Origin of the sequence: Halopseudomonas bauzanensis (genome assembly GCF_900114735.1) — a bacterium.
Lineage (GTDB): Bacteria > Pseudomonadota > Gammaproteobacteria > Pseudomonadales > Pseudomonadaceae > Halopseudomonas > Halopseudomonas bauzanensis.
The window spans coordinates 56,843-146,082 of the sequence record NZ_FOUA01000007.1; the positions used below are offsets into that span (position 1 = coordinate 56,843).

74 protein-coding genes (1 of these 74 cut by a window edge) are annotated in these 89,240 nt (G+C 59.9%); 41 read left to right on the top strand and 33 right to left on the bottom strand.

Annotated features, from left to right (window positions below; all coding sequences use genetic code 11):
* Both exaC and BM267_RS14305 read left to right on the top strand, forming a co-directional pair.
* A protein-coding gene (gene exaC, locus BM267_RS14300) for an acetaldehyde dehydrogenase ExaC (RefSeq protein WP_074781183.1) crosses the window boundary here: on the top strand, positions 1-652 show its 3' end. Its footprint begins 869 nt before the window's first position; only the last 652 of its 1,521 coding nucleotides appear in the window; its start codon lies off the left edge, out of view; it ends in the stop codon at positions 650-652.
* Between the two features lie 180 nt (positions 653-832).
* A complete protein-coding gene (locus BM267_RS14305; protein ID WP_074781184.1) occupies positions 833-2,923 on the top strand; it encodes a TonB-dependent receptor family protein in 2,091 nt (696 codons plus the stop codon).
* Positions 2,924-2,936: 13 nt separating this feature from the next.
* Here the strand turns inward: BM267_RS14305 and BM267_RS14310 are convergent, their stop codons facing one another.
* Positions 2,937-5,063 (bottom strand): 4Fe-4S binding protein, encoded by a 2,127-nt coding sequence (locus BM267_RS14310; RefSeq protein ID WP_235818292.1) that lies wholly within the window; start codon positions 5,061-5,063, stop codon positions 2,937-2,939.
* Positions 5,064-5,234: 171 nt separating this feature from the next.
* On the opposite strand from BM267_RS14310, the gene ercA reads away from it, so the two are divergent.
* The 5 genes from ercA (at position 5,235) to BM267_RS14340 (ending at position 13,475) form a co-directional block, all read left to right on the top strand.
* Positions 5,235-6,398 (top strand): alcohol dehydrogenase-like regulatory protein ErcA, encoded by a 1,164-nt coding sequence (gene ercA / locus BM267_RS14315; protein ID WP_074781185.1) that lies wholly within the window; start codon positions 5,235-5,237, stop codon positions 6,396-6,398.
* Positions 6,382-8,109, top strand: a complete 1,728-nt coding sequence (locus BM267_RS14320; protein WP_074781186.1) for a PAS domain-containing hybrid sensor histidine kinase/response regulator — start codon at positions 6,382-6,384, stop codon at positions 8,107-8,109. The genes ercA and BM267_RS14320 overlap by 17 nt, the downstream gene beginning before the upstream one ends.
* 346 nt (positions 8,110-8,455) lie before the next feature.
* On the top strand, positions 8,456-9,631 hold the full coding sequence (locus BM267_RS14330; protein WP_074781188.1) for a porin: 1,176 nt from the start codon (positions 8,456-8,458) through the stop codon (positions 9,629-9,631).
* A gap of 114 nt (positions 9,632-9,745) precedes the next feature.
* Positions 9,746-10,894, top strand: a complete 1,149-nt coding sequence (nosP, locus tag BM267_RS14335; protein ID WP_074781189.1) for a nitric oxide-sensing protein NosP — start codon at positions 9,746-9,748, stop codon at positions 10,892-10,894.
* Positions 10,839-13,475, top strand: a complete 2,637-nt coding sequence (locus BM267_RS14340) for a hybrid sensor histidine kinase/response regulator (protein ID WP_074781190.1) — start codon at positions 10,839-10,841, stop codon at positions 13,473-13,475. The genes nosP and BM267_RS14340 overlap by 56 nt, the downstream gene beginning before the upstream one ends.
* A gap of 4 nt (positions 13,476-13,479) precedes the next feature.
* Here BM267_RS14340 and BM267_RS14345 read toward each other — a convergent pair whose 3' ends face one another.
* The gene (locus BM267_RS14345) at positions 13,480-14,142 is read right to left on the bottom strand and encodes a response regulator (protein ID WP_036989822.1); all 663 of its coding nucleotides are present in this window, start codon (positions 14,140-14,142) and stop codon (positions 13,480-13,482) included.
* Between the two features lie 276 nt (positions 14,143-14,418).
* Here BM267_RS14345 and BM267_RS14350 point away from each other — a divergent pair, with 276 nt between their 5' ends.
* Positions 14,419-15,078, top strand: coding sequence for a response regulator transcription factor (locus tag BM267_RS14350; RefSeq protein WP_074781191.1), 660 nt, complete (start codon positions 14,419-14,421; stop codon positions 15,076-15,078).
* Positions 15,079-15,093: 15 nt separating this feature from the next.
* Here the strand turns inward: BM267_RS14350 and BM267_RS14355 are convergent, their stop codons facing one another.
* The gene (locus BM267_RS14355) at positions 15,094-15,789 is read right to left on the bottom strand and encodes a pentapeptide repeat-containing protein (RefSeq protein WP_074781192.1); all 696 of its coding nucleotides are present in this window, start codon (positions 15,787-15,789) and stop codon (positions 15,094-15,096) included.
* A 76-nt stretch (positions 15,790-15,865) separates the two neighbouring features.
* On the bottom strand, positions 15,866-17,713 hold the full coding sequence (exaA, locus tag BM267_RS14360) for a quinoprotein ethanol dehydrogenase (RefSeq protein ID WP_459562114.1): 1,848 nt from the start codon (positions 17,711-17,713) through the stop codon (positions 15,866-15,868).
* Between the two features lie 404 nt (positions 17,714-18,117).
* Here exaA and pedF point away from each other — a divergent pair, with 404 nt between their 5' ends.
* The 8 genes from pedF to BM267_RS14400 all read left to right on the top strand — a co-directional run bounded on the left by pedF (position 18,118) and on the right by BM267_RS14400 (position 26,464).
* The gene (pedF, locus tag BM267_RS14365; RefSeq protein WP_074781194.1) at positions 18,118-18,555 is read left to right on the top strand and encodes a cytochrome c-550 PedF; all 438 of its coding nucleotides are present in this window, start codon (positions 18,118-18,120) and stop codon (positions 18,553-18,555) included.
* A gap of 157 nt (positions 18,556-18,712) precedes the next feature.
* Entirely contained in the window at positions 18,713-18,784 is a 72-nt protein-coding gene (gene pqqA, locus BM267_RS14370) for a pyrroloquinoline quinone precursor peptide PqqA (protein WP_063607997.1), read from the top strand.
* Positions 18,785-18,851: 67 nt separating this feature from the next.
* Entirely contained in the window at positions 18,852-19,763 is a 912-nt protein-coding gene (gene pqqB, locus BM267_RS14375) for a pyrroloquinoline quinone biosynthesis protein PqqB (protein WP_074781195.1), read from the top strand.
* A 25-nt stretch (positions 19,764-19,788) separates the two neighbouring features.
* Complete coding sequence (pqqC, locus tag BM267_RS14380) at positions 19,789-20,526, top strand: pyrroloquinoline-quinone synthase PqqC (RefSeq protein WP_074781196.1); 738 nt, start codon at positions 19,789-19,791, stop codon at positions 20,524-20,526.
* Positions 20,523-20,801 (top strand): pyrroloquinoline quinone biosynthesis peptide chaperone PqqD, encoded by a 279-nt coding sequence (gene pqqD, locus BM267_RS14385; protein WP_036989815.1) that lies wholly within the window; start codon positions 20,523-20,525, stop codon positions 20,799-20,801. Before pqqC ends, pqqD begins: the two co-directional genes overlap by 4 nt.
* A complete protein-coding gene (pqqE, locus tag BM267_RS14390) occupies positions 20,773-21,933 on the top strand; it encodes a pyrroloquinoline quinone biosynthesis protein PqqE (RefSeq protein WP_074781197.1) in 1,161 nt (386 codons plus the stop codon). Before pqqD ends, pqqE begins: the two co-directional genes overlap by 29 nt.
* A complete protein-coding gene (locus tag BM267_RS14395) occupies positions 21,899-23,776 on the top strand; it encodes a S9 family peptidase (RefSeq protein WP_074781198.1) in 1,878 nt (625 codons plus the stop codon). The genes pqqE and BM267_RS14395 overlap by 35 nt, the downstream gene beginning before the upstream one ends.
* Before the next feature lie 93 nt (positions 23,777-23,869).
* On the top strand, positions 23,870-26,464 hold the full coding sequence (locus BM267_RS14400) for an insulinase family protein (RefSeq protein ID WP_074781199.1): 2,595 nt from the start codon (positions 23,870-23,872) through the stop codon (positions 26,462-26,464).
* Between the two features lie 19 nt (positions 26,465-26,483).
* On the opposite strand, the gene BM267_RS14405 is transcribed toward BM267_RS14400, so the two are convergent.
* From BM267_RS14405 to BM267_RS14415, 3 genes are all read right to left on the bottom strand, one after another.
* Entirely contained in the window at positions 26,484-26,900 is a 417-nt protein-coding gene (locus BM267_RS14405) for a group II truncated hemoglobin (RefSeq protein ID WP_036989810.1), read from the bottom strand.
* Between the two features lie 116 nt (positions 26,901-27,016).
* Entirely contained in the window at positions 27,017-27,943 is a 927-nt protein-coding gene (locus BM267_RS14410) for a LysO family transporter (protein WP_177173412.1), read from the bottom strand.
* Positions 27,944-28,312: 369 nt separating this feature from the next.
* Positions 28,313-30,076, bottom strand: coding sequence for an alkaline phosphatase D family protein (locus BM267_RS14415; RefSeq protein ID WP_074781200.1), 1,764 nt, complete (start codon positions 30,074-30,076; stop codon positions 28,313-28,315).
* 393 nt (positions 30,077-30,469) lie between these two features.
* On the opposite strand from BM267_RS14415, the gene BM267_RS14420 reads away from it, so the two are divergent.
* Positions 30,470-31,759 carry a tyrosine-type recombinase/integrase gene (locus tag BM267_RS14420; RefSeq protein WP_143063087.1) on the top strand — a complete coding sequence of 430 codons (1,290 nt, stop codon included), beginning with the start codon at positions 30,470-30,472 and terminating at the stop codon, positions 31,757-31,759.
* 66 nt (positions 31,760-31,825) lie between these two features.
* On the opposite strand, the gene tpx is transcribed toward BM267_RS14420, so the two are convergent.
* Genes tpx through BM267_RS14435 form a run of 3 tightly spaced genes read right to left on the bottom strand, consistent with a single transcriptional unit; the run spans position 31,826 to position 37,781 of the window.
* Positions 31,826-32,326, bottom strand: a complete 501-nt coding sequence (gene tpx / locus BM267_RS14425) for a thiol peroxidase (RefSeq protein WP_074781201.1) — start codon at positions 32,324-32,326, stop codon at positions 31,826-31,828.
* Positions 32,327-32,355: 29 nt separating this feature from the next.
* Positions 32,356-36,078, bottom strand: coding sequence for a translocation/assembly module TamB domain-containing protein (locus BM267_RS14430; RefSeq protein WP_074781202.1), 3,723 nt, complete (start codon positions 36,076-36,078; stop codon positions 32,356-32,358).
* Positions 36,075-37,781, bottom strand: coding sequence for an autotransporter assembly complex protein TamA (locus BM267_RS14435; protein ID WP_143063088.1), 1,707 nt, complete (start codon positions 37,779-37,781; stop codon positions 36,075-36,077). The genes BM267_RS14430 and BM267_RS14435 overlap by 4 nt, the downstream gene beginning before the upstream one ends.
* 158 nt (positions 37,782-37,939) lie before the next feature.
* Here BM267_RS14435 and xthA point away from each other — a divergent pair, with 158 nt between their 5' ends.
* Positions 37,940-38,755, top strand: coding sequence for an exodeoxyribonuclease III (gene xthA / locus BM267_RS14440; protein WP_074781204.1), 816 nt, complete (start codon positions 37,940-37,942; stop codon positions 38,753-38,755).
* A gap of 45 nt (positions 38,756-38,800) precedes the next feature.
* On the opposite strand, the gene clpA is transcribed toward xthA, so the two are convergent.
* On the bottom strand, positions 38,801-41,068 hold the full coding sequence (clpA, locus tag BM267_RS14445) for an ATP-dependent Clp protease ATP-binding subunit ClpA (RefSeq protein ID WP_036989805.1): 2,268 nt from the start codon (positions 41,066-41,068) through the stop codon (positions 38,801-38,803).
* A 34-nt stretch (positions 41,069-41,102) separates the two neighbouring features.
* The gene (clpS, locus tag BM267_RS14450; protein ID WP_036989803.1) at positions 41,103-41,453 is read right to left on the bottom strand and encodes an ATP-dependent Clp protease adapter ClpS; all 351 of its coding nucleotides are present in this window, start codon (positions 41,451-41,453) and stop codon (positions 41,103-41,105) included.
* A 191-nt stretch (positions 41,454-41,644) separates the two neighbouring features.
* Between clpS and cspD the strand changes: the two genes are divergently transcribed.
* Positions 41,645-41,932, top strand: a complete 288-nt coding sequence (gene cspD / locus BM267_RS14455; RefSeq protein WP_407920287.1) for a cold shock domain-containing protein CspD — start codon at positions 41,645-41,647, stop codon at positions 41,930-41,932.
* Positions 41,933-42,032: 100 nt separating this feature from the next.
* Here the strand turns inward: cspD and icd are convergent, their stop codons facing one another.
* Entirely contained in the window at positions 42,033-43,289 is a 1,257-nt protein-coding gene (gene icd / locus BM267_RS14460; protein ID WP_036989800.1) for an NADP-dependent isocitrate dehydrogenase, read from the bottom strand.
* Positions 43,290-43,646: 357 nt separating this feature from the next.
* Here icd and BM267_RS14465 point away from each other — a divergent pair, with 357 nt between their 5' ends.
* The 9 genes from BM267_RS14465 to BM267_RS14505 all read left to right on the top strand — a co-directional run bounded on the left by BM267_RS14465 (position 43,647) and on the right by BM267_RS14505 (position 52,533).
* Entirely contained in the window at positions 43,647-44,081 is a 435-nt protein-coding gene (locus BM267_RS14465; protein WP_074781205.1) for an NUDIX hydrolase, read from the top strand.
* 1 nt (position 44,082) lies between these two features.
* Positions 44,083-45,207 carry a tRNA 2-thiouridine(34) synthase MnmA gene (gene mnmA, locus BM267_RS14470; protein ID WP_074781206.1) on the top strand — a complete coding sequence of 375 codons (1,125 nt, stop codon included), beginning with the start codon at positions 44,083-44,085 and terminating at the stop codon, positions 45,205-45,207.
* Entirely contained in the window at positions 45,204-45,824 is a 621-nt protein-coding gene (gene hflD, locus BM267_RS14475; protein WP_074781207.1) for a high frequency lysogenization protein HflD, read from the top strand. The genes mnmA and hflD overlap by 4 nt, the downstream gene beginning before the upstream one ends.
* Positions 45,825-45,921: 97 nt before the next feature.
* On the top strand, positions 45,922-47,292 hold the full coding sequence (gene purB, locus BM267_RS14480; RefSeq protein WP_074781208.1) for an adenylosuccinate lyase: 1,371 nt from the start codon (positions 45,922-45,924) through the stop codon (positions 47,290-47,292).
* An 80-nt stretch (positions 47,293-47,372) separates the two neighbouring features.
* Positions 47,373-48,548: a ribosomal protein uL16 3-hydroxylase gene (locus BM267_RS14485; protein ID WP_074781209.1), complete on the top strand. Its 1,176-nt coding sequence runs from the start codon at positions 47,373-47,375 to the stop codon at positions 48,546-48,548.
* Positions 48,541-48,972: a GNAT family N-acetyltransferase gene (locus BM267_RS14490; protein ID WP_074781210.1), complete on the top strand. Its 432-nt coding sequence runs from the start codon at positions 48,541-48,543 to the stop codon at positions 48,970-48,972. Before BM267_RS14485 ends, BM267_RS14490 begins: the two co-directional genes overlap by 8 nt.
* Before the next feature lie 70 nt (positions 48,973-49,042).
* Positions 49,043-49,864: a secretin N-terminal domain-containing protein gene (locus BM267_RS14495; RefSeq protein ID WP_036989792.1), complete on the top strand. Its 822-nt coding sequence runs from the start codon at positions 49,043-49,045 to the stop codon at positions 49,862-49,864.
* A gap of 453 nt (positions 49,865-50,317) precedes the next feature.
* Positions 50,318-51,913, top strand: coding sequence for an isocitrate lyase (locus BM267_RS14500; protein WP_074781211.1), 1,596 nt, complete (start codon positions 50,318-50,320; stop codon positions 51,911-51,913).
* Between the two features lie 173 nt (positions 51,914-52,086).
* The gene (locus tag BM267_RS14505; protein WP_036989790.1) at positions 52,087-52,533 is read left to right on the top strand and encodes a thioesterase family protein; all 447 of its coding nucleotides are present in this window, start codon (positions 52,087-52,089) and stop codon (positions 52,531-52,533) included.
* A 128-nt stretch (positions 52,534-52,661) separates the two neighbouring features.
* Here the strand turns inward: BM267_RS14505 and BM267_RS14510 are convergent, their stop codons facing one another.
* From BM267_RS14510 to ppsA, 6 genes are all read right to left on the bottom strand, one after another.
* Positions 52,662-53,630, bottom strand: coding sequence for an OmpA family protein (locus BM267_RS14510; protein WP_074781212.1), 969 nt, complete (start codon positions 53,628-53,630; stop codon positions 52,662-52,664).
* Positions 53,631-53,724: 94 nt separating this feature from the next.
* Positions 53,725-54,306, bottom strand: coding sequence for an RNA polymerase sigma factor SigX (sigX, locus tag BM267_RS14515; protein ID WP_036989788.1), 582 nt, complete (start codon positions 54,304-54,306; stop codon positions 53,725-53,727).
* A gap of 38 nt (positions 54,307-54,344) precedes the next feature.
* Positions 54,345-55,166 carry a mechanosensitive ion channel family protein gene (locus BM267_RS14520; RefSeq protein ID WP_074781213.1) on the bottom strand — a complete coding sequence of 274 codons (822 nt, stop codon included), beginning with the start codon at positions 55,164-55,166 and terminating at the stop codon, positions 54,345-54,347.
* 12 nt (positions 55,167-55,178) lie between these two features.
* Positions 55,179-55,430: a hypothetical protein gene (locus BM267_RS14525; protein WP_036989786.1), complete on the bottom strand. Its 252-nt coding sequence runs from the start codon at positions 55,428-55,430 to the stop codon at positions 55,179-55,181.
* Between the two features lie 92 nt (positions 55,431-55,522).
* Positions 55,523-56,011, bottom strand: coding sequence for a ribonuclease E activity regulator RraA (rraA, locus tag BM267_RS14530; protein WP_036989785.1), 489 nt, complete (start codon positions 56,009-56,011; stop codon positions 55,523-55,525).
* 13 nt (positions 56,012-56,024) lie between these two features.
* Positions 56,025-58,394 (bottom strand): phosphoenolpyruvate synthase, encoded by a 2,370-nt coding sequence (gene ppsA / locus BM267_RS14535; protein WP_074781214.1) that lies wholly within the window; start codon positions 58,392-58,394, stop codon positions 56,025-56,027.
* Positions 58,395-58,545: 151 nt separating this feature from the next.
* Here ppsA and ppsR point away from each other — a divergent pair, with 151 nt between their 5' ends.
* The 8 genes from ppsR (at position 58,546) to BM267_RS14575 (ending at position 68,087) form a co-directional block, all read left to right on the top strand.
* A complete protein-coding gene (ppsR, locus tag BM267_RS14540; RefSeq protein ID WP_036989783.1) occupies positions 58,546-59,364 on the top strand; it encodes a posphoenolpyruvate synthetase regulatory kinase/phosphorylase PpsR in 819 nt (272 codons plus the stop codon).
* Between the two features lie 228 nt (positions 59,365-59,592).
* Positions 59,593-61,782 (top strand): TonB-dependent receptor domain-containing protein, encoded by a 2,190-nt coding sequence (locus tag BM267_RS14545; protein ID WP_136869449.1) that lies wholly within the window; start codon positions 59,593-59,595, stop codon positions 61,780-61,782.
* A gap of 256 nt (positions 61,783-62,038) precedes the next feature.
* Positions 62,039-64,393: a TonB-dependent receptor domain-containing protein gene (locus tag BM267_RS14550; RefSeq protein WP_074781216.1), complete on the top strand. Its 2,355-nt coding sequence runs from the start codon at positions 62,039-62,041 to the stop codon at positions 64,391-64,393.
* Between the two features lie 50 nt (positions 64,394-64,443).
* Positions 64,444-65,040 carry a PepSY-associated TM helix domain-containing protein gene (locus BM267_RS14555; RefSeq protein ID WP_036989780.1) on the top strand — a complete coding sequence of 199 codons (597 nt, stop codon included), beginning with the start codon at positions 64,444-64,446 and terminating at the stop codon, positions 65,038-65,040.
* A 23-nt stretch (positions 65,041-65,063) separates the two neighbouring features.
* Positions 65,064-65,570 carry a DUF2271 domain-containing protein gene (locus BM267_RS14560; protein ID WP_036989779.1) on the top strand — a complete coding sequence of 169 codons (507 nt, stop codon included), beginning with the start codon at positions 65,064-65,066 and terminating at the stop codon, positions 65,568-65,570.
* A 37-nt stretch (positions 65,571-65,607) separates the two neighbouring features.
* Positions 65,608-66,480 (top strand): DUF4198 domain-containing protein, encoded by an 873-nt coding sequence (locus BM267_RS14565; RefSeq protein ID WP_074781217.1) that lies wholly within the window; start codon positions 65,608-65,610, stop codon positions 66,478-66,480.
* Positions 66,480-67,820, top strand: coding sequence for a sulfite reductase subunit alpha (locus BM267_RS14570; protein ID WP_074781218.1), 1,341 nt, complete (start codon positions 66,480-66,482; stop codon positions 67,818-67,820). Before BM267_RS14565 ends, BM267_RS14570 begins: the two co-directional genes overlap by 1 nt.
* 108 nt (positions 67,821-67,928) lie before the next feature.
* The gene (locus BM267_RS14575) at positions 67,929-68,087 is read left to right on the top strand and encodes a YqaE/Pmp3 family membrane protein (RefSeq protein WP_036989777.1); all 159 of its coding nucleotides are present in this window, start codon (positions 67,929-67,931) and stop codon (positions 68,085-68,087) included.
* Positions 68,088-68,166: 79 nt separating this feature from the next.
* On the opposite strand, the gene BM267_RS14580 is transcribed toward BM267_RS14575, so the two are convergent.
* From BM267_RS14580 to iscR, 8 genes are all read right to left on the bottom strand, one after another.
* Positions 68,167-68,586 (bottom strand): SufE family protein, encoded by a 420-nt coding sequence (locus BM267_RS14580; RefSeq protein ID WP_074781219.1) that lies wholly within the window; start codon positions 68,584-68,586, stop codon positions 68,167-68,169.
* A gap of 21 nt (positions 68,587-68,607) precedes the next feature.
* Positions 68,608-69,141 (bottom strand): putative Fe-S cluster assembly protein SufT, encoded by a 534-nt coding sequence (sufT, locus tag BM267_RS14585; protein WP_218144734.1) that lies wholly within the window; start codon positions 69,139-69,141, stop codon positions 68,608-68,610.
* A 1-nt stretch (position 69,142) separates the two neighbouring features.
* The gene (locus BM267_RS14590; RefSeq protein ID WP_036989771.1) at positions 69,143-69,499 is read right to left on the bottom strand and encodes a HesB/IscA family protein; all 357 of its coding nucleotides are present in this window, start codon (positions 69,497-69,499) and stop codon (positions 69,143-69,145) included.
* Between the two features lie 3 nt (positions 69,500-69,502).
* Entirely contained in the window at positions 69,503-70,756 is a 1,254-nt protein-coding gene (locus BM267_RS14595) for an aminotransferase class V-fold PLP-dependent enzyme (protein WP_074781220.1), read from the bottom strand.
* The gene (gene sufD / locus BM267_RS14600; protein WP_074781221.1) at positions 70,749-72,062 is read right to left on the bottom strand and encodes a Fe-S cluster assembly protein SufD; all 1,314 of its coding nucleotides are present in this window, start codon (positions 72,060-72,062) and stop codon (positions 70,749-70,751) included. Before sufD ends, BM267_RS14595 begins: the two co-directional genes overlap by 8 nt.
* A gap of 2 nt (positions 72,063-72,064) precedes the next feature.
* Positions 72,065-72,814 (bottom strand): Fe-S cluster assembly ATPase SufC, encoded by a 750-nt coding sequence (gene sufC / locus BM267_RS14605; RefSeq protein WP_074781222.1) that lies wholly within the window; start codon positions 72,812-72,814, stop codon positions 72,065-72,067.
* A gap of 50 nt (positions 72,815-72,864) precedes the next feature.
* Positions 72,865-74,301 (bottom strand): Fe-S cluster assembly protein SufB, encoded by a 1,437-nt coding sequence (sufB, locus tag BM267_RS14610; RefSeq protein WP_036989766.1) that lies wholly within the window; start codon positions 74,299-74,301, stop codon positions 72,865-72,867.
* Between the two features lie 106 nt (positions 74,302-74,407).
* Positions 74,408-74,893, bottom strand: a complete 486-nt coding sequence (gene iscR / locus BM267_RS14615) for a Fe-S cluster assembly transcriptional regulator IscR (protein WP_036989765.1) — start codon at positions 74,891-74,893, stop codon at positions 74,408-74,410.
* Positions 74,894-75,184: 291 nt separating this feature from the next.
* On the opposite strand from iscR, the gene BM267_RS14620 reads away from it, so the two are divergent.
* Entirely contained in the window at positions 75,185-76,618 is a 1,434-nt protein-coding gene (locus BM267_RS14620; RefSeq protein ID WP_036989764.1) for an aldehyde dehydrogenase family protein, read from the top strand.
* A gap of 259 nt (positions 76,619-76,877) precedes the next feature.
* Positions 76,878-78,911, top strand: a complete 2,034-nt coding sequence (locus BM267_RS14625) for an AsmA family protein (RefSeq protein ID WP_074781236.1) — start codon at positions 76,878-76,880, stop codon at positions 78,909-78,911.
* Positions 78,912-78,964: 53 nt separating this feature from the next.
* On the opposite strand, the gene BM267_RS14630 is transcribed toward BM267_RS14625, so the two are convergent.
* The 4 genes from BM267_RS14630 to BM267_RS14645 form a co-directional block, all read right to left on the bottom strand.
* A complete protein-coding gene (locus BM267_RS14630) occupies positions 78,965-80,383 on the bottom strand; it encodes an NAD(P)(+) transhydrogenase (Re/Si-specific) subunit beta (RefSeq protein WP_074781223.1) in 1,419 nt (472 codons plus the stop codon).
* Positions 80,384-80,389: 6 nt separating this feature from the next.
* A complete protein-coding gene (locus BM267_RS14635) occupies positions 80,390-80,713 on the bottom strand; it encodes an NAD(P) transhydrogenase subunit alpha part 2 (protein ID WP_036990338.1) in 324 nt (107 codons plus the stop codon).
* Positions 80,714-80,715: 2 nt separating this feature from the next.
* Complete coding sequence (locus tag BM267_RS14640) at positions 80,716-81,843, bottom strand: NAD(P) transhydrogenase subunit alpha (protein WP_036989752.1); 1,128 nt, start codon at positions 81,841-81,843, stop codon at positions 80,716-80,718.
* Between the two features lie 202 nt (positions 81,844-82,045).
* A complete protein-coding gene (locus tag BM267_RS14645; RefSeq protein ID WP_074781224.1) occupies positions 82,046-82,954 on the bottom strand; it encodes an AEC family transporter in 909 nt (302 codons plus the stop codon).
* Between the two features lie 154 nt (positions 82,955-83,108).
* Here BM267_RS14645 and BM267_RS14650 point away from each other — a divergent pair, with 154 nt between their 5' ends.
* Positions 83,109-84,521 carry an alanine/glycine:cation symporter family protein gene (locus tag BM267_RS14650; RefSeq protein ID WP_036989750.1) on the top strand — a complete coding sequence of 471 codons (1,413 nt, stop codon included), beginning with the start codon at positions 83,109-83,111 and terminating at the stop codon, positions 84,519-84,521.
* Positions 84,522-84,575: 54 nt separating this feature from the next.
* Here the strand turns inward: BM267_RS14650 and cysS are convergent, their stop codons facing one another.
* Positions 84,576-85,961 carry a cysteine--tRNA ligase gene (gene cysS, locus BM267_RS14655; protein WP_074781225.1) on the bottom strand — a complete coding sequence of 462 codons (1,386 nt, stop codon included), beginning with the start codon at positions 85,959-85,961 and terminating at the stop codon, positions 84,576-84,578.
* Positions 85,962-85,964: 3 nt separating this feature from the next.
* A complete protein-coding gene (locus BM267_RS14660; protein ID WP_074781226.1) occupies positions 85,965-87,632 on the bottom strand; it encodes a glutamine--tRNA ligase/YqeY domain fusion protein in 1,668 nt (555 codons plus the stop codon).
* 231 nt (positions 87,633-87,863) lie between these two features.
* On the opposite strand from BM267_RS14660, the gene BM267_RS14665 reads away from it, so the two are divergent.
* Together BM267_RS14665 and BM267_RS14670 are read left to right on the top strand one after the other, a co-directional pair.
* A complete protein-coding gene (locus tag BM267_RS14665; protein ID WP_036989747.1) occupies positions 87,864-88,358 on the top strand; it encodes a peptidylprolyl isomerase in 495 nt (164 codons plus the stop codon).
* Positions 88,359-88,367: 9 nt separating this feature from the next.
* Positions 88,368-89,090, top strand: a complete 723-nt coding sequence (locus BM267_RS14670) for a UDP-2,3-diacylglucosamine diphosphatase (protein WP_036989746.1) — start codon at positions 88,368-88,370, stop codon at positions 89,088-89,090.
* Positions 89,091-89,240 lie beyond the last annotated feature (150 nt).

Genomic DNA, 89,240 nt, shown 5'->3' on the forward strand with positions numbered 1-89,240 from the left:
GGTGCTGGCTTTCTTCAACCAGGGTGAAATTTGCACCTGCCCGGCCCGCGCGCTGATTCAGGAAAGTATCTACGACGACTTTATCGCGCGGGTGCTTGAACGCACTCGCCGCATCAAACGTGGCAATCCGCTGGACACTGATACCCAGGTGGGAGCGCAGGCTTCCGAACAGCAGTTCGACAAGATCCTTTCCTATATGGAAATCGCTCGGGAGGAGGGCGCTGAATTCCTTATCGGTGGCAACGCCGAGCGTCTGGAGGCCGAACTGGGTGGTGGGTACTACATCGAGCCGACCCTGCTCAAGGGACACAACAAGATGCGTGTGTTCCAGGAAGAAATCTTCGGCCCGGTGGTAAGTGTCACCACCTTCAAGGATGAGGCCGAAGCGCTGGCCATCGCCAATGATACCGAGTTTGGCCTGGGCGCCGGCGTCTGGACCAGAGACATGAACGTTGCCTACCGTATGGGCCGGGGAATCCAGGCCGGACGGGTATGGACCAACTGCTATCACATGTACCCGGCCCACGCGGCCTTCGGCGGCTACAAGAAATCCGGCGTCGGTCGGGAGACCCACAAGATGATCCTCGACAGCTATCAACAGACCAAGAATCTGCTGGTCAGCTACGACGTGAATCCGATGGGCTTTTTCTGAGCTGTCGGTAACCAGACGGTGTGCCGGTCCGCTCCACCGGCAGGCCGCAGTAGCATGCTTTGGATCTTAGGCCCTTCGGGGCCTTTTTTTATCTACCAGGCTGCCGGATAAGCGCGCCCTCAGTATGATGTCCGCCGCTATCAGCAGGCTTTCGGTTGCAATGACAAAAAAGGACACGACATGTGCACAACATCCAGTGAGCGCATACTCAGACGGACGCCGCTGGCGCTCGCACTTACGCTTGCACTGCTACCGCAGGCCCATGCCCAGGACCGGCTCAGCCTGCCGGCGCAGATCATCCTCGGTGGTGGCGATGACCAAGACCTGCAACTGCCGCTGGCGCGGCATACGGTGTCAGGCCAGCAGCTGAATGGGCCCAACCTGGGTGCCAACCTCTCGGAATCCCTGCAACGAGTACCCGGACTGGTGGCCCTCAACCGGCAGAACTATGCCCAGGATCTGCAAATTTCATCTCGTGGTTTCGGCGCCCGTGCCCAGTTCGGCGTGCGTGGCGTGCGTCTGGTGCAGGATGGTATTCCGCTGACCATGCCTGACGGTCAGGGCCAACCGGCACTATTCGACCTTGATGGTCTGCAGCGCATCGAGGTGCTGCGCGGCCCGTTGACCACGCTGTACGGCAATGCCTCCGGCGGCATCATTCAGGGCTACACCGGTGAGGCACCGTTCTACCCGACACTGGACAACCGCACGGTGATCGGCAGCGACGGACTGTGGCGCTCGCGCCTGCGCTACGGTGGCCAGCATGGCGACCTGAACATCAGCGCCAACGTCTCGCGGCTGGAGACCGACGGCTACCGCGATCACAGCGACACCCGCCGCGACATTGCCAACCTGCGTCTGGGTTGGGATATTGATGATGATTCCAGTTTGACCCTGTTGATCAATAGCCTGGACCAGCCCGATACCCAGGACCCGTTGGGGTTGACCGCTGAGCAGGTGCGCGCCGACCGACGCCAGGCACCACCGCAGGCCTACACCTTCGATACCCGCAAGTCGGTACGCCACAACCAGGTCGGGCTGAACTACCAGCGGCGCCTGGCCAATGACGACCAACTGACGGCGATGGTCTACGGTGGCGAGCGCGACATGCAGCAGTTTCTGGCCTTTCCCGGCAGTGGCGCGACCGCTGGTGGCGGGGTGGTCGAGCTGGACCGACGTTTCGGCGGCGGCGAACTGGGCTGGCAGCGTGAGACCCGAATGTTCGAACTACCGGTGACCTTTGCAGCGGGTCTGGCCTACAACTACCAGGGCGAGGAACGCAAGGGCTTCGTCAATGCCAATGGTAGCAAGGGCGGCTTGCAGCGCGACGAGTTCAACCGGGTCGACAGCCAGGAAGCCTATCTGATCAGTACCTGGCAACTGGCGCCGCGCTGGGAACTGGTGGCGGGGATGCGCTACAACCGGGTGGAATTCGACTCGGACGACGACTATCTGGACGATGGCCAGGACGACAGCGGCCGCATGAGTGTGCACCGCACCAACCCGGCGCTGGGTCTGAACTGGCAGTGGAGCTCGGAGATGAGTCTGTACGCCGCCTTCGGCCAGGGCTTCGAGACCCCGACCTTCCAGGAGCTGGCCTACCGGCCCGATGGTGCTGGCATGAACCAGGCGCTCAAGCCGAGCCTGTCCCGCAATGCCGAGGTCGGGCTGAAATGGCGCCGGGAAAACACCCGGCTGGATCTCGCCCTGTTCCACAGCCGGGTCAAGGATGAGATCGTTACCGGCACCAACCAGCTGGGCACCGGCCGTTCTACCTATACCAATGCCGGGCGCTCCACCCGCCGCGGCATGGAGCTGAGCATCGAGCAGCAGTTCGCTGCTGGCCTGAGTGGTTACCTTGCCTATACCTGGCTGCAGGCCGAGTACGATCGTTTCGTCGACGGCGATGGCGCCAATCACGCCGGCAATGACCTGCCGGGCATTCCGCGCCACAGCTTCTTCGCCGAACTGGCCTGGCAGCCCCAGGACAGTGGCTTCGCCACCGCCATCGAGGCCCAGGGCATGAGCCAGCGCTACGCTACCGACGACAACCAGCACAAGGCCTCGGGTTATACGGTGTTCAACTGGCGCGCGGGCTATCAATACCCGGTCGGCAATTTGTCCCTCGAGCCCTTCGCTCGCCTGGATAACATCACCGACCGCGAGTATATCGGCTCGCTGATCGTCAACGGCTCGGGTGGGCGCTACTACGAGCCGGCGCCGGAGCGCAGCTGGCTGGTGGGATTGGGGCTGCAGTATCAGTGGCGCTAATGCGAACCCGCCCTTAACTCTTGTAGATCAGTGCCCCAGAGCCAGCTTTGCGCTGGCTCTTCTCGGCCTTCTTGCGGGCACTGATCGTAGCCACGCACTGCTGATCGTCATGCAGGATGACGATGCACTCCAGGCACTGGATGCATTCGTCATAGTCGATCCGTCCGTCGCGGTGTATCGCGCCTATGCCGCAGTGGTTGCGACAATGCTGGCAAGGCTTGCCGCAGGCATCAATGCGCTTCAGCCAGGAGAACAGGCGCAGCCTGCCGAGTACCGCCAGCCCGGCACCCAGCGGGCACAGGTAGCGGCAATAGAACTTGTGGATGAACAGGCCCAGCCCGAGTAACAGCAAGGCATAAGCGACGAAGGGCCAACTGCGGATCAGGAACAGGGTGATGGTGGTCTTGAACGGCTCGACCTCGGCCAAGCGCTCGGCCAGGGTCTGCGACAGCAGGGCGCTGACCAGCAGGACCAGCAGAATCCCGTACTTGATCCACTGCAGACGGCGGTGCAGCGGCTCCGCTATTTTCCATTGGCGCAGGCGCAGTTTCTGGCCCAGCCAGGCGACCAGGTCCTGTAGCGCACCGAACGGGCAGAGCCAGCCGCAGAACAGTCCACGCCCCCAGACGAACAGGCTGATAAAGGTAAAGCTCCAGAGCACGAAGATCACCGGGTCCATCAGAAATACCCGGATATCGAAGCCATCGACCAGTGCCAGCAACAGCGTGGTGATATTGACCACCGACAACTGCCCCTGGGCATACAGCCCGATAAACACCAAGGTGAACAGCAGGAAACCGCCGCGCAGCAGGTGAAAGGCACGGGTGTGCCGGCTGATCCGGTGCTGGAAGGTGAAGATCAGGCTCAATAGCAATAACGCGCTACCCAGCAGCGCCAACTGCCACCAACGCTCCTGCCATAGACGCAACCACACCGGACTCGGCTTGGCGGCGGCGCTGGGCTGGTGGATCTCGAATAGTCTGGGGTCGGGCTCGAAGGGGTGTTCCAGCACCAGCTGGCTTTCCACCAGGTGATTGCGTTGCAGGTTGACGTTGAGCCGCACCTGAGCGGGTTGCGCGGGGTTGTAGGCGGCGTGGGTCTTGATGCGGAATATATGCGCCTGGAGATCATCCGGGGGCGTTATCGCCAGGCTATCCAGCAGCGCACCGTTATCGAAGTCCATATCGTGCAGCTCGATGGCCTGGCCGTTCTGCACCAGCAGCAGCCGGCTGGGCGAGGAGGCGGCGGTGAAATCCTCCGGCACATGGCGGTAGCTGCCGCGCGACATCACCAGCAGTGCCTGCTCTCCGTCGCGCAGGCTGCTCTGCAAACGGGCAAAACCCTGCTCGCCCAACAGGTTGCGCCCGCTCATGGGCGTATCCAGGTAGGCAAGGAACAGCTCGCTGAAAGCCTGGTCGTGAACCATGCCTGGATAATGCTCCAGTGAATGCCCCAGGCGTTGCTCCAACTCGTCGGGCTTCAGTAGCCAACGCTGGACCAGCCCCCGCTCCAGCAGTTGTTGCCAATCCAATGGTTCAAACAGATCCATGCGTGGTGTCGCCAACGGCGCGCTGGTAAAGCCTTCAAGATAAGCGCGAGCGACGGCCAGAGCCGATTGCAACACACTTTCATTGAGGATCACCACGGAGACGGTGGCCTTGCTGATGCCATCGAACTGGGTAATCGATTGGCCGTCACTGGAATCCGGCTTGCGACCGCCGACCACCACGGGCTTGCTGAGGGGGTGCTGGCGGTATTGTTCAACAAAATCCAGCAGGGCCTTGTCCCCCATACCATGCAGGAATACCGGCTCATGGTGACCCAGCACCCGGACCCCGGTCAGCACTCCATCGACATCCAGGCCAACCAGCAGGTGGAAGGGTTTGCCGGCAAACCCCTGCAGGCTGGAGTGGTCGGTAGATTCGAAGGCGTAGCCGAGCAGCTCATTCAACTGGTATACCGGGTAAACAGGCACATCGCCCTGCTTGGCATCAACCCGAGTCGCCTGGGGGAACAGCGCCTGGATCGCTTCCTGGACCTTGGGTGGTGGAGCGCTATCGGCTGGCAGCAGCGGGCTGATCAGCAGCAGGATCAGCGCCAGCAAGCGTAGCGTTGGCTGCAGTCGAGAGAACATCGACATGGCTTGCCTCGATCGGTTCATGGTGTCTCACCATGCTATCCGCCTCAGGACACGCGACCATGCGACTTGAGGGGCGCCGAGGCACGACTTCAGTCGTAAAAACGCCTCCGCCGCCCGCTTTGAGGTAACCTGTGGTTTCCACAAATAAAACAATAAAGGTCGCTTACTACCATGGCCTACGATATTAGCCAGCTACGCAAATTCGTTACTCCCGAGATCATTTTCGGCGCCGGTTCACGCAAAACCGTGGCCAACTACGTCAACACCTTCGCCGCCCGCAAGGTACTGCTGGTTTCCGACCCTGGCGTGGTGGCAGCGGGCTGGGCCGCAGACGTGGAGAACAGTCTGCAAGAGCAGGGCGTGGACTACGTTTTGTATACCCAGGTATCGGCCAATCCGCGGGTAGAGGAGGTGATGCTGGGCGCCGAGGTCTATCGCTCCTCGGCTTGTGATGCCATCGTTGCCATTGGCGGGGGCAGCCCGATGGACTGCGCCAAGGCGATCGGCATTGTCGCCACCAACGGTGGGCATATCCTCGATTTCGAGGGAGTCGATACCATTTGCACGCCCGTGCCGCCGGTGATCCTGATACCGACCACGGCGGGCACCTCGGCGGATGTGTCCCAGTTCGTGATCATTTCCAACCAGCAGGAGAGGGTGAAGTTCTCGATCATCAGCAAGGCGGTGGTGCCGGACGTGGCCCTGATCGATCCGGAAGTCACCGCCACCATGGATCCTTTCCTGTCTGCCTGTACCGGCGTCGATGCCCTGGTGCATGCGATCGAGGCTTATGTATCCACCGGCAGTGGGCCGATGACCGATGCCCACGCGCTGGAGGCCATGCGACTTATCAACGGCAACCTGGTGGCGATGATCAAGCAGCCCGACAATATCCAGCTGCGCGAGAAAATCATGCTCGGCAGCCTGCAGGCCGGGCTGGCGTTCTCCAATGCCATTCTCGGGGCGGTGCATGCCATGTCGCACAGCCTGGGCGGCTATCTGGATCTGCCCCATGGCCTGTGCAATGCCATCCTGATGGAGCACGTGGTGGCCTTCAACTATGATGCCGCCCCGGACCGTTTCAAGGTGGTGGCCCAGACGCTGGGTATCGATATCCGCGGCCTGAGCGGCCCGCAGGTCCGCCAGCGGTTGGTGCAGCATTTGATCGATTTCAAGCATGCGGTGGGCTTCGCGCAGACGCTGGGCATGCATGGCGTGGGCATCAGCGATCTGCCGATGCTGTCGATCCACGCCATGGACGATCCCTGTATCCTGACCAACCCGCGTGAATCCAGCATCAGGGATGTGGAAGTGGTTTATGCCGAAGCACTTTGACCCACGTCGCGAGATGCTGACCGGCCTGCTGGGGCTGGGGCTGCAGTCCGCGCGTAAAAGCTACTATCCGGAACTGATGGACCGTCTGCAGGAACTGGAAACAGAGCGCAATCGCTACAAGTGGCTGTTCGAGAATGCCGTGCATGGCATATTCCAGGGTGATATGGAGCACGGCATCCGGGCCGCCAACCCCTCACTGGTGCGCATGCTTGGCTATCCCTCGACCGTGGCCGTGCTGGCGGCAGCCGGTGAGCTGAAGGATAACTTCTTCGCCGGCGGGCCGGCGGAGTTCGTCCAGGTCTGCGAGCGGCTACAGCTGGAGGGCGAGCTGGTTGGCTACGAGACTCGCCTGCGACGCCTGGATGGCAGCGAGCTGGATGTGCGCATGAACCTGTTGCTCAAACAAGAGGAGGGGCGCCAACTGGTGGAGGGCTTCGTTGCCGACATCAGCGGTCGCAAGCAGGCCGAGCGGGCCATGCAGCAGCTCAACGAACAACTGGAGCAGCGGGTGCATGAGCGCACCCTGGAACTGGAAACCCTGAATGACAGCCTGCGCCGCGAAATCATCGAACGGGAACGGGTGCAAGGGGCACTGCGTGATGCCCGGGATGCCGCCGAGCTCGCCAATCGCAACAAGGATCACTACTTGGCAGCGGTCAGTCACGATCTGCTGCAGCCGCTGAATGCCGCGCGGCTACTGATGGCCACCCTGCGTGAACGAGCATTGCCCAGGTCCGAGGCGCAACTGGTCGAACGCTCCCAAGCAGCATTGGAAAGCGCCGAGGACATACTCAGTGACCTGCTCGATATTGCCCGCCTGGATCATGGCAACATCCCGCTGGAGCTGGGCAATCACACCCTGGTCGAGATCATCGACCCGCTGTTGAGCGAGTTTCAGGGGCTGGTCGAAACCAACGGATTGCAGGTGCGGGCACGGCTCGGGCGCTGGGCCGTGCGCACCGATTACCGCATGCTCAGCCGCATCCTGCGCAACCTGCTGAGCAATGCCATTCGCTATACACCGAGCGGGCGGATACTGATTGGTTGCCGGCGCCGGGGTGAGCTGTTGAGCATCCAGGTGTGGGACACCGGCCTGGGCATCCCCAGCGAACGCTTCGATGACATATTCCGTGAGTTCAACCAACTGCATGGTGACCGTGTCGGCCCACGCAAGGGAGCCGGGTTGGGGCTGGCGATTGTCGAACGTATCGCCCGGCTGCTCGAGGCGCCCCTGCAAGTGCAATCGGTGGTTGGTTCAGGTTCCATGTTCAGCGTCACCGTGCCGCTGGCCAGGGCCAGTGCACCGACCCCGCCGGATGCATTGCTGGCGCGGTTGCACGCGCCGCTGCAGGGGCGGCATCTGCTGGTGATCGACAACGATGCGATGATCCTTTCCAGTATGCAGGGGCTGCTGGAACAGTGGGGCGCCCGGGTACAGGTCGCGGTCGATCTGCCGGGCGCACTGGCGGTGCTGAGTGGTCGCCTCCCGGACGCCATCCTTGCCGATTACCACCTCGATGCCGGGCAGACTGGTTGCGATGCGGTAAGCTGGTTGCGCGAACACTTCCAATGGCAGATACCGGCAATCATGATCACCGCCGATCGCAGTGAACACAGCCGGCAGCGCTTGCGTGACCTGGGCATACCGGTGCTCAACAAGCCGATCAAGGCCGGCAAGCTCAGGGCCATGCTCGGGCAGGTGCTGCATTAGGCTCTGGTCCTGGGAACGTCAAGCACCCGCTTGATGGGCGAGTCAGCCGGTAACGCCATTGCCGCTGGCCAGCCCTGGTACGAGCTGGTGCTCGAACCTCCCAGGCCCAAGTCCCTCCACCTCGGCCAGAGCCAGGCAGCAATGTGCCCGAGGGTGAGTGGAAAAACACGCTTCCTCCCAAGGTAGCAAGCGAGCATGTGCTTTGGCAGCAGCTCGTCAATCCTTGGTAGGGCCCACCAAAGCCCGGTACTTTCAGCTCCTTGGCAGAATGGGGGCGCTGCCTCCGCTTTCCGATAATCCGCTGGACGCCCAGTTTCGTCAGCCACTGATTCCATCGGAGAGCACAATGAACAAGAACAATACTGCCTATCCTCTATTGACCGCCCTGGCTGCGGCCATGCTCAGCGCACCGGCCTCGGCCGCCATCACCCTGTACGATCAGGATGACACCAGCTTTTCGGTCGACGGCTATTTCAATGCCTTCTACGTGCACAACAAGGTTGATCATATCGACCCCGATCTGGACCGCAACCAGTCGCGGGTGAAAATGGGTTTCCTGCCCAACTACATCGGTTTCAATGTCGGCAAGAAATACGACAACCTGACCCTCGGTGGCCGTTCCTCGTTCTGGGTCACCATCAACGACAGCCAGGACAACGCCACCGAGACCGGCATCGATGTTCGCCAGTTCTACGGTACCGTTTCCGGCAGTTGGGGTGAGGTACTGTTCGGCAAGGACTTCGGCCTGTTCGGACGCTCGAACATCATGCTCGACGAGTTCCTTACTGCCTATGGCCAATCCAGCGATACCCTCGGCCTGGTCGATGGTGGCGGCGTATCCTTCGGCAATATCGGCACCGGCTATCCCTATCCGTTTCCCACTTCGCAGATCACCTACCGTTCACCGGTGATGAGCGGCTTTCGCGCCGCCGTGGGCATCATGGACCCGGTCGATGGTCATCTGGTGGACGACAACGGTGTGCAGACCGGCAAGGACTACCAGGACAGTCCCCGTTTCGAGAGTGAGCTCACCTACCAGTTCGAGCTGGGTGGCGCGCAACTGCATAGCTGGCTCAACGGCATGTACCAGCAGGCGGATAATACCGGCGCAGGCATTGATTCGGTGACCTCCCGCGGGCTGGGCTACGGTGTGCAGGCCAAGCTGGGGGCACTGTCGCTGACCGGCTCCGGCTTCAACGCCGAGGGCGTCAATCCCTTCTTCACCAACAACGCGACCCAGGCCAGCCTGCGCGAAAGCGACAGCAAGGGTTACCTGCTGCAGGGCTCGTATACCTTTGGCAAGACCCGGGTGGCGCTGTCCTATGGCAAGACCCGGGATGACGGCAACGGCCTGGGCTATCAGGCGGACTTCAAGACCAGCGGTATCGGCCTGTTCCACAGTCTCAATGAGAACCTGACACTGGTTGCCGAGTACAACCGTTTCGACCTGAAGAACCGTGATGCCGGTGACCGGATAGAAGAAACCGACACCCTGGCCCTGGGAGTGGCGCTGGGCTGGTAGAGGCCGGCGGGCAGCCCTTCGTCCTTTAGCACTAGGGTCTTGCTACTCAAGCAGGATGGGGCCGGGGCGGGGGGCTCAATAGAATGACAACAGCCCCTAGTGCGAGAGGTAACCATGCAGCAGATATTGGCAGATTGTTTCCGGACCGCCATGACCGATGTTGCCGATCCCGAGCTGGCGGCGCAGAGCCTGGCTAGCCAGTTGCTCCATCCCCATCTGGGCTTCGTGCTGTTCTTCTGCTCATCTCAGTACCCGCTCACCAGGCTGGGGGAGGCGTTGGAGCAGCATTTTGGCGGTGTGGTCCTGGTCGGGTGCACTACGGCCGGCGAGATAACCTCGCAAGGTTATGGCCGGGGCTGCATCAGCGCCGTGGGGTTCGATTGCCGCGCCTTTGCCATCGACAGTACCTTGATCAGTGCACTGGATGATTTCAGCCTGGTGGATGCTCAGGCGGCGGCCGACCGAATGCTGGACCACTGCCGTCACGCGGGACTGGCTCCGATCAAGGGGCACACCTTTGCCCTGACCCTGCTCGATGGCCTTTCCAGCCGCGAGGAAGTGGTGCTTGCCACCCTGAACGCCACGCTGGGGAGCATTCCGCATTTTGGCGGATCGGCGGGCGGCGACGATCACCCGGTGCATACCTACGTCTATTACCAGGGCACCTTCCACTCCGAGGCGGCGGTAGTGGTGATGGTCAATACTTGGCTCGATTTCGAAGTTTTCACCACCCATAACCTAGAGGCGAAGGCTGAAAAACTGGTGGTAACCGCCGCCGATACCGAGCGCCGGACCGTGCTGGAGCTCAATGCCGAGCCCGCCGCAGAGGAGTACGCGAGGCTGGTCGGTGTGCCTGTCGAGCAGTTGAGTACCGCCACCTTCGCGATGAACGCACTGGCGGTGCGTATCCGTGATCAGTTCTATGTGCGCTCCATCCAGCGGGTCAACCCTGATGGCAGCCTGACCTTCTATTGCGCAGTGGATACCGGCATCGTGCTGACCGCAATGGCCTCGCGACCATTGCTGCCGGACCTGCAGCAGCAGCTGGCGCAATTGCGCCAGCGCCTGGGCGAGCCGGTACTCATGATCGCCTGCGACTGCGTGTTGCGTCGGCTGGAAGCCGAGCTGCTGGGGGATGATGATGAGTTGGCCAGCTACATGGCCAGCAATGCAGTGATAGGTTTCAATACCTACGGCGAGCAGTTCAATGGCATGCACATCAACCAAACCTTCACCGGGGTGGTTTTTGCCTACCCGCACTGAAGCGAGCATGCAGGCCGATCGCGACGAACTGCAGGCTCTGCGCGCCGCCAACAATAAGCTGCGAAGGATCAACGCGGCGCTCATCGAGCGCGTCGAGTCGATTGCCAACCCGCGTACCGAAGGTTACGCAGCTTTCCAGCATTCGGTAGAGCTGGCCGAGCAGGTACGCGAGCGTACCCAGGCATTGAACGAGACCATGGCCGAGCTGCAAGCCAGCAACCGGCTGCTCAACGAGGCGCGGGCGCGGGCGGAAACCGCCCGGCATCACCTGGCAGATGCCATCGAAAGCATGAATGACGGGGTGGTACTGTTCGACAAGGACAAACGTGCGGTGCTGTTCAACAGTCATTATGCGCGCTTCTGGCATGGCACCCGGGTGCGGGTGCGTGAGGGGGCGCGACTGGAGGAGCTCAAGCGCCTGGCGACCGCAACCGGCCTGGTGATCGACATGGAAGCCGGCAGCGATGGGCACATGCTTTACCGTATGCGCAACAAACGCTGGGTCCAGGTCCGTGAGCGTCCGACCCGAGAGGGCGGGTTGGTCATTCTCTATACAGACATCACCGACCTGAAGAACTCCGAAACAGCCCGCCGGGAACAGGCCCTGGCGCAGAAGACGCGACTGCTGCAGCGGACCGTGGACAGCCTGTCCCAGGGCGTTGCCGTGGTCAACGAGCAGGGCGGGCTGGAGCTCTGGAACTACCGCTTCCTGGAGCTGGCCGGGCTGGCCCCGATACAGCCGCACCGGCCCTTTGCCGAAGTGCTGGAGGACAGCGAACTGGAGCTGTTCACGCCCGGCAGCCACAGCGTAGCGGGCCAGCCAGAGCTGACCCGTGAACAGCGCCTGGACAATGGCCGGGTGCTGGAAATGCGCAGCCACCCCATGCCGGCCGGTGGCTTCGTCAATACCTACACCGATATCACCGAGCGTGACCTGTATGCCAAGGCACTGCTGGAAAGCGAGCGCTGGGTACGCCTGATCACCGACCAGTTGCCGGCCATGATCGCCTACGTAGAGCAGGACCTGAGCTATCAGTTCACCAACCGGATGTATGACGAATGGTACGGCTGGCAACGCGGCAACATCCTCGGGCAGAGCATGATTCATGTGCATGACGCGGAGCAATTCGCTCGTCTGGAGCCCTACATCGAACGGGCCTTCCAGGGTGAAAGCGTGAGCTTCGAGTTTGCCGAACGCAGCCTCCAGGGGGATGAGCGCTACCTGCTGCGTTCCTATGTACCCAACCGCAACCCCGATGGTGAGGTTACCGGCCTGTTCGTGTTGATCCGCGATGTCACCGAGCGCCAGCGCAGCGCTGAAGCCTTGCACCAGGCCTATCAGCATCTGGAACAACGGGTGCGCGAACGTACCCGGGAGCTGACCAGCGTCAATGACCAACTGCGTCAGGAAATCAATGAACGGGCCAGGGCGGAGGCGCGCTTGCGCGAAGCCAAGCATGAAGCCGAACAGGCCAATCTGTCGAAAACCAAGTTCCTCGCCGCGGTCAGCCATGATCTGCTGCAGCCGCTGAATGCGGCGCGGCTGTTCACCGGAGCCCTGCTTGAACAGCCGGTGCCGCCGGCCAGTAGTGCGTTGGCCAGGCAAATCAACCAGTCCCTTGAAGATGTCGAGAACCTGCTTGGCACCCTGGTGGACATATCCAAGCTCGATGCCGGTGTGATCAAGCCCGATGTCGGTTCCTTCAATATCGCTGACCTGCTGGACAACCTGGCCAACGAGTACCGGCAGGTCTGCGCCAGCCAACAGTTGCAGTTCCGTTTTGTCGGCAGCCAATGCGTGGTGCACAGCGATGTGCAGCTGCTGGCGCGTATTCTGCGCAACTTCCTGACCAACGCGGTTCGCTATACGCAGCATGGCCGGGTGCTGCTGGGTTGTCGACGGCATGCTCGGGGGCTGCGCATCGAAGTCTGGGATACCGGAATGGGCATTGCCCAGGACAAGCTGGAAGAGATCTTCCAGGAGTTCAAGCGCATTCAGCCCGCGAGCCAAGCTCGGGATCAGGGGCTGGGCCTGGGGCTGGCCATCGCCGATAAGGTCGCGCGCATGCTTGGTCACTGCATTCAGGTGCGTTCGGTCGAGGGCAGGGGATCGGTGTTCTCCGTCGAGATACCCTACGGCAGGCGCGGCCCGGCCGCGGCCACGCAGCTGAGCATGCCGGCCAGCATTGGCGAGCACTTGCGCGGCGCGCGTATCTGGGTGCTGGATAATGACCCGTCCATCTGCGCGGCCATGCGCACTCTGCTGGAGAATTGGGAGTGCCAGGTGATCACGGCGCTGTCAGCCGATGACCTGGCCAGTCAGGTGGATGGCTTCCGCGCCGCAGCGGATCTGCTGCTCGCCGACTACCACCTGGACAATGGGGTCAATGGGGTGGATGTTGCCGCGGCGATCAACGTCCGCCGGGCCATGCCGCTGCCGGTATTACTGATCACCGCCAACTACAGCAACGAATTGAAGCAGCAGGTACGGGAGCTGGGGCACATGCTGATGCACAAACCGGTCAAGCCGATGAAGCTGAAGGCTGCCATGAGCCACATGCTGACACCCACAGAGCGGTGACGCTTCAGCGTCTGAGATAGGCGCTGAAGTCCACATCGACGGCGGAAAGAATCGCCTGAACCCGGTTGCTGACGCTGAGTTTGCGGAGAATCGCCGACACATGCGCCTTGACCGTGGTTTCGGCAATGTCCAGGTGATAGGCGATCTGCTTGTTCGATTCCCCCTTGGCCATGCGCTCCAGGACCAGCAACTGCTTGCGGGTGAGGGCGTACAGCAGCTCCGGCGACAACGGGGCTTCGTCGGGAGTGCGGCGGGTAATGATGCGGTTGGAGCGGATGATATCCGACGGCAGGTAGACGTCACCGGCGAGGATCTGCACTATGGCCTCGGTCATCTGCGCCCTGGGCGAGGATTTGGTGATGAAACCCACCGCCCCATAGGTGATGGCCTGCAGTACTACCTGCTTGTCTTCCTCGGCGGAGACGATCACCACCGGGATCGAGGGCGACTCGTTGCGCAGGCTGATCAGGCCGTTCAACCCGTTCATGCCGGGCATGTTCAGGTCCAGCAGGATCAGGTCCAGATCATCGTGCTCCCTGGCAATGGTCAGCGCGCTGTCCAGGTCCGAGGTTTCCAGCAGTTCAGAGCCGGGAAAGCCGGCTGCAATCACGTTGCAGATAGCTTCACGAAACAGCGGATGATCGTCGGCTATCAATATCTTGTGCATGGCCTGCTCCAGATTTTTCTTGTTATGGGCTGCCAGTCATGACGCTCGCAGCATTTGTATTATGTCCGGCATTACACCCTGCGGCAGGGGCACTTTCAAATAGTACATTGGCATCACAAGATACAACCAAAGTAGTAGATGGCAGTGGAAAAAACTGCCGCACCCTGCCAACAAGTAGCGCTCAGGAAGTACCAAGGTAGCATTCAAGTGCAGGGCCCAGGCCTTAGCATGGAAGCACGTTGGCGGTGCCGCCGCTATTGGCTGGGAGGTCGGGGCATGCATATCCTGTTACTGGATGGTCACTTCATTGTCAGGCAGGGCTACCGCAGCCTGCTCACGGCACAGTTTCCGCAGGCGGCAATCCTCGAAGCCGGTGATGGCGAACAAGCGCTCTACGCCGTCCAGCAGCGGGTCCCGGACCTGGTGATCCTGGAGGTCAGCCTGCCCGGCATCAGTGGTATCGAAACCGCTCGCCGCCTGTTGCAGCGCTGGCCGCTGCTGCGCATTCTGTTCTTCAGCATGCACGATGAGTTGCCATTGGTGCGCCAGGCGCTGACCGCCGGCGCCATGGGCTTCATAACCAAGGGCGCAGGGCAAGAGGTATTGCTCGAAGCGGTGAAGCGCTGCCTGGCCGGACACCGCTATATCGAGCAGGAATTGGCCATCCAGCTTGCCTGCTCGGGCGATCAAACCCGGCTCGATCCGCGGCTGGAGTGCATGACGCCGCGCGAATTCGAGATCTTCGTCATGCTTGCCAAGGGACTGGCGCCGCGCCAGGTGGCCCACCACCTGTGCCTGAGCAGCAAGACCATTTCCAACAACCTGACCAGCCTGAAACAGAAGCTTGAGGTGACCTCGTTGACCGAACTGGTCCACCTGGCCATCGATACCGGTGTGATCCGCCTGCACGGGCTGGTTGGCCGACAGGCGGGCTAAGATGGTCAACCGACCCTAGCGCGCCTGGGAGCCGAGATGGGCTTCCCAGTTCACCGGACAGTCGGTGCAGTTGGTCATGTGCATGTTCAGGTAAGTCCCGTAATGCAGGCGGGTGCCGGTCATGGTGGCCGACTCGAGGTTGGCGTGGTTCATTTTCGATTCCTGCAGGTTGGCATCGCTCAGGTCGGCGCCCTTGAGGTCGGCCTTGGGCAACCAGGCCATCTCCAGATTGGCGGCACGCAATATCACGTCATGCATGTGCGCTGCGCTGAAGCGGGCGAACTCCAGATTGGCACCAGTGAAGTCGGCCTGCTTGAATTCGCCACCCTGGGCATTCAGGTTCCAGGCCTGGACGGCGACGAAGCTGCTGCCGATGGCACTGGCACCGCGCATGGCCGTCTGCTGCAGGCTGGCGCGGTTGAAGTTGGCGCCATCGAGCCGGGCGTTATCCAGTTTGGCCTGATCCAGCTTGGCGTGACGCAGGTCCGCGCCGCGCAGATCGGCCCCGGTGAAGTCGGCCTTGCTCAAGTCTTTGTGGCGCAGATCGGCCTGGCGCAAGTCTACGCCGGGGCAGGATGTGCCGCGCACCAGGGCGCAGCCGTTGATGGTGACGATATCTTCTTCGGCTACATCGGCCACCTGGGCCTGCAGCGTCAGACTGAATGCTGCCAGGCCGGATATCAGCAGCATACGGGGTGTCAGTGGATTCATGCTCCGTACCTCTGTCTGTGATTCATGCTGTTGCGCCAGGCTGGGCCTGGCGCAACGTTGGTTACCGCGATAGTGCTCAGCGCTTGGCGGTCTGCTGCGTCCAGGAGGGGAGTTTGAAGACCCAGAAGGAGCCACCCTGGGCGACCGGTTTGGTCAGCTCGGCCATGTCGCCGCCCCACAGCGGAACCGCGCCACCGTAGCCGGTGGTTACGCCGATGTACTGCTCGCCATCCTGTTCCCAGGTGATCGGCGGGGAGATGATCCCGGTGCCGGTCTGGAATTTCCACAGCTCCTTGCCGGTCTTGGCGTCGAACGCCTTGAAGTAGCCATCGCCAGTGCCGGTGAACACCAGGTTGCCCGCAGTAGCCAGGACGCCTGCCCACAGCGGCAGCGGTTCCTTGTGTTCCCACTCGACCTTGCCGGTGGTCGGGTTCATCGCCCGCAGGATGCCGACGTGGTCGTCATACAGGCGCTTGATGCGGAAACCCATGCCCAGGTAGGCCGAGCCCTTGTTGTAGCTGACTTCCTCGGTCCAGTAGTCTTCCTTCCAGTGGTTCGCGGGAACATAGAACAGACCGGTGTCCTTGCTGTAGGCCATCGGGTTCCAGTTCTTGCCACCGAGGAAGGGCGGCGATACCTCGACCGATTCGCTGCGTTCCTGGCCCGGCTGCAGACGTGGTGGGCGCTGGCCTTCGTTCTCCACCGGACGGCCGGTTTCCAGGTCGATATGGCTGGCCCAGGTGATGTCGTCAACGAACGGGAAGGCGTTGGTCAGCTTGCCGTTGTTGCGATCGACCACATAGAAGAAGCCGTTGCGGTCGGCGTGGGCGGTGGCCTTGACGGTCTTGCCCGACGAGTCCTTGTAGTCGAACAACACCAGCTCGTTGTTGCCGGAGAAGTCCCAGGCGTCGTTGGGGGTGTGCTGGTAGAACCACTTCACCTCGCCGGTGGACGGGTCCACCGCGACCTGGCCGGAGGTGTAGAGACTGTCGTAATCAGCCGGGTTGCCGTCCTCGGAGGTCCGCGCCCAGCCGTTCCACGGCGCGGGGTTGCCGGCACCGACGATGATGGTATTGGTTTCCGGGTCGAAGCTCGCGCTTTGCCAGGGCGCACCACCACCCTGGCTCCAGGCCTCAACCTTGCCGGTGGGGGAGTTCGGGTCGTCGGGCCAGGAGGGCGCCTTGATGTCGCCGGTGGGCGTGCTGTCCTTGCCATTCAGGCGACCCATGTGACCTTCGACGAAGGGCCGCATCCAGATTTCCTCGCCAGTATCGGGATCACGGGCAAACAGCTTGCCGACCACGCCGAACTCGTCGCCGGAGGAGCCGTGGATCAGCAGCGTCTTGCCAGTCTTCTGATCCTTGACGATGGTCGGTGCCCCGGTCATGGTGTAACCGGCACGGTGATCACCGAACTTCTCCCGCCAGACCACCTTGCCGGTGTCCTTGTTCAACGCCACGATCCCGGCATCCAGCGTGCCGAAGAATACGTTGTCGCCATAGATCGCAGCACCGCGGTTGACCACGTCGCAGCAGGGCCGAATATCATCAGGCAGGCGATGGGAGTAGCTCCACAGACGCTTCCCGGTCTTGGCATCCAGGGCGAACATCCGCGAATACGAACCGGTGACATAGATCACGCCGTCGTGCACCAGCGCCTGGGACTCCTGCCCGCGCTGCTTCTCATCGCCGAACGAGAACGACCAGGCCGGCGTCAGCTTGAAGACGTTCTCGTCGTTCACCAGGCTCAGCGGGCTGTAACGCTGGGCGTTGTTGCCCATGCCGTACATCAGTACGTTGTGGGTGGAGACGTGATCGTTGGCGATGTCGTCCCAGGTGACTGGTTTAGCCGCCACCTGAGATGCGCTCAGGGCAAGCCCCGCCGAGAGAATCAGGTATCTGACGGCCCGGGCTGCAGGCCTCATGGCAGGAAGTGTTTTTGTTGTCATGGCAGTGTTCCTTGTTGTTGGAAGAGGGCAGCGTTGCTGGTCCACGCCAACATCTTGGTCAGGGCAAGGAAGGGGCGAAACGGAAAATAACCCGTAGTTGGCGGGAAATAGTCCCTTGCGGATGCTCCTTGGGAGGGATACCGGGGGACCGCTACTTCAGTAGCAGGAAATTGCTGCCTTGGTATCTGCCGGCGCCGTACCGCGCCGCGCCTGATGGCGTCTGTGACACCGGGGCTGCCCATGAACTACTACCAAGGGAGCAGAACTCGACAACCAAAGCAGCATAGGGGGGAAGACAGGGCCTTCTTATCATCCTTGCCGACAACAGAATAAAAACATCCGTGATCACACACAGATCACCTGGCCGCGAGGTAAGCAGGATGACACACCACAAGAAGACACTGAAACTGGTCGCCATAGGGCTGGCCTTGGCAGTCGGCCAGGCATGGGCACATGGCAATGTTACCCCCCAGGCAGTTGACACCAAGGGCCTCAGCGATCTCGGCGATGAGTGGCTGGACACCAACCCTTACCGTGAAGGCCATCCGCAATATGACACCGCCGTGACCATCGGCGCCTCCGCCTACAACCAGAACTGCGCCGCCTGCCACGGGCTGGATGGTATCTCCGGCGGCATCAATCCCGACCTGCGCTACCTGGAAAACGGCGACTACGGCGATGAGTGGTACAAGGAAAGGGTCGTCAATGGCGCCGTACGTGACGGTCGAGTGTATATGCCGAAGATGGCTGATTTTCTCAGCCAGGAAGCACTCTGGGCTATCCGCGCCTGGCTGGAAACGGTTGCTGTCGAGCAATAGCGGACCGGACTGGCTATGGCGTATGGGTCGACAGGGGCCCGCCAGGCTCCTATGGTAAGGAGGGTTGCCTATGTAGCACGTCAGGGTTCAAGTGCTTAACCGAGTTTGCCGGCAGGTGTCGGCAGGCCTGATCGTCAACTTACTGGAGGATTCGATTATGTGGACCAAACCCAGCTATACCGATCTGCGCATTGGCTTTGAAGTCACCATGTACTTTGCCAACCGCTGAGCACAGGCGTGCTGTTTGGCCGGTTGCATGCTGAACCGGTCAAGCAGCCGCATCCAGGACCCATATCATGCTGATCCATATTCTAGGCTCCGCTGCGGGCGGTGGTTTTCCGCAGTGGAACTGCAATTGCCGTAATTGTGACGGTTTGCGCAAGGGGCAGATCAATGCCCGCTCACGCACCCAATCCTCGATTGCCCTGTCCGACGGCAGTGGCAACTGGATTCTGTGCAACGCCTCCCCGGATATCCGCACACAACTGGAACAGACGCCAGTGCTGCAACCGGGCCGCCAGTCGCGCGATACCGCGATTGGCGGAATCATCCTGATGGACAGCCAGATCGATCACACCACGGGACTGCTGACCCTGCGTGAAGGTTGCCCGCACCAGGTTTGGTGCACCGAGATGGTTCATCAGGACCTGAGCACCGGATTTCCGCTATTCAATATTCTCGAGCACTGGAACGGCGGCCTGCAGTGGAACCGTATAGAGCTGGACGCCGGCTTTACCGTTCCCGCCTGTCCGGCCCTGCATTTCACCCCGATCCCGTTGCGCAGCGCCGCGCCGCCATATTCACCGCACCGCAACAATCCGCATCCCGGTGACAATATCGGTTTGCTGGTGCGCGACACCCATACCGGCGGGGTGCTGTTCTATGCGCCTGGCCTGGGACAGCTCAGCAGTCAGGTCAGAGACGCGATGGGCGTTGCCGATTGCCTGCTGGTGGATGGCACCCTCTGGCGCGAGGACGAAATGCTCCACGCCGGGGTAGGGACCAAGCTCGGCAGCGAGATGGGCCATCTGCCCCAGAGCGGGCCTGGTGGGATGATCGAGGTACTCAGTGCCTATCCGCAGAGCCGGCGCGTATTGACCCACATCAACAACACCAATCCGATTCTGGACGAAGACTCTGCCGAGCGCGCCGAGTTGACGCGCCACGGCATCGAAGTCGCCCATGATGGGATGTTGATCAATCTGTAAGGAGAGCAAGGTGCCAACTGAGCCGATGAGCCGCGCGGCGTTCGAGCAGGCCCTGCGTGACAAGGGCCGGTACTACCACATCCATCATCCGTTCCACATCACCATGCATGAAGGGCGCGCCACTCCGGAGCAGATCCGCGGTTGGGTAGCCAACCGGTTCTACTATCAGGTGAACATCCCGCTCAAGGACGCAGCCATCATGGCCAACTGCAACGACGCCTCTGCGCGCCGCGAGTGGGTACAGCGGATCATCGATCACGATGGCACGGCCGACGGTGACGGTGGCATCGAAGCCTGGCTGCAGTTGGGCGAAGCCGTGGGCCTGAGCCGGGAAGAACTCCTCGATCAGCGCCATGTACTGCCCGGTGTGCGTTTTGCAGTAGACGCCTATGTCAATTTTGCCCGCCGCGCCAACTGGAAGGAGGCGGCCAGCTCATCGCTGACCGAACTCTTTGCCCCACAGATCCATCAGTCGCGGCTGGATAGCTGGCCGCAGCATTATCCCTGGATCGACGCCCAGGGTTATCGCTACTTCCGCACCCGTCTGGGCGAAGCGCGCCGGGATGTGGAGCATGGTCTGCGCATTACCCTGGACCATTATCAGACATTCGAGGCTCAGCTGCGCATGCTCGAGATTCTCCAGTTCAAGCTGGATGTGCTCTGGAGCATGCTCGATGCTATGTCGATGGCCTATGAACTGGGCCGCGCGCCATACCATACGGTCACCGACCAGCCGGCCTGGCACCGGGGGATCCGCTTATGAGCATACCGCAGCCGACCGCCGTGCCGGCGTTGCGTCCCGGCTACCGGATGCAATGGGAACCAGTACAGAACTGCCATGTACTGCTCTATCCCGAAGGGATGGTCAAACTCAATGAAAGCGCTGCAGAAGTCCTGAAACGGGTCGATGGCCAGCGCTCAATCAACGAGATCATCGCTGAACTGCAAGCCTGTTTTCCGTCTGCACCCGAACTGGATGAAGACGTCCTGGCCTTTATGGGGGAAGCCCATGAACAACGTTGGATCCGTTTCCGCTGACATGCAAGACCGACCCGAACAGGGACCGCCGTTGTGGCTGTTGGCCGAGCTGACTTACCGCTGCCCGCTGCAGTGTCCCTATTGCTCCAACCCGCTGGAGTTTGCCGAACACAAACAGGAGCTGACCACTGCCCAATGGATTGATGTGTTCAGCCAGGCGCGGGCGCTGGGTGCGGCCCAGCTGGGGTTTTCCGGTGGTGAGCCGCTGGTGCGTGACGACCTGGCCGAACTGATCGGTGCGGCGCGGGACATGGGTTATTACACCAACCTGATCACCTCGGGGATGGGACTGAATCAGGCGCGCATCGATCAGTTCCTGGACGCCGGGCTGGATCATATCCAGATCAGCTTTCAGGCCTCGGACGGCGAGGTCAACAACATGCTGGCCGGCTCACGCAAGGCCTTCGATCAGAAGCTGGCCATGGCCCGGGCGGTCAAGGCCGCAGGCTACCCGATGGTGCTGAACTTCGTTACCCACCGGCACAATATCGATCAGATCGAGAAGATCATCGAGCTGTGCCTGGCGCTGGAAGCGGATTTCGTTGAGTTGGCCACCTGTCAGTATTACGGTTGGGCACATCTGAATCGCGCCGGTCTGCTGCCCACCAAGGCGCAGCTGGACCACGCTGAAGCGGTTACCAATCGCTATCGGGCCAAGCTGGCGGCCGAAGACCATCCGTGCAAGCTGATACTGGTGATGCCTGACTACTATGAAGATCGCCCCAAGGGCTGCATGAACGGGTGGGGCAATATCTTCCTGACGATTACCCCCGATGGCACCGCCTTGCCTTGCCACAGTGCCCGGCAGCTGCCGGTGGCCTTTCCCAATGTCAGCGAACATAGCCTGTCGCATATCTGGTATGACTCCTTCGGCTTCAACCGTTATCGGGGCGATGACTGGATGCAGGAACCCTGTCGCTCCTGCCCCGAAAAGGAAAAGGACTTCGGCGGCTGCCGCTGTCAGGCCTATATGCTGACCGGGGACGCCACCCAGGCCGATCCGGTCTGCAGCAAATCACCACACCATCATCAGATCCTTGCCGCCCGCGCCGAGGCCGATCTACCCCAGCCACCGATCGAGGCACTGACCTTTCGCAATGAACGCACCTCCAGAATCATCTGCAAGAGCTGAGCGGGCCGGGCACTGGAACAGTAGCTTCTCCGCAGCCGATGCCGTCGCCGCCGGCACGGATTACGCTGACCTGACCTGTGATGACCAGCATGTGCTCTGGGTGGAGTTTTTCCCGGAGGAGGGGCTCAATGCCGTAGTGGAGTGGACGCCGGCCGGTACGCGGCGACTTACCCCGCCGGGCTATAGCGTGCGGAGCCGGGTCTATGAATATGGCGGCGGCGCGCTTTGCCTGGCCGGCGATAGTCTGGTGTTCGTTAACGAAGCCGATCAACAGCTGTATCGTCAGTCGCTGGACAGTCTGGCCTGCGAACAGCTCACCTTCGCCGCCAATTGCCGCTATGGCGGGCTGGTGCATGATCCATTACGCCGACGTGTCGTTGCGGTTGAAGAGCAGCATGACGGAACCGTAGTGAGCCATCGGCTGGTCGCGATCGACTGGCAGGGCGCCCGACAACTGCTTGCCGAGAGCGCGGATTTCTACAACAGCCCCTGTATCAGTCCCGATGGCCAGCGCCTGGCCTGGATCGAATGGCAGCGTCCCGAACTCCCCTGGACCAGCAGCTCGCTGTGCTGGGCCGACCTGGATAGCCAGGGCCTGCCAGGCGCGGTTGAACGCATGGGCGAGGGTGAATCACTGCAGCAGCCATTATTCGATGACAGCAATGAGCTGTTGTCCCTGACAGACCGCACCGGCCACTGGCGGCCCTGGCGGCAGACGGCAGGCCAGTGGCACATGTTGCCATCGCGCGAAGCGGACCACGCCCCAGCGCCCTGGCAACTCAACCCCAGACATTATCTTGCTCTGCCAGATGGCTGGCTGGCATTGAGCTGGAGCGAACAGGGCTATGGTCGCCTGGCTCTGCGTCACGCCGATCGAAGCGAAGAGCAACAGCTGGCCCAGGGATATACCCGCTTTCGGGGGCTGGCCCACAACAGCACCGGACTGTTCTGTCTGGCCAGCTCCCGCGATTGCAGTGCAGCGGTAGTGCACGTTTCCCTCACCAGCGGGGAGGTCAGTGTGCTGACACAGGTGTCCAACAGGTTGCTGCCGGAGGATATTTCCCATCCCGAACCCATGACCTATCCCACAGCCCAGCAGGAGCTGGCCCACGGCTTTTTTTATCCGCCACGCAACAGCCAGGCAGAGCTGTCAAGCAATGAGCGGCCGCCACTGGTTATCTTTACCCATGGCGGCCCGACCTCGGCCTGTTACCCGGTGCTGGATAACCGCATCCAGTTCTGGACCCAGCGCGGTTTTGCCGTGGCTGATCTGAACTACCGGGGCAGTGTCGGTTTTGGCCGGGCCTACCGGCAGCGACTGCAGGGCAACTGGGGCGTGACCGATACCGAGGATGTGCTGGCGGCCATCGACCATCTGACCCAGCTCGGCCTGATCGATCCCGAGCGGGTATTTATCCGCGGCCAGAGTGCGGGCGGTTTTACCACGCTTAACAGCCTGGTCCATGCCAGTGGGCGTTTTCGTGCAGCGGCCAGCCTGTATGGTGTAAGTGATCTGCTGCAACTGCGTGCCGTTACCCACAAGTTCGAGGCTGACTACATTGACTGGTTGATCGGTGATCCGCTCACCCAGCCCGACCGCTATCAGGAGCGCTCGCCGCTGATCCAGGCAGCAGCTATCAGTACGCCGACGATTTTCTTTCAGGGGCTGCAGGATGCGGTGGTATTGCCGGCGCAGACCGAACAGATGGTCGCGGCGCTGGAAGAGCAGGGCGTACCGGTGCAGTACGTCAAATTCGATGAGGAACGCCATGGTTTTCGACAGCCAGCCAATCTGCAGCACGTTCTCGATACTGAATTAAGTTTCTATCGTATGTATTTGTAATTTAATAATTTAGGTTTAATTGGACGGTATTGTCTTCGGGGTGTAGCGCACTCGCGCTACGCCAACGGCCTCTCAGAAGATCAAAGAGCACGCATGCACATACTCGAACCCCCACGCCTACCTGACGACGGCCGAAGCTACCAGCTCTGCAGGGCAGCGTCCGGACTGCTCTGCCTGCTGATCAGCGATCCAGCAGCCGATGCCGCCAGTTGCGTGGTCCAGTTCGCCGTTGGCAGCCATGATGAGCCAGAAGACCTACCCGGCCTGGCGCACTTGTTGGAACACATGCTGTTCATGGGCTCGGCGGGCTACCCACAGGCCGGTTCCTTCCCGCAGTTGGTCAGCGAATGGTCAGGACGCTTCAACGCCAGCACCGCAGCCGAACGCACGCGCTATCATTTCAGCGTCAACCCGGCCGGCCTGGGTGCCTGCCTGACCCAGCTCACCGATATGCTGGCCGCGCCCTTGTTTGCGCCTGAGGCGGTTGCCGCGGAGCGGCAGGTGATCGATGCCGAGTTTCATACCCGGCTGGCGGATGATGCCCTGCATGAACAGGCTGCTCTGGGACAGATGTTCAATCCGAGCCATCCCCTGAGCCGTTTCAGCGCAGGCAACCTGGCCAGTCTGAACCTGGAACCTACGGCTCTGGCGCAGGCGCTCAGGCAGTTTCATGAAAAACACTACCGAGCTGCCAATGGCTGCCTTCTGCTTCACGCAGCGCTACCCATGGATCAACTCGAGCTGCTGGCAAATGAGCTGGATGCTCGTCTGCCGATAGGCAAGTCGGCGTCCAGGGCCAGCACGGGGCCGCTGTTTTCTCCGCAGCGCCTGCCAGGCCTGTTGCGCTGGCAGAACCGCGGCAAGCAGGAACAATGGCTCTTGCTGTTTGCGCTGGATGACGCCCATACGGCAGAAGATTCAAAGGCCCTGCGCTGGTTATGCGAGTGGCTGGCCAGCCCAGCCCCGGCCGGGGGACTTGGCTGGTTGCGAGCCCAGGGGCTGGCCGCGCAACTGAATGTTCGCACCCAGCGTTATACCGGTCAGCAAACCCTGTTGCGGATTGAGGTTGAGCCCTTGCTGGCGGCCAGTGACTATCCTGCGCTGCTCGGCGGCTTTTTCTCCTGGCTGGCCGCATTGCGGGCAACACCGATATCAGATTGGCCACAGGATGCCCGCCAGCAATTGGCTGATCAGGCCTTTTTCAACGGACCACAGGGGGAGCCGCTGCGCTGGCTGACCGCACTCGCGGAGCGCACCCTATACGAGCTCCCGGAGCAGATCCTGGAAAGCACCGGCCAGTGGGCGCATTCATGCGAGCAAGCATGGCACCGGCTGCTGCAGCAGATTCGGCCAGAGCGCGTGCTGCTTGCCCAGAGCCAGAGCGACAGCACAAATTTGCCGCAACGGACAGCCTGGACAGATACCCGCTTCGCCAGCAGCCAGTTGCGCTGGCAACCAGCCGCAGGCGACGGTAATGCCCTGGCAGAGGCGGGCTGGCCGATCTGGGCTGTGAGCTCACCGGAGATAGGCCGCCGCAGCGTAACCGCCATGCCCGGCTTGCACATGATCCCAAGCCCGAAAGCGCCCACAGCCGGGCAGGGTATGGAAACAACCCGCTTTGCCTGGTGCTGGCCCGGAGGGCAGTTGGGTCGTCACCAGCGAGACAGGCTGAAAGCCTTATGGTCCCTCCAGCTCGAACCTTTGGATAACTGGGCAAATGCCTCTGGTCTCAGCCTGCACTGGCATGATGAAGCGGGCTTGATCTCGCTGGAGTTGCAAGGTCCGGACAAGGCCCTCTGGGTTGGCGCAGCCGCTGCACTGGCGGCCTTGGCCCAGCCACCTGATCTGTCACTGCAGCGCCTGGCCGAGCATCGCTACCAGAAAAGTCTGAACGAGCGCACCCATACCCTGCCAGCCTATCGTCTGCTTGATGAGCTGGAGGTACTATTGAGCCCAATAACCAGCCAGCCCCGGGACGCTGCCGATGCCGCTCAACCATCGGCCGCCCAGGTGGTCTGGTTGCATCCGCAACCTTGGCAATCCGAACAGCTGGAGCCGATAGCTGCCAGCCTGCAAAGCCTTTGCCCCCGCGTGACTCAGCCATTCCATTGGCAACTACCAGCAGTGAGGCGCGTGGAGGAGGGCACAAAGACTATCCCGGTGGATTGTCAGCACGCTGACCGGGCCCAGATCCTCTATTGCCAGGCCCGCACCAGCGGCATATCCGAGCGCGCCTGTTGGCAATTGCTGCAACAGCACATCAGCGCGTCTTTCTTCGATCAGCTGCGCACTCGTCAGCAACTCGGCTACTGGGTCGTGGCTCGCTACCATGAAGTGGCAGGAACCCCGGGGCTGATGCTATTGGTGCAGTCGCCCACCCATGACCACGAACAGATCGAAACCGCCATTACAACTTGGTTAAAAGGTGAGCAAGAACGGTTGGCAGGGCTGCCTTTTGAACAAGTCCAAAGCCAGGCGCAGCGGTTGGCAACGCATCTGCGAGCCCAGTCCTCTACGCCATCCGGACAACTTGAACTGCATTGGGCGCGCGGTCTAGGGTTACCGGGGGCAACGATCCACGAGCAGTGCATCGCGCTGGAGCAGCTCTCCCAAGCTATGTGGCAAGAGACACTGCAGGATTGGCTGGAACAGCCGTGTCGTTTGCACTTGTTCAGCCAAAGGATATGAACGTCGCACCCTGAATCTGTCAGTGGGTGCGTTGCACGGCAACCACACGTTCCGCCGGTATCCGCAACTGGCGCAACAGGTAGTCCTTGAATTCAGGTGTGTAGGGCTGCAACTCGATGGCCTGCCCCATACAGCCCAGCCACGCGTCCCGCTCAGTTTCACCGATCGGCCAGGTGGTATGGAACATGGGAATGCTGATTTGCCCGTAGCGCTCCTGGAACAGCTTGGGGCCGCCAAGCCAACCGCTGAGAAAGCAGGCCAGCTTGTCCCGTGCAGTGGTCAGGTCTTCTGAATGCATGGCGCGGATAGTACGGGCGGGCTCCCAGGTATCCATGATCCGGTAGAAGTCATCCACCAGCCGGCGCAAACCATCGATGCCGCCAGCGGCCTGGTAGGAGGCATCCTGGGTACCGTACATGGGTGGTTGCACAGACATGTCTTTCCTCTCATCAGTAGTCCATTGGCAGCAGTCACATATCCTCTGCTGCCGGGCCTACAGTCTACCAACAAAGGGCGCCATTTTGCCGGGCCCTTTGGAGCCGGCTGCTGTCGTCAGACAAAGCTGAGGAAGAACAGCATGAAGAAGGGCGCGGCAATGGTCAGGATCAGGCCACTGATGATGGCGGTGGGCACATATTCGTAATGGCAAGCCTGGCGCACGAAGGGCAGGGTGGTGTCCATGGCCGTTGCGCCGCAGACGCCAATGCTGCTATTGGCAAAATTACGCCCCAACATGAAGACCACCGTCAGGCCAATCAGCTCGCGCATCAGATCAGTTAGTAGAGCGACGCTGCCGTAGGCTTCTCCCAGATATTGTCCAGCCAGAGCGCCAGACAGGCTGAACCAGCCAAAGCCGGTGCTCAGGGCCAGGGCCACGGCCAGTCGCTCACCTGTGATCCAGCTCAGCAGCACACCGGCCAGCATGGAGGCAAGCATCACCACCAGCGGGATTTTCAGCACCCGCGGGGCCAACCAGGAGCGGCTGATGACAACCTGGGCCAGGTCCAGGCCGATCAGGAACAGCAGGGCATAGAGCCACCCGGAGATATTGATCAGCGCAGCACCAATGCCGTTGTCATGCCATTGCAGGCGCCAGGCAAAAGCGCCAAGCAGAACCAGGCCGAAGGCGATCAGGCATTCCTTGACCGGATGCCAGAGTCCCAGCCAGCCGCCGGGACTGTCTTCTTGCGCGGTGCCGGGCCGGTTCAGCGGCATGAGGCAGGCAAATACCACGGCGCTGATGGTAAAGGCGTAGAGCGCCGACTGCTTCAATACCTCCATGCCCGAGGCAAGACTGCTGAAGGTCGCGCCCGAATCCAGGCCGATCACGAAGAGAATAATCCAGACCACGGGAGTGATGCAGCGCAGCAGAGGTTTCACAACGGGCTTGGGCAGGCGTTTACCCACCAGATAACCGACCAGCAGGGACAGTAGGATGGGCAGGATGGCAGCAAGGATACTGGATAGCTGAGCGGACACGGAGCAGGACTTCATCGAGAAATGGAAGGAGGAAAGCCGCAGTGATTTCTTCAGGTCATGAAGGGCACGCACTATAGCGCAGAGGGTCTTTACTTTGTAGCCAGACGACACAGGTATCGTGCGACAAGGGGCGGTGATCGTATAACTACGCCGCTCCCCAGCTTCGTAAAGGCCTGGAAACAAAAGCCCGGCGTTTTTGCCGGGCTTTTGATGGGGAGTGCTGATCCTTCAGCGAGTACTAATCCTTCAGCAAGCACTCATCCTTAAATAGCTACCAATCCTTTAGTGCCAGCGATCATACGTTGCTCTACGTTACACAGTGGTGACATCGAGGCACGACGACAGCAGCCAAGCAACGTTATGCTTCGATCAGCGCAGTACCTGTAAATGTCGTTGTCCGGCACCGGGCAGGGTTTGCAATGAGTGGCTGCGGCTGGTATCCATTCGATAGTCAGACTGTTTGATCGTATCGACGAAGTGCCAGTCGGCGCGGGCCTGTTCCTGCGTCAAGGTGACAACCATGAAACCGCGCTGATTGACGTTGAGGTAATGCAGATCGTCGACCAGCATGGTGATGGCTTGTTCAGCTGGCTGGATCATTTCAGGTGGCAAGTCCAGATAGGCTTCCAGCCCCGGTGAACTCACCGACGCGGTGGCGAGTTCGACACCTACCTGCTTGCCGTCAACCGTCTTGAGGTCACTGGCCCAGGCGTTGTGCGTGTCGCCGGCCAGCACCACGAGGTTCTTGTTCAGGTTGGCACAGGTTTCCAGAAGGACTTCGCGCTCGTAGGCATAGCCATCCCAGGCATCCAGGTTATAAGGGATCAACGTCGTGATCCGAGCAAGCTCCTGGGGCGTCAGCGTAGGATCATTGTTCTGCTGACGCACTTTGAGGGTGACCAGCTCGGTCAACAGGGTTGTTATGTCGGTGGATCCCGGATCGGTCATGGTGGCGAGTATCGCTGCCAGCATTTCCGCAGGCACCAGCATGCGGCCCATCAGCACCTGCTGACCGAGCACCTGCCAGGTGGCGGTCGAGGTGGCCAGTTGGGTTTGCAGCCAATCCAGTTGCTGCAAACCCAGCATGGTTCGGTCAGTGTCGGCCAGATCCGCCGCCAGGCGCGTGCCGTCCATGCCGCCGGCAGTCAGGTAATTGGTGAAGTCGAGCTGTTCATCGCGCCCAATGATGCGGGTATCGAGCATATGCAGACTGACCAGGTCGGCAAAGTCGAAGCGCCGGTACAGGGTTTCCTCGTCATGCTCGGAGGCTGGGCGTATCGGTTGCCATTCGAAGTAGGCCTGCAGCGCCGCCAGCTTGCGCTCAGCGAAGTCGCCGTCACCCTCGTTGTGGTTTTCCGCACCCTCGCGCCAGGCATCGTTGGCTACTTCATGATCATCCCAGACCAGAATCCAGGGTACGCTGGCATGCAGACGCTGCAGATCAGGATCGGTGCGATACAGCGCATAGCGGCGTCGATAATCCGTCAAGGTCAGGAGTTCGCCCGCATTGTCTGCAGGCAGTTGACGACCAAGGGCCTGAGCATCTTCGCTGGCATAACCACCAGCCCCATATTCATAAATGTAGTCGCCCAGATGTATCACAGCGTCTAGCTGCTCGACCTTGGCCGCTTCGGCGTACACATGAAAATAGCCAGCGGGGAAATTGGAGCAGGACAAGACGGCCAGACGCACCTGATCAACCCTGGCTGCGGGCAGGGTACGCATGCTGCCGGTAGACGAGGTGGCTCCCGCGCAATGGAAACGGTAGTAATAGGATTGACCCGGCAGCAGGTTGAGCACGTCGACCTTGAGGGTGAAGTCACGCTCGGCGCCAGTGGTGAAGCTCCCGTCATGCAGCAAGTCGGTGAACTCGGAGTCACTGGCAACTTCCCAACTGATCTCTATATCGCGCTGATCAGTATCCTGAGGCGTGACTCTGGTCCAGATCATGATCCGGTCCTGAAGCGGGTCGCCACTGGCAACACCATGCAGAAAGGCGGCCTGTCGAGCCTGCTCATCAGCTCGACTATTGCTGCTACTGCTGAGGCAGCCTTGCAGCCCTGTGGAAATGGCGACGGTGCCCACGGTCGCCAGAGAAAGACGCAGAAAGTCACGACGAGTAAAACGAGACATGGTACATCCTGTACTATCAGTGGGGTGATGCTTGCCGATGATCGCTGCTAATCATTTCATCTTCATGTACGTTTGGGTGCAATGCTGCGCAGCCTGGAATTCGATGGTGTTCCGTTTGCAGGCGTAGTTGGCGGGCGTCCTCACGCAGTGCATGGCTTTCAGGCTGAGAACGGAGGGGGGCAGTCGACTGCGGGTACGCCGGACTGCAATAAGCAAATCGTAAGGTTCTTCTTAGATACATATCTAATTTAACATAATATGGATTATGCGAACCTAGGCGAAAGCTCATCCCGGCTATATCTTGTTTCCGATATTAGCCATTATCGGATATTGCATATGTGGTAATCTCACTGGCCGCGCCGTTCTGTCTTTGGTTTCTGGATCATTCGCCTTATGTCCCAACCGGTTCCCTTGTTCGATACCTACAAGAACTTCCAGTTTCTTACTCGGCATAATCTGGACGGCGAACTGCCCGCTGTTCTCGCTGCCTTCGAAAGGTTTGCCAATCCCACCGAGGCCATGGATGATTATTCTGTGGTCAAGCTGTTCCTGAAATCCTATGCCGCCAATCAGGCCACGTTCAACAGCTATCGTACCCATGTCGAGCGTCTGCTGTTGTGGTCGTTGCTGGTGTGCAAGAAGCCTATCTTGCATTTACGCCGCCAGGATGCCGAAGCCTTTCTGGAATTCTGCCTCAACCCGCCCGATAACTGGGTCGGTCCGGTGACCAAGTCGCGCTTTATACGTATTGGTGGTCGCAAGAAAGCCGATTCGGATACCTTTGTGATCAATCCCGATTGGCGCCCATTCAACTATACGGTGAGCAAGGCAACGCGCAAACTGGCTGATGAAACCGAGTCTGGCATGCCGGAGATCCAGGCCTATCAGATGTCGCAGACCACCATTGCTCAGGTATTCACCGTGTGCGGCAGTTTCTATCAATTCTGCATCGATGAGGATTACACCGATGCCAACCCGTTTCGGGCGGTCAAACAGAAATCCCGCTACAAGCAGAGCGTTGTCTCCCAGGTGACCAGCCGCTCGTTGACCCAACTGCAATGGGAGTTCGTGATCGAAACTGCGGAACAGATGGCTGAGCAGGAGCCGGAGTTCCATGAGCGTACCTTGTTCATTCTCACCACGCTGTTCTCGATGTACCTGCGGGTATCGGATCTGACTGGGCGGGATAACTGGCAGCCGACCATGGGCAGTTTCAAGAAAGCGGGTGATAACTGGTGGTTCCATGTGGTGGGTAAAGGCAACAAGGCGGCCAAAGTGAGCGTGCGCGACAGCTATTTGCCGTATCTGGTCCGCTACCGCAGTACTTTGGGGCTGACTGACCTGCCCTACCCTGGCGAACAGACACCGCTGCTGTCGGCGCTGGATGGCCGCACGGGGCTATCGGGCCGGCGAATACGGGAATTGGTACAGATGGTATTCGATGCGGCGTGCGCGCGCATGATTGCCGAAGGGCTGCAGGAGGATTGCGATGCCTTGCGCGCGGCGAGTCTGCACTGGCTGCGACATACGTCGGCAACGCTGGATGCGCCGTTCAGGGACATGAAGGATCTGCAGGCAGACCTGCGCCACGAGAGCCTGTCCACGACCCAGGACAGCTACTACGATTCGCTGGACGATCAGCGAGCCAGCTCAATCAAGGCGATCCCGATCAAGGGGCGTTAGCCGCCTGGGGAGCATCCGCCAATACCGGCCGGTTCGCCGCAAGGGCGAAGCCGGCCAGCACACAGATCAGGCCAGGGCGGCCAGTGCTGCGTCGTAATTCGGCTCGTCGCCGATCTCGGATACCAGCTCGCTGTGCAGCACCTTGTCGTTTTCATCCAGCACGACAACCGCACGCGCGGCCAGGCCAGCCATGGGGCCATTCTCGATGGCGACGCCGTAGTTGCGGATGAACTCGCCGCCGCGCAGAGTCGACAGGTTGATCACATTCTCCAGGCCTTCAGCGGCGCAGAAACGCTTCTGTGCAAAGGGCAGATCCGCCGAGATGCACAGCACCACGGTGTTGGGCAGGTTGCTGGCCTTGCTGTTGAAGGTACGCACCGAGGTGGCGCAGGTCGGGGTGTCCACGCTGGGGAAGATGTTCAGGATCTTGCGCTTGCCGGAAAACGAGGACAGATCCACGTCAGCCAGGTCCAGACCCACCAGACTGAATGCCGGAGCATTGTCGCCTGCGGAGGGAAATTGGCCGCCAACGGTAATCGGGTTGCCACGCAATGTAACGTTCGACATTTGAAACTCCTTAAGTCACAAGTGATGCATCAGAAATCGATGCGGTAGAAAAAATCCAGGGAGCTGACCAGGCCGCCAACGGCTTCCAGGTACAGGCGTTTGGTCAGATCGTAACGCACGGCCAACCGGTTTGCCTGTTCAAACACCCCTACACCATAGCGCAGACTCAACTTCTCGGTGAGATAGCCGGTGGCTACCACACTGGTTGTCAGGCCGCTGCCCTCGGTATCCAACTGAAAATCATCAATACCGAGCGACCCGGCAATGTTCTTCGCCAGCGGCGTGCTACCGGCCATGCCCAGCGCCAGCGCGGCCTGACCCAAGACGTTGCTGTCACCGGTATCGGCACCCAGCGGGCGCCCGAGGATCAGGTAGGCCAACGCCTGCTCCTGGGCCATGCTCGGCTCAGAAAACACCTCGGATATGGGCGCATCGGCCTGGCCGGTCAGGCGCAGGCCAGCGATGACATCATCGACCCGGCGGATGGCTTCGATATCCAGGTAGGGCTTGCTGATCGGGCCGGCGAACAGAATCTGCGCCCGCCGCAATTCCAGGCGCTGGCCGTAGCCGCGAAAGCGTCCGTCCAGAATATTCAGGTTACCAGCGGCGGTCATGTTTTCGCGCACATGCAGCCGGCCACTGAGCCGGCCAGTGAGACCGAAGCCGCTGAAGTTCAGCTGATCACCGATCAGCAGCTGGATGCCCATGCTGATGCCCAGCGGCAGGGATTCTTCCGTCTCTTCGGTGGCACCGACAATCTCTGCGTCCGGTGACACTCGGACGGCGGCCGGCGGCAGCTCTCGCACGGTAATATCCCCCTCGGGAATCGCGATGGTGCCGGTGAGCGCGAGGTTATTGTCGGCCAGACCGATATGCAGATCCGGGCTGGCCAACAGGTCAGCGTAGGGATCGACGCGGATTGGCAGGTTGGTACCGGTCAGGCTGATATCCACGGCCAGGGCCGGTGCCCAGGCGGCGGTGCCGGCGAGCTGGCCCTGCCCTTCCCCGCTCTGCCATTGCCCATCGATCACGGCCTGCTGACCGGTGACACCCACCTGCATCCGCAACTGCTTGAAGCTGACCGGCAGCTCCGGTCCGCTGATTTCACCATTGCTCAGCAAAATATCGCCGTCTACTTGCGGCTCGGTGAGCGTCCCGGCCAAGGTGCCGCGGCCAATCAGGTCTCCGTTGAGCGTGTCGACCTGCGGCAGGAAGGGTCGCAGGATATCCAGTTGCACATCGCGCAGATCGAAGCGGCCGTCGAGACGCTGGGCGCCGCCGGGGTCGGCAATATCGGCCTGGACATCAAGATTGCCGAGCCCGTCACTGACCAACTGCAGCCGACTACGGGCCTGCTCGGGATCGAGCTGGATGGTGAATTCCAGGTTTTCGTAGGGGAAGGTCAATGGCTGGTCCGGGTTGTTGACCCGCAGCTCACCGTTACGGCTACTGACCACCACGTTGGCCCGTGGCTCGGCACCCACCGCCTGGCGAAATTGCGCTTCGGCATTGAGCGTTGCATCCCAGATCAGGTCATCCGGCAGCCATTCCTGCAACGAGGCCAGCGGGAAATCGGTGAGTCTGAGATTTACCTGCCGGTCGGGCATCAACCGTTGTTCGCCATTGAAACAGAGCTGGCTCTGCAGGTGACTCCAGCAGTGGGCGCCCAGACGCAGTTCGCCATTGGCCAAGCGATAGTTCAGGGCTGCGGAGTCGTTCAGTTGCCAGACCATGTCTTCAGCGGCGATGCTGGCGTCGCGCAACTGGCCCTGCCAGCGTTCGTCATTCAGGCTGCCGGTCAGGCTCGTATCCAGATCCACCAGGCCGCCTTGCAGATCAATCGCCAGCTGATGCGATGCCCGGGTGCCGTCAAGTACCAGGCTGAGGTTGCCCAGCCGGGTATCACCGTTGCGCAGGCGGCTGGCAGAAAGGGTCAGATTGCCGGGCAACTGATCATTGAGCGTGACCCGGCCGTCAGCGCTGAGCGCCGCCAGGCCGAAATCGGCATAGCCCATCCGCTCACCCTGCAATGCCAGCGTCACGGTCGGTTCATTTGCCGATCCCGATGCCTCGGCGTTACCTACCAGACTGCCAGACAGCCCCGGCCACAGCGTTGCCATGCGCGCCAGGTTGATATCGAAGCGGCCTTCTACGGTCTGCCCCCAGTGCCCTGCACCACGGATACGGTTGTCACCCTGGCGCAGCTCCAGATCGGTGATCTGCCAGCCCGTTTCGGCGCTTGCCACAGCGCCGGATAGGGCCAGGGGCTGGCGTCGCAAGGTGCCGCTCAAGTCCCAGTCGGCAGTCAGTTGCAGTTGCTCATCGCGGATACTGCCGGAGCTGGTTACCGGGCCATTCAGCGAGCCGGGCAACTCGGCTGCGAACATCTGCGGATTGAGCTCTTGCAACAGCAGTCTGACGTCCCAGGCAATGCCATCGAGCAGGCTCAGCGCCGCTTCACCAGTGAGGCTGCCTTGCTCGGTGGTCAGCGCCAAGGGGGCGATATCGATATGTTCCGGGGTTCCGCTGAGGGCCAGTTGCAGATCGGCCTCCTGCTCTCCCACCCCGCCGAGTTGCGCCTGCAGTGCCGCGTCGAATGCCATATCCCGCAGATTGGCCTCAAGATCCAATTGGTGCACTTCCAGCGGTCCGATATCCTGCGGATACAACCATTGCCACGGAAACTGTTGCATGGCGAGCTGCGCATCGGCGGTGAGTACGTCAGACCAGCCAGCATTGGCTGTGAGCCTGAGTTCCCGTTCCGGCTGCTCAGCCACGACCAGATGCAAGTTCAGGTCGGATACGCCGGTGCTCGTGGCCTGGCCGCGTACGGTGAGGTCTATCCTGCCACCTTCCCCCGGCAAATGGCTGTCGGCCTGCAATGCGATGCCTCTCTCCAGATCACCGGCCAGGTTCACCACCAGGTCGTTCAGGGTCAGGCTGGGCGGCAGAGACTCTAGCGCCAGAAAAGAAGGCTCGCCGCGCCACTGGGCTGTCAGCGGCAGCTCGGCTTGCAGTGGTTGGACGTCAGCGGTCAGCACGCCGGACAGATAACCGCTGCTGCGGGCTTCCAGCTGCAGCTGGGCAACGCTTCCATCGATGCGGGCCTGCAGCTCCCAAGGGCGTTCATCCATCGGCGGCAAGGTCAGTGCGGTTACCACCCGCAGCGGCCAGTCGCCGCTCATGCGCAGATCGCCTTCCAGGTCCCAGGTCAGGTCGGGCCCCTGACCGCTGAAGTGGGAGATATGCAGCTGGTCGCCGCTGAGCTGAGCCTGCAGGGAAATATCGTGAAGCAGCGCTTCTTCGCCGTTCACCCACACCTCACCGATGCGCGCTTCCTGCAATTGTATGCCCAGGGGCAGGCGGATCTCCGGCAGGGTGATGTCCTGCCGTGGCTCGTCCGGCTCATCCGAGGGGGTGGTGTGTACCTGAATGCGCTCCGCCGAGAGCAGGTCGATGCACAGGCGTTTGCCGCGCAGGCAGCCGGGTGTCCAGGCCAGTTCCAGCTCATCAATGGTCAGTTCGATACCAGTGTCACGCCAGGCCACCTGGGAAAAATGCCAGCCCTGCCACAACTGCCCGCCACTGAACTCCAACTGCAGGCGCGGCTCCAGTTCCGGCAGCTTGCCAAACAGCCATCGATTGGCCCCTTCGCTGGACAGCACCGCCAGCAGGATCGCCACCAACAGCACAGGCACTGCCAATAGAATGAGCAGCCCGCGCAACAGCGCCTTGAGTAGAAACCCCGTCACAGTTCGGCACCCATGGAGAAGTGTATGCGGAAGCCCTCATCCGGATCGCTCATAGACCTGGCCAGATCCAGGCGGATCGGGCCTACCGGCGAGACCCAGCGTATGCCTACCCCGGTGCTGGTCTTCATCGGGCCTTTCCAGCTGTCCACCGCATTACCGTGGTCTATGAACACTGCCGCGCGCCATTTGGGGCGGAACTCGTATTGGTATTCCCCGCTGGTGGCCAGCAGGTAGCGCCCGCCTATACGCTCGCCAGTATCATCGGTAGGTGCCAGGGTACGGTAATCGTAACCACGTACGCTCTGGTCACCACCGGCAAAGAAGCGCAGCGATGGCGGCACGCTGGAAAAGCCATCGCTGGCGATGCCGCCGACCTGGGCGCGGGTCAGGAAACGGTGGTTGTCCCACAGGGTATACAGCCCCTTGGCAGCGAGATTCAGGCGCAGGAAGTCGATATCGGAAAGGATGCCGGCCTTGGCGCCCTGCAGATCCATCATCAGACTGTAGCCGCGGCTCGGGTCCATGCTGTTGTCGCTGACGGTACGCTGAAAGCCGAGGCTGGGAATCAGCAGAGTGCTGCGGCCGGAGTCGTCGCCGAGCGAATAGCGTTCCTGCTCCAGGCGCAGACCGATGCTGCGGTTCCAGCCGTTCTCCAACCGTCGCTGCAACAAGCCGCCGATGACCATGCTCTGGCTTTCGGTATCGTCGATATCCTCGCGCTGCCAGCCGGAGAAGAAGCGCAGATGGCTGGACTGAGGCGGCGTGAGAGGGATCTGATACCAGGACGTTATCTTCTGTCGGGGGGCAGACACCTCCAGCTCGGCGCCACGACTGTGCCCTCGGGAATTGAGCCAATGCTGCGTCCAGTCAGCCTTCACGCGCGGCCCTACGTCGGTGGAAAAACCGCCACCGAAGCCCAGCGAGTGGGGCTTGCGCGCCTTGAGTTGGGCCTGCACAGGGATTATCCCATCCACCGCAAGATCAGCCGGTGCGGTAACCTGCACCGCTTCGAAGTAACCACTGGATAGCAGCTCGCGATTGAACTCGGCAATCAAATCCGCCTCGTAGGGTACCCCATAGCGAAACGGCACCATGCGCTGCAGCAGATCGGCATCGAAAGGCGTTTCGGAAAAGCTCACCTCACCGAGGCTGTAGCGTTCTCCGGTGTCATAGCGAAGAATGATATCCGCCAGATTGTCTTCGACATCGATCAGCAGCCGGTTTTCCAGAAACTCGGCGGAAAAATAGCCGTGCTGCAAAGCCTGGTTCTGCAGCAGACTCTTGGTGTCTTCATAATGGCCATGGTGCAGCTGCGCGCCGGGCATCATGTGGCGGCTGAGGGGGAAGTTGAAATAGTCCGCATCCTGGCCCGCCCCGCTTACCTCCAGGGTCACGTTATCCAGCCGCACGGGCTCGCCCAGGGTCACTTCCAGCAGCAGCACCGGGTCGGTATCCTCGCCGGTGACCCGCGGGCGTACCCGGGCATGGTAATAACCCAGTGCCTGAAGCGCGCTGAGTGCCTGCTCCCGGCTGGACCGGGCCAGGCGCCACATGGCTTCGCGGCTGGTGGCCGTCACAGGCCCGATGAAGGCCTCAATATTCTTGCGGGCCGCATCATTGCGTGGCTCGACCTGCACCTCGAGTTCCGCATGGGCGACCGTGGTGAACAGCAGTAGAGCCAGCAATATGGAAAAACGGACCATTTTCTGTTCCAGCATCAATATGGCATCGTGGTTCAGCGTTTCCTAACCTGCCGGACGGGTTGGTGCGGCCAACTTGCCGCCGGGGAATGCTAACATGCAGACCGCCTCTGGCCGATACGCATTCCGGCTTTCCCGTTTTCTTCAGGATAGGAATTTTGATGAAAGTTGTCTCGTTCAATATCAACGGCTTGCGCGCCCGCCCTCACCAGTTGCAGGAGCTGGTCAGCAAGCACTCGCCCGATGTCATCGGTCTTCAGGAAACCAAGGTGGATGACCCTGCGTTTCCGCTGGAGTCGGTTCAGGCATTGGGTTATCACGTGCATTTTCATGGTCAGAAAGGCCATTACGGCGTGGCGCTGCTGACCCGCGAAGAGCCGCTGTGGGTACGCAAGGGGCTGCCCAATGATGGTGAGGAGGCACAATGCCGCATGATCAGTGCCGCCCTGCCCTGCGCTGATGGCTCGCCGCTGGTTGTATTCAATGGCTACTTCCCCCAGGGCGAAAGCCGGGCTCATCCCATCAAGTTTCCGGCCAAGACCAGGTTCTATGCGGATCTGCAGGAGCATCTGCAGCAGGATTATGCGGCCGATCAGCGGATCGTGGTCATGGGGGATCTGAATATTTCGCCACAGGATTGCGATATCGGTATCGGCGAAGCCAACGCCAAACGCTGGTTGCGTACCGGCAAGTGCAGCTTTTTGCCCGAGGAGCGCGAGTGGCTCCAGCGGCTCAAGGACTGGGGGCTGGTCGATACCTTCCGGCATATGAATCCCGCGGTGAATGATCGGTTCAGCTGGTTCGACTACCGCAGCCGCGGCTTCGAGGATGACCCCAAACGCGGCCTGCGCATCGACCTGGTAATGGCCAGCCGCGGTCTGATCGACCAATGTGTCGATACCGGCATCGACTATGACATCCGTGCCATGGAAAAGCCGTCGGACCATGCGCCGGTGTGGGCCAGCTTCAACGTCTGAGGCGCCCAATCAGCGGAGCCGTTTCCGGCTCCGCTGCCAGGCCGGTCAGGCCATCTCTTCTTCTGGCACATCCAGCACCAGCTCGCCGTCGCGCAGGGTGACATGCACGGTGCCGCCATGCTCGGCCAGATCACCAAACAGGATCTGCTCTGCCAGCGGCCGCTTGATCCGGTCCTGGATCAGGCGTGCCATGGGCCGCGCACCCATCAGCGGGTCGTAACCATGTTCCACCAGCCAGTTACGAGCGTCTTCATCCACGTCCAGCAGTACATGCTTGTCTTCCAGCTGGGCCTGTAGTTCGGTGAGGAACTTGTCCACCACGAACTTGACGCTGTCGTGGCTGAGCCGGCCAAACTGAATGATGGCATCCAGGCGGTTGCGGAACTCAGGCGTGAAGGTCTTCTTGATCACCTCCATTGCATCGGTGGTGTGGTCCTGGGTGGTGAAGCCGATCGACGACCGGGCCATGGACTCTGCCCCGGCGTTGGTGGTCAGCACGATGATCACGTTGCGGAAATCCGCCTTGCGACCATTGTTGTCGGTCAGCGTACCGTGGTCCATGACCTGCAGCAGCAGATTGAAGACTTCCGGATGGGCCTTCTCGATTTCGTCCAACAGCAATACGCAGTGCGGCGTCTTGTTGATCGCCTCGGTGAGCAGACCGCCCTGATCGAAGCCGACGTAACCCGGAGGCGCGCCAATCAGCCGTGATACGGTATGCCGCTCCATGTATTCGGACATGTCGAAGCGCAGCAACTCCACCCCCAGGCTCTTGGCGAGCTGGCGAGTCACTTCGGTCTTGCCCACCCCGGTCGGGCCGGCGAACAGGAACGAGCCTACCGGCTTGTCGGCGGACTTCAGCCCGGCGCGGGACAACTTGATGGCTGTGCTGAGCGCATCGATGGCCTGGTCCTGGCCAAATACCACCAACTTCAGGTCTCGCTCCAGATTCTTCAGCAGTTCCTTGTCGCTGGTGGAGACATGCTTGGGTGGAATCCGTGCGATCTTCGCGACGATGGCTTCCACTTCGGCAACGTCGATGCACTCGGGCCGCTCATCCTGCGGCTTGAGACGCTGGTAGGCTCCTGCCTCGTCAATCACATCGATGGCCTTGTCCGGCATGTGCCGATCATTGATATAACGGTCGGCCAGTTCCGCCGCCGCCTTCAGCGAATCGTCGGTATAGCGGATGCCATGGTGGTCCTCGAAGCGGCTGCGCAGCCCCTTGAGAATCTGGATGGTGTCGCTGACGGAAGGCTCGGCCACATCGACTTTCTGAAAACGCCGCGCCAGGGCCCGGTCTTTCTCGAAAATGCCGCGAAATTCCTGGAAGGTGGTCGAACCAATGCAGCGAATTTCGCCTGAGGACAGCAGCGGCTTGAGCAGATTGGACGCATCCATCACCCCGCCGGATGCGGCGCCCGCGCCGATGATGGTATGAATTTCGTCAATGAACAGGATCGCCTGGGGACGCTTCTTCAGCGCCTTGAGCAGCGCCTTGAAGCGCTTCTCGAAATCGCCCCGGTACTTGGTACCTGCCAGCAGCGCACCGAGATCCAGCGAGTACACCACTGCCTCAGTGAGAATGTCCGGCACTTCGCCATCGACGATACGCTTGGCCAGCCCTTCGGCGATAGCCGTCTTGCCGACGCCGGCCTCACCGACCAGCAGCGGGTTGTTCTTGCGTCGCCGCACCAGGATTTGCGCCACCCGCTCGACTTCCGCTGCACGGCCGACCAACGGATCGATCCGCCCCAGCCGCGCCTGCTCGTTCAGGTTGCTGGCGTAGGACTCCAAAGGATTATTAGCGGCCACCGCCTCGCCACCCTCCTCATCAAGGTTCTCCTGCTCGGCCTGCATGCTCTCGTTATCATCGGCCACCTTGGAGATGCCATGGGAGATGAAATTGACGATGTCGATGCGGGCGATGTGTTGTTGCTTGAGGAAGAACACCGCCTGGCTTTCTTGCTCACTGAAGATCGCAGCCAGCACGTTGGCGCCATTCACTTCGCCTTTGCCGGAGCTCTGGACGTGGAACACGGCGCGCTGCAATACGCGCTGAAAGCCCAGCGTGGGTTGGGTTTCGCGCTCGATGTCCTGGGTTGGAATCAAGGGTGTGGTGGAGTCGATGAACTCGGTCAGTTCCCGACGCAGCCGGTCCATGTCCGCACCGCATGCCCGCAGCACGGCCACGGCGGCCTGGTTATCGAGCAAGGCCAGCAGCAGATGCTCGACAGTCATGAATTCGTGGCGTTTGCTGCGAGCATCCTTGAACGCCAGGTTCAGGGTGATCTCCAGATCTCGATTTAGCATACTGCCCCCTCATTGTGCGACTCTGGTCGCTCTATTACGCTTCGCGTTCTATCTGACACATCAACGGGTGCTGACATTCCCTGGCATATTCATTTACCTGAGCCGCCTTGGTCTCGGCAATATCCCGAGAATAGACGCCACATACGGCTCTGCCCTCAGTATGGACCCTGAGCATGATCTGTGTAGCCTTTTCCCGATTCAGCATGAAGAAGACCTCCAATACCTCCACGACGAAATCCATCGGCGTGTAATCGTCATTGAGCATAATGACCTGATAGCGTGCCGGCGGCTGCAGTTCCGGTTTGCCGGTTTGTACCGCCAGACCATCATCTTCTTCGTGCTCCGGCTGCCCCGGCTCCTGCATGAACGTTAGTTGAGTTTCCATCGTTGCAAATGTCTTTTGATCACATGGTGTATGTCAGGCTACAGGCAAAATGTGCACTGGTACACAGCTTGCCTGTACCCGCCTTGACTTATCTCGATTCAATGTTAATAAGTGTAACAAGCCTGATACGTAATCCGTCATTCTCCGACATTCCGTGTCATGTGAGGTCACAGCAGGATTCACTACCCAGTATGGGGACAGCAGAGGAAAGCAGTATGGAGATAGGTAAGGTCAAATGGTTCAACAATGCCAAAGGCTATGGTTTCGTGGTAGCCAATGGTCGCAATGAAGACCTTTTTGCCCACTACTCAGCTATCCAGATGGATGGGTACCGAACGCTCAAGGCAGGCCAGCCTGTACAGTTCGACATCATCCAGGGTCCGAAGGGCCTGCATGCAGTCAATATCCAGGCCGTTGGTGAGCCGGTTCGCAAATCGGCTGAAATGACCGAAGCGGCTCCGGTGGCGACGCTTGTTTAACTGACACCTGCCCGCGTGTTCCTCGCTGTACCGGGCACTCTTACACAAACAAGCCGGCATTTGCCGGCTTGTTTGTTATTGCTTCTGACTGCCGCTTGAATTACATCGCAGCGATCAGATCATCACCGAACTCGGAGCACTTGCGCAGGACGGCACCGTCCATCAGACGCTCGAAGTCATAGGTAACGGTCTTGTTGGCGATGGCGCCTTCAGTACCCTTGATGATCAGGTCAGCCGCTTCTACCCAACCCATGTGGCGCAGCATCATTTCTGCGGACAGGATCAGCGAACCAGGGTTGACCTTGTCCTGACCGGCGTACTTGGGTGCAGTACCGTGGGTCGCTTCGAACATGGCAACCGAGTCGGACAGGTTGGCGCCCGGAGCAATACCAATACCGCCCACTTCGGCAGCCAGTGCGTCGGACAGGTAATCACCGTTCAGGTTCAGGGTAGCGATAACGTCATACTCGGCCGGGCGCAGCAGGATCTGTTGCAGCATGGCGTCGGCAATGGCGTCTTTCACGACGATGTTCTTGCCGGTGTTCGGGTTCTTGAACTGCATCCACGGACCGCCGTCCAGCAGCTCGGCACCGAACTCGTCACGAGCGACTTCATAGCCCCACTCTTTGAAGGCACCTTCGGTGAACTTCATGATGTTGCCCTTGTGCACGATGGTCACGGAGCTACGATCATTGTCCACTGCGTACTGCAGAGCCTGGCGCATCAGGCGCTTGGTGCCCTGCTCGGAAACCGGCTTGATGCCAATGCCGCAGCCTTCGGTAAAGCGGATCTTGGTAACGCCCATTTCCTCGGTGAGGAACTTGATGACTTTCTTCGCTTCGGGGGAGTCGGCTTTCCACTCGACACCAGCGTAGATGTCTTCGGAGTTCTCACGGAAGATGACCATGTCGACGTCGCCGGGGTTCTTGACCGGGCTGGGTACGCCGGTGAACCAACGAACCGGACGCTGGCAGACGTACAGGTCCAGCTGCTGGCGCAGAGCTACGTTCAAGGAGCGGATACCGCCGCCTACCGGCGTGGTCAGGGGGCCCTTGATGGAAACAACGTAGTCCTTGACTGCATCCAGGGTTTCTTCCGGCAGCCAGGTGTCCTGGTCGTAGACCTGGGTGGCTTTCTCGCCGGCGAACACTTCCATCCAGGAGATCTTGCGCTTGCCACCGTAGGCTTTTTCCACGGCCGCATCGACTACCTTGATCATGACCGGGGAAATATCAACGCCGATCCCATCACCTTCGATGTAAGGGATGATCGGGTTGGCAGGAACATTCAGGGTGAAGTCGGCGTTGACGGTAATTTTGTCGCCGCTCGCCGGCACCTGGATCTTTTGGTATCCCATTTGTGACTCCGTTGTGTGTCGTTGTCAGTGAAGACCCGGACGGTTGGTCCGAATCGGAAGAATACGGATTTGGTGGGCCGTATTGTTGTAGTTTTCCTACAAAAAGTCACGCACTTTCATCATCTTCAATGGTATCTCCCGCAAGAAACGCCTTTCTCGAGGAGCCACTGATTGATTGGTGACCAGATTTTGTAGTGAGACTACATTCTCACTACAGGGCCTGGACGCTCTTCGCATCCTAGCCCTTTTTCCGTTCAATTCCAGCCCCCTCCCTCGCTGGAGCCGTTGCGTTTCATCCCGACCATTCACCGGGCGGCCGGTTTACGGTAACCTATCGGCCTGAATCGGGAGTCAAATATGCGCTTTTTACCTCACGTTACCGTCGCCACTATCGTCGAAGATCGCGGCCGGTTTCTCATGGTTGAGGAAGTCAGCAACAATAGAGTTGTATTCAATCAGCCTGCCGGGCATTTGGAAGCAGACGAAAGTCTCATACAGGCTGCTCATCGCGAAACTCTGGAAGAAACCGCCTGGACAGTGGAAATCACCGGGCTTACCGGAGTCTACCTGTTCCGCGGCGAAAATGGTGTTACCTACCAGCGTACCTGCTTCATCGCCCAGCCGGTGGCTCACCAGCCCCACCTGCAACTGGATGACGGTATCGTAGGCGCCCATTGGCTGACCCTGGAAGAAGTTGCTGCGCTGGGTGAACAGCTGCGTAGTCCCATGGTGCTCGAATGCCTCACCGATTACCTGAACAAACCGCGGTATCCACTGGATCTGATTCGTTGACATGACTACGCAAACCAAAACGCCCAGCCAGACCCGGGTTATTGTCGGCATGTCCGGCGGGGTCGACTCCTCCGTCTCTGCGGCCTTGTTGCTCGAACAGGGCTACCAGGTCGAGGGTCTGTTCATGAAGAACTGGGATGAAGACGACGGCACCGAATACTGTACCGCCCGCGAAGACCTGGCTGATGCCCAGGCGGTGTCTGATCGCCTCGGCATCAAGTTGCATACGGCTAACTTCGCCGCCGAGTACTGGGACAATGTGTTCGAGCATTTCCTGGAAGAATACAAGGCCGGCCGCACGCCCAATCCAGACATCCTCTGCAACCGGGAAATCAAGTTCAAGGCCTTCCTGGACTACGCGCTGATGCTGGGCGCCGACCTGATCGCCACCGGCCATTACACCCGCCGTGCCGAGCGCGACGGCCAGACGCTGTTGTTGCGTGGGCTGGATGCGAACAAGGACCAGAGCTACTTTCTGCATGCGGTTGGCGGCGAGCAGCTTGCCCGTACGCTGTTCCCGGTGGGTGAACTGGAAAAGCCCGAAGTACGGCGCATTGCCGAGAAATACCAGCTGGCCACGGCGCGCAAGAAGGACTCCACCGGCATCTGCTTCATCGGCGAGCGTCGCTTCACCGATTTTCTCAAGCAGTATCTGCCAGCCCAGCCTGGCGAGATAGAGACCACTGATGGGCAGGTCATTGGCCGTCACCATGGCCTCATGTATCACACCATCGGCCAGCGTCAGGGTCTGGGCATCGGTGGTTTGCAGGGCGCCAGTGATGATCCCTGGTATGTACTGCGCAAGGATCTCGAGCGCAATGTGCTGGTCGTCGGCCAGGGCAATGAGCACCCCTGGCTGTTTTCCAGCGCGCTCGCCTGCTCCAACATCTACTGGGTCAACCCGCTGGACATCACCGAGCCCATGCGGTTGACCGCCAAGGTGCGGTACCGCCAGCCCGATCAGGCCTGCACCCTCGAGCGGACTGCCAATGGCTACCTGATCCGCTTCGATGAGCCGCAGCGTGCAGTTACCCCGGGGCAGTCCATAGTGCTGTACCAGGACGATGTCTGCCTGGGCGGCGGTGTCATCGAGCAGGCGACTCCCGCCTATGAGGACGCGCCATGACGCCGGCTGAAGAACAGGTACTGGCCTTGGGAGCGATCTTCGAGGCGGCACTGCAGGTCGATAAACTGGCCCGCACCGGCCAGCACAGCGAAGGCCCGGTGAGCTGTCTGATCCAGAGCATCTTCGAACGCTCGCCGGACGACACCCTCGGTATCTATGGCGGCTCCCATCACCAGATTCGCAGCGGACTGCAGGCGCTCAATGCCATGCTGGAGCGGGATACCGCCAGCCTGCAGCGTGATGCCCTGCGCTACACCATGAACCTGATTACCCTCGAACGGCAGTTGGACAAGCGCGACGACATGCTGGCGGTGCTCGGTCAGCGTCTGGATCAGGCGCAGCAGCAGGTTGGTCACTTCGGGCTGCTGCATGACAACACCATGGCCTCCCTGGGCAGCGCCTATCAGGATACCTTGAGCACCTTGCGGCTGCGCATTCAGGTGCATGGCGACATGCGGCATCTCCAGCAACCCGACATTGCCAACCGCATCCGTGCACTACTGTTATCTGGCATCCGCTCGGCGCGCCTGTGGCGTCAGCTCGGCGGTCATCGCTGGCAACTGCTGTTGTCTCGCCGCAAGTTGCTGGAAGCGACCCGCTCCATCCTCAACGGGTAGCGCACGAGGCGCTGCCCACCTGCCCGCAGGTCGAACCCAATCACCTCAGGATGGTGTATGATCTGCGGCTTTCAGCCAGCCTTTGACGAGAACTCCTATGCAACTTTCCTCCTTGACCGCCGTTTCACCCGTTGATGGCCGTTACGGCAGCAAAACCGCCAGCCTGCGTGGCATTTTCAGTGAGTACGGCCTGATCCGCTTTCGTGTGCAGGTTGAGGTCCGCTGGTTGCAATGCCTGGCTGCGCACCCGGGCATTCCCGAGATCGGTCCGTTCTCCGACGAGGCCAATGCCCTGCTCGATCGTCTGGTCGATGATTTCCAGCTGAGCCACGCTGAGCGCATCAAGGAAATCGAGAGGACTACCAACCACGACGTCAAGGCGGTGGAGTACCTGCTCAAGGAACAGGTCGCGGCCCTGCCCGAACTGCAGAAAATCAACGAGTTCATTCACTTCGCTTGCACCTCCGAGGACATCAACAACCTGTCCCACGCGTTGATGCTGCGCAGTGGTCGCGACGAGGTGGTGCTGCCACTGATGCGTCGCCTGGCCGATGAAATTCGCGCCCTGGCGGTGTTGTTCGCCGACGTGCCGATGCTCTCGCGTACCCACGGTCAGCCGGCGTCCCCCACGACCCTGGGCAAGGAACTGGCGAACGTCGTCTACCGCCTGGAGCGTCAGATCACCCAAGTGGAGAACATTCCGCTGCTGGGCAAGATCAACGGTGCCGTCGGCAACTACAACGCCCACCTGTCGGCCTACCCCCAGCTGGACTGGGAAGCCAACGCCCGTCAGTTCATCGAAGAAACCCTGGGGCTGACCTTCAACCCCTACACCACCCAGATCGAGCCGCATGATTACATCGCCGAGCTGTACGATGCGGTGGCCCGGTTCAATACCATCCTGATCGATTTCGACCGGGATATTTGGGGTTACATTTCCCTGGGTTACTTCAAGCAGAAGACCATTGCCGGTGAAATCGGCTCCTCGACCATGCCGCACAAGGTCAATCCAATCGATTTCGAGAACTCGGAAGGCAACCTGGGTATCGCCAATGCGATCCTCCAGCACCTGGCCAGCAAGCTGCCGGTTTCCCGCTGGCAGCGCGACTTGACCGACTCCACCGTGCTGCGCAACCTGGGTGTCGGCTTTGCTCACAGCATCATTGCTTATGAAGCAACTCTTAAAGGAATCAGCAAGTTAGAGCTGAATGTTCAACGTATTGCTGAAGACCTGGATAACTGCTGGGAAGTGCTCGCCGAGCCCGTGCAGACAGTCATGCGGCGTTACGCTGTGCCGGACGCCTACGAAAAGCTCAAGGAGCTGACCCGCGGCAAGGGCATCACCCCGCAGGCGCTGCAGAGCTTTGTCGACGCGCTGGAGATTCCCGATGCAGCCAAGCGGGAACTCAAGGCCCTGACGCCTGCCAATTACATTGGCAACGCCGTGGCGCAAGCTCGCCGTATCTGAACTGCCGCCGATGCCCGGTCTCGCCGGGCATCGGCTCAAGCCACTCCCTTCGACCTTCCTGCCGCATTCGAGGCTGCCCCATGTCCTTTTCCGTCACCACCCTCCCTGGCGGCATGTCTGCCGATGAGTTTCTCCGGGATTACTGGCAGAAGAAGCCGCTGCTGATCCGCCAGGCCTTTGCCGATTTCGAAAATCCGCTGAGCGCGGATGAGCTCGCAGGCCTGTCCCTGGAAGAGGAAGTGGAATCGCGCATTGTGTTGGAACAGGGCGCCACGCCCTGGGAATTGCGCCATGGTCCTTTCACCGAAGACGACTACCGCAAGCTGCCGGAGCGGGACTGGACGTTGCTGGTCCAGGCTGTTGACCAGTTCGTGCCCGAGGTGGCCGAGCTGCTGCAGGCGTTCCGTTTTCTGCCAAGCTGGCGGGTCGACGATGTGATGATCAGCTACGCTGCGCCGGGCGGCAGCGTTGGCCCGCATTACGACAACTACGACGTATTCCTGCTGCAGGGACATGGCCATCGACGCTGGAAGGTCGGACAGGCCTGCAATGCTGACAGCCCGCTATTGAATCATCCCGACCTGCGCATTCTGAGCGATTTCCAGCAGCAGGATGAGTGGGTACTTGGCCCCGGTGACATGCTGTATCTACCCCCGGGCCTGGCCCATTACGGCATCGCTGAAGACGAATGCATGACCTACTCGATCGGTTTCCGGGCTCCCAGCCACGCCGAAGTACTGACCCATTTCAGCGACTTTCTCGGTCAGTATCTCGGTGATCATCAGCGCTACAGCGATGCTGGTCTCAGCCTGCCTGCAGACCCGGCACAAATCGATGGGCCGACGGTTGACCGCCTGCAAAAGCTCCTGCTGGAGCTGATTCAGGACAAGGAAGCCCTGGGCACCTGGTTCGGCCGCTTCATGACCGAGCCACGCTACCCGGAAATGATCACGGCGCAAGAGCTGGACGAGCAGGTGCTGAACGATGCGCTGGGCCAGGGTTACGGCCTGGTACGCAGCCCTAACGCCCGCCTCGCCTGGCGCCAGGAGCAGGACGAGTACCTGATGCTGTTCGCCAGTGGCGAACATTGCCTGCTACCGACCCGACTGCTGCCGCTGGTGCAGCTGATCTGCAACCGCGATTATCTTGATGCCGAGCAGTTGCAGGCGTGGCGCCAGGACGATGAGGCCGTCCTGCTTCTGGAGCAATTGCTGAGCAAAGGCGATCTGCTGCTGGAAGAGGACGAGGATGAATAATCTGGATATTCGGCTAGCGGACTGGGATAGCACGCCGGCATTGCGCGATATTCGTCAGATAGTGTTCATCGACGAGCAACAGGTACCACCAGAGCTCGAGTGGGACGCAGATGACGCGCATGCCACGCACTTTCTGCTGACTGCTGACGAACAACCGGTGGGTACTGCCCGGCTGCTGGACGATGGCCGCATCGGACGTGTTGCCCTGTTGCCACAGGCGCGCGGCAAAGGCCTTGGCCGGCAACTGATGCTGGCCGTCATGCAGCACGCCCGCCAGCAAGGCATGACGCAGCTGAGGTTGTCGGCCCAGACCCACGCGCTCGATTTCTACGGGCAACTGGGGTTCGTGCCCTGCTCGGAGGTGTATCTCGATGCCGGCATTCCTCACCAGAGCATGACGTGGGAAGCCACTGCAGCCCAGTAACGGCGCCGGCGGCGATCTCTCGCGCGCCCTCGAATGCTAAACTCAGCTTCGGTAACGAGGAGATCGCGCCATGAATCTGCGAATCATGCTGGCCATTTTTACCAGTCTCGCCCTTGCTTTCAGCTCTGTTCAGCTCCTCGCCGCGCCGCGGACCGAGGTCATCCCGTTGGGTTACAACATGGCCCAGGATGTCATTCCGGCTATTCAGCCGATGCTCCGTGCCGACGAACGTGTCTCCGCCTATGGCAATCAGTTGATCATTCGCGCCGAGCCTGAGCGGCTGCAGGAGATCCGAGCGCTGCTGAGCGAGCTTGATCGCCAACCGGCCAAGCTGCGTATCACCGTCAGCAACTCGGCCAGTTCACGGGGTAACGAGTCCGGCTACCGACTGGATGGTCGATTGGAAACTGGCGCTGGGGACATTGTTGTGGGGCAGCCGCGAGGTGCCAATCAGGCGCGGGTCATCCGCCGTGAAACCCGCGGCGCGGGTGACGGTACCCGGGTGATCACAGCCAACGAAGGCTACCCGGTGCTGATCCAGACCGGCCAACGGATACCGCTGACCAGCACCACGACCAATATCTATGGCCAGGTGATCAATCAGACCGAATATCACGACGTCACCTCCGGCTTTTACGCCACCGTGCGCCTGAACGGCGATCTTGCAACCATCACCCTGAGCGCCAACAACGATCGGCTGCACCCTGCCGGCAAGGATGTCATCGACGTACAGCGTACCGATACGGTAGTCACCGCACGCCTCGGCGAGTGGGTTACCGTTGGTGGGGTGGATGATGCTGAAAGCCGCCAGGACCGCGGCCTAGGGCGCCGAACCACCACCCGCAGCGCGCAACAGCAGAGCATCCGATTGATGGTCGAACGCTTGCAATGAGTTTTGTTGGAGTTTTGTAGTGTTTAGATAAATTCACTACAAGATCGTTGACTTCTGTTTTTCCAGGCCGCATTATTGCCCCGCTCCCGCTAGCCAGAGCCCCTTTACGGGTCTCCGGATGGTTCCTGAACCTAAGGACCCATCTGTGTCTCGACAGCCCACAAGGCAGTTCGACGAGGTTGCGACTGGAACGAAGTTGTCCTGAGGGACGGGGAAGCGATTCAAACGTAGCAGCCTGTATGACACCGGAGCGGCGGTATGCTCTTCAAGCTATCAGCTTGAGCAAAACACGCCATCCAGCGCATCGACTGTAACGTACCCTCCTCTCTCTTATGTCATTCTTCAATTCCGGTCACTGTTTCGACGCACTGCGGAGTGCCGCAACCCAGGCTCTGGCTTAAGGGTTCGGGGTCGACTAACGTCAGAACCAACGCACACTTTGAAGGATTGACCATGTCAGCATATCAGAACGATATCAAAGCAGTTTCCGCGCTCAAAGAAACCGCCGGTAACGGCTGGAACGCCATCAACCCGGAATCCGTCGCACGCATGCGTGCACAGAACCGTTTCAAAACCGGTCTGGATATCGCCAAGTACACCGCTGCTATCATGCGCAAGGACATGGCCGAGTATGACGCCGACAGTTCTGCCTACACGCAGTCCCTCGGCTGCTGGCACGGCTTCATCGGCCAACAGAAGCTGATTTCCATCAAGAAGCACCTGAAGACCACCAACAAGCGTTACCTGTACCTGTCCGGCTGGATGGTCGCGGCGCTGCGTTCCGAGTTCGGCCCCCTGCCCGACCAGTCCATGCACGAGAAGACTGCCGTTTCCAGTCTGATCGAAGAGCTGTACACCTTCCTGCGCCAGGCTGACGCCCGCGAACTGGACCTGCTGTTCACCGCTCTGGACGATGCCCGCGCCGCTGGCAACAATGCCAAGCTCCAGGAAATCCAGGCCCAGATCGACAACTTCGAAACCCACGTGGTGCCGATCATTGCCGACATCGACGCCGGTTTCGGTAACGCCGAAGCCACCTACCTGCTGGCCAAGCAGATGATCGAAGCGGGTGCCTGCTGCATCCAGCTCGAGAACCAGGTGTCCGACGAGAAGCAGTGTGGTCACCAGGACGGTAAAGTCACTGTTCCACACTCTGACTTCCTGGCCAAGATCAACGCCGTTCGCTATGCCTTCCTCGAACTGGGTGTCGACGACGGTGTGATCGTTGCCCGTACCGACTCCCTGGGCGCCGGCCTGACCAAGCAGATCGCTGTTACCAACGAGCCGGGCGACCTGGGCGACCTGTACAACAGCTTCCTCGATGGCGACTACATCGAGAATGCCGATTCCATCGAGAACGGCGACGTGGTCATCAAGGCCAACGGCAAGCTGCTCAAGCCCAAGCGTCTGGCTTCCGGTCTGTTCCAGTTCCGCAAGGACACCGGTGTCGACCGCGTCGTACTGGACTGCATCACTTCCCTGCAACACGGTGCCGACCTGCTGTGGATCGAAACCGAGAAGCCGCACGTTGGCCAGATTGCCGACATGGTCAACCGCATCCGCGAAGTGGTACCGAACGCCAAGCTGGTCTACAACAACAGCCCGTCCTTCAACTGGACGCTGAACTTCCGTCAGCAGGTATTCGATGCCATGGTTGCCGAAGGCAAGGATGTTTCCGCCTACGACCGTGCCAGCCTGATGAGCGTCGAGTACGACGAGACCGACCTGGCCCAGCTGGCTGATGAGAAGATCCGCACCTTCCAGGCTGATGCAGCCCGTGAAGCCGGTATCTTCCACCACCTGATCACCCTGCCGACTTACCACACTGCCGCACTGTCTACCGACAACCTGGCAAAAGGGTACTTCGACAAGGAAGGCATGCTGGCCTACGTGAAAGGTGTTCAGCGTCAGGAAATCCGCCAGGGTATCGCCTGCGTCAAGCATCAGAACATGGCTGGCTCCGACCTCGGTGACAACCATAAAGAGTACTTCGCTGGCGAAGCCGCTCTGAAAGCCGGCGGTAAAGACAACACCATGAACCAGTTCTGATCGAATTGATTCACGGGCCTCGGCCCGCGTGTTGAAGAAAAGGCCACCTCCGGGTGGCCTTTTTCCTTCCAGTAGGCTCCAAGCCGCCAAGTCGCGTACAATGCGCGCTCCATTGCCGGCCGCGACGGCGTACTCGCTCCTCCGGCACATCATGCAGCAACAGGTTGGAAAGAATGGCACGTTTACATCTGGAGTTTCCGGAAGATCAGTTTTACTTCACCACTCAACTGACCGTCCGCATCACCGACATCAACTCAGGCAAGCATCTGGCAAACGATTCCATGGTCTCGATGATATCTGAGGCCCGGGCTCGCTTTCTGTATCAGTTCGGTATAGAAGAAGCTGGTGTCACAGAGGTCGGCATTATCGTCACCGATCTGGCCACCACCTACCTCAAGGAGGCGTTCGCCCGGGAAACTCTCGTCTTTGAAGTGGGGCTGATGGATCTGAACAAGTACGGCGGCGATATCATCTTCCGTATCACCAAGGCCGATAGCGGCGAGCTGGTTGCCCTGGCCAAGTCCGGCTTCGTGTTCTATCACTTCCTTACCGCAAAGGTTGCGCCGATGCCTGAGGATTTCAGGTTGCGCTTTCCTGGCGTGAACCAGGCCGTCGATTGAGAAATACCTAGATTCCGAAACGAAAAGGCCGGTCAATGACCGGCTTTTTTTGGCCTGCCATCCTTGGCAAGCTGACCCCGGGTGGTCGCGAATGCAACGCCCACGGGGTCTATGATGAAGAAGATCGATTAACGAACTTCAACCTCAGTTTCCACTTCAGCTTCAACGCGACGGTTCATGGCGCGGCCATCGTCGGTTGAGTTGTCAGCGATCGGGCGAGCTTCGCCGTGACCGACTGCATTCACGCGGGAAGACTCAACGCCTTCAGCGATCAGCGCTTCACGAACAGAGTTGGCGCGACGCTCGGACAGGTTCTGGTTGTAGGCATCAGTGCCGACGGAGTCAGTGTGACCTTCAACGGTAGTGGTGACCGAAGGATAGGTCTTCATGAACTCAGCCAGGCTCTGGATGTCCTGACGGAACTCCGGACGGATGGTGTCGCGGTCGAAGTCGAACTTGACGTCCAGCTCAACGCGAACGGACTGCACCTCTGGCTCGGGCTCAGGAGCGGGTGCCGGGGCAGGAGCGGGCTCAGCCTGGGCTACAACCGGAGCGGGCGAAGAACCGAAGTTCAGACCTAAGCCAACGCCGGCCTGCCATTCGGTGTTGCGATGGTCCAGACCGTACAGGGCGTCAACACCAGCCTTCACGAAGAAGTTTTCGTTCAGGTAGTTTTTCACACCGAAACCGGCCACAGCCATAGTGGTACGGTCATCCGTGTTGGTACCGACCTGTTCCAGTTCCTGGTGAGCGAAGCCACCGGAAATGTAAGGACGCAGCGCACCTTCTCCGAAGTGGTAAACGGCTTCAACGTGGGCGAGCTTGCCGTCGATATCTTCACCGGAGTTCGGACCGTTATCCACTTCCAGACTCTTGTAAGTACCCAGGCCGATGTTCAACAGTACGTCGTCGGTGACAAAGTAGCCCAGGCTACCACCAACCAGAGTACCGTCGTTCAGATTGTGGCGGCTGTCGGTGAAATAGCGCTTGGCGAAGGCTTCGACTTCAACCGAACCGGCACTCTGGGCCATGACCGGCAGCGCGGAGCCGGCGATAGCAGCACTTACAACGATACCTACTGTGTTTTTCAATTTCATCTTTGAATCCCCGTTAAATCCATTCGGACGTTAGGTTTTGCGCAAAACTCGCAGGCAGTATAGCAGAAGCTACGGTAATTCAAGCGAGCCACATCTAAAAAGGATTGTTCAAGTGCTTCCTCAGCTTTTCCAATGCTCGCTTGTAGCGCATCTTGGTCGCACTCAATCCCATGTTCATGATGTCGGATATCTCTTGAAACTCCAACTCCGCAACGAAGCGTAATACCAGGATTTCCCGATCTACCTGGTTGACATGCACGAGCCAATGGTCCAGGCCCTTGCTGTCTACGGCTGGGCCCTCAGGTTCTTGGGCTTCTTCCTGAGCGTCCAGACTAAGCGCATCGTATAACCGCCGCTTGCGTTTTTCTTTTCGATACTGGGTAATGCATTCATTGTAAGTGATGCTATATAGCCACGTTTTGAACTTGGCCTTACCTTCAAAGTGCTTAAGCCCGTGCAGCACCTTGAGCATCACTTCCTGACATACATCATCAGCATCCCTTTCGTTGCCCAGATATCGGGCACACACATTGAAGAGTGTGCGTTGATACCTTCGCATCAGCTCCTCATAGGCAACGGTAGTATGGAAAAGTTCACGATTGGCGCGCGCGACCAGTTCTTCGTCCGTCATCTCGGACAATTGGCTGCGATTGCGTGAAGCCAGGCTATCGGTCAAAACAGAGTCATCGGCAAGTTGGCAGGACCGTATCGCCGTCAGAGCAACACGGGTTTATCCAGTAGAGTGCGGTTGGGTATAGAAATGAAACGGCCTTCATCATCCACAAGTGTGGTTTTAACAGTGCCGATCTCTTCGATCACGCCTTCGCGGTCTTCGACCTTGATTCGATCTCCGACCTGATACAGTTCCCGGAGATAAACCCCGGCGATAATCTGACTGACCGTGTCGCGACTGCCCAAACCCATGGCCAACGCCGCCGCCGCACCGAAGGACACCAGCACGATGGCGATCACGGTATTGAGCAACTGGGTCTCGATCTGCAACTGCCCTATTGCCAGCGACACCGTAATGATGACCAGCAGCCCCTGCACCAGCCGGCTGATGCCGCCGGCATAGTCGGCGCCAATGCTTTCGACGGTGCCGCGCACCATCCCGGCTACCAGATGGGACAGCAGCAACCCCGCCAGCAGAATCAGCGCCGCTCCGAAGACCTTTGGCAGGTACAGCGCAAAGGCATCCAGTGTCGCAGAGACCCGTGCCAGCCCCAGGGTTTCCGCAGCGGAAACCACGAAAGTGAGAATAATGAACCAGTAGATGATCTTGCCGATGACTGCCGATACCGGCGAGGCAATGCCGATGCGGCCGAGCATCTTGGTCACCCCTGCCCCGGTCATCAGCCGATCGAGCCCGAGCTTGGCCAGGCCCTTGCTCAGCACCGCATCGACGATACGGGCAATCACGAAGCCTAGCAGCACAATGATAAGCGCGGTGATCAAGTCAGGTATGAAAGAGGCTACTTTGGTCCACAAAGCAGTCATCGCAGCCACAAAACTCTGGCTCCAGGTTTCTTGTTCCATGGGATAGGCTCGCTATGAATTCAGATCAGTGGAAGAGGTGCGCCGTTCCCGGCGAGCTGCGGCAGCCTGGCGCAAGCCGCGCCCTCCACCTTCGCCGATGACCCACCCCCAGCTGGCGAACAGCCGGAGCAGATCGAACAGACCGCTGTGGATATGAGCTCGATGCAGGACACGTTCCAGCCGCTTGTCATCCGCGCTGGGAGGCTGCCCGGAGGCATCTTCGCGCATCAGCTGGCGTAATTGGCTTTCAAATGGATCGTCCATGGCTATCTCCGAGTCGATGAATACACAGCACAGACGAACATCGGCCGGATGATGTCACCCGGCCGATGTGTCGAACTGAAAATGCCTGGCGCTTACTGGGGCATTTGCAGCGCTGTGGACGATACGATGATGCCGTTGTTATCGGCATATACATATTCACCCGGACGGAAGGTCACGCCACCGAAGGTGACCGGCACATTATGCTCGCCGACGCCACGCTTGTTGCTCTTGCGCGGATGGCTGGCCAGGGCCTGGACGCCGAGCGGTGTCTGGATCAGCACATCCACATCGCGCACGCAGCCGTAGATGATAATGCCTTCCCAGCCGTTCTTTGCCGCCTTGTCCGCCAGCATGTCGCCGAGCATGGCGCAGCGCAGAGAGCCGCCGCCATCCACTACCATGACTTTGCCTTTACCGTTCTCTTCAACCAGCTCCTTGACCACGGAGTTGTCTTCAAAGCATTTGACCGTGACGATCTCGCCGCCAAAGGAGTCGTGCCCGCCGAAGTTGCCGAACATGGGTTCGACAACCGCGACGTCGGGATAAGCGTCACACAGGTCTGGCGTTATATACATCGTCATGCTCCCAGGCTGATCAGCCGTTGTTTTCCGCAAGGAAGAACCAGGTATCCATTACCGAATCGGGGTTCAGCGATACACTTTCGATGCCCTGCTCCATCAACCAGCGAGCCAGGTCCGGATGATCCGACGGACCCTGGCCGCAGATACCAATGTACTTGTCGGCCTTGTGGCAGGCAGCAATGGCATTGGCCAGCAACTTCTTGACCGCAGCGTTCCGCTCATCGAACAGGTGCGCGATGATGCCGGAGTCACGATCCAGGCCCAGAGTCAGCTGAGTCAGGTCGTTGGAACCAATGGAGAAACCGTCAAAGTGCTCCAGGAACTCGTCAGCCAGCAGCGCGTTGGCCGGCAGCTCGCACATCATGATCAGGCGCAGGCCGTTCTCACCACGCTTGAGGCCATTCTCGGCCAGCAGTTCGACAACCTGTTTGGCTTCGCCCACGGTGCGCACGAAAGGCACCATGATTTCCACGTTGGTCAGGCCCATTTCATCACGCACCCGCTTCATCGCCCGGCATTCGAGCTCAAAGCAGTCACGGAAGGATTCGCTGATGTAGCGCGACGCGCCACGGAAGCCCAGCATCGGGTTCTCTTCTTCCGGCTCGTACAGGCGCCCGCCGATCAGGTTGGCGTATTCGTTGGACTTGAAGTCCGACAGTCGCACAATGGCTTTCTTCGGCCAGAACGCCGCTGCCAGGGTGCTGACGCCCTCGACCAGCTTGTCGACATAGAAGCTGACCGGGTCAGCGTAACCGGCGATGCGCTTCTCGACGCTGTCCTTGACTTCCGAAGGCAGGCTGTCGAAATTCAGCAGCGCCTTGGGATGCACACCGATCATGCGGTTGATGATGAACTCCAGACGCGCCAGACCCACGCCCTCGTTGGGCAGGTTGGCGAAATCGAATGCGCGGTCCGGGTTGCCGACGTTCATCATGATCTTGAACGGCAGCGGCGGCATGGCGTCGACGCTGTTGGTGCGGATATCAAAATCCAGGCGACCTTCGTAGATCATCCCGGTGTCACCCTCGGCACAGGAAACAGTGACCAGCTGACCGTCCTTCAGTTCGCTGGTGGCATTACCGCAACCCACTACGGCGGGGATGCCCAGCTCGCGGGCGATGATCGCCGCGTGGCAGGTGCGGCCGCCGCGGTTGGTAACGATAGCGCTGGCGCGCTTCATGACCGGCTCCCAATCCGGGTCGGTCATGTCCGACACCAGCACATCACCGGGCTGAACCTTGTCCATTTCCGACACGTCACGGATGATCTTCACCGGGCCTGCGCCGATACGCTGGCCGATCGCCCGGCCTTCTACCAGCACCGTGCCCTTATCCTTCAGCAGATAGCGTTCCATGACGTTGACATTGCTGCGGCTCTTGACCGTTTCCGGACGAGCCTGAACGATATACAGCTGATTGTCGTCCCCGTCCTTGGCCCACTCAATATCCATCGGGCAGCCATAATGCTTCTCGATGATCATTGCCTGGCGGGCCAGGCTGACAACTTCCTCATCGCTCAGACAGAAGCGTGCGCGTTCGGCGGCATCCACATCCACGGTTTTGACCGAGCGGCCAGCGCTGGCCTCTTCGCCGTAAACCATCTTGATCGCCTTGCTACCGAGGTTGCGGCGCAGGATGGATGGGCGCCCCGCTTCCAGGGTCGGCTTGTGAACATAGAACTCGTCGGGGTTTACCGCACCTTGCACGACGGTTTCACCCAGGCCGTAGGCACCGGTGATGAACACCACGTCACGGAAACCGGATTCGGTATCCAGCGTGAACATCACGCCAGCAGTACCTGTTTCTGAGCGCACCATCCGCTGAACGCCAGCAGACAGGGCAACCAGCTTGTGGTCAAAGCCCTGGTGGACTCGATAGGAAATAGCGCGGTCGTTGAACAGGGAGGCAAAAACTTCCTTGGTAGCGCGGATGACGTTGTCTACGCCGCGGATATTGAGGAAGGTCTCCTGCTGACCAGCGAAGGAAGCATCAGGCAGGTCCTCAGCGGTAGCCGAGGAACGAACGGCGACAGCCAGGTTGTCATTGCCAGCCGACAGCTTGGCAAAGGCTTCGCGAATTGCACTATCCAGCGCAGCGGGGAATTCGGCTTCCATGATCCACTGGCGAATCTGCGCACCGGTACGCACCAGGGCGTTGACGTCATCCACATCCAGCACGTCCAGCGCCGCATTGATACGGTCGTTGAGACCACTCTGTTCGAGAAATTCGCGATAGGCATCAGCGGTGGTGGCAAAGCCACCCGGTACGGATACACCGGCACCAGCCAGATTGCTGATCATTTCACCAAGCGAGGCGTTCTTGCCGCCAACTCGCTCAACATCTCCAACACCCAGTTGCTCAAAGGACACTACGTACTCTAGCAAGGTGATCTCTCCGTCAATCGATGAATAGGTTCGCAGCGCGGGCTTTGCCGTCTGGTCTGCAAGTCACAAATACGCCACAATGCCACTTTGACGCTGATCGAGGGCTCAGGACTGACGCCCTCGCAAATTCTGTTATCTTAAGGCTTCGCGCATGAAACGCACTGCTTTTTTCATTTCCGATGGTACCGGTATCACTGCCGAGACGCTTGGCCAGAGCCTGCTCTCTCAATTCGAGAACATCCAATTCAGCAAGCTGCTGCGGCCCTATGTGGACACCGTGGAAAAAGCGCGGGACATGGTACAACAAATCAATGCCGCTGCCGAGGCAGATGGTCAGCCTCCGATCATTTTCGAAACCGTGGTCAATCGTGACATTCATCAAGAGCTGACTCTGTCCAAAGGCTACATCATCGATATCTTTTCCACGTTCCTGGCGCCGCTCGAGCAGGAACTGGGCGCCGGCTCGTCCTATTCGGTGGGCAAATCCCACTCGATCCAGCACAACGGCAACTACCAGGATCGCATCGACGCCGTGCATTTTGCCATGGACAACGACGATGGTGCGCGCACTCATCATTATAAAGAAGCGGACATCATCCTGGTTGGCGTTTCCCGCTGCGGCAAAACGCCCTCCTGCCTCTATATGGCTCTGCAGTATGGCATTCGTGCGGCTAATTATCCGCTCACCGATGACGACATGGAGCGCCTGCAACTGCCGGCCGCGCTGAAGCCCTACAAACAGAAGCTGTTCGGCCTGACCATCGATGCTGATCGCCTGGCCAGCATCCGCAATGAACGCCGCCCCAATAGCCGGTACGCCAGCTTTGCCCAGTGCGAGTTCGAAATCCGCGAGGTGGAAAACCTGTTCCGCCGGGAAAACATCCCGCACATCAACTCCACGCATTTTTCGGTGGAGGAGATCTCCGCCAAGATCCTGGTACACATGGGGATCGAGCGCCGCCTGAAGTAACCTCTCTTCACCGCCTGCAGTTTTTCTGTTGATACTCACGTGCCGGGCTCCCGGCACGTTGGGTTTTTCTCTGCTCCTCCCCGTTCTCCCGCTCCGCTCAGAAATTTACATTTGCCGGTTGAAATTTACAAAGTGAGATGTAATATTGCCGGCGCCTGATAATCATTATCAATCTTCCTGCTAGACGCACCCTATTCTCGTCTACAGCTCATCCGAAAGGAGTTTCTGATGTTGCCGAACCGCCCTGCCCTTGCAGCACATTGCGCCCTCGTCGGCAGTTTGACTCTATTGGCAAGCGGCGTTGCGCTGGCCAACCAGGAGGCCATCCGCCTGTCCGACACCGTCGTCACCGCCTCGGGCTTCGAGCAGAAGATCACCGAAGCGCCGGCCAGCATCAGTGTGATCAGTCAGGAGGATCTGCAGCAGAATCGGTTCAGTAACCTGGCGCAGGTTCTGGAGAATGTGGAAGGTATCGACGTCAATCAGGGCACTGGCAAAACCGGTGGGCTCAATATCAGCATTCGCGGCATGGAAAGTCAGCACACGCTGATTCTCATTGACGGCCGCCGGCAGAATGCTCCGGGTAATGTTTCTCCCAATGGCTTCGGCGAAACCTCCACCAGCTTTATTCCTCCCATGTCCGCCATTGAGCGCATCGAAGTCATCCGAGGCCCAATGTCCACGCTGTACGGCTCTGATGCTCTGGGCGGCGTGGTGAACATCATCACCAAGAAAGTGGCTGACGAGTGGACCGGCTCCATCAGCCTGGATCATACCTTCCAGGAAAACCGTGATTACGGTGACGCCAGCAAGACCAGCTTTTATTCCAGCGGGCCGCTGGTGGAAGGTCTGCTTGGCATGGCCGTGCGCGGCAGTCTGTACAACCGGGAAGAGTCTGACCTGATGTTCGACAACAACTCGGAAGTCAGCAAGCGTGGGGCCTCGCCGGTTGAAGGGCGTAACTACACCATCGGTGGTCGCCTCAACCTCACGCCTGTTGATAATCACGACTTCTACCTGGACTTCGAGCGTGGCCGCCAGGTGTATGAGAACGATGAATGCCAGCTGGGTACATTGGATGGCAGAAATAGAAACTGTGAGGTTCCCGCGAATCCTGAGGCAAACGGGTACGCTGACCAGCTGCGCTTTGAACGCGAGCAGTACGCTTTTGGGCACAGCGCCCGCCTGGGCTTTGGTAACCTGGACAGCAGCATTACTCACAGCACTACCGAAACCCTCGGCCGCACGATTCCTGGCGAGATCGGCGCGCCCTACGCCGGTTTTCCTTCGATCATCGGCGGTAATGACCGCCAGCTTGAATCCACCGATCTGGTTCTCGATAGCAAACTGGTTGCCCCCATCGGCGATGCCAACCTGTTCACCGTGGGCGGCCAATACCGTGACTCTGAGATGACCGACGGCATTGCCAATGAAGATTTCGAACAGAAATCCTGGGCATTGTTCGCGGAAAACGAGTGGCGTATGCGTGAGGATCTGGCCCTGACGCTGGGCGGGCGCTATGAAGACCACGATGCATTTGGTGGTCACTTCACGCCGCGCGCTTATCTGGTATGGAATACCAATGATAACTGGACGTTAAAAGGCGGTGTAAGCAAAGGATATCGGACACCGGACCTGAACGACCTGCATGACGGTATCAATGGCGTTACCGGTCAGGGCGACACTATCACTATCGGTAGCCCTGACCTGAGCCCGGAAGAAAGCACCAACATGGAATTCGGGGTTTACTACGACAACCTGGCCGGCTTCAACGCCAACGCCACCGTGTTCCATAACGAGTTCAAGGACAAGATTTCTGATGGCAATGACATTGTTGTCTCCGGGCATCCGACAATCCCCGACGGCACCTATTCGCAACTGACCAATATCGGTGAGGCTGAAACCCAAGGGCTTGAGCTAGCGGCGAGCTGGATGTTCGCCCCCCGCTGGACCCTGAGCGGTAACTACACCTACAGCGACAGCGAACAGAAAAGCGGGCCGGACAAGGGTGAGCGTATCAACAACACCCCGGAACACCTGCTTAACGCCAAGCTCAACTGGGCTGCCACAGAGCGGCTGTCGCTCTGGGTGCGCGGTGAGTATCGGGGCGAGCGTACGCGCTTCACTCAGCGCTATGAAAACCTGAACGCCGATGATCAGGCGATAGAACGGCAAGTTGGCGACATGGATGCCTATGAACTCTTCCACCTGGGCGGTTCTTACCGGGCTTCCGATAATGTCACCCTGACGGCTACCATCTACAACCTGTTCGATAAGGACTTCCTGGAGGGCTCTTACTATATCGATAGTGAAGGCGATACTCAGTGGACCTCGAACTATGCCCATATCACTCGCTCCACCAGCGGTACCATCCAGGAAGGTCGCCGCCTCTGGCTCTCCGCTACCGTCGATTTCTGATCGGCTCTGAGCTGCCTCGGCAGACGCCCGCTTCGGCGGGCGTTTTCATTTCCGGGCTTCCACATTGTCCCCAAAGTAAACCTCCTCCCGCTTTTCTCTCCGAAACGAGAAATATTCCCGTTTAAATATAAAAGACGGTAGCCCTTTCGCTAAAGGCTCTCTATACTCTCGCGCACAATCAATAATGATAACGATTCTGATTAGCATGATGATCACACCGGAAGCCCTGCCAGGGCATAATAAGGAGCACTAACGGATGTCGATCAGAATTACCCTCCCCGCCCACCTCGCTGGTGGCGTTGCGCTGCTGGCGGCCAGTGTTGCGCTGGCCAATCAGGACTCGATTCAGTTACCCGATGTCACCGTCGTGTCAGCCACGGGTTTCGAGCAGAAGATTGCCGACGCACCCGCCAGTATCAGCGTGATCAGCCGCGAACAACTCCAGAGCAAACCCTACGCTGGGCTGGCCGATGCGCTACGTGACGTAGAAGGCGTAGATGTCGGCGCCGATCTCGACAAGAACGGCAATATCAGCATCACCATGCGGGGACTGCCGAAGGACTACACCCTGGTGCTGATCGACGGCCGCCGGCAGAGCGATATCGGCGACATCGGGCCGAACAACTTCGGCAACAGCCAGTTCATGTACATGCCATCGATGGATGCCATCGAGCGCATCGAAGTCATCCGCGGGCCAATGTCTACCCTCTATGGCGCCGATGCGATGGGTGGGGTGATCAATATCATCACACGCAAGGTGCAGGACAGCTGGGGTGGCTCCATCAGCCACGGCATCTCTATCCAGGAGGATTCCCAGTTCGGTGACGATCGCAAGACCGACCTGTTCGCCAGTGGCCCGCTGATCGAGGGGCTACTCGGTCTGGGATTGCGCGCCAGCCTGTATGATCGCGAACAGAGCGATCCGGGGTACAGTGTGGGCACGCTGGTCAATGGCGATGGCAGCCTGTTCGAGGATAACGGCAGTTTCGGCGACAAGAAGATCGTGGCGGCAAAGAACTGGAACGCCGGCTTCACCCTCAATCTCACGCCACTGGAAGATCATGACTTCCAGTTCGAATACGATATCGCCAAGCAGCGCTACGACAATACCGAAGGCCAGACGGGGACCTTGGACTCGGTCGACAGCCTGTGGCGCGCCCGAGCAGGGACCATTCAGCCCCGTGTCGGTTATGCGGAATACCAGCGGGTCGAGCGCGAGCAATTCGTCCTGGCGCATACCGGACGCTGGACGTTTGGCACCAGTGACACCAGCCTGACCCGTAGCACCAGCAGTAACCTCGGTCGTTCCCTGCCGCTGACGGTGCAGGAGCGAGGCGCCTTGCAGGCCATCTGGGATCAGGCCGCCGCCGATCAGGGTATTGGCACGCCGGAGCTGACCGATGAGCTGCGTGCGGAACTGGAAAATACCTTCCTGCCCCGCAACCGCCGCGAGCTGGAAATTCGCAACACCATCTTCGACACCAAGCTCAGCAATAACATCGGCGATCACCACTTCACCGTCGGCGGTCAGTATTTCCTTGCCGAGATGGAAGACGGTGTATTCGGTATGGACGGAGCAAGCTATCAATCCGGCGCGACGCAGGATCACAAGCAATGGGCGCTGTTCGCCGAGGACAACTGGGACCTCACCGACAAGCTGACTTTCACCTATGGCGCCCGCTACGACGACCACAACATCTTCGGCTCCGAGATCAGCCCGCGCGCCTATCTCACCTGGCGTACCACGGACAACTGGACTCTCAAGGGTGGGGTCAGTACTGGCTACAAGACGCCCAAGCCGAACCAGCTGTTCCCGGGTATCGTTGGCTTCGGCGGCCAGGGCGTCAGCCCCATGGCCGGGTCACCGGATCTGCAGCCGGAAACCAGCACCAATTATGAAGTCGCGGCGTACTACGACAACCTGACCAATTTCAATGCCAACGTCACGCTGTTCTTCAATGAGTTCAAGGACAAGATCGCCCGCGCCGATGCCGTCCCCAACTGTTACAACGCCAACGGCGTGAAGTATCTCAGCTCGGGCTGCGTGGATGTCGGCCCCGGCTGGGCCGAACTGGGATACGACAGTTTCAGCCAGAGCACCAACGTGGACAAGGCCGAGACCAAGGGCATCGAGTTGGCCGCACGCTGGGAAATCATTCCCACGCTCAGCCTCAGCGGCAACTACACCTACACGGACAGCGAACAGAAGAGCGGCGCCCAGCAAGGCCTGCCCCTGGTCAACACACCGGAGCACATGCTCAACAGCACCCTCAGCTGGGATGCCTTGCCCCGCCTGAATCTATCGCTGATCGCCGAGCTGCGTGACGAACGCTATCGCGGCACCGCTGTCAGCAGCGGGCCGACGCCGGTTACCCGCAAGCTCTACTACCAGTCCTACGACATCTATCACCTGGGGATGCGCTTTCAGGCCAGTAACGATCTGACCCTGCATGGTCGCGTCAACAACCTGCTGGACAAGGATATGGCCGGTCGCAATTGCGAGCCGACCTTCGATGATCTGGGCAATCACGACACCTGGTCCTGCTCGAATGACTACAACGTGACGGAGAAGGCACGCAGCTTCTGGCTGGCCGCCAACTACCGCTTCTGACCAACCCCGGCCCACGGTCGCCGTGGGCCTTGCGAGATGAGCAACAGGCAATGAAACACCTGGTTATCGGCACCCTGCGGCAATGGCACTGGATCAGTTCCGCTCTGTGTCTGGCGGGCATGCTGCTGTTCGCCGTTACCGGCATCACCCTCAACCATGCGGCGGGAATCGAGTCGCAGCCACAGGTGCGTACCCTGGAGCTGCAGCTGCCGGATGAGCTGAGCGCATTGCTGCCGGTGGCAGCCGAGCAGGAGGTCTTCCCCGCGCCGTTACATGATTGGCTGCAGACGACACTCGCGGTCCGGTTTGGTCAGGATGCTATCGAGTGGTCGGCTGATGAGATCTATGTGGGGATGCCCCGGCCAGGCGGCGATGCCTGGCTAGCACTGGATCTGCAGGCTGGAGAAGTGTTTTTCGAGGATACCGATCGAGGCTGGATCGCTTATGCCAACGACCTGCACAAGGGACGGCACAGCGGTACAGCCTGGAGCTGGTTTATCGATATCTTCGCCGGGGTCTGCGTGATCTTCAGCCTGACCGGTCTGCTGCTGCTCCGGCGGCAGGCGCGCAATCGCCCTTCCACCTGGCCGGTCACGGGGCTGGGTCTGCTGATTCCGGTACTCATTGCCTTGCTGTTCATTCATTGAATCCACTGAAAGAGGATAACCCCATGCGCACATGGTTCTTGCTGCCGCTGGCCGCCTTTGCGGCCCACGCCAGCGCAGCCGAGATGACCGTTTCGGTCGAAGTACCGCGGCTGGCAGTAGCGGAGTATCACCGGCCCTACGTCGCCATCTGGATCGAGAATGGCGAGGGGCATGTGGCTGATCTATCGGTCTGGTATGACCTCAAGCTGCAAGACAACGAAGGAGAAAAGTGGCTGAAGGACATGCGCCAATGGTGGCGGCGCAGCGGTCGTTCGCTGGCATTGCCGGCGGATGGCCTGTCCGGTGCCACACGGCCGGTCGGCGAGCATAGCCTCACCTTCCCGGCTGACCACTCGGCGCTCGCCGCCCTGAAACCCGGGGATTACCAGTTGGTGGTGGAAGCGGCCCGTGAAGTAGGCGGCCGGGAGCTGGTGCGCCTGCCATTCAGCTGGCCGGTAGCCGACCAGACCGAGCATCAAGTGAGCGGTAAAACCGAACTGGGCAACATCAGCCTGAACATACAGCCCTGAACCACACTCAAGACCAGAACAGGAACAATACAACACCATGCTTAAACAACTTACCCGCTGGACCGCCCTCGCCATTGCCGTCACCCTGCCCCTGTCAGCCAATGCCCACCGGGCCTGGATGCTGCCCTCGACCACCGTTGTTTCGGGCGATAACGCCTGGATCAGTGTCGATGCGGCCGTCGCCAACGACCTGTTCTACTTCGAGCACCATCCGTTGGTGCTGGAGGGTATCGGCCAGCCGCCGCAGCGTGCCGATGGCAATGCAAGACCACGCGCTGCCAACCGCCTTGTCATCACCGCGCCCGACGGCGAGGAAGTCGCCGCGCAGAACGGCCATGTCGGCAAGTACCGCAGCGTATTCGATGTTGAGATCACCCAGAAAGGGACCTACAAACTGGCTGTCGCTGGTGCACCGCGGTACTTCGCGCGCTACCAGGAGAATGGGGAGGAGCGCCGCTGGATGGGAGAGCTCGCCGATGTCGGTGATGCCCTGCCGGCTAATGCGCAGGATGTGCAGGTCAGCCAGATGGAATCACGCATGGAGGTCTTCGTGACCTCCGGCGAGCCGACCGACAGCGTCTTTGCGCCCACTGGCCAAGGGCTTGAGCTGCAGCCGATCACCCACCCAAATGACCTGTTCGCCACGGAAACGGCGGAGTTCGTCTTCCTGCTGGACGGCAAGCCGGCGGCGGGTGTCGAGGTCAATGTTATCCCCGGCGGTATCCGCCACCGCGACGGGCTCAATGATATCCGCCAGACCACGGATGCCGACGGCAAAGTCGCCTTCACCTGGCCAAGCGCCGGCTTCTGGTGGTTGGAAGCCAAGGTGGTGCAGGAAGATGGCGTGCAGGCACCGCTGACCCAGCGCCGCGCTACCTACAGCGCCACGCTGGAAGTCATGGCGCCCTGATGACGGAGCTGTCCCCGGTGGGCTGGCTAGCCGATCAGCGATTGCTGTGGGCCGCTCTGGCCTTCGGCAGTTGGCTGTTATTGTGCTGGCTGTGCCTGGTGCGCCCGCCACGGCCCAAAGCGATGTCGTCAGTAACGGCTTCGGAGTGGCTGATTGCCTATGCCAGCCAGTCCGGCGCGGCTCAAGACATCGCCGAAAGGCTGTTACCGGCGTTCCACCAGCACAATCTGCAGCCAGCGCTGCTGCCGTTGAATGCGCTGCACCCTGATGCTCTCTCAGGTTATTCGCGGGCCCTGTTCATTGTCAGCACCTATGGCGAGGGGGAAGCGCCGGACAACGGCGCCTCCTTCTGGCAGCGGGCCAGCAATGCCCGGCCTGATCTGACGAGCCTGGACTACAGCCTGCTGGCGCTGGGTGACCGCCGCTATTCCGACTTCTGTGGGTTTGGCCGGCAGCTGGGGGATTGGCTGGATGGAACCGGGGCTAAGGCTGCGCTGCCTCGCCATGAGGCGGACCGGCTGGATACCTACGTACTGCATGCCTGGCATCGGCGAATATCGCAATGGACTGGCCTGAAACTCCAGGCGCCCTCTTCTGCTCCGTTCAGCTACTGGACGTTGTGCGGGCGCACTCAGCTCAATCCTGAAAGTCCGGGCTCCCCTGCCTGGTTGATACGTTTGCTGCCAGTGGGCGAGCTACCTGACTGGCGGGCCGGCGATCTGGCTGAGGTACGCATCGGGTCGATCCTGCGCACTTATTCCATCGCCAGCCTGCCGGAGGACGGCGCTCTGGAGCTGATCGTTCGTCAGGTCGTCAATGACGACGGCTCCGCAGGACAAGGTTCCGGCTGGCTGTGCTGTCATGCAGAACCCGGTGCGATGGTGGAAATACAGCTGCGGTCGAACCCCGGCTTCCATCTGCCTGAGGATAACCGCCCTGGCATCTTCATCGGCGCCGGTACCGGGCTGGCCGGCCTGCGCGGCCTGCTGCGGCAGCGCCAACGTCTGGGGTGTCCGGATAGCTGGCTGCTCTTTGGCGAACGCTGCCAGCAGCATGACCGCTGGCTCGCAGAGGAGCTGGATGCCTGGACGACCGAAGGCACGCTACTGCTGGATCGCTGCTTCTCCCGCGCCGGCGATCAGCCGGAGTACGTGCAGCACCGCCTGGCTGCCAAGGCAGATCAGCTTCGGCAATGGGTGGACCGTGGGGCCAGTATTCACGTTTGTGGCAGCCTGGCCGGCATGGGTAACGAGATCCACAGCCTGCTGCAAGCGGTCTTGTCGCCTCAACAATGGCAGGCACTACAGGAGCAGCAGCGCTATCGGCGCGATCTATACTGAGTTCGGAGAATCGGAACCATAAGGCTAAGCCGACAGTCACAGAACCTGACCGCCCTATGACCGCCCTATGACCGCACCGGCGGTTGCTTATCAATCAGGAGTGAATACATGGACATCATCAGAATTATCATTGCCATTCTGCTGCCACCGCTGGGGGTGTTTCTTCAGGTCGGTTTTGGCGGCGCTTTCTGGCTGAACATCCTGCTGACACTGTTCGGCTACCTGCCGGGCATCATTCACGCTGTTTGGATTATCGCCCGCCGCTGAATATTCGCCTGGGACAGGAGCCTCCCGGCTCCTGTCCTATCCCTCGGTTTTCCAGCAGAGAACGCATCGGCAATGAGCGTTACTGCGCTGCAGCCGTATCCTTGATCCGTTTGACCATCGCGCGCAGACCATTGCCGCGGGTCACGCTCAGGTGCTTGAGCAGATTCAATTGCGTGAAGTAATCCTCGATATCGAAGGCCAGAATAGCCTCCGGCGTCTTGCCGTTGTAAGCGGCCAGCACCACAGCCAGCAGCCCCTTGACGATGAAGGCATCGCTGTCAGCATCGAAATACAGGCGGCCACTCTCCGCCCGGCTGGTCAGCCAGACCTGGCTCTGACAACCGCGCACGATATTGCCCTCGGTACGCTCGCTGTCATCCAGCGGTGGCAACTCGCGACCGAGATCGATGATGTACTTGTAGCGATCTTCCCAGCTGTCAAAGAATGACAGCGTCTCGATGATATCGTCGCTACTGATGTCTGTGCCGAACTGGCTCATGCAAAGTCCTTGAGGTCGCTCTTAGAAAAACATACCGGTTTCGAGTTGCGCTTCTTCGCTCATCATGTCGCGGTTCCACGGCGGGTCGAAGACCAGGTCCACGTGCACGCTCTCGACATTGGGTACCAGGCGAACCCGGTACTCAACATCGCCCACCAGCACCGGGCCCATGCCGCAACCGGGAGCAGTCAGGGTCATGCTGATATCCACCCGTTTGGCCTGCTGGTCGACTACGACCGAATAGATCAGCCCCAGATTAACCAGATCCACCGGAATTTCCGGGTCGAAAACGGTCTTCAATGCGGTCCAGACATCCTCTTCACGGATCTGGTCGTCGCTCGGCGCGGGGAATGACAGCAGCTCGGGCTCGAGGCCGAGGTTCTCCGCATCGGTGCCATCCACACGCACCATCTGGCCGTTGTAGGTAACGGTATAGTTACCGCCCAGCGCCTGGGTAATGGTTACAAAAGTATCTTTCGGGATCGTCAGCGGTGTGCCATCGGGAACCCGCCGCGCCGGGCAGTCTGCCCGGGCGACAACCATGCGTCTTTCCATGTCAACTCACACTGAAGCTTTCGCCACAACCACATTGGTCTTTGACGTTGGGGTTAATGAAGCGGATCTGGCGGTTGATGCCTTCCTTCACCATATCGATCTCGGTGCCGGAGAGAATTGCCAGACTCTCGCGTTCCACCAGCAGTTCGACCTGGTCGTCCAGCTGGTAATGCAGATCATCCTCGGCGCCCTGCTCCACCATGTCGATGACATACATGAAACCGGTGCAGCCGCTTTTCTTGATGCTGACACGTACCGCCTTGCCCGGCTGGCTGGTCAACTGACGACGGAAGTGTTCGAGCGCAGCCGGGCTGACGGAAACCGCCTGGCTGGTTGGATCAAAAGATTCGACACTCATACTCTACTCCTCGACAAGGAACTGTTTCGCCTTGGTCAGCGCCTCGAACAGACGATCGATATCGGCTCTGGTGTTGTAGAAACAGAAACTGGCGCGCACTGTGCCAGGGATACCCAACTGGTCCATGATCGGCTGGGCGCAATGGTTGCCGGTTCGCACCGCGACGCCCTGCTGATCCAGCAGCATGCCCACATCGTGGGGGTGGGTGCCGTCCATGAGAAAGCTCAGGACCCCGGTGCGCTTGGCTGACGTGCCCACCAGGGTAATTCCGGGCATGGCCCGGGCCTTGGCTTCGGCGTATTCCAGCAGTTCCTGCTCATGCCGTTCGGCCCCTTCGCGATCGAGGCTCTGCAGATAATCCACCGCAGCGCCCAAGGCGATCACGCCAGCGATATCCGGGGTACCAGCTTCAAATTTGTAAGGCAACTGGTTGTAGGTGGTACCGGCAAAGCTGACCGTTTCGATCATTTCACCACCGCCCTGGTATGGCGGCATGGCTTCCAGCAGCTCGGCCTTGCCGTAAAGCACGCCGACGCCGGTCGGGCCGAACATCTTGTGCGCGGAAAACACATAGAAATCGCAGTCCAGCGCCTGCACGTCCACCTGCAGATGGCTCATGGCCTGAGCGCCATCGATCAGGCACAACGCGCCCACCGAGTGGGCCATAAGCACAATCTGTTCCACCGGGTTGACGCTACCCAGGGCGTTGGACACGTGCCCGCAGGCGACCATGCGTACCCGCGCATCCAGCATGCCCTGCAAGGCATCCAGATCCAGCGTGCCGTCGTTGCTTACCGGAATCGGCTCAACCGTGGCGCCCATCTGCGCGGCGATCATCTGCCAAGGCACGATGTTGGAGTGGTGCTCCATGGCCGACACCAGAATGCGGTCGCCTTCGCGCAGCTGGCTGCGTCCCCAGCTGGCCGCTACCAGATTGATGCCTTCCGAGGTGCCACGGGTCCAGATGATCTGCCGCGGCTCGGCGGCATTGATCAGGCCGGCTACCTTGACCCGCGCCTGCTCGAACTTGTCGGTAGCGCGCTCAGCCAGGGCATGGGCACCGCGGTGGACGTTGCTGTTGTCCTTGCGGTAGTAATCGACGATCGCCTGGATCACCGCCTCAGGCTTCTGCGTGGTGGCAGCGTTATCCAGGTACACCAGCGGTTTGCCATGAACATCCTGCTGCAGGATCGGAAAATCCTGCCGCACCAGTTCGGCATTGAACGTGCTGCGCCGGTCGATGGCCAAATCATTCATAACGCATCTGTCCCAGCTCGTCGCCCTGAGGGCTTTCACCAAACAGGGTGGTCAGGCGCGGCCGCAGGTAGTCCTGAATTGCCTGCTCAGGCACTTCATTGAGCAACTCATTGATGAAGCCAAAGCTGAGCATGCGCACCGCATCGGCGCGGGTAACGCCACGACTCTGCAGATAGAACACCGAGGTCTCGTCCAATTGGGCAATGGTTGCACCATGGGCGCAGCGAACATCGTCGGCGTAGATCTCCAGCTCCGGCTTGGTATTGATCTCGGCCGTCGGCGAAGTCAGCAGGTTCTTGTTGCTGAGCTCGGCCAGGGTCTTCTGGGCATCCTGATGAATATGGATGCGCCCATTGAACACGGCCTTGGCCGAGTCACCGATGATGCCGCGGAACACTTCGTCGGTGGTGCAATTGGGCACGCGGTGCTCGACGTTGGTGTGATAGTCGATCAACTGTTTGTTGCGCGGCAGGTAAACGCCGTTGAGCCCCAGGTGCGCACCTTCGCCACGATGATTGACGTGGTAGTCGATACGCTTGAGCCGGCTGCCCTGTGCCAGGGTAAAGCCGAGAAAGCGGGCGTCGCGGTGCAGGTCGATGTGCACGCCACCGACGTGCAGCAGATCTTCCTGTTCCAGGTTGATCCGGTAATGCTGAATCTGCGCGTTGTTGCCTACCACCACTTCGGTGTGACTGTTGACGAACAGGTTCTGCTTTTCGCTGCCGGACACGTAATGTTCGATCAGCTCGGCCTCGCTGTTGTCCTCCAGCACCACCAGCACCCGCTGGCTGCTGACCGCCGGCTGCGCTTCTGGCGTGGCGACGTTGAGGATGTACACCGGCTTCTCCAGCCGGGCGCCGCGGGGCACGTGCAGCAAGATGCCGTCAGTGGCCCAGGCGTCGCTCAGGGCGACAAACAGGTGCTCGCCGGTATTGGCAACCGTACCCAGGTGCTGGCGGATCAGCGCCTGCTGGCTGGCATCCGCCTCGCTGAAGCGGACTACCCCGGCGGGCAGTTCACTGGAATGCTCACGGGAAAAATGCCCGTTGATGAAGACCAGGCGGGTGGCGTCCAGGGCAATCGGATCGATCGCCTGCTGCCAGGCGCAGTCGTCGACGCTGGCCCACTGGGCCGGGGTGTCAGTCTGCAACGGGTTCAGAGAGGTGTATTTCCATGCCTCGGTCTTGCGGGTCGGCCATTTGGCGGTCGACCAGACGTCAGTACCCCGCGCGCGCAGCGCAGTCAGCCACTCGGGGCTTTGCTGCTCTGCGGCCAGCGTCAGGGCCTGTTGTTGAAAATCGGACATATTCAGCCTTCTCCATTTTCCAGCCAGCCATAGCCCTTGGCTTCCAGCTCCAGCGCCAGCTCCTTGGTGCCGGACTTGACGATGCGGCCACCAGCCAGAACGTGCACATAATCAGGCACGATGTAATCCAGCAGACGCTGATAGTGGGTGACGACAATGAAGCTGCGTTTGCCGTCGCGCATGGAGTTCACACCATCGGCGACGACTTGCAGGGCGTCGATGTCCAGACCGGAGTCGGTTTCATCGAGGATGCACAGGTCGGGCTCGAGCAGCATCATCTGCATGATCTCGTTCCGCTTCTTCTCACCACCGGAAAAACCTTCGTTGACGCCGCGCTTGAGGAAGCTGGCATCAAGGTCAACCCGCTTGCTGGTTTCGCGCGCCAGTTTCATGAACTCGACGGCGGACAGCTCCGGCAGTCCGGCATGCTTGCGTTTGGCATCAACCGCGACCTTGAGGAATTCCATGTTACTGACGCCGGGGATTTCAACGGGGTACTGGAACGCCAGGAAAATACCCTCACGGGCCCGCTCTTCGGTGTCCAGTTCCAGCAGGTCCTGGCCCTTGAACAGCACGCTGCCGCCGGTTGCTTCATAGCCAGGGCGGCCGGACAGCACGTTGCCGAGGGTGCTTTTGCCGGAGCCGTTCGGCCCCATGATCGCGTGCACCTCACCCGGATTGATCTCGATATCCAGCCCCTGGAGGATATCTTTTTCTTCAACTTTAGCGTGCAACCCTTTGATCGATAACATATTTTACGCCTGATAATCTATATGAAATGGTCTCGACAGCCTGCGGTGGATCAACCCACCGAACCTTCCAGGCTGACTTCCAGCAACTTGCCTGCTTCCACGGCAAACTCCATCGGCAGCTCCTTGAAGACCTCGCGGCAGAAGCCGTTGACGATCATCGAGACCGCCTTCTCAGCGTCCAGGCCGCGTTGCTGACAGAGGAACATCTGGTCATCACTGACCTTTGACGTGGTCGCCTCGTGTTCGACGACTGCGCTGGGATTCTTGCTCTCGATATACGGGAAGGTATGCGCACCGCAGCGGTCGCCGATCAGCAACGAGTCGCACTGGGTAAAATTACGCGCGCCTTCAGCGCCGGGGTTGATGCGCACCAGTCCGCGGTAGGAGCTGTTGCTCTGACCGGCGGAAATCCCTTTGGCAACAATGGTTGAGCGCGTGTTCTTGCCAAGATGGATCATCTTGGTGCCCGTGTCAGCCTGCTGGAAATTATTGGTCAGCGCGACCGAGTAGAACTCGCCGACACTGTTGTCACCCTTGAGAATGCAGCTGGGATACTTCCAGGTTACCGCCGAGCCGGTCTCCACCTGGGTCCAGGAAATCTTGGCATTGGTATGGGCAACGCCACGCTTGGTCACGAAGTTGTAGATACCGCCCTTGCCTTCTGCGTCGCCGGGGTACCAGTTCTGTACCGTGGAATATTTGATCTGGGCACCATCCAGCGCTACCAGCTCGACCACCGCAGCGTGCAACTGGTTTTCATCACGCATGGGGGCGGTGCAGCCTTCCAGATAACTGACGTGGGAGCCCTCATCAGCAACGATCAAGGTGCGCTCGAACTGCCCGGTATTCAGTTCATTGATCCGGAAATAAGTGGACAACTCCATGGGGCAGCGTACGCCCTTGGGAATGTAGACAAAGGAGCCATCGGAGAAAACCGCGGAGTTCAGGGCAGCGTAGTAGTTGTCCTTTTGCGGCACTACGGTCCCCAGATATTGTTTTACCAGATCCGGGAAACGGCGAATGGCCTCGCTGATCGGACAGAAAATGACGCCCGCCTCTTCCAGTTTCTCGCGGAAGGTGGTGACGACCGATACCGAGTCGAAGACCACATCCATTGCAACGCCAGCCAGCGCTTCCTGCTCATGCAGCGGAATGCCCAGCTTTTCATAGGTCGCCAACAGCTCCGGATCGACCTCATCCAGACTCTTGGGCCGATCAGCCATGCTTTTGGGAGCCGAGTAAAAGGAAACGCTCTGGAAGTCGATTTCCGGATAATGTACGTGGGCCCAGGTCGGCTCTTCCATTTCCAGCCAGGCGCGATACGCTTTCAGCCGCCACTCGAGCATCCATTCAGGCTCTTCCTTACGGGCCGAGATAAAGCGTATGACATTTTCATCAAGGCCAGGCGGCAGCGTGTCGGATTCGATATCGGTATAAAAGCCGGCGGCGTAATCCGTCTTGATAAGGTTCTCGACTTCTTGAGTCACGGTATCACCTCAGTCCCGCAGTCAACGTCATGGCGGTGGCTGCATTGTATGTCAGGCTGCAATGCCTCTTCGGGCACTGCTCTCTAGTTCGTACGGCCAGCGGCCGTCAGATGATGCGTTCCAGGTTGATAGCGTCCTGGTTGGCGTTGGCGCAGGCTCCCTTATCCTGCCGGGTGCGTACGCGCTGAATATCTTCACGTGAAACCAGGTCGGCAAGGGTTATATCGCCGAGGAACTGGCGCAGACGCTCGCTCAGGTCCGTCCACAGGTAATGGGTCAGGCAGACGTCCCCATGTTGGCAATCCCCCTTGCCCAGACACCGGGTCGCGTCCATGGAATCGTTCACGGCCTCGACGATCTGTGCCACATTGATGGACGCAGCGCCCCCCGCCAGACGATACCCCCCGCCGGGTCCGCGCACGCTCTCTACCAATTTGCTGCGCCGCAGCTTGGCGAAGAGTTGCTCCAGATAGGACACCGACACACCCTGGCGCAGAGAAATATCTGCCAGCGTAATGGGTCCTTGGTCCTCGTGAAGGGCCAGATCCAGCATGGCTGTAACCGCGTAGCGGCCTTTGGTGGTCAGACGCATAGAGCACCCGTGTCAGGTTTGCACATGGGCAGAACTATGCAATATCCCACTGTTTTAGTCAAGTATTACCCCTTCCGGGGACAGAAATGCTGGCACCACGCCTGCGCCACGTTGCCAGACCGGGCGCGGCTGATTTTCCGCAGCATAGTATAGAGTTATTGCCTGAACGCTTGAAGTGAAAGCAGACGCATGTTTTGCTTGGTAAATTCGCTCAAACAGCTGATACAAATGCGAATTACGTGTATTGTTTCGACACTTTCAAGATTATGTCCCAGCAGGAGTCCTGATCAAATGAGCCATGAAAAACAATTCTATATCAACGGCCAATGGGTAGAGCCCAAGGGTGACCGTACCGTTGATGTGATCAACCCCGCCACGGAAGAGGTCGTTGCCACCATCGCTCTGGGTAATGAAGAAGATGTCAACATTGCTGTGGCTGCGGCGCGCAAGGCATTCGACACCTACTCACAGACCAGTCGTGAAGAGCGCATCGCCCTATTGGAGCGCATTCTCGAGATCTATCAGCGTCGCTCCGAGGAATTCGCCCAGGCGATCTCCCTTGAGATGGGCGCACCGGCCAAGCTGTCGAAATACGCCCAGGCTCCTTCCGGCACCGGCCATTTTGCTGCCGCACTGAAGGCGCTCAAGGAGTTCGAGTTCGAAGAGCGCATCGGTAACACCCTCGTGGTCAAGGAGCCAGTCGGTGTCTGCGGCCTGATCACTCCCTGGAACTGGCCGATCAATCAGTTGGCCTGCAAGATCGCTCCTGCCCTGGCCACTGGCTGCACCATGGTATTGAAGCCTTCCGAAGTCGCCCCCCTATCCGCCCTGCTGCTGGCCGAAGTGCTGGACGAAGCCGGTGTGCCGGCGGGGGTGTTCAACCTGGTCAATGGTGACGGTCCGACCGTAGGTTCGACCATGTCTGCGCACCCGGATATCGACATGATGTCCTTCACTGGCTCCACCGGTGCTGGTCGCCAGGTCATGAAGAACGGTGCCGAGACCATCAAGCGCGTCGCGCTGGAGTTGGGCGGAAAATCGGCCAACATCCTGTTGGATGATGCCAACTTCGAAAAAACCGTTGCCCATGGTGTCATGTCCTGCATGAACAACAGTGGACAGTCCTGCAATGCGCCTACCCGCCTGCTGGTCCCCAACAGCCGCATGGATGAAGTAGCTGCCATTGCCAAGGCTGTCGCTGCCAAGGTCAAGGCAGGAGCCCCCGATGCACCGGACACCACCATCGGTCCGGTGGTATCCAAGGCCCAGTGGAGCAAGATCCAGGATCTGATCGCCAAGGGCATCGAAGAAGGTGCCAACCTGGTTGTCGGCGGCACCGGTCGTCCTGAGGGTCTGGACAAGGGCTACTACGTACAACCGACCATCTTCAGCCATGTAACCACCGATATGACCATTGCCCGGGAGGAAATCTTCGGGCCGGTACTGTCGATCATTGGTTACGAGAACGAAGAAGACGCCATTCGCATCGCCAACGATACCCGCTACGGTTTGTCCGGTTACGTTTCTTCAGCGGAACTGGATCGCGCCCGCAACGTCGCCCGCCAGATCCGTACCGGCATGGTTCATTTGAACGGCGCCCCGCTGGATAACAACGCCCCCTTCGGTGGTTACAAGGAATCCGGCAACGGCCGCGAGTGGGGCCACTATGGCTTCGAAGACTTCCTCGAAGTGAAATCCATCTTCGGTTATTACGCCGAGAAGTGATTTCCAGGGGGACTTTCCCCCCTTTGAAGGTACCGGTGGGAGCGGGCTCGCCCGCGAAGGGTTGCAGCAGCCCATTCGCGGCCAAGGCCGCTCCCACCGAGCCTGCTCCCGCAAACCCATCCCCCCAATTAGCCGCTTGAAAGCCTGAAGCTGGTGCTTGCCGGCATCGCTATTGGATCGGCGAGCTCGACATTTCCAGGATTTGCTAGTCTGAACCTGAGGCATCGTTATCGGATGCATGATCAAGGGGCGGATTGGTATGGCGCACGTTCGTGGGTTCTTCGTCTGGATGTTGACCGGCCTGATACTGCTGGCGGCGGCGCTGACCTTGTTCCTGGTGCTGTTCGACTGGAACCTGCTCAAACCAACCATTAATGATCGGGTTTCCGAGGCGCTGGATCGACCCTTCGCCATCGAAGGCGACCTGGCAGTGGCCTGGCGCCGAGAGCCGGAAACGAACGGCTGGCGGGCCTGGGTGCCGTGGCCGCACATCGCCGCCGAACACATGGTGCTGGGCAATCCGGAATGGGCCGAAGGCGACACCTTCGTCAGTCTGGAGCGGGTGGAGTTGCGACTGGCGCCCTTGCCGCTATTGCGCAAGATCGTCAGCATCCCCCGCATCGACGTGCAAGCCCCGAATGCCGATCTGCAGCGCCTGGCCGACGGGCGCAACAACTGGACCTTCGGTCTGGGCAACGACGAAAGCGATCCATCCGAACCCGCATCCTGGGTCCTGGATATCGGCACCATTGGTTTCGATCAGGGCCAGATAAGGATCGACGATGCGATCAGCAGGCTTCAACTCGATTTGCAGGTCGACCCGCTGGGTGAACCCATCGCCTTCAGCGAAATCATTGGCGAGCAGGAGCAATCAGATGCGGCTGCGCCGCAGGATTATGTCTTCGCCTGGCGCGCCGAGGGTCGCTATCAAGGGCAGGCGGTACAAGGCGAAGGCAAGATTGGCGGCCTGTTGGCACTGCAGGATGCCACGCTGCCATTCCCACTGCAGGCGGATGTCCGCGCTGGCTCCACCCGCATCCGTCTCGCTGGCACCCTGACCGATCCGCAGAACCTGGGCGCACTGGACCTGAACCTGCGCCTGTCGGGTACCAGCCTGGGCAACCTGTATCCCCTGACCGGGGTAACCTTACCTGACAGCCCACCCTACTCCACCGATGGCCGGCTGAGCGCCGAATTGCAGGCCGTCGAGGGCGCTACCTACCGCTATCAGGACTTCAGTGGACGTATCGGCGACAGCGATATCCACGGCGACCTGACGTATGTCGCCGGTCAACCCCGGCCCAAGCTGTCCGGCAGTGTGGTATCCAACCAACTGCTGTTCAGCGACCTGGCTCCCTTGATCGGGGCCGACTCCAACGCCGAGAAAGAGGCCCGCGGCAGCGATGTTCGACAGCCAGCGGACAAGGTATTACCGGTCGAAGAGTTCCGCACCGAACGCTGGCGGACGATGGATGCCGATGTGCGCGTGCGCGGTAAGCGCATCGTACACAGCGAACAATTGCCGATCACCGATCTGGATGCCCACGTATTGCTGGACGATGGCCTGCTGCGCCTGGCGCCGCTGAAATTCGGCATGGCCGGCGGCACGCTGGAGGCCGACATCGAGCTCGACGGCGCCAACACCCCGCTGCAAGGTCAGGCGAAGCTGAATGCGCGGCACTTCAAGCTCAAGCAACTGGCGCCCAGCTTCGCGCCGATGCAGACCAGCCTGGGCGAGCTCAACGGCGACGCCGATCTGCGCGGCAGTGGTAATTCGGTGGCGGCGCTGCTGGGCAGTGCCGATGGCGCAGTACGGCTGGTGATCAACGACGGCACGGTTAGCCGTGGCCTGATGGAGATTGCCGGGCTCAACGTGGGCAACTACCTGATGGGCAGGCTGTTCGGCGACGAGGAGGTGCGAATCAACTGCGCAGTGGCCGACCTGGCTCTCGAGGATGGGCTGATGAGCACGCCGCTGTTCGTGATCGACACCGAGAATGCGCTGATCCAGATTGATGGCACGGTGAATTTTGCCAGCGAGGAGCTGGACCTGGACATTTCTCCTGACTCCAAGGGCATGCGCATTATCTCCCTGCGCTCGCCGCTGTACGTCCAGGGTACCTTCAGTGAACCTCGTCCCGGCGTACATGCCGGACCACTGGCCCTGCGCGGCGCCGGGATGCTGGCACTGGGCTCGCTGACACCAGCCGCCGCACTGCTGGCACTGATCGCGCCCAGCGGCGAGCAGGCCAATCAGTGTGGAGAGTTTCTGCAACAGATGCGCGCGGAATAAAAAAAGGGGCTTCGCGTTAACGAAGCCCCTTTCTGTTTCCGCTCAGGACAGAATCAACCCAGCGATTTCACCGCTTCGATCATCTGTACCATTACCTTCTGCGCGTCGCCGTAGACCATGGAAGTGTTCTCGGCAAAGAACAGTTCGTTCTCCACGCCGGAGTAACCCTTGCCCTGGCCACGCTTGACCACGTAAGCCTGACGCGCCATGTCGACGTTGAGGATCGGCATGCCGTAGATCGGGCTGGACTTGCGGTGGCGGGCGGCCGGGTTGACCACGTCGTTGGCACCCAGAACGATAGCCACGTCAGCCTGCGGGAAGTCCTCATTGATATCTTCCAGGTCATGGATGATGTCGTAGGGGACACCGGCCTCGGCCAGCAGTACGTTCATGTGGCCAGGCATACGACCGGCAACCGGGTGGATGGCAAACGCCACGTCCACGCCCTGCTTCTGCAGCAGCTTCACGAACTCGTACAGCTTGTGCTGGGCCTGGGCGACCGCCAGACCGTAGCCCGGAACAATGATTACCTTGCTGGCGTAGTACATGGCGATGGCGGCATCGGAAGCATCAGCTGGCTTCATGGTGCCTTCGATATCACCGTCTTCACTGCCGTCATCACCGCCAAACTGGCTGAAGATAACATTGCTGACCGGACGGTTCATCGCCTTGGCCATCATCAGCGTCAGCAGAGTACCCGCCGAGCCAACCACAGTACCGGCAATGATCATCGCCGGGTTCTGCAACACGAAGCCCTCGAAGGCAACGGCCAGACCGGTAAAGGCGTTATACAGAGAGATCACCACCGGCATGTCCGCGCCACCGATCGGGGTGGTCAGCAGCACACCCAGTATCAGCGCAAGAATGAAGAACAGCGCGATCAGCGGGAAGGAAATGCCACCCTCAATGCCACTGGCCACGATGTATGCGCCCAGTGCCAGGGAGCCGAGGAACAGCACCAGGTTGATCAGTTGCTGGGCCGGCAGGCGGATGACGCCATTCATGCGGCCATCAAGCTTGGCCCAGGCGATCAGCGAGCCGGACAGCGCCACCGCACCGATCAGACCACCGAGTACCGCCAGAATGGAGACCACCACGCCATGGGACTGGGCGTTGCCGGAAAACAGCTCGGTGGCCGCAATGGCTGCGGCAGCACCGCCACCCATACCGTTGTACAGAGCGACCATCTGCGGCATGTCGGTCATGGCGACCTTCTTGCCGCTGTACCAGGCCCAGCCCAGACCCAGACCCAGCGCGATCAGCACCAGCGCCACGTTCATGGTCAGGTGTTCCTGGGCCGCTTCACGTACGTCAAAGCCGTACAGGAAGGCAGCCAATACCGCCAGTACCATGCCGATGCCGGCGATCAGGATGCCCGAGCGTGCGGTAACCGGGCTAGCCATGCGCTTGAGGCCGTAGATGAACAATAGTGCCGTGAGAAAATAAACGGCTTCGATTATAAATTGACTCATTGGATGTTATTCCTTGTCCGCTGTACCTTGGCGCTTGTCGCTGGGCTTGAACATCTCCAGCATGCGCTCAGTCACCACATAGCCGCCGGCGGCGTTGCCTGCGCCCAGCAGCACACCGAAGAACCCGATGACCTGCTCCAGAGTGGAGCCTGCATTCAGCAGTGCCCACATGGCGCCGACCACGACGATACCGTGGACGAAGTTGGAGCCGGACATCAGCGGCGTGTGAAGAATGGCCGGTACGCGACCGATGATTTCGTAGCCGGTGAACGCGGCCAGCATGAAGATATACAGGGCTACAAAGCCGGTAATGGTAGTTACTGGATCCATGATCATCCCTCAGCAGATTCGATGGCCTTGCGAGCGGCCTCGTTGCGGATTTCACCGGCATGGGTCAGTACCGCGCCGGCCAGAATCTCGTCTTCCCAATCGATGGCCAGTTCGCCATCCTTGATCATCAGGCCGACCAGGTTCTGCAGGTTGCGTGCATACAGTTCGGACGCATGCTCGGCCAGACGGCTGGGTACGTTGAGCGGGGCAACGATGGTCGCCGGTCCGACTTCAACGGTTTCGCCAGGCACGGTCAACGGCGTGTTGCCGCCGCCTTCTGCCGCCAGATCGATGATCACAGAACCGGGCTTCATGCCCATGATCTGCGCTTCGCTGATGATCTTCGGGCTCGGGCGGCCGGGAATCGCTGCGGTGGTAATCACGGCGTCGGCCTGCTGGATATGGCGGGTGACGACCTTCTCGACCTGGGCCTTCTCCTCATCAGTCAGCTCACGGGCATAACCGCCCTCGCCGCTGGCGGAGACACCGGTATCGACGAACTTGCCACCGACCGATTCAACCTGCTCCTTGACCTCGGCACGCACGTCGTAGCCCTCGATCATGGCGCCCAGGCGCTTGGCCGTGGCCAATGCCTGCAAACCGGCGACACCAGCGCCCATGACCAGCACTTTGGCCGGACGCAGAGAGCCGACCGCGGTGGTCATCATCGGCAGAATACGATTGAGGCTGGTGGCGGCCATGAGGCCAGCGGCATAGCCGGTCAGTGCGGCCTGGGAAGACAGTGCGTCCATCGCCTGGGCGCGGGTGATGCGCGGTACCAGTTCCATGGCGAAGCAGGTGATCTGGCGATCACGCAGCGCCTTGACGATCTCTGGTTCCCGGTGCGCATAAACGAAGCAGCACAGAACGGTGCCCGGTGCCATCTGCTCGATGTCTGACAGCTCCGGCGGTTGTACCCGGAAAATCAGCTGAGCATTGGTCGGAGAAGCAGTAATCTGCACCCCCTCCTTCTCAAAGGCATTGTCGGGAATTCGTGCTGCCAGGCCTGCACCCGGTTGCAAGGAGCATTCAATGCCCAGCTTTGCCAACTTGGTGGCGACGGAGGGGACCAGAGCTACACGTTTTTCGTGTTCGCGTGTTTCCCCGGGGACAAACAGACTGACCGGCATGGGGTCTCCTTTTCCTACTTGTTTGTTTTATTCAATCCAAAAAGCGGGGGCAAGGATACACCAAGTGCAACTAGACTTTTGTATTCAATTTGAAAAGAAGCGGCGTAAATTACAATTAATTTGTCCGTTAGATGAAAAAAACAGGGGAATTCCGTGAAATAACGGGAAATTCAGGCGCTTCCCCTGTTTCCACTTGAGCACATCACCTGGCGAGAACCAGCAACCAGACCGGCAAGGTGATAGCGGCCATGACCGTTGATAGAAAGATCACCGAACCCAGTATGCGCATGTCCTCGCGCCCCATGGCAAAGGCCAGTACGTTGATCCCGGTCGGACAGGCCGCCATCAATACCAGGACAGTACGCGCCTCGGTGGTCAGGCCCGGCATCAGCCAGCCCATCCCCAGCACGAGCAACGGAAAGACCACCAGCTTGGCCGCGGTCAGCAAAGCCATGGTGCCGCTCAGGTAAAGTCGGTAGCTCGCCAGACTCAACCCCAGCATCAGCAGTGCAGTAGGCAGCGCCGCTGCGGCCAGCATCTCGACGATATGCCACAGTGGGCCGGGAATGGGAATACCGGCCAGGTTGACCAACCCACCAAGGAACAGCCCGATGATCAGCGGATTGGCCAGACTGGCGAGCAGCCCTCGCCAGTCGATTCTTTCCTCACCCTTGCCACCCCAAAAAGCGTTATAGATGCTTTGCAGGGTAAACAGCAGCAAGCTGTGGAATGCCAGGACGGCAAACAGATAGACCAGGCTCTCAGCGCCCAGCATCACGGTGATCAGTGGAATGCCCACCAGCACGTTATTGGAATAGCTGGCAGCCAACCCCATGGACGAAGGCCGTCCCAGCCGCCGATGCACCAGCAGATTCACCACGATGAACACCACGAAGGCTGGCAGGTAATAGCGCATCAGGAGCAAGGGTGAGAGAGCTTCGGCCAGATCTGCCTTGGCCAGGCCGGAGAACAGCAACACCGGCATGAACAGCTTGAAAGTGATGATACCCAGGGTTGCGTGCCCCTCGGCAGGGATGATGCGTCGGGCACCGAGAAACCACCCCAGAAATATCAGACCGAAAACAGGTACCAGGGCATTGAGCACAACCATCGAGATCTCCCGGACAGCTCGGAAAACAACTTCCGATCAAGGCGCGCAAGTGTAACAGGATGATTCGGAAATGTGGCGCAGATACACCCATTCGGCATGACGGATGCCCACGCAACGGCTACCTTCTAATCTCACCAGCGAAGAAGGAACGCCAATGAACGCCATCGTCGATTTCCTGAACAACATTCTATGGGGCTATGTTCTCATCTATGGCTTGCTGGCCGTGGGTGTATTTTTCACCATCAGGCTCGGGTTTATTCAGTTCCGGCACTTCGGTGAAATGGTCCGCGCCATACTCGGTGCCCGGCAAAGCGACAAGCACGGCATCTCGCCTTTTCAGGCACTGTGTACCAGTCTTGCTTCACGGGTCGGCACCGGCAATATCGCCGGCGTTGCCGTTGCCCTCTACCTTGGTGGCGCGGGAGCTATCTTCTGGATGTGGGTGGTGGCACTGGTGGGGATGGCTACCGGTTATGCCGAAAGCACCCTGGCTCAGCTGTACAAAGTGCGTGACCGCAAGGGCCAATACCGGGGCGGTCCTGCTTTTTATATAGCCAAGGGCCTGAAAGCGCCCTGGGCCGGTGCCATTTTTGCAGTCAGCCTGATCCTTTCCTTTGGCCTGGTCTTCAATGCCGTGCAGGCCAACTCGATTGCCGATGCCATGGAGAGCGCCTTCGGTTTACCGAAGGTCTCGGTCGGCCTGGGCATCGCCGTGTTCGCTGGCATCGTCATTTTCGGCGGGCTCCGCTCGATTGTCCGGTTCGCCGAATTCGTGGTGCCCTTCATGGCTAGCGCCTATGTGCTGGTAGCGCTGTACGTGCTGGCGATAAACATCACAGACGTGCCGGCAGCCTTCATGTCTATCATCCGCGGCGCCTTCGGCCTGGAGGAAGCCGCCGGCGGGGTTGCCGGGTCGATTACCGCAGCAATGCTCAACGGTATCAAGCGCGGGTTGTTCTCGAACGAGGCAGGTATGGGCTCGGCGCCCAATATTGCAGCCACGGCAACACCGGCGCCCCACCACCCTTCTTCCCAGGGGCTGGTTCAGGCAGCGGGGGTGTTTATCGACACCATTGTCATCTGTACCGCTACCGCGATCATGATTCTGCTGTCCGGCATGCTGGAACCCGGTAACGGTGTCACCGGTATTCAGCTCACCCAGCAGGCCCTTGAGATGCATATCGGCAGCGCCGGCAACTACTTCATCGCCATCGCCATCCTGTTCTTTGCCTTTACCTCGATCGTGGCGAACTACACCTATGCGGAAAATGCGCTGATCTATCTCGGCGGTGGCAATACGCTTGGCATTACCTTGTTGCGGCTGGTTGCACTGGCGATGGTGGTCTGGGGTGCGAAGGAAGCGGTGTTGACGGTGTTCAATGCCGCAGATGCCTCGATGGGACTGATGGCAACCATCAACCTGATAGCCATCGTACTGCTGTCCGGCACGGTAACGAAATTGACCAAGGATTATTTCGAGCAGCGCAAACAGGGGTTGATACCGACCTTCAAGTCGGCAGACTACCCTGAACTGGACCGGCAACTCGACGACGATATCTGGAAGTAAATAACACCTTGATCCTGCTCCGCCTTAAGCGGAGCAGGATCAAGGCAGAGCAGATCAGTCCTGCAGACGCCAGGTGGTTGTACCCTTGGCGTCTTCCAATACCACTCCCATCCCGGCCAACTGGTCACGAATGCGGTCGGACTCGGCCCAGTTCTTCTCCGTCCGGGCTTGCAGGCGCGCCTGGATCAGTGCTTCGACCTCGGCAGCGTCCACCCGACTGGCTGCATCAGCTTGCAGGAAAGCGTCCGCCTCCAGTTGCAGAATACCGACCACACCAGCCAGCTCGCGCAGACGCGCGGCCAGTGCAGCAGCGGCCTGCGGGTCGCCGTCCTTCAAACGGTTGACCTCACGCACCATGTCGAACAGTACGGCGCAGGCTTCAGGAGTGTTGAAATCATCATCCATCGCCGCGGCAAAGCGCTCGGCAAAGGCATCGCCACCGGCAGCTGCGGCCTTGGGCAAGCCTTTCAGGGCACGATAGAAACGCTCCAGGGCGCTCTTGGCTTCCTTGAGGTTATCTTCCGAATAATTGATCGGGCTGCGGTAGTGGCTGGCCACCAGCAGGTAGCGCACCACCTCCGGGTGGTATTTCTCCAGCACTTCACGGATGGTGAAGAAGTTACCCAGGGATTTGGACATCTTCTCGCCATCCACCCGTACCGCACCGGCATGCATCCAGCTCATCGCGTAGGGCTTGCCCGTTGCTGCCTCGCTCTGGGCAATCTCATTCTCGTGATGCGGGAACACCAGATCCGGACCACCACCATGGATATCGAAGGTGTCACCCAGGCAGCAGGTGGACATCACCGAACATTCGATGTGCCAGCCGGGGCGGCCATCACCCCAGGGTGAGGGCCAGCTCGGCTCACCCGGCTTGACGCCCTTCCACAGCACGAAGTCCAGCGGGTCTTCCTTGGCTTCATCAACTTCGATGCGCGCGCCGATCTTCAGATCCTCGATGCGCTTGCGCGACAGCTTGCCGTAGCCGGCAAACTTGCCGACCCGGTAGTAGACATCGCCGTTGCCGGGCGCATAGGCGTAGCCCTTGTCGATCAGTGTCTGGATCATGCTGTGCATGCCTTCGACATGCTCGCTGGCGCGTGGCTCCTGATCCGGGCGCATCACGTTCAGGCGAGCCTCGTCCTCATGCATGGCGGCGATCATGCGCTCGGTCAGTTGCTGAAAACTTTCACCATTTTCGTTGGCGCGGCGGATGATCTTGTCATCGATATCGGTAATGTTGCGCACATAGGTCAGGTCGTAGCCGCGAAAGCGCAGCCAGCGAGAGACCACGTCGAAGGCGACCATGACCCGGGCATGACCGATATGACAGAAGTCATACACCGTCATGCCGCAGACATACATGCGCACCTGGTTGTCCTCCAGCGGCTTGAAAGCCTCCTTGGCCTTGCTCAGCGTATTGTAGACATGCAATGCCATCGGTTATTGCCCCCAGGAGTCGCGCAGGGTAACGGTACGGTTGAATACCAGGTTGCCCGGGCGCGAGTCCTTGCTGTCCGCGCAGAAATAGCCTTCGCGCTCGAACTGGAAACGCTCCTCGGCCGTGGCGGTGGCCAGCGACGGCTCGGCGCGGCAGCCCTTGAGCACGACCAGTGAGTCGGGGTTGATATTGTCCAGGAAGGTACCGCCCTCCTCGCCCTTGTCCGGGTTGGCGGCGTTGAACAGCCGATCGTACAGGCGTACTTCGCATTCAACGCTGTCGGCAGCCGGTACCCAGTGAATCACGCCCTTGACCTTGCGGCCTTCAGGGTTCTTGCCCAGGGTATCGGGATCGTAGGAACACAGCAGTTCGACGATATTGCCCTCGGCATCGGTGATCGCCTCATCGGCGCGGATCACGTAGCTGCCACGCAGGCGCACTTCGCCGCCGGGCACCAGGCGCTTATAGCCCTTGGGCGGATCGACCATGTAGTCATCCTGGTCGATGTACAGCTCACGGCTGAACGGCAGCACGCGCTCGCCCATATCCTGCTTGGGATGACGCGGCAGGCTCAGGTTCTCTACCTGGCCTTCCGGGTAATTGGTAATGGTGACCTTGAGCGGGCGCAATACGCACATGGCGCGCGGCGCGTTGTTGTCCAGGTCGTCACGGATGCAGAACTCCAGCATGCCCATATCGACCACCGCGTCAGAGCGGGTAACGCCGATGCGCTCACAGAACTCGCGGATCGACGCCGGCGTATAACCGCGGCGGCGGAAGGCGCTGAGGGTCGACATGCGCGGATCATCCCAACCATTCACATGACCTTCATCGACCAGTTGCTTGAGCTTGCGCTTGCTGGTGACGGTGTAGTTCAGATTCAGCCGGGCGAATTCATACTGCCGCGGCTTGGCTGGTACCGGCAGATTGTCCAGGAACCATTCGTACAGCGGGCGGTGATCCTCGAACTCCAGAGTGCAGATGGAGTGAGTGATCAGCTCGATGGCATCCGACTGGCCATGGGTGAAATCGTAGCTCGGATAGATACACCACTTGTCACCGGTCTGGTGATGATGGGCATGGCGGATGCGATACAGGATCGGATCGCGCAGGTTCATGTTCGGCGCTGCCATATCGATCTTCGCCCGCAGCGCCTTGGCGCCGTCGGGGAATTCCCCGGCGGTCATGCGCGCGAACAGATCCAGGTTCTCCTCGACGCTGCGGTCGCGGAAAGGACTGTTCTTGCCCGGCTCGGTCAGATTGCCACGGTATTCCCGCGCCTGTTCCGGCGTCAGGTCGCAAACATACGCCTTGCCGGACTTGATCAGCTCAATGGCCCAGACATGCAATTGATCGAAATAATCCGAGGCGTAGCGAACATCACCGCTCCACTGGAAGCCCAGCCACTCGACGTCCTGCTTGATGGCGTCGATATATTCCTGTTCTTCCTTGGCCGGGTTGGTGTCGTCAAAGCGCAGATGACATTCACCACCGAACTCCTGCGCCAGGCCGAAGTTCAGACAGATCGACTTGGCATGCCCGATGTGCAGGTAGCCGTTGGGCTCCGGCGGAAAGCGCGTCACGATCTTCGTGTGCTTGCCGCTTTGCAGGTCGGCCTGAACGATCTGACGCAGAAAGTGGGCTGGAGGCGTGGATTCCGGTTTATTCATAAGTATTTCAGGGCTCGTCTCGGGCAATGCCGCCGGCATTACGGTAGTAATCAGCGAACAGAACAGCGCCCTGCATTGGGGTAATCTGATCTGTCCGGCCAAAGACGCCTATCATAACCCAGGAGCCACCTTGGTTTCACCAAGCCACGGCCGGCTGAACAAGCTGATGCCTCAATCCCCATCAGCTGATAGCATTGCACCTTTATCGCAACCAACCCGAGGATCAACCGCATGGTCAAGCTGCATACCAACTTTGGTGTCATCACCCTGGAGCTGTTCGCCGACAAGGCGCCGAAAACTGTCGAGAACTTCAAGCAGTACGTGCGTGACGGTCACTACGACAACACCATCTTCCACCGCGTTATCGGTAACTTCATGATCCAGGGCGGCGGTTTCGAGCCGGGCATGAAGCAGAAGGACACCCGCGCACCGATCGAGAACGAAGCTAACAATGGCGTCGGCAACGCTATTGGCACTGTCGCCATGGCCCGCACCATGGACCCGCATTCCGCCAGCGCCCAGTTCTTCATCAACGTCGCTGACAACACCTTCCTCAACCACACCGCACCGACTTCCCAGGGCTGGGGCTATGCGGTATTCGGCAAGGTCAGCGAAGGCATGGACGTGGTCGAGAAGATCAAAGGCGTGAGCACCACCAGTCGTGCCGGTCACCAGGACGTCCCCGCTGACGATGTGATCATCGAACGCGCCGAAGTAATCGAGTAATACCTGCAGATGCGTTATCTGTTCATTTCGGATCTGCATCTGGAAGCACAACGCCCGGATATCACCCGGGCGTTTCTACACTGCCTGGACACCCGCGCGCGCAATGCCGACGCGCTGTATATCCTGGGCGACTTCTTTGAAGTGTGGCTGGGTGATGACAACCCCGACCCACTGGCCGATCAGGTCAGCGCCGCCCTGCTGGCATTATCCCGCCAGGGCACCGCGATCTATCTGATGCACGGTAACCGCGATTTTCTCATCGGCAAGAGCTTCTGCCGCCGCTCCGGCTGCACTCTGCTCAAAGACCCCACCCTTATCGAGATCAACGATGAGCGCGTGCTGTTGATGCATGGCGACAGCCTGTGCATCGACGACCTCGGCTATATGCGCATGCGTCGCTGGCTGCGCAATCCGTTGAGCCTGTTTATCCTGCATCACCTACCGCTGAAAACCCGTCACCGCATCGGGCGTAAACTGCGCAACGAAAGTCGGGAACGGACGCGCTATAAGGCAGCGGATATCACCGACGTCAACGAGGGCGAAGTGTTGCGCGTGATGCACTCGCAGCGGGTGACCACGTTGATCCACGGCCATACCCACCGCCCTGCTGTGCATCCGCTGGAAATCGAAGGCAAACCGGCGCAGCGAATTGTGCTGGGAGATTGGGATAACAGCGGCTGGGCTCTGGAAGTGGATGAGGATGGGTATCGGTTGGAGAGTTTTGGGCTCTGATCCGGCCTTCCTCGCACCCTCGCCGGGCGCCCCAAAAACAAAACCCCCAACTCTGCCGAGCCGGGGGCTTGTTGTCTACTGCCTAGCTTGCCGCAGGTTTACACCTTGCTGGCCATCTCCGGCACCGCTTCAAACAGGTCAGCAACCAGA

What these genes read in the sequence shown, in the direction of transcription:
- BM267_RS14305 (WP_074781184.1), top strand. Translation starts at nt 833, where the DNA reads ATGTGCACAACATCCAGTGAGCGCATACTCAGACGGACGCCGCTGGCG.
- BM267_RS14310 (WP_235818292.1), bottom strand. Translation starts at nt 5,063, where the DNA reads ATGTCGATGTTCTCTCGACTGCAGCCAACGCTACGCTTGCTGGCGCTG.
- ercA (WP_074781185.1), top strand. Translation starts at nt 5,235, where the DNA reads ATGGCCTACGATATTAGCCAGCTACGCAAATTCGTTACTCCCGAGATC.
- BM267_RS14320 (WP_074781186.1), top strand. Translation starts at nt 6,382, where the DNA reads ATGCCGAAGCACTTTGACCCACGTCGCGAGATGCTGACCGGCCTGCTG.
- BM267_RS14330 (WP_074781188.1), top strand. Translation starts at nt 8,456, where the DNA reads ATGAACAAGAACAATACTGCCTATCCTCTATTGACCGCCCTGGCTGCG.
- nosP (WP_074781189.1), top strand. Translation starts at nt 9,746, where the DNA reads ATGCAGCAGATATTGGCAGATTGTTTCCGGACCGCCATGACCGATGTT.
- BM267_RS14340 (WP_074781190.1), top strand. Translation starts at nt 10,839, where the DNA reads ATGGCATGCACATCAACCAAACCTTCACCGGGGTGGTTTTTGCCTACC.
- BM267_RS14345 (WP_036989822.1), bottom strand. Translation starts at nt 14,142, where the DNA reads ATGCACAAGATATTGATAGCCGACGATCATCCGCTGTTTCGTGAAGCT.
- BM267_RS14350 (WP_074781191.1), top strand. Translation starts at nt 14,419, where the DNA reads ATGCATATCCTGTTACTGGATGGTCACTTCATTGTCAGGCAGGGCTAC.
- BM267_RS14355 (WP_074781192.1), bottom strand. Translation starts at nt 15,789, where the DNA reads ATGAATCCACTGACACCCCGTATGCTGCTGATATCCGGCCTGGCAGCA.
- exaA (WP_459562114.1), bottom strand. Translation starts at nt 17,713, where the DNA reads ATGAGGCCTGCAGCCCGGGCCGTCAGATACCTGATTCTCTCGGCGGGG.
- pedF (WP_074781194.1), top strand. Translation starts at nt 18,118, where the DNA reads ATGACACACCACAAGAAGACACTGAAACTGGTCGCCATAGGGCTGGCC.
- pqqB (WP_074781195.1), top strand. Translation starts at nt 18,852, where the DNA reads ATGCTGATCCATATTCTAGGCTCCGCTGCGGGCGGTGGTTTTCCGCAG.
- pqqC (WP_074781196.1), top strand. Translation starts at nt 19,789, where the DNA reads ATGAGCCGCGCGGCGTTCGAGCAGGCCCTGCGTGACAAGGGCCGGTAC.
- pqqD (WP_036989815.1), top strand. Translation starts at nt 20,523, where the DNA reads ATGAGCATACCGCAGCCGACCGCCGTGCCGGCGTTGCGTCCCGGCTAC.
- pqqE (WP_074781197.1), top strand. Translation starts at nt 20,773, where the DNA reads ATGAACAACGTTGGATCCGTTTCCGCTGACATGCAAGACCGACCCGAA.
- BM267_RS14395 (WP_074781198.1), top strand. Translation starts at nt 21,899, where the DNA reads ATGAACGCACCTCCAGAATCATCTGCAAGAGCTGAGCGGGCCGGGCAC.
- BM267_RS14400 (WP_074781199.1), top strand. Translation starts at nt 23,870, where the DNA reads ATGCACATACTCGAACCCCCACGCCTACCTGACGACGGCCGAAGCTAC.
- BM267_RS14405 (WP_036989810.1), bottom strand. Translation starts at nt 26,900, where the DNA reads ATGTCTGTGCAACCACCCATGTACGGTACCCAGGATGCCTCCTACCAG.
- BM267_RS14415 (WP_074781200.1), bottom strand. Translation starts at nt 30,076, where the DNA reads ATGTCTCGTTTTACTCGTCGTGACTTTCTGCGTCTTTCTCTGGCGACC.
- BM267_RS14420 (WP_143063087.1), top strand. Translation starts at nt 30,470, where the DNA reads ATGTCCCAACCGGTTCCCTTGTTCGATACCTACAAGAACTTCCAGTTT.
- tpx (WP_074781201.1), bottom strand. Translation starts at nt 32,326, where the DNA reads ATGTCGAACGTTACATTGCGTGGCAACCCGATTACCGTTGGCGGCCAA.
- BM267_RS14435 (WP_143063088.1), bottom strand. Translation starts at nt 37,781, where the DNA reads ATGGTCCGTTTTTCCATATTGCTGGCTCTACTGCTGTTCACCACGGTC.
- xthA (WP_074781204.1), top strand. Translation starts at nt 37,940, where the DNA reads ATGAAAGTTGTCTCGTTCAATATCAACGGCTTGCGCGCCCGCCCTCAC.
- clpA (WP_036989805.1), bottom strand. Translation starts at nt 41,068, where the DNA reads ATGCTAAATCGAGATCTGGAGATCACCCTGAACCTGGCGTTCAAGGAT.
- clpS (WP_036989803.1), bottom strand. Translation starts at nt 41,453, where the DNA reads ATGGAAACTCAACTAACGTTCATGCAGGAGCCGGGGCAGCCGGAGCAC.
- cspD (WP_407920287.1), top strand. Translation starts at nt 41,645, where the DNA reads ATGGGGACAGCAGAGGAAAGCAGTATGGAGATAGGTAAGGTCAAATGG.
- icd (WP_036989800.1), bottom strand. Translation starts at nt 43,289, where the DNA reads ATGGGATACCAAAAGATCCAGGTGCCGGCGAGCGGCGACAAAATTACC.
- BM267_RS14465 (WP_074781205.1), top strand. Translation starts at nt 43,647, where the DNA reads ATGCGCTTTTTACCTCACGTTACCGTCGCCACTATCGTCGAAGATCGC.
- mnmA (WP_074781206.1), top strand. Translation starts at nt 44,083, where the DNA reads ATGACTACGCAAACCAAAACGCCCAGCCAGACCCGGGTTATTGTCGGC.
- hflD (WP_074781207.1), top strand. Translation starts at nt 45,204, where the DNA reads ATGACGCCGGCTGAAGAACAGGTACTGGCCTTGGGAGCGATCTTCGAG.
- purB (WP_074781208.1), top strand. Translation starts at nt 45,922, where the DNA reads ATGCAACTTTCCTCCTTGACCGCCGTTTCACCCGTTGATGGCCGTTAC.
- BM267_RS14485 (WP_074781209.1), top strand. Translation starts at nt 47,373, where the DNA reads ATGTCCTTTTCCGTCACCACCCTCCCTGGCGGCATGTCTGCCGATGAG.
- BM267_RS14490 (WP_074781210.1), top strand. Translation starts at nt 48,541, where the DNA reads ATGAATAATCTGGATATTCGGCTAGCGGACTGGGATAGCACGCCGGCA.
- BM267_RS14495 (WP_036989792.1), top strand. Translation starts at nt 49,043, where the DNA reads ATGAATCTGCGAATCATGCTGGCCATTTTTACCAGTCTCGCCCTTGCT.
- BM267_RS14500 (WP_074781211.1), top strand. Translation starts at nt 50,318, where the DNA reads ATGTCAGCATATCAGAACGATATCAAAGCAGTTTCCGCGCTCAAAGAA.
- BM267_RS14505 (WP_036989790.1), top strand. Translation starts at nt 52,087, where the DNA reads ATGGCACGTTTACATCTGGAGTTTCCGGAAGATCAGTTTTACTTCACC.
- BM267_RS14510 (WP_074781212.1), bottom strand. Translation starts at nt 53,630, where the DNA reads ATGAAATTGAAAAACACAGTAGGTATCGTTGTAAGTGCTGCTATCGCC.
- BM267_RS14520 (WP_074781213.1), bottom strand. Translation starts at nt 55,166, where the DNA reads ATGGAACAAGAAACCTGGAGCCAGAGTTTTGTGGCTGCGATGACTGCT.
- BM267_RS14525 (WP_036989786.1), bottom strand. Translation starts at nt 55,430, where the DNA reads ATGGACGATCCATTTGAAAGCCAATTACGCCAGCTGATGCGCGAAGAT.
- rraA (WP_036989785.1), bottom strand. Translation starts at nt 56,011, where the DNA reads ATGACGATGTATATAACGCCAGACCTGTGTGACGCTTATCCCGACGTC.
- ppsR (WP_036989783.1), top strand. Translation starts at nt 58,546, where the DNA reads ATGAAACGCACTGCTTTTTTCATTTCCGATGGTACCGGTATCACTGCC.
- BM267_RS14545 (WP_136869449.1), top strand. Translation starts at nt 59,593, where the DNA reads ATGTTGCCGAACCGCCCTGCCCTTGCAGCACATTGCGCCCTCGTCGGC.
- BM267_RS14550 (WP_074781216.1), top strand. Translation starts at nt 62,039, where the DNA reads ATGTCGATCAGAATTACCCTCCCCGCCCACCTCGCTGGTGGCGTTGCG.
- BM267_RS14555 (WP_036989780.1), top strand. Translation starts at nt 64,444, where the DNA reads ATGAAACACCTGGTTATCGGCACCCTGCGGCAATGGCACTGGATCAGT.
- BM267_RS14560 (WP_036989779.1), top strand. Translation starts at nt 65,064, where the DNA reads ATGCGCACATGGTTCTTGCTGCCGCTGGCCGCCTTTGCGGCCCACGCC.
- BM267_RS14565 (WP_074781217.1), top strand. Translation starts at nt 65,608, where the DNA reads ATGCTTAAACAACTTACCCGCTGGACCGCCCTCGCCATTGCCGTCACC.
- BM267_RS14570 (WP_074781218.1), top strand. Translation starts at nt 66,480, where the DNA reads ATGACGGAGCTGTCCCCGGTGGGCTGGCTAGCCGATCAGCGATTGCTG.
- BM267_RS14575 (WP_036989777.1), top strand. Translation starts at nt 67,929, where the DNA reads ATGGACATCATCAGAATTATCATTGCCATTCTGCTGCCACCGCTGGGG.
- BM267_RS14580 (WP_074781219.1), bottom strand. Translation starts at nt 68,586, where the DNA reads ATGAGCCAGTTCGGCACAGACATCAGTAGCGACGATATCATCGAGACG.
- sufT (WP_218144734.1), bottom strand. Translation starts at nt 69,141, where the DNA reads ATGGAAAGACGCATGGTTGTCGCCCGGGCAGACTGCCCGGCGCGGCGG.
- BM267_RS14590 (WP_036989771.1), bottom strand. Translation starts at nt 69,499, where the DNA reads ATGAGTGTCGAATCTTTTGATCCAACCAGCCAGGCGGTTTCCGTCAGC.
- BM267_RS14595 (WP_074781220.1), bottom strand. Translation starts at nt 70,756, where the DNA reads ATGAATGATTTGGCCATCGACCGGCGCAGCACGTTCAATGCCGAACTG.
- sufD (WP_074781221.1), bottom strand. Translation starts at nt 72,062, where the DNA reads ATGTCCGATTTTCAACAACAGGCCCTGACGCTGGCCGCAGAGCAGCAA.
- sufC (WP_074781222.1), bottom strand. Translation starts at nt 72,814, where the DNA reads ATGTTATCGATCAAAGGGTTGCACGCTAAAGTTGAAGAAAAAGATATC.
- iscR (WP_036989765.1), bottom strand. Translation starts at nt 74,893, where the DNA reads ATGCGTCTGACCACCAAAGGCCGCTACGCGGTTACAGCCATGCTGGAT.
- BM267_RS14620 (WP_036989764.1), top strand. Translation starts at nt 75,185, where the DNA reads ATGAGCCATGAAAAACAATTCTATATCAACGGCCAATGGGTAGAGCCC.
- BM267_RS14625 (WP_074781236.1), top strand. Translation starts at nt 76,878, where the DNA reads ATGGCGCACGTTCGTGGGTTCTTCGTCTGGATGTTGACCGGCCTGATA.
- BM267_RS14630 (WP_074781223.1), bottom strand. Translation starts at nt 80,383, where the DNA reads ATGAGTCAATTTATAATCGAAGCCGTTTATTTTCTCACGGCACTATTG.
- BM267_RS14635 (WP_036990338.1), bottom strand. Translation starts at nt 80,713, where the DNA reads ATGGATCCAGTAACTACCATTACCGGCTTTGTAGCCCTGTATATCTTC.
- BM267_RS14640 (WP_036989752.1), bottom strand. Translation starts at nt 81,843, where the DNA reads ATGCCGGTCAGTCTGTTTGTCCCCGGGGAAACACGCGAACACGAAAAA.
- BM267_RS14645 (WP_074781224.1), bottom strand. Translation starts at nt 82,954, where the DNA reads ATGGTTGTGCTCAATGCCCTGGTACCTGTTTTCGGTCTGATATTTCTG.
- BM267_RS14650 (WP_036989750.1), top strand. Translation starts at nt 83,109, where the DNA reads ATGAACGCCATCGTCGATTTCCTGAACAACATTCTATGGGGCTATGTT.
- cysS (WP_074781225.1), bottom strand. Translation starts at nt 85,961, where the DNA reads ATGGCATTGCATGTCTACAATACGCTGAGCAAGGCCAAGGAGGCTTTC.
- BM267_RS14660 (WP_074781226.1), bottom strand. Translation starts at nt 87,632, where the DNA reads ATGAATAAACCGGAATCCACGCCTCCAGCCCACTTTCTGCGTCAGATC.
- BM267_RS14665 (WP_036989747.1), top strand. Translation starts at nt 87,864, where the DNA reads ATGGTCAAGCTGCATACCAACTTTGGTGTCATCACCCTGGAGCTGTTC.
- BM267_RS14670 (WP_036989746.1), top strand. Translation starts at nt 88,368, where the DNA reads ATGCGTTATCTGTTCATTTCGGATCTGCATCTGGAAGCACAACGCCCG.